General features: G+C 68.5%; 103 protein-coding genes, 1 tRNA gene and 1 other RNA gene (2 of these 105 cut by a window edge). 36 read left to right on the top strand and 69 right to left on the bottom strand.

The genetic code is table 11. From position 1 onward, the window contains the following. Positions 1–553: the start of an efflux RND transporter periplasmic adaptor subunit gene (locus NC595_RS19805; protein WP_253569099.1), read on the bottom strand. 683 nt of this gene lie to the left of the window's left edge; the window shows 553 of its 1,236 coding nt (coding positions 1–553); its start codon is at positions 551–553; its stop codon lies off the left edge, out of view. Between the two features lie 141 nt (positions 554–694). Here NC595_RS19805 and NC595_RS19800 point away from each other — a divergent pair, with 141 nt between their 5' ends. The 3 genes from NC595_RS19800 to NC595_RS19790 all read left to right on the top strand — a co-directional run bounded on the left by NC595_RS19800 (position 695) and on the right by NC595_RS19790 (position 3,428). Then, positions 695–1,381 (top strand): fumarylacetoacetate hydrolase family protein, encoded by a 687-nt coding sequence (locus NC595_RS19800; RefSeq protein WP_253569098.1) that lies wholly within the window; start codon positions 695–697, stop codon positions 1,379–1,381. 79 nt (positions 1,382–1,460) lie between these two features. After that, positions 1,461–1,883: a large-conductance mechanosensitive channel protein MscL gene (mscL, locus tag NC595_RS19795; protein ID WP_253569097.1), complete on the top strand. Its 423-nt coding sequence runs from the start codon at positions 1,461–1,463 to the stop codon at positions 1,881–1,883. Between the two features lie 102 nt (positions 1,884–1,985). Next, the gene (locus tag NC595_RS19790) at positions 1,986–3,428 is read left to right on the top strand and encodes a M20/M25/M40 family metallo-hydrolase (RefSeq protein ID WP_253569096.1); all 1,443 of its coding nucleotides are present in this window, start codon (positions 1,986–1,988) and stop codon (positions 3,426–3,428) included. 24 nt (positions 3,429–3,452) lie between these two features. Here NC595_RS19790 and NC595_RS19785 read toward each other — a convergent pair whose 3' ends face one another. Both NC595_RS19785 and NC595_RS19780 read right to left on the bottom strand, forming a co-directional pair. After that, complete coding sequence (locus NC595_RS19785) at positions 3,453–3,848, bottom strand: hypothetical protein (RefSeq protein WP_253569095.1); 396 nt, start codon at positions 3,846–3,848, stop codon at positions 3,453–3,455. A 99-nt stretch (positions 3,849–3,947) separates the two neighbouring features. Beyond that, complete coding sequence (locus tag NC595_RS19780; RefSeq protein WP_253569094.1) at positions 3,948–4,433, bottom strand: MarR family winged helix-turn-helix transcriptional regulator; 486 nt, start codon at positions 4,431–4,433, stop codon at positions 3,948–3,950. A gap of 63 nt (positions 4,434–4,496) precedes the next feature. On the opposite strand from NC595_RS19780, the gene NC595_RS19775 reads away from it, so the two are divergent. Beyond that, positions 4,497–5,018, top strand: coding sequence for an O-acetyl-ADP-ribose deacetylase (locus NC595_RS19775; protein WP_253569125.1), 522 nt, complete (start codon positions 4,497–4,499; stop codon positions 5,016–5,018). On the opposite strand, the gene NC595_RS19770 is transcribed toward NC595_RS19775, so the two are convergent. The 11 genes from NC595_RS19770 to NC595_RS19720 form a co-directional block, all read right to left on the bottom strand. Continuing rightward, entirely contained in the window at positions 5,005–6,726 is a 1,722-nt protein-coding gene (locus tag NC595_RS19770) for a BatD family protein (RefSeq protein ID WP_343214925.1), read from the bottom strand. The two genes, NC595_RS19775 and NC595_RS19770, sit on opposite strands and share 14 nt — an antisense overlap. Continuing rightward, on the bottom strand, positions 6,723–8,588 hold the full coding sequence (locus tag NC595_RS19765) for a VWA domain-containing protein (RefSeq protein ID WP_253569093.1): 1,866 nt from the start codon (positions 8,586–8,588) through the stop codon (positions 6,723–6,725). Before NC595_RS19765 ends, NC595_RS19770 begins: the two co-directional genes overlap by 4 nt. Then, complete coding sequence (locus NC595_RS19760) at positions 8,585–9,577, bottom strand: VWA domain-containing protein (protein WP_253569092.1); 993 nt, start codon at positions 9,575–9,577, stop codon at positions 8,585–8,587. Before NC595_RS19760 ends, NC595_RS19765 begins: the two co-directional genes overlap by 4 nt. Continuing rightward, the gene (locus NC595_RS19755) at positions 9,574–10,098 is read right to left on the bottom strand and encodes a DUF4381 family protein (RefSeq protein ID WP_253569091.1); all 525 of its coding nucleotides are present in this window, start codon (positions 10,096–10,098) and stop codon (positions 9,574–9,576) included. Before NC595_RS19755 ends, NC595_RS19760 begins: the two co-directional genes overlap by 4 nt. Continuing rightward, positions 10,095–11,024 (bottom strand): DUF58 domain-containing protein, encoded by a 930-nt coding sequence (locus NC595_RS19750; RefSeq protein ID WP_253569090.1) that lies wholly within the window; start codon positions 11,022–11,024, stop codon positions 10,095–10,097. The genes NC595_RS19755 and NC595_RS19750 overlap by 4 nt, the downstream gene beginning before the upstream one ends. Continuing rightward, the gene (locus NC595_RS19745) at positions 11,021–12,022 is read right to left on the bottom strand and encodes an AAA family ATPase (protein ID WP_253569089.1); all 1,002 of its coding nucleotides are present in this window, start codon (positions 12,020–12,022) and stop codon (positions 11,021–11,023) included. Before NC595_RS19745 ends, NC595_RS19750 begins: the two co-directional genes overlap by 4 nt. A gap of 153 nt (positions 12,023–12,175) precedes the next feature. Then, the gene (locus tag NC595_RS19740) at positions 12,176–14,335 is read right to left on the bottom strand and encodes a type IV pilus secretin PilQ (protein ID WP_253569088.1); all 2,160 of its coding nucleotides are present in this window, start codon (positions 14,333–14,335) and stop codon (positions 12,176–12,178) included. 56 nt (positions 14,336–14,391) lie between these two features. Further along, positions 14,392–14,940 (bottom strand): pilus assembly protein PilP, encoded by a 549-nt coding sequence (locus tag NC595_RS19735; RefSeq protein WP_253569087.1) that lies wholly within the window; start codon positions 14,938–14,940, stop codon positions 14,392–14,394. Further along, positions 14,937–15,590, bottom strand: coding sequence for a type IV pilus inner membrane component PilO (locus NC595_RS19730; protein ID WP_253569086.1), 654 nt, complete (start codon positions 15,588–15,590; stop codon positions 14,937–14,939). The genes NC595_RS19735 and NC595_RS19730 overlap by 4 nt, the downstream gene beginning before the upstream one ends. Next, positions 15,587–16,237, bottom strand: coding sequence for a PilN domain-containing protein (locus tag NC595_RS19725; protein WP_253569085.1), 651 nt, complete (start codon positions 16,235–16,237; stop codon positions 15,587–15,589). The genes NC595_RS19730 and NC595_RS19725 overlap by 4 nt, the downstream gene beginning before the upstream one ends. Further along, the gene (locus NC595_RS19720) at positions 16,237–17,295 is read right to left on the bottom strand and encodes a type IV pilus assembly protein PilM (protein ID WP_253569084.1); all 1,059 of its coding nucleotides are present in this window, start codon (positions 17,293–17,295) and stop codon (positions 16,237–16,239) included. Before NC595_RS19720 ends, NC595_RS19725 begins: the two co-directional genes overlap by 1 nt. A gap of 251 nt (positions 17,296–17,546) precedes the next feature. Here NC595_RS19720 and NC595_RS19715 point away from each other — a divergent pair, with 251 nt between their 5' ends. Next, positions 17,547–20,084: a penicillin-binding protein 1A gene (locus NC595_RS19715; RefSeq protein ID WP_253569083.1), complete on the top strand. Its 2,538-nt coding sequence runs from the start codon at positions 17,547–17,549 to the stop codon at positions 20,082–20,084. A 71-nt stretch (positions 20,085–20,155) separates the two neighbouring features. Next, a complete protein-coding gene (locus NC595_RS19710) occupies positions 20,156–20,827 on the top strand; it encodes a hypothetical protein (protein WP_253569082.1) in 672 nt (223 codons plus the stop codon). Between the two features lie 78 nt (positions 20,828–20,905). On the opposite strand, the gene NC595_RS19705 is transcribed toward NC595_RS19710, so the two are convergent. The 7 genes from NC595_RS19705 to rpoZ form a co-directional block, all read right to left on the bottom strand. Continuing rightward, on the bottom strand, positions 20,906–22,201 hold the full coding sequence (locus NC595_RS19705; protein WP_253569081.1) for a citrate synthase: 1,296 nt from the start codon (positions 22,199–22,201) through the stop codon (positions 20,906–20,908). Between the two features lie 268 nt (positions 22,202–22,469). Beyond that, positions 22,470–22,715, bottom strand: coding sequence for a type B 50S ribosomal protein L31 (locus NC595_RS19700; protein WP_063672985.1), 246 nt, complete (start codon positions 22,713–22,715; stop codon positions 22,470–22,472). 59 nt (positions 22,716–22,774) lie between these two features. Further along, positions 22,775–23,710, bottom strand: a complete 936-nt coding sequence (locus NC595_RS19695) for a nucleoside hydrolase (protein WP_253569080.1) — start codon at positions 23,708–23,710, stop codon at positions 22,775–22,777. Between the two features lie 72 nt (positions 23,711–23,782). Beyond that, on the bottom strand, positions 23,783–25,897 hold the full coding sequence (gene recG, locus NC595_RS19690; RefSeq protein WP_253569079.1) for an ATP-dependent DNA helicase RecG: 2,115 nt from the start codon (positions 25,895–25,897) through the stop codon (positions 23,783–23,785). An 81-nt stretch (positions 25,898–25,978) separates the two neighbouring features. Continuing rightward, positions 25,979–26,362 carry a RidA family protein gene (locus tag NC595_RS19685; protein ID WP_253569078.1) on the bottom strand — a complete coding sequence of 128 codons (384 nt, stop codon included), beginning with the start codon at positions 26,360–26,362 and terminating at the stop codon, positions 25,979–25,981. A gap of 77 nt (positions 26,363–26,439) precedes the next feature. Next, positions 26,440–28,611 carry a RelA/SpoT family protein gene (locus tag NC595_RS19680; protein WP_425493176.1) on the bottom strand — a complete coding sequence of 724 codons (2,172 nt, stop codon included), beginning with the start codon at positions 28,609–28,611 and terminating at the stop codon, positions 26,440–26,442. Positions 28,612–28,732: 121 nt separating this feature from the next. After that, on the bottom strand, positions 28,733–29,023 hold the full coding sequence (gene rpoZ, locus NC595_RS19675; protein WP_017463453.1) for a DNA-directed RNA polymerase subunit omega: 291 nt from the start codon (positions 29,021–29,023) through the stop codon (positions 28,733–28,735). A gap of 199 nt (positions 29,024–29,222) precedes the next feature. Here rpoZ and NC595_RS19670 point away from each other — a divergent pair, with 199 nt between their 5' ends. Then, positions 29,223–30,071 (top strand): MlaA family lipoprotein, encoded by an 849-nt coding sequence (locus NC595_RS19670; protein WP_253569077.1) that lies wholly within the window; start codon positions 29,223–29,225, stop codon positions 30,069–30,071. A gap of 69 nt (positions 30,072–30,140) precedes the next feature. Here NC595_RS19670 and NC595_RS19665 read toward each other — a convergent pair whose 3' ends face one another. From NC595_RS19665 to NC595_RS19635, 7 genes are all read right to left on the bottom strand, one after another. Further along, positions 30,141–30,446, bottom strand: coding sequence for an STAS domain-containing protein (locus NC595_RS19665; RefSeq protein ID WP_253569076.1), 306 nt, complete (start codon positions 30,444–30,446; stop codon positions 30,141–30,143). Next, positions 30,443–31,117, bottom strand: a complete 675-nt coding sequence (locus tag NC595_RS19660) for an MlaC/ttg2D family ABC transporter substrate-binding protein (protein WP_017463456.1) — start codon at positions 31,115–31,117, stop codon at positions 30,443–30,445. The genes NC595_RS19665 and NC595_RS19660 overlap by 4 nt, the downstream gene beginning before the upstream one ends. 35 nt (positions 31,118–31,152) lie before the next feature. Beyond that, positions 31,153–32,004, bottom strand: coding sequence for an outer membrane lipid asymmetry maintenance protein MlaD (gene mlaD / locus NC595_RS19655; RefSeq protein ID WP_253569075.1), 852 nt, complete (start codon positions 32,002–32,004; stop codon positions 31,153–31,155). A 43-nt stretch (positions 32,005–32,047) separates the two neighbouring features. After that, positions 32,048–32,818, bottom strand: a complete 771-nt coding sequence (gene mlaE, locus NC595_RS19650) for a lipid asymmetry maintenance ABC transporter permease subunit MlaE (protein ID WP_063672993.1) — start codon at positions 32,816–32,818, stop codon at positions 32,048–32,050. Beyond that, positions 32,815–33,651: an ABC transporter ATP-binding protein gene (locus tag NC595_RS19645; protein WP_253569074.1), complete on the bottom strand. Its 837-nt coding sequence runs from the start codon at positions 33,649–33,651 to the stop codon at positions 32,815–32,817. Before NC595_RS19645 ends, mlaE begins: the two co-directional genes overlap by 4 nt. Before the next feature lie 141 nt (positions 33,652–33,792). Then, positions 33,793–34,419, bottom strand: a complete 627-nt coding sequence (gene gmk, locus NC595_RS19640; RefSeq protein WP_253569073.1) for a guanylate kinase — start codon at positions 34,417–34,419, stop codon at positions 33,793–33,795. Further along, positions 34,416–35,276 (bottom strand): YicC/YloC family endoribonuclease, encoded by an 861-nt coding sequence (locus NC595_RS19635; protein ID WP_253569072.1) that lies wholly within the window; start codon positions 35,274–35,276, stop codon positions 34,416–34,418. The genes gmk and NC595_RS19635 overlap by 4 nt, the downstream gene beginning before the upstream one ends. 81 nt (positions 35,277–35,357) lie before the next feature. Here NC595_RS19635 and rph point away from each other — a divergent pair, with 81 nt between their 5' ends. The 5 genes from rph to NC595_RS19610 all read left to right on the top strand — a co-directional run bounded on the left by rph (position 35,358) and on the right by NC595_RS19610 (position 40,227). After that, positions 35,358–36,089 carry a ribonuclease PH gene (gene rph, locus NC595_RS19630; protein ID WP_253569071.1) on the top strand — a complete coding sequence of 244 codons (732 nt, stop codon included), beginning with the start codon at positions 35,358–35,360 and terminating at the stop codon, positions 36,087–36,089. Between the two features lie 3 nt (positions 36,090–36,092). Further along, positions 36,093–36,692 carry an RdgB/HAM1 family non-canonical purine NTP pyrophosphatase gene (gene rdgB, locus NC595_RS19625; protein WP_253569070.1) on the top strand — a complete coding sequence of 200 codons (600 nt, stop codon included), beginning with the start codon at positions 36,093–36,095 and terminating at the stop codon, positions 36,690–36,692. Position 36,693: 1 nt separating this feature from the next. Then, the gene (hemW, locus tag NC595_RS19620) at positions 36,694–37,860 is read left to right on the top strand and encodes a radical SAM family heme chaperone HemW (protein WP_253569069.1); all 1,167 of its coding nucleotides are present in this window, start codon (positions 36,694–36,696) and stop codon (positions 37,858–37,860) included. A gap of 145 nt (positions 37,861–38,005) precedes the next feature. Beyond that, entirely contained in the window at positions 38,006–38,515 is a 510-nt protein-coding gene (locus NC595_RS19615) for an FHA domain-containing protein (RefSeq protein ID WP_253569068.1), read from the top strand. Next, complete coding sequence (locus NC595_RS19610; RefSeq protein ID WP_253569067.1) at positions 38,515–40,227, top strand: protein kinase domain-containing protein; 1,713 nt, start codon at positions 38,515–38,517, stop codon at positions 40,225–40,227. Before NC595_RS19615 ends, NC595_RS19610 begins: the two co-directional genes overlap by 1 nt. A gap of 6 nt (positions 40,228–40,233) precedes the next feature. Here the strand turns inward: NC595_RS19610 and NC595_RS19605 are convergent, their stop codons facing one another. Together NC595_RS19605 and NC595_RS19600 are read right to left on the bottom strand one after the other, a co-directional pair. Next, positions 40,234–41,130, bottom strand: a complete 897-nt coding sequence (locus NC595_RS19605) for a LysM peptidoglycan-binding domain-containing protein (RefSeq protein ID WP_253569066.1) — start codon at positions 41,128–41,130, stop codon at positions 40,234–40,236. After that, positions 41,111–42,013: a PP2C family protein-serine/threonine phosphatase gene (locus tag NC595_RS19600; protein ID WP_253569065.1), complete on the bottom strand. Its 903-nt coding sequence runs from the start codon at positions 42,011–42,013 to the stop codon at positions 41,111–41,113. The genes NC595_RS19605 and NC595_RS19600 overlap by 20 nt, the downstream gene beginning before the upstream one ends. A gap of 151 nt (positions 42,014–42,164) precedes the next feature. On the opposite strand from NC595_RS19600, the gene NC595_RS19595 reads away from it, so the two are divergent. From NC595_RS19595 to pepQ, 3 genes are all read left to right on the top strand, one after another. After that, a complete protein-coding gene (locus tag NC595_RS19595) occupies positions 42,165–44,555 on the top strand; it encodes a DUF1631 family protein (RefSeq protein WP_256489716.1) in 2,391 nt (796 codons plus the stop codon). A 7-nt stretch (positions 44,556–44,562) separates the two neighbouring features. After that, positions 44,563–44,916 carry a PilZ domain-containing protein gene (locus NC595_RS19590; protein ID WP_253569063.1) on the top strand — a complete coding sequence of 118 codons (354 nt, stop codon included), beginning with the start codon at positions 44,563–44,565 and terminating at the stop codon, positions 44,914–44,916. 121 nt (positions 44,917–45,037) lie between these two features. Beyond that, the gene (gene pepQ / locus NC595_RS19585) at positions 45,038–46,354 is read left to right on the top strand and encodes a Xaa-Pro dipeptidase (protein ID WP_253569062.1); all 1,317 of its coding nucleotides are present in this window, start codon (positions 45,038–45,040) and stop codon (positions 46,352–46,354) included. 19 nt (positions 46,355–46,373) lie between these two features. On the opposite strand, the gene cydB is transcribed toward pepQ, so the two are convergent. Together cydB and NC595_RS19575 are read right to left on the bottom strand one after the other, a co-directional pair. Further along, positions 46,374–47,384 carry a cytochrome d ubiquinol oxidase subunit II gene (cydB, locus tag NC595_RS19580; protein ID WP_253569061.1) on the bottom strand — a complete coding sequence of 337 codons (1,011 nt, stop codon included), beginning with the start codon at positions 47,382–47,384 and terminating at the stop codon, positions 46,374–46,376. A gap of 4 nt (positions 47,385–47,388) precedes the next feature. Continuing rightward, complete coding sequence (locus tag NC595_RS19575) at positions 47,389–48,765, bottom strand: cytochrome ubiquinol oxidase subunit I (protein WP_253569122.1); 1,377 nt, start codon at positions 48,763–48,765, stop codon at positions 47,389–47,391. A gap of 166 nt (positions 48,766–48,931) precedes the next feature. Between NC595_RS19575 and NC595_RS19570 the strand changes: the two genes are divergently transcribed. Further along, complete coding sequence (locus tag NC595_RS19570) at positions 48,932–49,075, top strand: hypothetical protein (protein ID WP_253569060.1); 144 nt, start codon at positions 48,932–48,934, stop codon at positions 49,073–49,075. A 9-nt stretch (positions 49,076–49,084) separates the two neighbouring features. Here the strand turns inward: NC595_RS19570 and NC595_RS19565 are convergent, their stop codons facing one another. Together NC595_RS19565 and NC595_RS19560 are read right to left on the bottom strand one after the other, a co-directional pair. Next, entirely contained in the window at positions 49,085–50,446 is a 1,362-nt protein-coding gene (locus NC595_RS19565; protein WP_425493175.1) for an aminopeptidase P N-terminal domain-containing protein, read from the bottom strand. After that, positions 50,404–50,967: a UPF0149 family protein gene (locus NC595_RS19560; RefSeq protein ID WP_253569059.1), complete on the bottom strand. Its 564-nt coding sequence runs from the start codon at positions 50,965–50,967 to the stop codon at positions 50,404–50,406. Before NC595_RS19560 ends, NC595_RS19565 begins: the two co-directional genes overlap by 43 nt. A gap of 100 nt (positions 50,968–51,067) precedes the next feature. Here NC595_RS19560 and NC595_RS19555 point away from each other — a divergent pair, with 100 nt between their 5' ends. The 6 genes from NC595_RS19555 to rpiA all read left to right on the top strand — a co-directional run bounded on the left by NC595_RS19555 (position 51,068) and on the right by rpiA (position 53,702). Further along, entirely contained in the window at positions 51,068–51,292 is a 225-nt protein-coding gene (locus NC595_RS19555; protein ID WP_063673007.1) for a TIGR02449 family protein, read from the top strand. A 1-nt stretch (position 51,293) separates the two neighbouring features. Further along, positions 51,294–51,608 carry a cell division protein ZapA gene (locus NC595_RS19550; RefSeq protein WP_063673008.1) on the top strand — a complete coding sequence of 105 codons (315 nt, stop codon included), beginning with the start codon at positions 51,294–51,296 and terminating at the stop codon, positions 51,606–51,608. A gap of 57 nt (positions 51,609–51,665) precedes the next feature. After that, positions 51,666–51,853: non-coding RNA, 6S RNA (gene ssrS, locus NC595_RS19545), on the top strand. Positions 51,854–51,944: 91 nt separating this feature from the next. Further along, on the top strand, positions 51,945–52,562 hold the full coding sequence (locus NC595_RS19540) for a 5-formyltetrahydrofolate cyclo-ligase (protein ID WP_253569058.1): 618 nt from the start codon (positions 51,945–51,947) through the stop codon (positions 52,560–52,562). After that, complete coding sequence (locus NC595_RS19535) at positions 52,559–53,026, top strand: EVE domain-containing protein (RefSeq protein ID WP_253569057.1); 468 nt, start codon at positions 52,559–52,561, stop codon at positions 53,024–53,026. The genes NC595_RS19540 and NC595_RS19535 overlap by 4 nt, the downstream gene beginning before the upstream one ends. Before the next feature lie 40 nt (positions 53,027–53,066). Beyond that, the gene (rpiA, locus tag NC595_RS19530) at positions 53,067–53,702 is read left to right on the top strand and encodes a ribose-5-phosphate isomerase RpiA (protein ID WP_253569056.1); all 636 of its coding nucleotides are present in this window, start codon (positions 53,067–53,069) and stop codon (positions 53,700–53,702) included. A gap of 133 nt (positions 53,703–53,835) precedes the next feature. Here rpiA and NC595_RS19525 read toward each other — a convergent pair. The 3 genes from NC595_RS19525 to rplM form a co-directional block, all read right to left on the bottom strand. Then, a tRNA-Gln gene (locus tag NC595_RS19525) sits at positions 53,836–53,910 on the bottom strand. 12 nt (positions 53,911–53,922) lie between these two features. Beyond that, positions 53,923–54,315: a 30S ribosomal protein S9 gene (gene rpsI, locus NC595_RS19520; RefSeq protein WP_253569055.1), complete on the bottom strand. Its 393-nt coding sequence runs from the start codon at positions 54,313–54,315 to the stop codon at positions 53,923–53,925. Positions 54,316–54,324: 9 nt separating this feature from the next. After that, positions 54,325–54,753, bottom strand: coding sequence for a 50S ribosomal protein L13 (rplM, locus tag NC595_RS19515; RefSeq protein WP_017463027.1), 429 nt, complete (start codon positions 54,751–54,753; stop codon positions 54,325–54,327). A gap of 258 nt (positions 54,754–55,011) precedes the next feature. Here rplM and coq7 point away from each other — a divergent pair, with 258 nt between their 5' ends. After that, positions 55,012–55,653, top strand: coding sequence for a 2-polyprenyl-3-methyl-6-methoxy-1,4-benzoquinone monooxygenase (coq7, locus tag NC595_RS19510; protein ID WP_253569054.1), 642 nt, complete (start codon positions 55,012–55,014; stop codon positions 55,651–55,653). A gap of 66 nt (positions 55,654–55,719) precedes the next feature. Here coq7 and speD read toward each other — a convergent pair whose 3' ends face one another. Continuing rightward, positions 55,720–56,505, bottom strand: coding sequence for an adenosylmethionine decarboxylase (speD, locus tag NC595_RS19505; protein WP_049622792.1), 786 nt, complete (start codon positions 56,503–56,505; stop codon positions 55,720–55,722). A 296-nt stretch (positions 56,506–56,801) separates the two neighbouring features. On the opposite strand from speD, the gene crp reads away from it, so the two are divergent. Further along, entirely contained in the window at positions 56,802–57,497 is a 696-nt protein-coding gene (gene crp, locus NC595_RS19500) for a cAMP-activated global transcriptional regulator CRP (RefSeq protein ID WP_026107441.1), read from the top strand. A gap of 59 nt (positions 57,498–57,556) precedes the next feature. Here the strand turns inward: crp and NC595_RS19495 are convergent, their stop codons facing one another. From NC595_RS19495 to NC595_RS19480, 4 genes are all read right to left on the bottom strand, one after another. After that, positions 57,557–58,258, bottom strand: a complete 702-nt coding sequence (locus tag NC595_RS19495; RefSeq protein WP_253569053.1) for a haloacid dehalogenase-like hydrolase — start codon at positions 58,256–58,258, stop codon at positions 57,557–57,559. Between the two features lie 5 nt (positions 58,259–58,263). Then, the gene (gene trpC / locus NC595_RS19490) at positions 58,264–59,058 is read right to left on the bottom strand and encodes an indole-3-glycerol phosphate synthase TrpC (RefSeq protein WP_253569052.1); all 795 of its coding nucleotides are present in this window, start codon (positions 59,056–59,058) and stop codon (positions 58,264–58,266) included. Between the two features lie 66 nt (positions 59,059–59,124). Beyond that, a complete protein-coding gene (trpD, locus tag NC595_RS19485; protein ID WP_253569051.1) occupies positions 59,125–60,174 on the bottom strand; it encodes an anthranilate phosphoribosyltransferase in 1,050 nt (349 codons plus the stop codon). Further along, a complete protein-coding gene (locus NC595_RS19480; RefSeq protein ID WP_253569050.1) occupies positions 60,171–60,770 on the bottom strand; it encodes an anthranilate synthase component II in 600 nt (199 codons plus the stop codon). Before NC595_RS19480 ends, trpD begins: the two co-directional genes overlap by 4 nt. Positions 60,771–60,917: 147 nt before the next feature. Between NC595_RS19480 and NC595_RS19475 the strand changes: the two genes are divergently transcribed. Beyond that, complete coding sequence (locus NC595_RS19475) at positions 60,918–61,118, top strand: hypothetical protein (RefSeq protein ID WP_253569049.1); 201 nt, start codon at positions 60,918–60,920, stop codon at positions 61,116–61,118. A gap of 716 nt (positions 61,119–61,834) precedes the next feature. Here NC595_RS19475 and NC595_RS19470 read toward each other — a convergent pair. The 13 genes from NC595_RS19470 to NC595_RS19410 all read right to left on the bottom strand — a co-directional run bounded on the left by NC595_RS19470 (position 61,835) and on the right by NC595_RS19410 (position 81,259). Continuing rightward, on the bottom strand, positions 61,835–62,680 hold the full coding sequence (locus tag NC595_RS19470) for a sulfotransferase family protein (RefSeq protein WP_253569048.1): 846 nt from the start codon (positions 62,678–62,680) through the stop codon (positions 61,835–61,837). Between the two features lie 56 nt (positions 62,681–62,736). Further along, positions 62,737–63,744: a LacI family DNA-binding transcriptional regulator gene (locus tag NC595_RS19465; RefSeq protein WP_253569047.1), complete on the bottom strand. Its 1,008-nt coding sequence runs from the start codon at positions 63,742–63,744 to the stop codon at positions 62,737–62,739. Between the two features lie 16 nt (positions 63,745–63,760). Further along, positions 63,761–66,493 carry a glycoside hydrolase family 2 protein gene (locus tag NC595_RS19460; protein ID WP_253569046.1) on the bottom strand — a complete coding sequence of 911 codons (2,733 nt, stop codon included), beginning with the start codon at positions 66,491–66,493 and terminating at the stop codon, positions 63,761–63,763. Positions 66,494–66,497: 4 nt separating this feature from the next. Further along, positions 66,498–67,886: an APC family permease gene (locus NC595_RS19455; RefSeq protein ID WP_253569045.1), complete on the bottom strand. Its 1,389-nt coding sequence runs from the start codon at positions 67,884–67,886 to the stop codon at positions 66,498–66,500. A gap of 369 nt (positions 67,887–68,255) precedes the next feature. After that, positions 68,256–71,465: a TonB-dependent receptor gene (locus NC595_RS19450; protein WP_253569044.1), complete on the bottom strand. Its 3,210-nt coding sequence runs from the start codon at positions 71,463–71,465 to the stop codon at positions 68,256–68,258. 317 nt (positions 71,466–71,782) lie between these two features. Beyond that, positions 71,783–72,841, bottom strand: a complete 1,059-nt coding sequence (locus tag NC595_RS19445) for a glucokinase (RefSeq protein WP_253569043.1) — start codon at positions 72,839–72,841, stop codon at positions 71,783–71,785. 412 nt (positions 72,842–73,253) lie between these two features. After that, positions 73,254–74,393: an NAD(P)/FAD-dependent oxidoreductase gene (locus tag NC595_RS19440; protein ID WP_253569042.1), complete on the bottom strand. Its 1,140-nt coding sequence runs from the start codon at positions 74,391–74,393 to the stop codon at positions 73,254–73,256. Continuing rightward, complete coding sequence (locus NC595_RS19435; protein ID WP_253569041.1) at positions 74,390–75,628, bottom strand: dicarboxylate/amino acid:cation symporter; 1,239 nt, start codon at positions 75,626–75,628, stop codon at positions 74,390–74,392. Before NC595_RS19435 ends, NC595_RS19440 begins: the two co-directional genes overlap by 4 nt. Continuing rightward, a complete protein-coding gene (locus tag NC595_RS19430; protein ID WP_253569040.1) occupies positions 75,625–76,401 on the bottom strand; it encodes a L,D-transpeptidase family protein in 777 nt (258 codons plus the stop codon). Before NC595_RS19430 ends, NC595_RS19435 begins: the two co-directional genes overlap by 4 nt. A 27-nt stretch (positions 76,402–76,428) precedes the next feature. Continuing rightward, a complete protein-coding gene (locus tag NC595_RS19425; protein ID WP_253569120.1) occupies positions 76,429–77,283 on the bottom strand; it encodes a MurR/RpiR family transcriptional regulator in 855 nt (284 codons plus the stop codon). 16 nt (positions 77,284–77,299) lie between these two features. Further along, complete coding sequence (locus tag NC595_RS19420; protein ID WP_253569039.1) at positions 77,300–78,397, bottom strand: dipeptide epimerase; 1,098 nt, start codon at positions 78,395–78,397, stop codon at positions 77,300–77,302. A gap of 272 nt (positions 78,398–78,669) precedes the next feature. Next, the gene (locus NC595_RS19415) at positions 78,670–80,079 is read right to left on the bottom strand and encodes a C40 family peptidase (RefSeq protein WP_253569038.1); all 1,410 of its coding nucleotides are present in this window, start codon (positions 80,077–80,079) and stop codon (positions 78,670–78,672) included. Between the two features lie 28 nt (positions 80,080–80,107). Beyond that, positions 80,108–81,259, bottom strand: a complete 1,152-nt coding sequence (locus NC595_RS19410) for a DUF819 family protein (protein ID WP_253569037.1) — start codon at positions 81,257–81,259, stop codon at positions 80,108–80,110. Between the two features lie 203 nt (positions 81,260–81,462). On the opposite strand from NC595_RS19410, the gene NC595_RS19405 reads away from it, so the two are divergent. From NC595_RS19405 to NC595_RS19370, 8 genes are all read left to right on the top strand, one after another. Next, positions 81,463–82,944, top strand: coding sequence for a transglutaminase-like domain-containing protein (locus tag NC595_RS19405; RefSeq protein ID WP_253569036.1), 1,482 nt, complete (start codon positions 81,463–81,465; stop codon positions 82,942–82,944). Positions 82,945–82,993: 49 nt separating this feature from the next. After that, positions 82,994–85,987: a TonB-dependent receptor gene (locus NC595_RS19400; protein WP_253569035.1), complete on the top strand. Its 2,994-nt coding sequence runs from the start codon at positions 82,994–82,996 to the stop codon at positions 85,985–85,987. 120 nt (positions 85,988–86,107) lie between these two features. Next, a complete protein-coding gene (gene lysA, locus NC595_RS19395; protein ID WP_253569119.1) occupies positions 86,108–87,367 on the top strand; it encodes a diaminopimelate decarboxylase in 1,260 nt (419 codons plus the stop codon). A gap of 19 nt (positions 87,368–87,386) precedes the next feature. Beyond that, positions 87,387–88,601, top strand: a complete 1,215-nt coding sequence (locus NC595_RS19390) for a dipeptidase (protein ID WP_256489715.1) — start codon at positions 87,387–87,389, stop codon at positions 88,599–88,601. A gap of 157 nt (positions 88,602–88,758) precedes the next feature. Continuing rightward, the gene (locus tag NC595_RS19385) at positions 88,759–90,291 is read left to right on the top strand and encodes a serine hydrolase (protein ID WP_253569034.1); all 1,533 of its coding nucleotides are present in this window, start codon (positions 88,759–88,761) and stop codon (positions 90,289–90,291) included. 227 nt (positions 90,292–90,518) lie between these two features. Then, positions 90,519–91,217 (top strand): M15 family metallopeptidase, encoded by a 699-nt coding sequence (locus NC595_RS19380; RefSeq protein ID WP_253569033.1) that lies wholly within the window; start codon positions 90,519–90,521, stop codon positions 91,215–91,217. A gap of 114 nt (positions 91,218–91,331) precedes the next feature. Next, the gene (locus NC595_RS19375; protein ID WP_425493174.1) at positions 91,332–92,387 is read left to right on the top strand and encodes a serine hydrolase domain-containing protein; all 1,056 of its coding nucleotides are present in this window, start codon (positions 91,332–91,334) and stop codon (positions 92,385–92,387) included. Positions 92,388–92,434: 47 nt separating this feature from the next. Then, positions 92,435–93,256, top strand: coding sequence for an N-acetylmuramoyl-L-alanine amidase (locus NC595_RS19370; RefSeq protein WP_253569032.1), 822 nt, complete (start codon positions 92,435–92,437; stop codon positions 93,254–93,256). A gap of 7 nt (positions 93,257–93,263) precedes the next feature. On the opposite strand, the gene recD is transcribed toward NC595_RS19370, so the two are convergent. From recD to trpE, 7 genes are all read right to left on the bottom strand, one after another. Further along, entirely contained in the window at positions 93,264–95,081 is a 1,818-nt protein-coding gene (recD, locus tag NC595_RS19365) for an exodeoxyribonuclease V subunit alpha (RefSeq protein ID WP_253569031.1), read from the bottom strand. Then, positions 95,054–96,220 carry an ATP-binding protein gene (locus tag NC595_RS19360; protein ID WP_253569030.1) on the bottom strand — a complete coding sequence of 389 codons (1,167 nt, stop codon included), beginning with the start codon at positions 96,218–96,220 and terminating at the stop codon, positions 95,054–95,056. Before NC595_RS19360 ends, recD begins: the two co-directional genes overlap by 28 nt. Positions 96,221–96,275: 55 nt before the next feature. Continuing rightward, positions 96,276–99,824, bottom strand: a complete 3,549-nt coding sequence (locus NC595_RS19355; RefSeq protein ID WP_253569029.1) for a UvrD-helicase domain-containing protein — start codon at positions 99,822–99,824, stop codon at positions 96,276–96,278. Then, positions 99,821–103,294, bottom strand: coding sequence for an exodeoxyribonuclease V subunit gamma (recC, locus tag NC595_RS19350; RefSeq protein ID WP_253569028.1), 3,474 nt, complete (start codon positions 103,292–103,294; stop codon positions 99,821–99,823). The genes NC595_RS19355 and recC overlap by 4 nt, the downstream gene beginning before the upstream one ends. Positions 103,295–103,371: 77 nt before the next feature. Then, positions 103,372–103,743, bottom strand: coding sequence for a hypothetical protein (locus NC595_RS19345; RefSeq protein WP_253569027.1), 372 nt, complete (start codon positions 103,741–103,743; stop codon positions 103,372–103,374). A 65-nt stretch (positions 103,744–103,808) separates the two neighbouring features. Continuing rightward, a complete protein-coding gene (locus tag NC595_RS19340; RefSeq protein WP_253569026.1) occupies positions 103,809–104,495 on the bottom strand; it encodes a hypothetical protein in 687 nt (228 codons plus the stop codon). Positions 104,496–104,500: 5 nt separating this feature from the next. Next, positions 104,501–105,976, bottom strand: coding sequence for an anthranilate synthase component I (trpE, locus tag NC595_RS19335; RefSeq protein ID WP_253569025.1), 1,476 nt, complete (start codon positions 105,974–105,976; stop codon positions 104,501–104,503). A gap of 283 nt (positions 105,977–106,259) precedes the next feature. Between trpE and NC595_RS19330 the strand changes: the two genes are divergently transcribed. Together NC595_RS19330 and NC595_RS19325 are read left to right on the top strand one after the other, a co-directional pair. Continuing rightward, on the top strand, positions 106,260–107,399 hold the full coding sequence (locus NC595_RS19330; RefSeq protein WP_253569024.1) for a pilin: 1,140 nt from the start codon (positions 106,260–106,262) through the stop codon (positions 107,397–107,399). A 97-nt stretch (positions 107,400–107,496) separates the two neighbouring features. Continuing rightward, a complete protein-coding gene (locus NC595_RS19325) occupies positions 107,497–108,762 on the top strand; it encodes an energy transducer TonB (RefSeq protein ID WP_253569023.1) in 1,266 nt (421 codons plus the stop codon). Here the strand turns inward: NC595_RS19325 and NC595_RS19320 are convergent. The 5 genes from NC595_RS19320 to NC595_RS19300 all read right to left on the bottom strand — a co-directional run bounded on the left by NC595_RS19320 (position 108,757) and on the right by NC595_RS19300 (position 112,919). Beyond that, positions 108,757–110,778 carry an ATP-binding protein gene (locus tag NC595_RS19320; protein ID WP_253569022.1) on the bottom strand — a complete coding sequence of 674 codons (2,022 nt, stop codon included), beginning with the start codon at positions 110,776–110,778 and terminating at the stop codon, positions 108,757–108,759. The genes NC595_RS19325 and NC595_RS19320 overlap by 6 nt on opposite strands. Positions 110,779–110,785: 7 nt before the next feature. Continuing rightward, positions 110,786–111,364, bottom strand: coding sequence for a hypothetical protein (locus NC595_RS19315; RefSeq protein ID WP_253569021.1), 579 nt, complete (start codon positions 111,362–111,364; stop codon positions 110,786–110,788). Next, positions 111,361–112,050 (bottom strand): proteobacterial dedicated sortase system response regulator, encoded by a 690-nt coding sequence (gene pdsR, locus NC595_RS19310; RefSeq protein WP_253569020.1) that lies wholly within the window; start codon positions 112,048–112,050, stop codon positions 111,361–111,363. Before pdsR ends, NC595_RS19315 begins: the two co-directional genes overlap by 4 nt. Before the next feature lie 129 nt (positions 112,051–112,179). Further along, positions 112,180–112,485, bottom strand: coding sequence for a hypothetical protein (locus NC595_RS19305; protein WP_253569019.1), 306 nt, complete (start codon positions 112,483–112,485; stop codon positions 112,180–112,182). Then, complete coding sequence (locus tag NC595_RS19300) at positions 112,482–112,919, bottom strand: hypothetical protein (protein ID WP_253569018.1); 438 nt, start codon at positions 112,917–112,919, stop codon at positions 112,482–112,484. The genes NC595_RS19305 and NC595_RS19300 overlap by 4 nt, the downstream gene beginning before the upstream one ends. Positions 112,920–113,240: 321 nt before the next feature. Here NC595_RS19300 and NC595_RS20420 point away from each other — a divergent pair, with 321 nt between their 5' ends. Beyond that, positions 113,241–113,363, top strand: a complete 123-nt coding sequence (locus NC595_RS20420) for a hypothetical protein (protein WP_256489708.1) — start codon at positions 113,241–113,243, stop codon at positions 113,361–113,363. A gap of 249 nt (positions 113,364–113,612) precedes the next feature. Here the strand turns inward: NC595_RS20420 and rpe are convergent, their stop codons facing one another. Both rpe and djlA read right to left on the bottom strand, forming a co-directional pair. Then, a complete protein-coding gene (rpe, locus tag NC595_RS19295) occupies positions 113,613–114,281 on the bottom strand; it encodes a ribulose-phosphate 3-epimerase (RefSeq protein WP_253569017.1) in 669 nt (222 codons plus the stop codon). 100 nt (positions 114,282–114,381) lie between these two features. Beyond that, positions 114,382–115,048, bottom strand: the 3' portion of a protein-coding gene (djlA, locus tag NC595_RS19290; RefSeq protein ID WP_253569016.1) for a co-chaperone DjlA. 137 nt of this gene lie beyond the right edge of the window; the window shows 667 of its 804 coding nt (coding positions 138–804); the start codon falls outside the window, past its right edge; it ends in the stop codon at positions 114,382–114,384.

The raw sequence follows: 115,048 nt of genomic DNA, 5'->3' as shown, positions 1-115,048 counted from the left end.
CCGCGAGCTGCGCGCGGTCGCTGGCGACCGCGGTACGTGCCTGTTCGGCGGACTGCCTGGATACCAGCCCTCGGGCGACCAGTGCATCCAGGCGCTCCGCGTCGGCCTGCGCCTGCCGCAACTGGGCCTCGATCTGGCCGGCCTGGGCATGCGCGGCCCGGGCATTGGCGCGGGCGGCATCGAGGCTGGCGCGGTAGGCGCTGTCTTCCAGCCGCGCCAGCACCTGGCCCCTGTGGACGTGGTCGCCCTCTTCGATCAGCACCTCGGTCAGCGTGCCGGTGATCTGTGCCGATACCGTGGCCTGGCGGCGCGCGGTGACATAGCCGGTCGCCTGCAGCACGGCGTCGGACGCCTCCGTGGCCGAGGGCGCGACAGCGGTGGCCAGCTTCACCTGCAATGGCCGCTGGTGCCACCAGAACAAGCCGCCGGCCACGGCCAGCAGGAGCAGCACGGCAAGCGCAATCCAGACCCTCCGACCACCTGCGCCGGAGGGCTCCAGGTCCTTTGCCGCGCGGTCGATCTTCAGCTGGTTGAGCAGTTCGGTGTGATCCACGAGTGTCCCCTGCCCGGCGGTCGCCGGTGCCTTGCGTTGAGCAGTGTGCTCGGGGCCGACGGCGCCCGGCAGCGGCCGGCATCAGGCATCGGGCGTGACAGCTGTCACTGCCCCGCGCCGCGCCTGCTAACCTTCCACGCCATGGACTACGTCATCCCGCCCTCCCCGGTTTCCAGCCTCCCCGTCGCCGGCAGCAACGCGCGCTTCCCGGTGCGACGCATCTTCTGCATCGGACGCAATTACGCCGAGCACGCGCGTGAAATGGGCGCGACGGTGGACAAGGGTACGCCGCTGTTTTTCTGCAAGCCGGCCGACGCGCTGGTAACCGATGGCGCCGACATACCCTACCCGCAGGCGACGTCCGACCTGCACCACGAGGTGGAGATGGTGGTGGCGCTGGGCGATGGCGGCCGCGACCTGTCGCCGGACCAGGCCGCCGCGCGGATCTGGGGTTACGGCGTCGGGCTGGACCTGACCCGCCGCGACCTGCAGGCGGTCGCCAAGGCGAAGAGCCATCCGTGGGACGTCGCCAAGGCCTTCGACCATTCCGCACCGATGTCCGCGCTGATGCCGGCCGACGTCGCGACCCTCGCGCCGGGCACCGTACTCCGGCTCGATGTGAACGGCACGCTGCGCCAGCACGCCACGCTGGGCGAGATGGTGCACAGCGTGCCGGAGATCCTGTCGACACTCTCGAAGCTGTTCGAGCTGAAGGCCGGCGACCTGGTGTTCACCGGCACCCCGGCCGGCGTCGCGGCGCTGCAGCGTGGCGACCGCTTCCGCGCCGAACTGACCGGCGTGGCGGTGCTCGAGGGCCGGGTCGCCTGACGATGCGGTTGCTGTCCCCGGCCGCACCGCTGGGCTAGAGTCGCACGGTCATTCCACACACCCTCGGGAGGGGACACCAATGGGCATGCTGAAGGAGTTCAAGGAATTCGCCATGCGCGGCAACGTGATCGACCTCGCCGTGGGCGTGGTGATCGGCGGCGCGTTCGGCAAGATCGTGACCTCGCTGGTGAACGACGTGATCATGCCGCCGATCGGCCTGCTCACCGGCGGCGTGGACTTCTCCGACATGAAAGTCGTGCTCAAGGCGGCCGACAACTCCGACCCCGCACACAAGGTCGCCGAGGTGGCCATCAACTACGGCACCTTCGTCAATACTCTGATCCAGTTCCTGATCGTCGCCTTCGCGATCTTCATCGTGGTCAAGGCGATCAACCGCCTCAGCCGCAAGCAGGAAGAGGCCGCGCCGCCTGCCGCCCCGCCGGAGGACGTGGTGCTGCTGACCGAGATCCGCGACCTGCTGAAGAACCGCCCGCAGGGCTGATCGATCCAGGCGGCCGGCGCTGGCCGGCCGCCCATGACTTCCGGCCTAAGCCGCGCTGCGCGTTGTCGGGATAATCGGGGTTTGCCTCCGGAGATCGCCCCGATGCGCCGCACCCTGCTCACCCCGCTCGCCGCCGGCCTCGTGCTGGCCTGCGCCACCGCCAGTGCCGCCGACGCTCCCACGGTGATTCCCGCGCAGGCCGTGAAGACGGCCGAGCAACTGCGCGACCGGGCGATGCACGACGACACCGCCTACCGCATCGTCGAGGGCCTCACCACTGAGATCGGCCCGCGCCTGGCCGGCGGCCCGAACGACCAGCGGGCGCGCGACTGGGTGGTGGCGAAGATGAAGGCGCTGGGCTTCGACAAGGTCTACACCGAGCCGGTCAGCTTCCCGTTGTGGGAGCGTCGCAGCGAGAGCGGCGCCATCGTCGCGCCGTTCCCGCAGAAGCTGGTGCTCACCGCGCTGGGCTACTCCCCGGCGACGCCGAAGGGCGGGCTCACCGCGCAGGTGGTTGCCTTCCCCAACCTCGATGCGCTGAAAGCCGCCGCCCCCGCCACCATCAAGGGGCGCATCGTCTACGTCGGTGCGCGCATGACCCGGCAGAAGGACGGTCACGACTACGCCATCGGCTCGGCCGTGCGCATGGGTGGCCCGGTGATCGCCCAAGCCAAGGGCGCCGCCGGCTTCCTGCTGCGCTCGGCCGGCACCGATCCGCACAGCCGCGCACCGCATACCGGGGTCACCGGCTTCACCGATCCGGCCAAGGCGATCCCCGCCGCGGCGCTGGCCGAGCCCGACGCCGACCAGCTCGAGCGCGTGCTGGCCTATGGCAAGCCGGTGACGGTGACGATGGACCTGGACTGCGGCCTGGCGGGCACCTACACCGGCGCCAACGTGATCGGCGAGATCACCGGACGCAAACACCCCGAACAGATCGTCGACATCGGCGGCCACCTGGATTCCTGGGATCCGGGCACCGGCGCGATCGATGATGGTGCCGGCGTGGCGATCGCGATGGGTGCGGCCAAGCTGATCCACGACCTGCCGCAGCGGCCCGACCGCACCATCCGGGTGATCGCCTTCGCCAACGAGGAAATGGGCCTGTACGGCGGTCGCGCCTACGCCGAAAAGCACGCCGCCGAGGTCGCCAGGCACGTGCTCGGCACCGAGTCGGACTTCGGTGCCGGCCGCATCTGGCGCATGAGCGCCAGCGTCAAGCCGCAAGCGCGCGATGCCGTCGCGCAGATCGCCAAGGTGCTGGTGCCGATCGGCGTGGCCTACGACCCGGACAAGCCCGGCGGTGGCGGCTCGGACCTCTCGCAGATGCACGGCAAGGGCATGGCCGCGCTGTCGCTGACCCAGGACGGTACCTACTACTTCGACTGGCACCACACGTCGGAAGACACGCTGGACAAGATCGACCCGCAGGACCTGGCGCAGAACGTGGCGGTCTACGCGGCCTACGCGTACATGGCGGCGCAGGCCAGGGGCGATTTCGGCTCGGCGCCGGGCGCCTTCGCCCACGACGGCGCGGGCGAATAGGCCCGCGCCGAGGCGATGCCGGGCTCAGCGCACCGCGTGCAACCCGGCGTCGACCAGCACCTTGGGGAAACAGAACCGCTTCGTGCGCATGGTGATCGCCATCGGCACCAGCACCTCCCGCTCCACCCCGCCCGCGGCGGCGCAGTCCGCGCCCTCGGGCAGATCGAAGTGGATGATGCGCTGGGTGTATTGCGGGCAAACGTCACCGCAGGGGAACTCGGCCACTACCGGGACGCCGTGGTAGCGACCCAGCGGTACCGTGGTGTGCATCAGGGTGGCCTTGTCCCAAGGCTGTTTCGCATAGGCCAGCAGCGCCGCATCGTCGAGCGTGCCGGGCGTCGCTGCCCGGGTGGTGCCGGCACCGGCGACCAGGGTCAGCAGCACGACCGCCATGAGCTGTTTCGCGTGATGGTTCCGCATCACCACCTCCCGTTTCAGCAAAGCAGAAGCTTAAGCCGCCGGCATGTGAAGGCGCCGCGGCGGTACCGGCCCGGCGGGCACGGTTCGGCCGATGGCCCGCTACTCCTCCCCGTCGCCGATCGGCGCCGGGTCGTCTCCCTCGCCTGCCGCCTGGTCCAGCGCCTGCAGGTTGTCCTTGATGCGGGTGATCACGCCCAGCGCCTGGGCCAGTTCCTCGTGACTGATGCCCACGGTGGCATCCCGCCGCAGACCGCGGCCGATCTGCTCCATGTCGCCGATCACGCTCTTCGCCTGCTCGGTGGGATACAGCCGCCACGCGCGGCGATCGCGCGGATCCGGGCGGCGCTCGACGAAGCCGGCCGCCTGCAGGCGATCGATCACGCGACCGACGGCGATCGGTTCCATTTCCAGGTATTCGGCCAGTTCGGTCTGGCGCAGCCCCTCGCGGTAATGGAGCATCTTGGTGGCGCGCCACTGCGCGCGGGTCAGGCCAAACCGCACGGCACGACGGTCGAAGTGCTTGCGGAACAGCAGGGTGACGTCGTTGAGCAGGTAGCCGAACGGTATGTCTTCGGTTTTCGTCATGTTTGCCGTGCACTCCGGATCAACCATCATGGGGAAGCATACGTGCGCCATGTTGGACAGACCATGACCCTGCGCAAGATCGTCGCGGATATCACCACCCTGGCCGTGGACGCCATCGTCAACGCGGCCAACCCTGGCCTGCTCGGCGGTGGCGGGGTCGACGGGGCGATCCACCGCGCGGCGGGACCGGCACTGCTCGCCGCCTGCCGGGCGCTGCCCGAGGTGCTGCCGGGCGTCCGCTGTCCGACCGGCGAGGCGGTGATCACTCCGGGCTTCGCCCTGCCTGCCCGCCACGTGATCCACACCGTCGGCCCGGTCTGGCGCGGCGGCCACGACGGCGAGCCGGCGCTGCTGGAACAGTGCTACCGGCGCTCGCTGCAGCTGGCCCATACCCATGGCCTGGACACCGTGGCGTTCCCGGCGATCAGCTGCGGGGTGTATGGCTATCCGGCCGAGGCCGCAGCAGTGGTGGCCGTACGCAGCGTGCGTTCCGTGCTGGCCCGGCACCCGCACCTGGAGATCATGCTGTGCGCGCGCGACGCGGCGATGGGCGAGGTGCTTGCCCGTGCGCTCAGCGGAGCTTGAACGGATACAACGGCGGCAGCGGTTCGTCGGCAGGTCCACTGTTACCCGCCTCACGCCAGGCGAAGCCGTGGACGAAAGCCGCCTCCAGTGCCGCGGTGGACGGACTGTCCGCCGCGCCGGCGTAGCGGGCGCGCTCGAGCGCCGCGATCATCGCGCGCTGCTCCTGCGAGTCCAGCGCAGCCGCCACGGCTTCCAGATGCCGCAGGCCCGGGCGCTCGCCCTGGGCCCAGACCAGCAACGCATGCGCCTGGATGCCGGTATCGCCGCTCCGCGCGGCGCGCAGGAAGGCTTCGCGGTGGCCCTTCGGGGGCACCGGCGCATCCGGCCCGGTACGCACCGACTTCACCGGGCGCGGGGAGCGCCCCCGGCGCAGCAGCAGCGCGATGAGGGTGAGCAACCACAGCACCCCAAGCGCAAGAGCCATCCACATCCACGGCGAACGGGCGGGCCGCCGCGTTCCGGAGTCCGTCGCATGCGGCGCCGGTGGTGTCCCGGTGCCGACTGTCGCCGCGGGCACCGACGCTGCGGACGCGGGAGCGCCCGCCGACGCCGTCGTCCCGGTCGCCGGCAACACCTGGATGCTGTGGGCGGGAATGGTGGCCGTTTCCGGCTGGCCGGTGACCACGTTCCACCACTTCACAGTGATCGCCGGGAGGGTCAGCGTGCCCGCACGACCGGGCACGATCGCGAAACGGTGCTCGCGATGCCCGATGATCCAGCCGCCGTCCACCCGATTGCCGGTCACCGGCTTGTCCGGATAGGCCGTGGCGCCGTCCAGCGTGGGCAGGGTCAGGGCCGGCAGCGCCTCGAACGACAGCCCGGTGGCGTCGATGTGCAGGGTGAGATTGAACGGCTGGCCCACGCGCACCGGCGTGCCGGGATCGGGCAGGCCGTCCAGGCCGAGGGTGAGCTGGCGCGCCGGCAGCCACGCCGACGGCCCCCAGCTGGCCGGTGCCGCCTGCACCTGCAGCGTGAGCGCATTGCTTTGTGCCTGCACCGGCGAACCCATGCCGAGGAAGCTGTTCGGATCGTTCGGATCGAGCAGATCGCCCTGGAACACGATCGGCGCCATGGTCAGGGCGCCGGCCTTCTGCGGCACCACCGCGTAGCGTCGCTCGATCACGTTGTAGGTGCGACCGTTGCGCTGCGCCTGGTAGTCGGTGTCGTTGCCCAGCCGGTTGACGTCGGCGCCGTCGATGGCCGGGTCGGACAGCGACGCATTGGCCAGGTTGGTGGTGTAGTAGAGCTTCACGCTCAACGCCACCTGCTGGCCCACGTACGGGTGCTGCGGATCGAAGCGCGCCTCGACGAACACCGGGCCGTGTACGTCGGCATCGGCCGTGCTGGGCGCGGTGACTTCGAGGGTCAGCGGCTGGGTCTGTTCGTTGCCGATCGTCAGCGCCGGAATCTGCAGTGTGCCCACGTGCAGGGGACGCAATGCGACGCCGTAGGAGTAGTCGACGGTGCTCTTGCCATTGACGAAGCTGCGGGTGGTCCCGCTGGACTGGCCAAGTACCTGGAAGTCCTGGTTGAGCGCAGACAGGTCGGGAGCGCTGATCGGCGCGGTATCCGAATGCAGGTTGAGCGTGACCGTCTCGCCGAGATGCGCGGCGCTGCGGTCCAGCGTGGCCCGCACTGCGGCCTGCGCCAGCATCGGCATCAGCGAGAGCAGCAGGACTGCGACAAGGGGGCGCCATGGACGGATCACGGTTGTTCATCCTCCCCGGTGGCGCCGCCGTGGCGCTGCCGGTATTCCAGTTCGAACTTCCGGCGCAGCAGCGCACCGGGGTCATCGGGCACGCGCTGCAGAGCCTGCCGTACGTCGGCAGGCAGGCGCGAGGACGGATCGTCCTGGTCCGGCATGCCGAGCTGGTGAGGCTGGTCTGGCTCGCCCTTGGCCCGCTTGCCTTTCAACGCCTGGTCCATCTGCTTCTGCAAGGCCTTGCGCGCCGCCTCCGCGCGGGCCTGCTCGGCGGCCCGCTGCTCGGGGGTCTGCGGTTTGGCGTGGCCATCGTTCTTGCCTTGTCCCGACGACTGCTCCTGCTGGCCCTGCTGAGGCTTCGAGGCGTCACCCGGCTTGCCTTGCTGCTGACCCTTCTGGCCCTGCTGTGACTGGCCCTTCGACTGACCCTGCTGATCCTGCGGCTGGCCGTCCTTGCCCTGGTGATCCTTGTCGTCCTGCGCTCCATTGTCGCCCTTCGGCGGCGGCTGGCGCTTCAGCCAGTCCTGCACGGCCTGGCGATTGGCACTCGCATCGGCATTGTGCGGGTTGGCCGCCAGCGCGCGATCGTAGGCAGCGATGGCCTCCTTGTACTTTCCCTGCTTGGCCAGCGCATTTCCGAGGTTGTACTGCGCGTCGCTGCCGGACAGCCCATCGAAGCTGCGGGCCGCCGCCGCGTAGTCGCCACTGCGGTAATCCGCCGCCGCGCGCAGCGCCGGGTCCTGTGCCAGCCGTTTCGCCGCCAGCGCATCGCCTTGCTTGAGCGCACGCGCCGCCTGCTGGTCGGGACGCTGCCACAGGTCGCGCCAGCCGTCGGCGTGCGCCGGCGCCGGCACAGCGAAGAGGCAGGCCAACGGCAGCATCAGCAGCCAGCCGCGCCGAAAGCCCAGGGCGACGATCACCAGCAAGGGCAGCAACAGCCAGGGTCCGCGGTCGAGCCACTGCTCGCTGCGCGCGTCGCCTGCGGCGAGTTGTGCGCTCTGCGGCAGTTCGGCATGCAACGCCTGGACATCGCGCTGGTCGTCGGTGGCCGGCTGATACACGCCGCCGCCTGCACGCGCCACTGCGGCGAGCGCGGCATCGTCGCGCCGCGCCATCTCCAGGTTGCCCTGTGCATCGCGCAGGAAACCGCCGCCGTCGAGCGGCACCGGCCCACCGGTGGACGTGCCGATGCCCAGTACCGACACACGCACACCCTGCGCGAGCGCCTGGCGCGCCGCGCCGGCCGCACCGGCATCGACGCGGTCGGTGACCAACACCACCGACCCGCCCCCGGCCTTGGCCTGCTGGATCAGCTTGACGCCCTGCTCGATCGCCTGGGTCGCGTTGTCGCCTTCGGTCGGCATGGTGTCCGGCGCGAGCGCATCGAGCAGCTCGTCGAGGCTGGACGCATCGGAAGTGAGCGGCGCCACTACGAACGCCTCGCCCGACCAGGCGACCAGCGCATTCTGTCCATCGCGGTTGCTGCGCAGCAGGTCGCGCACCTTGAACTTGGCGCGGTCCAGCCGACTGGGAGCGATATCGCGTGCGAGCATGCGCGGCGACAGGTTCAGTGCGATCACCTGGGCTGCCCGATCGGCATAAAGGGTCTGCGGCCGACGGCTCCAGGTCGGGCCGGCGAAGGCGAGCGTCGCCAGCAACCATCCCGCGGCAAGCAGGCCGGTGGCGGCGCGGCGCCCCACCGGATGACCAGCGAGCAGATGCGGCAGCAACACCGGATCGACCAGCCGCGACAGTGCCCGCTCGCCGGCATCGGCACGCACCAGCCACCAGGCTGCCAGTGGCAATCCGAGCAACGCAAGCAGCCACAGCGGACGCAGGAAATGGAATGCGTGCACGGCCTCGATCATGCCGGCGTCTCCCCGACGGAGATGCGCCAGCGCGGCCAGGCCGCCAGACCCAGCAGCAGTAGCGCCAGGCCGAGCGGCCAGCGGAAAAGCTCGTGCCGCGGCCGCAGGGTGGGCGCACGCTGCGGCATCGGCTCCAGCGCATCGATGGTGCGATACGCATCGGCCAGCTGGCGGCTGTCGGTGGCGCGGAAGAAGCGGCCACCGGTCTGTTCCGCGATCGAGGTGAGCATGCCGACGTCGAGGTCGGCCGACGGATTGATCACGCGGCTGCCGAAGAAGTCGGGCACGGTCATGCGGTCGGCGCCGATACCGATGGTGTAGACGCGCACGCCCGCGGCCTTCGCTGCCTTCGCTGCCTCGAGCGGCGTGATGCTACCGGCGTTGTTCACGCCGTCGGTCAGCAGCACCAGTACCCGCGCCTGTTCCGGCAAGGCCGCCAGACGCTTCACTGCCACGGCGATCGCATCGCCGATCGCCGTCTCGGTGCCGGCCAGGCCCACGGCCGCCCCCTGCAGCTGGGCGCGCACGGCGGACAGATCGTAGGTCAGGGGCGTGACCAGAAAGGCACGACTGCCGAACAGCACCAATCCCATCTCGTCGCCGCTGCGGCGGGCAATGAAGTCGCTGGCGATCGCCTCCACCGCGCCGAAGCGACTCACCGGGCGACCGGCGAGCTGCATATCGTCGGTGCGCATGCTGCCGGACAGGTCCACCGCAAGCATCATCGCCCGGCCGCTGCGCTGCTGCGCCTGCGGCGGTCCGACCCACTGCGGGCGCATCGCGGCGCCGACCAGGCACAGCCACGCCAGCGCGAGCACCCAGGACCGTGGACCGCCCGCCTTCACCGGCACCGCGACGGCGAGCGCGATGCCCTGGTGCGGCAGGTGCAGGGCCCGCCCCGGTGCCGCGGGTCGCAACCACCGGCGCACGAGCCACGGCAGCGGCAGGGCGATGGCCAGCCAGGGCCAGGCGAACTCAGGCCACATCATCGACCAGCCCTCCGGTTCGCACCGCTGCGTCGCGTCTGATCGGCAAAGGCACCGAGCCAGGCTCGAACGGCGTCGGCCAGGGCGTCGCGTTCGATGGCCTGGGCGGGTCGGTAGATCAAGGTATCCAGCTGGGTGAGGCGGTCGATTACGGCTGCATCGACCGGCATCCGCTCGAGCATTTCCCGCCAGGCCTCGCCGCGAAGCGTGCCGCCGCCTCCATCCAGTCTCCGCACCGCGCGGCGCAGCAGCGCATGCAGCGCCGCCGCGGCCTCCTGCGGACGACCTTCGGTCCCAGACAGGGCATCGTCCACCAGTGCGACCAGCGCCGCACGCGCGCGCAGATGCCGCTGACGCGAAATCCAACGCCAGACGCCCCAGGCGAGCAGCGCCGACGCCAACGCCGCCAGCACCCACCAGCCCGGCGCTGGCGGCCACCAGGACGGCGGCGGCGGCAGATGGATGTCGCGAAGCGCCGGACCCGACGGCGCAGACGCGGCAGGCGCGGGCAACGGCAGGCTCATCGGCTGCTCCGTGCGCCCAGCAGCGCAGCGACGGCATCGAAGGGATCGGCCGTCGTGTCCACGGTGCGGCAAGCCACGCCCGTGGCGCGACACAGCGCGGCCAGCCTTGCCTGCCCGGCTCCGAGCAGGCCCGGCAGCCAATGGCGTTGCCGCTCGCCATGAATATGCAGTTGGGCGCGCACGCCCCCGTGCTCAACCGGATAGTCGCCTTCCGGCGTGGGCGCCACCTCGAGCGGATCGACCACTGCGAGCACGCCCAGGCGGGCGCGCCGGGACAACTCCACCAAGGGGCGCCGCGCGGTCGGGTCGCAACAGGCGCCATCGGTGATCAACAGGACACGACTGGCCCCATGGACCGTCCGCATGGCCCGCTGCAGCGCGGCGGACAGCGGTTCCTCGTCGGCATCGGCCCACCGGCTGCCCCAGGCGGCGAGCGCACCGCAGACCGCGAGCGCGCCGTGTGCGCCAGCGCGCGGCGCCAGCAGTTCATCGCGCGTGCCGAACCCCATCAGCCCGACACGCTCGGCCCCCTTCACGGCGGCCCATGCAGCCCATGCCGCCGCACGCGCCGCCTGGACCGACTTGAACCTCGTCCGCGTGCCGAATTGCATGGATGCGTGAGTGTCGAGCAGGATCAGGAGTCGACCCTCGCGCTCTTCCTGGAACAGTTTGGTATGGAGCTTGCCGCTGCGCGCGGTGAGCCGCCAGTCGAGTCGCCGCACATCGTCCCCACGCTGGTAGACGCGTGACTCGGCATAATCCATCCCGCGGCCATACAGACGGCTCGACTGCTGCCCCGCGCGTGAGGCACGGCTGACCTGGGCCGGCAGGGTCATCCTGCCCACGCGTGCGCGCAATGCCAACAGCTCCGACAACGCCACCTGGGTGACGCCATCGGCCTCGTGTGACGGCAGCACGGCGCTCACGGCAATGGCACGAGATCCAGCAGGCGGTCGATCACCTGATCCGGCCGCACGCCCTCGGCTTCGGCTTCGTAACTCAACAGCACGCGATGGCGCAGCACTTCATGCGCCACGGCATGGACATCCTCCGGCAGCACGTAATCGCGGCCGTTCAGCCACGCATGCGCGCGGGCGCAACGATCGAGCGCAATGGTCGCGCGAGGGCTACCGCCCCAGGCGATCCAGCGATCGAGTTCCGCCCCGTAGCGTCCGGCATCGCGCGTGGCGAGCACGAGTTGCGTGATGTATTCCTCCAGCGCGGGCGCCATGTGCACCTCCAGCACCTCTTCACGCGCGGCCATCACGTCGGCGGGAGCCAGTCGCGCGGCGGGGGCCGTCTGCAGGCCGTGCACCGCGCGACTCGCCTGCCCGCGCGCCAGGCGCAGGATCGCCAACTCGGCGGCGGCATCCGGGTAACCGATGGTGACGTGCATGACGAAGCGGTCGAGCTGGGCCTCCGGCAAGGCAAAGGTACCTTCCTGTTCGATCGGGTTCTGCGTCGCCATCACCAGGAACAGCTCGGGCAAGCGCCAGGTACTGCGACCGACCGTGATCTGCCGCTCCGCCATCGCCTCGAGCAACGCCGACTGCACCTTGGCCGGCGCGCGGTTGATCTCGTCGGCCAGCACGATGTTGTGGAACAGCGGACCACGCTCGAATTCGAAGTTTCCGGACTGAGGCCGGAACACGTCGGTGCCGGTCAGGTCGGCGGGCAACAGATCGGGCGTGAACTGCACGCGATGGAAATCGGCATCGATACACGAAGCCAGCGCCTTCACTGCCGTGGTCTTGGCCAGGCCGGGCGCCCCTTCCACCAGCAGATGGCCGTCGGCCAGCAGGGCGATCAGCAGGCAATCGATCAGTCGTGGCTGCCCGATGATGGAACGCTGCAATCCCTCCCTCAGGAGGGCAAAGGACTGTTGCAGGGCGGTGGCTGGCTGGGCTGGCGCGAGATCGGTCATCCGGAAGGCTTCCATGGGAGACGCGGCGTAGGACAGCGTTCGATCATGGAAGTTTAGCCAGCGCGGCGATATAGCCCGGTGGTCATGCGAAGCGACCCCATGAAAAAGGGCGACCTCTCGGCCGCCCTTTCACTGTTTCTCTTCCGATCCGGCCTACTGCAGCTTGTCGCTGAGGATGCGCGGGGTCACGAAGATCAGCAGCTCCGCCTTGTCGTTCTGCCGCGAAGTCTTGCGGAACAGCATGCCGATGCCGGGGATGTCGCCGAGGCCGGGCACCTTGGTCACGGTGTTCTGCTTGGTGATCTCGTAGATGCCACCCAGCACCACCGTCTGTCCGTTGTCGACCAGCACCGAGGTGTTGAGCTCGCGGGTGTCGATCTGCGGCACCTGGCCACTGCCCGGGGCATCGATGAACTTCGCCAGCGCGTCCTTCTTGACGTTGATCTTCAGGTACACGCGATTGTCGGCGGTGATCGTCGGGGTGACCTTCAGCTCCAGCACGGCGTCCTTGAACTGCACGGTGGCGGTGCCGCTGCCGGCCGCACCGGTGGCGCTGTTCTGGTAGGTCACGTAGCCGATCTGCTGGCCTTGGCGGATGACCGCCTCCTGCTGGTTGGCGGTGATCACGCGCGGGCTGGAGATCACCTCACCACGCCCCTCGGTCTGGGCGGCGGACAGTTCCAGATCCAACGCATAGTTGGCGCCGAGGATCGCCAGGCCGAGGCTGCCGCCAGGCGTGGTGGTCGGCAGGTTCACGTTGAGCCCGCCGGACCCCAGCGAGGCCGCCGCTCCGTTGTTGCCGATGTTGGTTCCCAGTGCACCACCCAGTTGCAGCACCTGACCGCTCGGATTGGTCTGGGCGCCGTTGATGCCAAACTTGGCGCCCAGCTCCCGGGTGAACTGGTCGGTCGCCACCACGATGCGCGACTCGATCAGCACCTGCTGGACCGGGCGATCGAGCACGGCGACGAGCGCGCGGATCTCCTTGATCTTCTCCGGCGTGTCACTGATCAGCAGGGTGTTGGTGCGGTTGTCGTAGGAAACGCTGCCGCGCGGCGAGAGGAAGCCACGGCTGGCATTGGCAGACGCACCGCCGCCACCGCCCGAACCCGTACCCTGCTTGGCCTCGGTCGTGAGCAGCTTGGCGATATCTGCCGCCTTGCCATAGCTGATCGGGACGTAATCGGTCACCAGCTCGGCGTTGTCCTCGGCCTTCATCCGGGCGTCGGCCAGATCCTGTTCGTACTTGGCCAGCTCCTGCTGCGGGGCGATCCAGATCACGTTGCCGTTGCGGCGCTTGTCCAGACCCTTGGCGCGCAGCACCACGTCCAGCGCCTGGTCCCATGGCACGTTCACCAGGCGCAGGGTCACGCTACCGCCCACCGAGTCCGATGCCACCAGGTTGAGGCCGGAGATATCGGCAAGGAGCTGCAATGCCGAGCGCACCGGAATGTCCTGGAAATTGAAGGTCACGCGGCTGCCGGTGTAGACCGGTTCCTGGCCCTTGGCCAGCTTGCCCGTGGCCGCTTCCTTCTTCTTCGGTGCGATTTCGACCACATACTGGTCGCCCGACTGGTAGGCGGACGTCTCGATGTTGCCCGACGTGCTGATCTCCATCTGCGCGCCATTGCCGGCCGCGCGAGTCACGATGGCCTGCACGGGGGTCGCGAAATCCATCACGTCCAGACGCTGCGCCTGGCTGGGCGGCAAGTTCACGTGGTCAAGATCCACGATGACCTTGTCTCCTTCGCGGCGCATGTTGGGACTGGCGCCGGCGCCGCTGAAGTTCACCAGCACGCGCCCTTCGCCATTGGGGCCGCGGCGGAAATCGATGTTGGATACGGCCGGACCGCTGCTCGCCGAGGGCAGGCGCTTGGAAGGATCGATGTTCGCCGCGGTGGTGGTGGTCTGGGCGTCGGTGCCGTTGTTGACCGTCAGAACCAGGCTGTTGCCGTCCACCCGGGTGGTGTAGCTGGAAGGACGGATCAGGTCGACCACCACGCGCGTGCGATCACCTGCCGACACCGCGGAGATGCCCGACAGGGAGCCCTTGCCGACATCCATGTGCCGCGCTGCAGCGTTGGCCGTGTCGGCGAAGTCGACGGCAATGCGCGGCGGCGTGTCGGTGGTGAAGATCTTCGGCTCGGGCACCTGGCCCTGCTCGAAGTTGATGTGCAGCTCGATGCGACCACCAGGCAGCACGTCGTAGCTGATGTCTTTCAGCGTGGAGGTGGTGGCTGCCAGGGTCGCCTGCGACCACAGGGATCCCGCGGCGAACAGGAGAATCACCAGGTAGCGGCTCGCGTGGCGCATGATTCGGCCCTGAACAGGTGTGTTTTGGTTGCTCATTGCATCAGCCCCTGTGTTTCCTATTTCTCGCCGAGCGCGATGCTGGCCGGACGCTCCATCCAGCCACCATTACCGTTGGAGATCAGTTCGATCAGATCGACATGGTCGTCGCTGATCGCCGTGATTCGGCCGTAGTTCTGGCCCATGTATTCGTTCTTGTGCACGCGGTGAATGACGCCACCCGGGTCCTTGATGAGGACCTCCATGCCAGCCCCCTTGCCGATCGTGCCCACCATCTTCAGGCTGTCGAGCGCAAACATCTCCAGCGGCTCCTTCGGGCGGTTCTCGTCCGGGCGCGGGCCGGTGGACGCCGTGCTGGTGGACGGCTGGGTTTCGGCAGAGCTGGGACTGAAGGGATCACGATCCCCCTGGTCCTTGTACTCGAACGTCTCGAAGGTGCGGATCACCGGCAGCGGCTCGATCGGGGCCCCCTTCTTCTGCTTTTCCTTGGCGACCCAGGTCCGCAGATCGGACATGCCGCGCGTGCACCCAGCCAGAGCGATGAGCGCGCCGCAAAGCGCGGCGATGCGAAGCCCGCGACCAGGGTTCGTGGCGAAAGACCGGCTCATTTCCGCCCCCTCTTGTTGCCCGCTGCATGCTTCTTCGCGTCGCCGGTCTCGTCGTCATCGAGGTAGCGATAGGTTTTCACCGTGCCCTGCAGCACGAGCTTGCCGCCGCCATCGGCCGAGGGATTGGCCGGCGTCAGCGAAACATCGTGCAGGGTCAGGATCACCACGCGCGGCAGCGAAGCGACGCCGCTGATGAAGGTACCGAACTGATGATAGGTACCGCTCATCTTCAGCGCGATCGGCTTTTCGGCGTAGAAGTCCTTCGGCGTCTCGGCCCCCGGGACAAAGGAGTCGACCTCCAGACCTGCAGACAGCGCGGTCTGGGAGATGTCCACCAGCAGCTCCGGCATCTCGGTCTTGCTGGGCAGCTGGCGAAGCAGCTGCCGCAGCATGTCCTGCATCTCGTCGAGCTGCTGCTGCAGCGCTTCGAGATTCACGGCCTTGGCCTGCTTGGTCACGAACTCCTGCTTGAGGGATTCTTCCTTGTTCGCCAGCGACTGCAACTGATCCTGCTGGTCGCTGATGTACAGGTACCAGCCGAAGAACCCGATCAGGGCGAACAGCGCGACGGTGAAGAAAATCTTTACCGACTGGGGCCAGCCACCGATGTTGTTCTTGTCGAGGCTGCGCAGATCATCGAAGAACTTCACGGCTTGGCCCCCCCCGTCGTCGGCTTGGCACCTGTGGCAGGCGCGGCCCCCGAATGGCCGGCTGGCGTCTTGTCATCCGGTACAGGCACGGGCTGACCGTCGTCCTTCGGTCGGCTCAATGTTACGTTCAAGCCGAACACATAGGGCATCCGGACGTCCTTGTGTACGTTCTCGGTCTTGCGCAGGTCGGCGTGCCCCATCCAGGGCGACGCCTCGATGTTGCGCATGTACTCCGCCACGCTGGCATTGGACTGGGCGACGCCGTCGAGCGACATCGAATCGCCGGTCTGCTTCAGGCCGGTGAGACGAGCGCTGGCCGGGATGGTCTTAACCAGCTCGTCGAACAAGTGGACCATCTGCGAGCGATTCGCCTGGAGCTGCTCGATGATCTGCTTGCGCGCCAGCAGGCGATCGCGAACCTTCTCCAGGTCCTTGATCTTGGCGATCTTCTCGTCAAGCTGGTGGATTTCGGTCTGCAGGTAGGCGTTGCGCTCGTTCTGGTTGTCGATCCGCAGGTCCATCCACCAGCCCCACAGGATCAGGCACAGCAGCGCGGCCACGAAGGCCGCACCCAGCTGCATGAAGAACTCGCGCTCGCGCTGCTTGCGGCGTTCGGCGCGCCACGGAAGGAGGTTGATATGTGCCATCAGTCGAAGCTCCTCAGCGCCAGGCCGACCGCAATCATCAGCGCCGGGGCATCCTGGGCCAGAGCCTGGGCCTGCACGCGCGAGGACAGCGACATGCGTGCGAGCGGATTGGCCACCACACAGGAGATGCCCAGCTGCTCCTCCAGCATCGGGCCAAGCCCCTCGATGGAGGCACAACCGCCTGCGAGAACCACCTGGTCCACCTTGCTGTACTCGCTGCCGGCGAAGAAGAACTGGAGCAGGCGGCTGATCTGCTGGATTAGCGACTCCTTGAACGGCTCCAGTGCTTCGGTCTCGTACGATTCCGGCAAACCACCCTTGCGCTTGGCCCGTCCGGCTTCCTCGTAGGAGAGTCCGTAACGGCGCATGATCTCGTCGGTGAGCTGCTTGCCGCCGAACACCTGCTCGCGGGAATAGATGGTGCGCTGGTTGCGCAGCACGGAGAGCGTGGTCATGGTGGCGCCGATGTCGACTACGGCAACCAGGGCGTCGCGTCCCACGTTCAACTGGTCGGCCAGCATCGCGAAGGCGTTTTCCAGTGCGAAGGCCTCGACGTCGATCACCTTGGCGCTCAGGCCGCCGAGATCGAGCGCCGCCACGCGCATGTCGACGTTCTCGGTCCGCGACGCGGCGAGCAGGATGTTGTTCATGTCCGGGTTGTCGCGAACCGGCCCCAGCACCTCGAAGTCGAGACTCACTTCCTCGATCGGGTAAGGGATGTACTGGTTCGCCTCCACCTGGATCTGGCCTTCCAGATCGTCCTCGGAAAGCTCCGCGGACATCGGGATGACCCGGGTGATCACGGCCGAGCCGGCCACGGCGGCACAGGCGTGCTTGAGCTTGGAGCCCGAGCGGGCCAGGGCGCGCCGGATCGCCTCGCCGACCGCCTCGACCTCGACGATGTTCTTCTCGACGACGGCATTCGGGGGCAACGGCTCCACCGCGTAGTGCTCCACGCGGTAACGCCCTCCGGCCTGGCTCAGCTGCAGCAGCTTGACGGCAGTCGAACTGATGTCGACGCCGATCAGCGGCGGCTTCTTGGGTGTGAAAAGACCCACGGTTTGTCCCCCTTACCCCTAGCGCTCCGAGCCGGAATCCGGCGGCTGCGCGCTGGCATTAAATCCAAAAATTAACGCAATAGCAACGGTATACGGCCACTTTCTCGACTCAGTGGCGTGATGGGACACACATTTGAGTCACTGGAGTTCGACTGGTGCAGCTTCCTGCGAAAGACCGCCGGCCGCGTGATGGATACTGCTACATCTATACTCTGGCACGTTTTGACTCAGGTCTCGCTACCTCAATACTCATGCGAATTTTCAAGCGTTTGCTCCGCTGGGCACTGATCCTGGCCTTCTCGGGACTGCTGCTCGGCGTAGCCGCACTCGGCGTCGCCTATTGGCTCATCGCCCCCCGCCTGCCCAACGTCGACCAGCTCAAGGACTACCGCATGCAGGTCCCGCTCCGTGTGGAGAGCGCGGACGGGAAGCTGATCGCGACCTTCGGCGAGACCCGTCGCATCCCGGTGGACATCGCCCACGTGCCGGACCGCCTGAAGCATGCCGTGCTGTCGGCCGAGGACGCCGATTTCTACAGCCACCCGGGCTTCGACTGGCACGGCATCGCGCGCGCCGCCTGGCACGTGATCATCTCGGGTGGCGAGAAGGGCTCCGGTGGCTCGACCATCACCCAACAGGTGGCACGCAACTTCTTCCTCAGCCCCGAGAAGCTCTACTCGCGCAAGCTGATCGAGATCTTCATCGCGGTGCGGATGGAGAACGAGCTGACCAAGGACCAGATCCTCGAGCTCTACCTCAACAAGATGTTCCTCGGCCATCGAGCCTACGGCGTGGCAGCGGCCGCGGAGTACTACTACGGCAAGACGCTCGACCAGCTCACCATCGCCGAGTGCGCCACCATCGCCTCGACCTTCCAGCTGCCGTCGGCGGTGAACCCGATCAACAGTCCGGCCCGCATGCTGGCCCGCCGCAACTGGGTGCTGGGGCAGATGCTCGAGCACCGCTACATCAGCAAGCAGGAATACGAGCAGGCGATCAGGGAACCGAACAACGCCTACCCGCACGAGCAGCCGATCGAGGTCGAGGCACCGTACCTGGCCGAGATGGTGCGCCGGCAGGTGCTCGACCGGCTCGGCAACGATGCCTTGACCGACGGCTACGTGGTCAAGACCACCCTCGACAGCCAACGCCAGACCGATGCCGTGCAGGCGCTGCGCGACGGCCTGGTGGCTTACGACCGCCGCCACGGCTGGCGCGGCCCCGAAGCCCACACCGACCTGCCGGCGGACGCCGGCACCAAGGCGTTCGACGACGCGCTCGCCAGCTACTCGAGCGTGTCCGGCATGTTGCCAGGCGTGGTCACCGCGGTGACGCCGCAACAGGCAACGGTCTATCTCTCCTCTCGCGAGAGCGCCACGCTGGACCTGGCCGCCGTGTCGTGGGCCCGCCCCTATGTCAGCGACACCCGCACGGGGGCCAGCCCTAAGACGGTGGACACCGTGCTCAAGCGCGGCGACATCATCCGGCTCGCCCGCAACGACAAGGGGGAATGGGAGCTGGCGCAGATCCCGAAGGTGCAGGGCGCATTGGCGTCAGTGAACCCGGAGGATGGCGCGATCGAGGCACTGGTCGGCGGCTTCAACTTCGCCCGCAGCAAGTTCAACCGCGCGGTGATGGCCGCCCGCCAGCCCGGCTCCAGCTTCAAGCCCTACATTTATTCGGCCGCCTTCGAGCGAGGCTTCACCCCTGCCTCCATCCTCAACGACGCGCCGCTGGCCCTGCCCGACCCGTCCAAACCGGGTGGGCTGTGGACCCCTGCCAACGACGACAACAAGTTCGACGGCCCGATCCGCCTGCGCCAGGCGCTGGTGGAGTCCAAGAACCTGGTCTCGGTGCGCCTGCTCGACGCCATCGGCGTGAGCTTCGCCCGCGAGTACGCCACGCGCTTCGGCTTCTCGCTGGACGCCCTGCCCGCCAACCTGTCCATGGCGCTGGGCACCGCATCGGTCTCGCCGATGGACATGGCGCGTGGCTATTCGGTGTTCGCCAACGGTGGCTATCTGGTGAAGCCCTACTTCATCAAGGAGATCGACGACCGCGACGGCAAGCCGGTGTATTTGGCCAATCCCGCCCGCGCCTGCCGCTCGTGCCAGGAACGGCTGCTCAATCCGCAACCACCAGGTCCGCCGCCGGCGGAGAAGAGCGCCGCCCCGGCAACTTCGCCCGCCACTTCGGCCTCGGCGCCGGCGGGCGCTGCCAGCCTCGCCGACGTCGGCGACGCGGTGCTGCCGGAGGACGCCCACGGCGAGGCCAAGGCTCCCCCGGTGCTGGCACCGCACGTGATCGACATCCGCAACGATTACCTGATCACCTCGCTGATGAAGGACGTGATCCTGCATGGCACCGGCGCGGCGGCCCGGGCACTCAATCGTCCCGACCTGGCCGGCAAGACCGGTACTACCAACGATCATCGCGACGCATGGTTCGTCGGCTTCAACGGCGACCTGTCGACGGCGGTGTGGGTGGGCTTCGACGACTTCACCTCGCTGGGGCGCGCCAATGGCGTGGCCGAGTTCGGTGCGCAGGCCGCCCTGCCGATCTGGATGCAGTACATGGGCGCGGCACTGAAGGGGCTGCCCGAGAACTCGCTGCCCATGCCCCCCGGCATCAGCACGATCACCATCGATCGCACGACCGGCCTGCCGGCACCGCCGGGCGACACCGACACCATGCCCGAGGTCTTCAAGGTCGAGGACCTGGACAAGCTGCGCAGCCAGGCGGCGCAGCAACAGGACAAGGACAAGAAGCACGCCTACGACATTTTCTGATTCAGCAGGTAGGATCGATCCCGCGACTGCCGCCCGGCCCCGGGCGGCGGCCACCGAGGAAGGAGCGAGACATGGCCCGAGGCGAGCACCACCGCATCCACGCCCATGACCGCCTGCAGCGCAACCGGCTGCGCGTCGCCCAGGAGGCGGCCCGGCTGATGAGCGAGCACGGCATCCGCGATTTCCATCATGCCAAGCTGAAGGCCTCCGAGCGGCTCGGCATCCTGGATGCGCAAAGCCTGCCCCGCAACGACGAGATCGAGCGCGCACTGCGCGAGCACCAGCGGATCTTCCAGGCCGACAGCCAACCGCAGCATCTGCGACGCTGTCGCGAGGCCGCGGTGGAAGCCATGCGTTTCCTCGATGACTTCCAGCCACGCCTGGTGGGCGCTGTGCTGGAGGGGACTGCGGACGCACACTCGGCGATCTGCCTGCATCTTTTCAGCGATGACCCCGAGGCAGTGCTGCGCTTCCTGCATGGACGCGGCGTGCCGTACGAAACCCAGACCCGGCGACTGCGCACCAGCCGCGACGACACGGCCGAGTTCCCGGTGGTGCTGTTTTCCGCCGATGGCCTGTCCTTCGACCTCACGGTGCTCCCGGTCGATGCGCTGCGCCAGGCGCCCGTCGATCGTGTCGACGAGCGGCCGATGCGGCGCGCAGGGTTGGCTGCGGTGGAGCAACTGCTGCACGAGCAGGACGAGGAAGACGCACTGGAGCGCAAGCTCGCCGCGCTGCGCTGAAAAGCAAAACGCCCCGGTCACCCCGGGGCGTTTTTCCTGAGACGGTCCATCCGGCTTGATGCCGGACGGAAGCCCGGGTCAGCGCTTGTCGGCAGGCACGAAGTCACGCGGCGCCGAACCGGTGTAGACCTGGCGCGGACGGCCGATGCGCGCCCCCGGGGTCTCGTGCTGCTCGATCCAGTGCGCGATCCAGCCGGCGGTGCGGGCGATGGCGAACATCACGGTGAACATCTCGGTCGGGATGCCCAGCGCCTTGTAGATGATGCCCGAGTAGAAGTCGACGTTCGGGTACAGCTTGCGCTCGACGAAGTACTCGTCCTTCAGCGCCGCTTCTTCCAGCTTCATCGCCACGTCAAGCAGCGGGTCGTTGACACCCAGTTCGCCCAGCACCTTGTGGCACATCTCGCGGATGATCTTGGCGCGCGGATCGAAGTTCTTGTAGACGCGATGGCCGAAGCCCATCAGGCGGAAGTTGTCGTTTTTGTCCTTGGCGCGCTTGACCGCGGTCTCGACCTTGTCCGGCGTGCCGATCTCCTCGAGCATCTTCAGCACCGCCTCGTTGGCGCCGCCGTGCGCCGGACCCCACAGCGCGGTGATGCCGGCGGCGATCGAGGCGTACGGATTGGCGCCGGTCGAACCAACCAGCCGGACGGTCGAAGTGGAGGCGTTCTGCTCGTGGTCGGCGTGCAGGATGAACAGCAGATCCAGCGCCTTGGCGGCCACCGGATTGAGTTGCAGCGGCTCGCTCGGCACCTCGAACATCATGTGCAGGAAGCGCGTGACGTACTCGAGGTTGTTGCGCGGATAGCGCATCGGCCAGCCGATCGAATAGCGGTACGCAGCCGCGGCGATGGTCGGCATCTTGGCGATCAGGCGGATCGCGGCGAGCTTGCGGTCTTCCGGGTTATCGACATCGAGGTCGTCGTGGTAGAACGCCGACAGCGAGGCCACCGAAGCGGCCAGCATCGCCATCGGGTGGGCGTTGTGGTGGAAGCCCTGGAAGAAGTTCTTCAGCGACTCGTGCATCATCGTGTGATGCGTGATCTGGTGCTCGAAGCTGGCGAACTCGGCCTGCTTGGGCAGCTCGCCGTTGAGCAGCAGGTAGGCCACCTCGAGGAAGCTGGATTTCTCGGCCAGCTGCTCGATCGGGTAACCGCGATACAGCAGCACGCCCTGGTCGCCGTCGATGTAGGTGATGGCGCTCTTGGTGGCGGCGGTGCTGCCGAAACCCGGGTCGTACGTGAAATGGCCGGTATCCTTGTACAGCGTGCCGAGGTCGATGCACGACGGCCCCAGCGTGCCGCTCACCAGGGGCAGCTCGCTGCTGCGGTTGTTCGACTCGTCGGTCAACTTGACGATCTTGGACTCGGACACGGAAACCTCCTTCACGTATGTCACCGCCGCAGGCGGCCACGGTCGCGGCACCGGCTGGCGAGGGAATCGGGACAGCGCCGGCTGGGGAAGACCGCCGCTGCGACGGGCTTCGATGCGCCCGGGCCCGCCATTATCGCACAACCTCCCTGCGGACATGCGTCGGCGGATGGTCGAATGGCCGCCACGAAAAAACACAGGGCAGGCTCGAGGCCTGCCCTGTGTTCGGTTACGTACATCGGCGGGCCATGGATCGGCCCGCGCAGGCGCCTTACTTCTGCGCGTAACGACGACGGAAGCGGTCGACGCGACCACCCTGGTCGATGGTCTTCTGCTTGCCGGTGTAGAACGGGTGCGAATGGCTGGAGATATCCACCTTGATCAGCGGGTACTCGTTGCCGTCTTCCCACTTGACGGTTTCCTTCGCGGCGATCGTCGAGCGCGTCAGGAACGCGAAATCGGACGAAAGGTCCTGGAACACCACGGGGCGGTAGTTCGGATGGATATCGGGCTTCATGACAGGCTCAAAGCTGCGGGTGAAAAGAGCGGTATTGTACTCAGCAGGCACGCGCGGGGTCAACCTTGGATGCCGAGCGCCCGCCGCACCATGGCGGCAAAGCGCCCGGCATCGATCTCCAGCGCGATGTTCGCATTGGCCGGGCGCTTGAGCCGGCCGGCCCAGTCGACCACGGTGGCGCCACGGGTCAGGCGGCCATCGAGCTCCACCGCGACGTGACGCCGCTCGCTGCGGACGACGATGGACGGATCGATCGCCACCGCCATGGCCAGCGCGTCCGCGGCGATCACCCCACTGCGGTCGTTCTGGCGGTTGTATGCCCGCGCCGTGCCGAACACCTGCGCGAAGAACCGGGCCCGCTCGTCGCCCGCGGCCAGCCAGCGATCGAACTCGGCATCGTCGAAGGCGTAACGGAGCGTCGCCTCCCAGTCGACCAGGTCGAACTCCGGGAAGGCCTCGAACACCACGTGGGCGGCTTCGGGATCGAAACCGACGTTGAACTCGGCCGGCACCTTGCCGGTATTGCCGTGACCGGTGACCGCGCCACCCATCACCACCAGCCGCTTCACGCGATCGGGAAGCGTCGGATCCAGCCTGAGAGCCAGCGCCACGTTGGTCAGCGGCGCCAGCGCCACCAGGGTGAGCTCGCCAGGCCGCTCGCGGGTCATGCGCAGGAGCGCCAGGGCCGCGGACTCGCCCTCCACCGCCGCCTGCGGCTCCGGGAACCCGACGTCGCCGAACCCGTCGCTGCCATGGACGAAGGCGGCATCCTCTTCCGGCCGGCGCACCAGCGGACTGGAGCAACCGGCGAACACGGGAGTGCGGGCACCGACCAGATCGACCAGGGTTCGCGCGTTGCGCACGGTGTGGCCCAGCCCGACGTTGCCTGCAGCGACGCTCAACCCGGCTACATCGGCATGGGCATGCGCCATCAGGATCGCCAGTGCGTCGTCGACGCCCGGATCGGTATCAATCAGCAGGTGCGGTCTACTCATCAGCCATCACGTCGATCGGTTCAAGCGGCCTAGCTTACGCGGGTCGCGGGAGACCGGACAACGCGAGCCGGGTCAGGCATGGGCGTAGCGCGCGGCGCCGCCCACCCAGCGCTCGATCAGCCGCTCGGCAGACTGCGGATGCTCGCGCAGCATCACCTCCCCGACCGACTGGACCGCAGTGAGCAGATGCGCGTCGCGCGTGAGGTCGGCGATGCGGAAGGCGAGCTGACCCGTCTGGCGCGTACCGAGCACCTCGCCGGGGCCTCGCAGCTCCAGGTCCTTCTCGGCGATGCGGAAGCCGTCGTTGGTGTCGCGCATCACCTGCAGGCGCTCCTGCGCCAACGCACCGATCGGCGGCTGGTACAGCAGCACGCAGTTGGAGGCCACCGCGCCACGGCCGACCCGGCCGCGCAACTGGTGCAACTGGGCCAGGCCCAGCCGCTCGCTGTTCTCGATCACCATCAGGCTGGCATTGGGCACGTCCACGCCGACCTCGATCACCGTTGTGGCCACCAGCACGGCCAGGTCGCCAGCCTTGAAGGCGTCCATCACCGCCTGCTTGTCCTTCGGCTTCATCCGGCCGTGGATCAGGCCGACCTGCCGGTCCAGCAACGCCGCCACCAGTTCGGCGTGCGCCACCTCGGCGGCCTGTGCCCGCAGCTGCTCGGACTCCTCGATCAGCGTGCAGACCCAGTACACCTGCCGCCCCTCGCGGCAGGCATGGGCGATGCGCTCGATCACCTCGCCGCGACGCGCATTGGAGATCGCCACCGTCTGCACCGGCGTGCGCCCCGGCGGCAGCTCGTCGATCGAGGAAACGTCGAGGTCGGCGTAGGCGCTCATCGCCAGCGTGCGCGGGATCGGCGTGGCCGTCAGCACGAGCTGGTGCGGCACCTGCTCGCCCTCCAGCCCTTTGTCGCGCAGCGCCAGTCGCTGGTGCACGCCGAAGCGGTGCTGCTCATCAACGATCACCAGGCCCAGCCGACCGAACAGCACACCCTCCTGCATCAGCGCATGGGTGCCGATCACCACCGGCGCGCCTTCGGCGACGCGGGCGAGCGTCTTCTGCCGGGCCTTGCCCTGCACCTTGCCGGCCAACCACTCCACCGCGACACCGAGCGGCTCCAGCCAATGCCGGAAATTGCGCAGGTGCTGCTCGGCGAGCAGCTCGGTGGGTGCCATCAGGGCTACCTGGTAACCCGATTCCACCGCCGCCAGCGCCGCCAGCGCCGCCACCACGGTCTTGCCGGAGCCGACGTCCCCCTGCACCAGCCGCAGCATCGGCCTAGCCCGGGCGAGGTCCGCCGCAACCTCGCGCGCCACCCGCTGCTGCGCGCCGGTCGGACGGAACGGCAGCGCGGCGAGGAAGCGTGCGACCAGCACCCCGTCGCCGACCAGCGCCGGCGCGCGCCGCCTGCGCACGGCCGCGCGCAGGCGCTTGAGGCTCAGATGCTGGGTCAGCAGCTCCTCGAAGGCCAGCCGTTGCTGCGAGGGATGATGACCGAGGGTGAGCTGGCCGAGGTGGGCGTCGGCCGGCGGCCGATGCACGTACAGCAGCGCCTCGCGCAGCGAGGTCAGTCCATGTTCGGCGCACAGCGCCGGCGGGATCAGTTCCAGCGCCTCGTCGCCGGGCAGCAGCGCCAGCGCCTTGCCGATCACCCCGGCCAGTCGTCGCGTACCCAGGCCCTCGGTGGTGGGGTAGATCGGATCGAGCAGCTCGTCGAGCACCAGCGGGGCATTGCCGGCCAGCCGCTCGTACTGCGGATGCACCATCTCCAGCCCCTGCGGTCCGAGGCGCACCTCGCCGTAGCAGAGCAGGCGCGTGCCCGGCTTGAGCAGGTCGGCCTGCGCGCGATGGAAATGGAAGAAGCGCAGCAGCAGGTTCTGCCGCGAGTCGTCGCTCACCGCGACCTTCAGCTGGGGCCGGTAGCGGAAGCCGCGCTCCACCGCCTCCACCACCGCATCGACCTGCACGCGGTCTCCCGGGCGCAGGTCGGCGATGGGCGTCACCCGGGTGCGGTCCTCGTAGCGCAGCGGCAGGTGGAACCAGAGATCCTGCACCCGCTCCAGGCCCAGCCGCGCCAGCGATTCGGCCAGCGCCGGACCGACGCCGGGCAGGGTCGTGAGCGGACGGAGCCCCGCGGGCTCGGCGGCGGGAGCGGGAGTCGTTCGGGAACGGGCAGCCATCCCGCCAAGCCTAGCCGAGGCGGCGGCCCCGCCGCACCGGCGCGGGAGCGCACCGGCGTGGGCGGTGGCCGCGGCGACGGATCAGTCGAGCACCATTACCGCGTCGACTTCGACTTGGGCCTCCTTCGGCAGCGCCGAGACCTCGATCGTCGAACGCGCGGGATACGGCGCCTCGAAATACTCGGCCATCACCGCATTGACCTCGGCGAAATGCGCCAGATCGGTGACATAGATGCCCACGCGCACGATCTGCGCCAGCGAGCCACCGGCCGCGGCCGCCACGGCGGTGAGGTTGTCGAACACGCGACGGGTCTGCGTGCGGATGTCGCCGTGCACCAGCGCGCCGGTCGCCGGGTCCAGCGGGATCTGCCCGGAAAAATACACGGTGTTCCCGGCGCGCACGGCCTGCGAGTAGGGGCCGATGGCGGCGGGCGCCTGGTCGGTGGCGATGATGCTGCGGGGCATGGGACACCTCGGTTTCGGGGGAAGGATCGCGGAGCGCCGCATCGTGCGACGTCCGCCCCTTCCGGGGCAAGCGCCGGTCAGAGCGGGTAGCGATGCGCCGCGCTGACCACGCCGGTGCGCCGCACGCGGCGGATCACCTCGGCGAGGTGACGGCGGCTCTTCACTTCCATGGTGAACAGCAGCGTGGCGGCCGCCGCGTCGCGCTCGACGTATTCCACGTTCTCGATGTTGGAGTCGGCGTCGGCGATCGCCGAGGCCACCGTGGCCAGCACGCCAGGACGGTTGATGACCTCGATGCGCAGCTCGGCGCGGTAGTCGCCCTGCACGTCGCGGTCCCATTCGATCGATACGCGGCGCTCCGGCTGCTTGCGCAGCTCGGCCACGTTGGGGCATTCCTCGCGATGCACCACGATGCCCTTGCCGGCGGACAGGTAACCGACGATCTCGTCGCCGGGCAGCGGATGGCAGCAGTTGGCGAAGCTCAGTACGCCGCGCTCGGCGCCGGTGATGCGGATCTTCTCGCTGCTCGGCGCCGTCGTCGCCACGGTGCGGGCCGCCTTCTTGCCCCGCGCCGCCACCAGCTGGGCAGCCACCACGTCAGGCATGCGGTTGCCCAGCGCGATGTCGGCCAGCAGCTCCTCCAGCCGATGCAGCTTGGCCTCGGCGAGGAAGCGGTCGAGCACGGCGGGCGCGATGCCATCGAGACTGGAACCGAGCGCGTCGAGCGCGCGATCCAGCATGCGGTGGCCGAAATCGACCGCGTCCTCGTGCTGCAGGTGCTTGAGGAACTGACGGATCGCCGTGCGCGCCTTGCCCGTCACCACCGACTCCAGCCAGGCCGGATTGGGCACGGCCGACGGCGCAGTGATGATCTCCACCAGCTGTCCGGACTCCAGCCGCGTACGCAGCGGCACCAGCTTCTTGTCCACGCGCGCGGCCACGGCGTGATGGCCGACATCGGTATGCACCGCGTAGGCGAAATCCAGCGCGGTGGCATTGCGCGGCAGCGACAGGATGTCGCCGCGCGGCGTGAACAGGTAGACCTCGTCCGGGAACAGGTCGATCTTGACGTTCTCGATGAACTCGCTCGACGACGCCGTGTTGGCCTGGCTGTCGGCCAGCGCGGAAAGCCACTCGCGGGCGCGCGCCTGGGCACTGTTGGCCGGACCGGAGTCGGTCTTGTAGGCCCAGTGGGCGGCGACACCTCGCTCGGCCACCGAATCCATCTCGGCTGTGCGGATCTGCACCTCGATCGGTGCACCGAACGGCCCCAGCAGCACGGTATGCAGCGACTGGTAGCCGTTGGCCTTGGGGATCGCGATGAAATCCTTGAAGCGCCGATCCACCGGCTTGTACAGCGTGTGCACCGCGCCCAGCGCCATGTAGCAGCGCATGGCGGTATCGACCACCACGCGGAAACCGTACACGTCCATCAGCTGGGCGAACGTCTTGTGCTCGCTGCGCATCTTCGAATAGATGCTCCACGGCGACTTGATGCGGCCGACCACGCGGGCCTCGATGTGCTCGGAGGCGAGGCGCTGGGTGAGCGCCGCCTCGATCTTGCCCATCGCCTCGCGCCGGTTTCCAAGTGCCGCCCGGATGCGCTCGCTGATCACCCGGTAACGATCCGGATGCAGGCCGCGGAAACCCAGGTCCTGCAGCTCGGCCTTGAACTTGTTCATGCCCAGCCGCTGGGCGATCGGCGCGTAGATCTCCAGCGTCTCGCGCGAGATCCGCCGACGCGAGGAGGTGTCCTTCGCCCCCAGCGTGCGCATGTTGTGCAGACGGTCGGCCAGCTTGATCAGGATTACCCGGATGTCGCGGGCCATCGCCAGCAGCATCTTGCGGAAACTCTCCGCGTCGGCCTCCTGGCGGCTGCCGAATTTCATCTTGTCCAGCTTGGTGACGCCGTCGACCAGTTCGGCGACGGTCTCGCCGAACTCGGCCGCCAGTTCGATGCGGCTGAGCTGGGTGTCTTCCAGCGTGTCGTGCAGGATCGCGGCGATGATGGTTTCGGCATCCAGCCCCAACTCGGCCAGGATGCCGGCCACGGCGACCGGATGAGTGATATAGGGCTCGCCACTCTTGCGCGCCTGCCCGGCATGCGCATGCGCACCTACCCGGAAGGCGCGAACCACGCGCTCGGTCTGGTCTTCAGGGAGGTAGGCGAGGCGGTCTTTGAGTGCCAGGACATAGTCCGGCAGCGCCGCGTCCTGCGAAGGATCCGTCGCGGCGACGGGTGCGGGAATGCGCTGCCCGCTCAGACAGTCACCCCGCGCGGGGCAACCGGACGGCAGCAGGCACTGCCACGAGGATCGGTGACTTCCGCCACCGATCCCATGCAGCGCATGGCGCCGTCGGAGCTCATGCTCAGTCGTCCCCGCCCTTGGAGAGATCGTCGTCCACTTCGGCGGCGGCCCACTCCAGCGCCTCGCGCTCGGCGCGCTCGCGCTCGGCACGGTCGATCTCGTCGATGGTGGCCTGGTCGATGCGGCGATCGGCGATCTCGCGCAGCGCCAGCACGGTGGGCTTGTCATGATCCGGATTGACGGCCGGCTCGGCGCCCTTGGACAGCTGGCGGGCGCGCTTGGTCGCCATCAGCACCAGCTCGAAACGGTTGTCGACCACCTCAAGGCAGTCTTCCACGGTAATGCGTGCCATGCGAAATCCTCAGGCGGTAAAGCAACTTGGAAGGTCGTTCAGTGTATCCAGCGTAGGCTTTGCTGGCAATGCGCCAACCCGTATCATGCCCGGTTGGTCTGCCGCCGATTCAGGACGAAAGCGCGGCGAAACGCGTGCATATTATAAAACCGAGAAGTACACTTAATTTTCCCACGGCACCGCAACGGATTACTCACCGATGCCTTTCCCCCACGTTCCATCCTGGCTGCGCCGGGTCGCTGCGCTCGGCCTGGTTTCCTTGCTCGCCGGGTGCGCCATCGCCAAGCCGCGTACCGACGACCCGCTCGAGAAGGTCAACCGCAAGGTCTATGCGTTCAACGATGCCGTGGACCAGGCGGTGATCCGCCCGGTCGCGGTGGGCTACCGCAAGATCACCAATCCGCCGGTGCGTCGCTCGGTCAGCGATTTCTTCACCAACCTGCGCCAGCCGGTCACCGTGGCCAATGACCTGCTGCAGGCCCGCCCCAAGCAGGCGCTGCAGAGCACCGGGCGATTTCTGGTCAACCTCACCCTGGGCATCGGCGGCCTGTTCGATCCGGCCAGCTCGCTTGGCCTGCCGCTTCAGGAAACCGATTTCGGCGTGACCCTGGCCCGCTGGGGGGTGCCTGAGGGCGACTACATCGTGCTGCCGTTCCTCGGCCCCTCCACGGTGCGCGACGTCTGGCAGGTGCCGGTGGATGGCTACTTCTTCGACCCGCTGACGATCTACGCGCGCAACCACAGCTATCACTACGGCCAGCAGTACATCCCGCAGCTGGTCTACCTGGTGAACCTGCGCTCGCGCGCCTTCGACGCGGAAAGCTTCCTCAAGTCCGCCTACGACCCCTATGTATTTGTGCGTGACGCCTATCGTCAGCGCCGGCTGTACAAGATCTACGACGGCAATCCGCCGGCCAGCGTGATCGATCAGATGCAGGGGCTCGACCAGCAGGGCTTCGATCCCGACGAGCTGCTGCAGGAACAGCATCACTGGGAGAACAAGCACCCGAAGCAGGCCGACCAGGGCGACCCGCCCGGCAGCCACTGACCCCCTCCCTGCCCCGGAGATGAAAAAGGCCCCTTTACGGGGCCTTTTTCGCAGGTCGCCTCCGGCGACTCAGCCCGCCGCCAGCAGCGACTCCACCTCGCACGCCTGGGCCAGCCGCCGCATGCCGGCCGGCAGTCCCCTTACCCGCAACGACTGCCCGTGCTTCCCCGCCTCGGACAGCACCGCCAGCACGCAGGCCAGGCCGGCGCTGTCGCTGCGTTCCACCGCGGAAAGATCGAGCACCTGCGCGGGAGCCCTGGCCAACCGCTCGCGCAGGGAACGCCAGGCGGCATTGGCCGTATCGAAGGTCAGCACGCCGCGGACGGCGAGCGTGCCGTCTGCGAGGTCCTCGAGCTGGCAGCCGACCGTCGTCACGGGGCCTTTGCCTTGCTGTCCTGCTCCATCGACTTGAGGGCGTCTTCGCCGCGCGTCTCCAGGTTGGTGATCAGCTTGTCGATGCCGACCTTGCGGATCTCCGCATCCACCTGGTTGCGGTAGTTGGTGATGTAGGAGATGCCCTCGATGATTACGTCGTAGGCCTTCCACTCACCGCTGCGGGTTTTGCGGAACGCGTAGTCGACGGCGACCTTCTTGCCGTCCTCCAGCACCACCTGGGTACGCACCACGGTGCGCTTGTTGTTGAGGTCGCCGTTGAACGGCAGCACCACCACCGCACCCTTGGTGTAGTTCAGCAGCCCCTCCGCGTAGCGGTTGGTGATCGAGTTGTAGAACGCCTTGGCGAAGCGCTCGCGCTGCTCCGGCGTGGCCTCGCGCGCATGCTGACCGAGCACCAGGATCGAGGCGTAGTCGATGTCGAAGTGCGGCAGGAAAATATCATCGATCACGCCGATGAGCTTTTCCTTGTTGTTCTTCAGCTCGTCGCGGTGGCCGGCGATGGTGGTGTCCAGATCGTGCGCGATGGTCTGCACGACCTGCTCCGGGGTCTGCTGCGCGGATGCCGCCGGGGCGGGATCCTGCGCCAGCGCCGGAGTGGCGAGCGCGGCACCGAAGGTCAGTGCCAGGGCTAGGGCGATGGGACGCAACATGGGGAAACTCCAGGGGGAGGAAATTCGGGAAACCATCACTTGGCGTCGGACGACTTGCCGCCGCTCTTGTCGCCCGGCGAGCCGTTGACGAGGAACTTGCCGATCAGGTCCTCCAGCTGCATGGCGGACTGGGTGAGGATCATCTCGTCACCGTCCTTGAGCATGTCGGGCGAGCCGCCGGGCTGGATCGCAACGTACTGGCTGCCGATCAAACCGCTGGTGAACACCGCCGCCGAGGAATCGTCGGGGATCTGGTCGTACTTCTTGTCGATGGACAGGGTCACCAGCGCGTCGAGCTTGACCGGGTCGGCCTGTACCGACTTGACGCTGCCGATCGCCACGCCGGCCATCTTCACCGGGGCGCCGGGCGACAACGCGCCGACGTTGGTGAATCGGGCTTTCACCGCGTAGGTGCCGCCCAGGTCGTCGGCCGCCGCACCGGCACCGAAGAACTTGCTCAGCATCGCCTCCAGCGGCTCGGTGGATTTGCTCAGGGCGAGCCGGCTGCCGTCCTTCACGTAGTGCTTGGCGCTGCCGTACTGCAACCCCACGTACTGGTCACCCAGCAGTCCGCTGGTATAGATGGTGGCGACCGAGTCGACCGGGATCTGGCCGTACTTCCTGTCGATCGACAGCGTGACATCCGCCACCTCCTTGCCGGGCTCCAGCGCGATCGACTGGACCTGACCGACCCGCACGCCCGCCACCTTCACCGGCGCGCGCTCCTTGAGCTGGCCGATGTTGGCGAACTGGGTGGTGACGTCATAGCTGGGGCCCTGGCTGACGTTGGCCACCGAGGTGGTCTGCGTGGCGAGGTAGGCCAGTGCGGCAAAGCCGAGCACGATGAACAGGCCGGTGCCGACGGCATAGGATTTTCGCTGGGTCACGGCACGATCCTCAGAGCGGAAGAGACGGAAGAAATCAAGGAAATCACATCAGGAAAGCGGTGAGCACGAAGTCCAGCGCCAGGATGGCGATGGACGAGGCGACCACGGTACGGGTGGTGGCGTAGGCCACGCCCTCGCTGGTCGGCGGCGTGGTGTAACCCTGAAATACGGCGATCAGCGAGACCACGGCGCCGAACGCCACGCTCTTGTAGACGATGCCGTTGACCACGTCCTTCCAGACGTCGACGTTGGCGGTCATGTTCGACCAGAAGGTGCCGTTATCGATGCCCAGCCAGGTCACTCCGACCAGATGACCACCGAAGATGCCCAGCGCGCAGAACACGCTGCACAGCAGCGGCATGGCGATCAGTCCGGCGAGGAACCGCGGCGCGACGACGTAGGCGATCGGGTCGACCGCCATCATCTCCATCGCGGCGATCTGGTCGGTGGCGCGCATCAGGCCGATCTCGGCGGTGATCGAGGTGCCGGCGCGCCCGGCGAACAGCAGCGCGGTCACCACCGGTCCCAGCTCGCGGTAGATCGCGATCGCCACCACCGTGCCGCTGGCGGCGGTACCGCCGAAAATCGATAGCACGTAGTACAGCTGCAGGCCCAGCACCATGCCGACGAACAGGCCGCAGGTCATGATGATGGTCAGGCTCATCGCGCCGACGAACCACAGCTGGCGCACCGTCTCGCGGCCGTAGCGGAAGCTGCGCGGCACCGACTTGAGGATGGTCAGCAGGAACAGGCCGCAGTTGCCGATCTGCGCCAGGGCCTCGGCCACCATGTTGCGTTGGGTCTGCGCGCTCATGCCTGGCTCCGCGGAAAGCCCAGCGACTGGGCGTAGTCGCCGGCCGGGTACTGGAACGGCACCGGGCCGTCGGCCTCGCCGCCGAAGAACTGCCGCGTCCACGGCGAGCCGTCGTCGGCGATCGTCTTCGGATCGCCCTGCGCCACCACCTTGCCGTTGGCGATCAGGTAGATGTGGTCGGCGACCTGCTTGATCGCGTCCAGCTCGTGCGCCACCAGCACGCTGGTGATGCCGAGCGTGTCGTTGAGCGTGCGGATCAGCTTCAGCACCTGGTTCAGCGCGATCGGATCCAGGCCGACGAACGGTTCGTCATAAAGGATCAGCATCGGGTCGAACACGATCGCCCGCGCAAGCGCCACGCGCCGCGCCATGCCACCGGAGAGCTCGCTGGGCATCAGCGCCGCGGCGCCACGCAAACCCACCGCCTGCAGCTTCAGCAGCACCACGTTGCGGATCAGCTCTTCCGACAGATCGGTGTGCTGGCGCAGCGGGAAGGCGACGTTCTCGAACACATCGAAGTCGGTCAACAGCGCCGAGTTCTGGAACAGGTAGCCGATCTGTTCGCGCAGCTTGAACAGCTGGCCGCGCGACAGCTCGCCGACATCCTGCCCATTGACCAGCACCTGCCCGGCATCGCCGGCCATCTGGCCAGTGATGTGCTTGAGCAGGGTGGTCTTGCCGGTACCGCTGGGCCCCATGATGGCAGTGATGCGGCCACGCGGGATGTCCATGTCCAGCGCGTCGAAAATGGTCTTGCCGCTGAGCACCGTGGTCAGGCCGCGGACGCTTACCAGCGGCTCGGCATCGGTGATCGGGCGTACGGGATCGGTCATCGGGAAGGGGTGCGACGAAAGAAGGACAAGGTAGCCGAAGCGGGGCTCCCGCGCCATTGCACGGGAGCCTGCGAGAGACCGCCGGATGCAACGCAAGTTTCTGCTGCCACGGGAAAATCCCGCCGGGCCGGGAATCCGGGCTCAAGGCGCCAGCAAGGCGTCGATCAGGGCCGGGTGCCGCGCCCACTGCAGCGGGCTACGCAGGCGTACCGCGTGCACGATCGCCTGCAGATCGTCCAGCGCATCCTCGAAGCGGTCGTTGACCACGATGTAGTCGAATTCGTGCGCGTGGGCGATCTCCTCGCGCGAGTTGTGCAGGCGGCGCTCGATCACTTCCGGCGCATCCGACCCGCGCCCGCGCAACCGTCGCTCAAGTTCGGGCCGCGACGGCGGCAGGATGAAGACGCTGACACAATCGGGCTTGGCCGCGCGGATCTGCCGCGCGCCCTGCCAGTCGATCTCCAGCAGCACGTCGCGCGACTGCGCCAGCAGGCCATCGACGGTGGTGCGCGAGGTGCCGTAGAGATTGCCGTGCACCTCGGCATGCTCGAGGAAGATGCCCTCGGCCACCTCGCGCTCGAACTCGGCGCGCTCGACGAAGTAGTAGTGCCTGCCGTATTCCTCACCAGGCCTCGGCGGGCGCGTGGTGTGCGAGATCGACAACGAGATCGCCGGCTCGCGTTCGAGCAACGCGTTGACCAGGGTCGACTTGCCCGCGCCCGAGGGCGCGGCCACCACGAAGAGGGTTCCTGCCGCCGGCGTGCTCATTCGATGTTCTGCACCTGTTCGCGCATCTGTTCGATCAGCACCTTCAGCTCGACCGCGGCGTTGGTGCTGCGGGAGTCCACCGACTTGGAGCCCAGCGTATTGGCCTCCCGATTGAACTCCTGCATCAGGAAGTCCAGCCGGCGCCCCACCGGTTCGGCCAGGCCCAGCACGCGGCGGGCCTCGGCGATGTGGGTAGTGAGCCGGTCCAGCTCCTCGTCGACGTCGGCACGGGTGATCTGCAGCACCAGCTCCTGCTCCAGCCGGCCCGGGTCGGCCGGCTGCTTGAGCTCGGCCAGCCGCGACTCCAGCCGCGCGCGCAGCGCGGCGCGGATCTCCGGCATCCAGCCGCGCACGTCGGCCACCACCCGTTCGATCGCGTCCAGCCGCTCGCGCAGCATGTCGGCGGTCTTGGCGCCTTCGCGCTCGCGGGTCGCCGCCAGGGCGTCCAGCGCGCGGTCGAGCACGGCGAACAGCGCCTCCTGCAACGCATCGTTGTCCACATCGGCGCGGTCGAGCAGCCCCGGGAAACGCAGCAGCTCGGTGAACTCCACCTGCATCGTCGGGAACCGCGGCTGCAGCTCGCGTGCCAGCTCGGTCAGGCGGGCCAGCATGCCTTCGTTGAGCTGCAGCGCATCGTTGCGGCCCTCGCCGCGCAGGCGCACGGTGAGATCGAGCTTGCCGCGCGACAGCCGGGCCGCGACCCGCTCGCGCAGCAGCGGCTCGAAACCCCGCAGCTCTTCCGGCAAACGAGGGCTGATCTCCAGGTAGCGATGGTTGACCGTGCGCAGCTCGCAGCTGAGCGGGCCGGTGGGGCCCGCCAGTTCGGCCGAGGCGTAGGCAGTCATGCTGCGGATCATGGAAACCCTTGCGGCGGTGCCGATAAAGAGCGCAATGGTAAACTTTCCCGTCCTGCCCTGCCCAACCAGGCTCCCCGACCCATGCAAACCGTCAGCCGCCCCAGCGGACGCGCCAGCGACCAGCTGCGCCCGATCACCATCGAACGCCGTTTCACCCGCCACGCCGAAGGTTCGGTACTGGTGAGCTTCGGCGACACCCGCGTGCTGTGCACCGCCAGTATCGAGGACCGCGTGCCGCCGTGGCTGCGCGGCAAGGGCGAAGGCTGGATCACCGCCGAGTACGGCATGCTGCCGCGCGCCACCCATACCCGCATGCAGCGCGAGGCGGCCAAGGGCGGCCAGGGCGGCCGCACCATGGAGATCCAGCGACTGATCGGCCGCAGCCTGCGCGCCTGCGTCAACCGCCAGGCGCTCGGCGAACGCGTCATCACGCTGGACTGCGACGTGATCCAGGCCGACGGCGGTACCCGCACCGCGGCGATCACCGGCGGTTACGTGGCCCTGGTCGATGCGGTAAACCATCTGATGAAGCGCGAGAACCTCAAGCGCAATCCGGTCATCGGCGCGATCGCGGCGGTCTCGGTGGGCATCTACAAGGGCCAGCCGGTGCTCGACCTCGACTACGCCGAGGATTCGGACTGCGACACCGACATGAACGTGGTGATGAACGACGGCGGCGGCTTCATCGAGGTGCAGGGCACGGCCGAAGGACACGCGTTCCGCCGCGACGAGATGGACGCCCTGCTGGCGCTGGCCGAGAAGGGCGTGGCCGAACTGGTCGCCGCCCAGCGCGCCGCGCTGGCCGAGGGCTGAGCGATGGGCCGCATCGTCCTGGCCAGCGGCAATCGCGGCAAGCTGGCCGAGTTCGGCCACCTGCTGGCCGACGCCGACTTCGAGGTCGTCGCACAGGGCGAGCTGGGCGTGGAGGACGTCGAGGAGACCGGCCTCACCTTCGTCGAGAACGCCCTGCTCAAGGCGCGCCATGCCGCCCGCGTCACCGGCCTGCCCGCGCTGGCCGACGACTCCGGCCTGTGCGTGGACGCCCTCGGCGGCGCGCCCGGCCTTTACTCGGCGCGCTATGCCGGCGGCCACGGCGACAGCGCCGCAAACAATGCCAAGCTGCTGCGCGCACTGGACGGCCGCCCCGATGCCGATCGCCGCGCCTTCTTCATCTGCGTGCTGGTGCTGCTGCGCCACGCCGACGATCCGGCCCCGCTGGTCGCCGAGGGCCGCTGGCACGGCCGCGTGCTGCATGCGCCGCGCGGCGAGGGCGGGTTCGGCTACGACCCGCTGTTCCTGCCCGACGGTCACACGCTCGGCGCGGCCGAGCTGGACAAGGCGCTGAAGAACCGGATCAGCCACCGCGGCCAGGCACTGGACCAGCTGCGCGCACGGCTGGGCGACCTCGCCGCCTGACATGGCCCTGATCGCGCCGCCGCTGTCGCTGTACGTGCACATGCCGTGGTGCGTGAAGAAGTGCCCGTACTGCGATTTCAACTCGCACGGCCTGCGCGACGCGCCGCCGCCCTACGCCGACTACATCGACGTGCTGCTGGCCGACCTCGACGCCGACCTGGCCGACTTCGGCGCCGCGCTGCACGGGCGCCCGATCGTCAGCGTGTTCTTCGGCGGCGGCACGCCCAGCCTGTTCGCGCCTAAGCTCATTGCCCGCTTCCTCGATGGCGCCCGCGTGCGACTGCCGTTCGTCGACGAGGCCGAGATCACGCTGGAGACCAACCCCGGCACCGTCGAGCACGGCCGCTTCGACGGCTACCTCGCCGCCGGGGTCAACCGGCTGTCCTTCGGCATCCAGAGCTTCGACGACGACAAGCTCAAGCGGCTCGGCCGCATCCATTCGGCCGCCGAGGCCGAGGCCGCGGTGAAGTCCGCGCAGGATGCCGGCTACGCCAACATCAACCTCGACCTGATGTACGCGTTGCCCGAGCAGACGCTGGACGACGCCCTGGCCGACGTGGCGCGCGCCGTGGCGCTCGCGCCCACGCACCTCTCGCATTACCAGCTCACGCTGGAGCCGAACACCGCGTTCGCCGCCAACCCGCCGCCACTGCCGGACGACGATCACGCATGGGCGATGCAGGAAGCCTGCGAGGCCGCACTCGCCGACGCCGGCTACCGCCAGTACGAGATCTCCGCCTATGCGCGGCCCGACCGGCGCTGCACGCACAACCTCAACTACTGGCGCTTCGGCGACTACCTGGGCATCGGTGCCGGCGCGCACGGCAAGCTCACCGATGCAGCCGCCGGACAGGTCCACCGACGCTGGAAGCAGCGGCTGCCCCGCACCTATCTGGAAGCGGCCGGGGGCCCGGCCCGCATTGGCGGCGACCAGGCCGTCGACGCCGACGAACTGCCGTTCGAATACATGCTCAACGCGCTGCGCCTGATCGATGGCGTACCGATGGACGAATTCACCGCCTTCACCGGCCTGCAGCCCGAGCGCATTGCCGTCCCCCTCGCAGACGCCCGCAGGCGCGGCTGGCTGATCGACGATCCGGCCCGGCTCGCCACCACGCCGCTGGGCCAGCGCTTCCTCAACGATGCCATCGGCGCCTTCCTATCCTGACCGACTGTCAGGACTGTGCCGCCCGTCACGCCGGCACTTCGCGCAACTTGCTCAAGTTCCACTTCAAGGATCCGTCACAGGACGGCACCGACGACGCACACCGGCAGGAAGCCTCCTTTCACCCACGCAAGGCGCTCTTCCACGCATGAACGGACCCGCTCCCACCCATGGCCGTCTCTCCGGCACGCAAGGCACCCGCCTGTTCACCGCCGAGGAACTGCGCGAGTACGCGGTCGCCTTCTCGCCACCGGTGGAGGAGCGCGCCAGCGTGGCCCAGCCGGTGCTGGCCGGACGCGGGCCGGGCTTCGACAAGCTGCGCTTCCCGCTGCGCACCGGCAAGCAGACCATCGGTCGACGCAGCGACAACGACATCGTGCTGGACGACCCCAGCGTCTCGGCCTCGCACGCCTGGCTGATCAACCAGCAAGGCCACTACGTGATCATGAATACGCTGTCGACCAACGGCGTGTTCGTCAACGGCCGCCGCGTGCACGAGGCGATCCTGCGCCATGGCGACCGCATCCGCCTCGGCCAGGCGGAATTCGTATTCCTGACCCGCGAGCGCGGGGTCGGCCGGTTCGGCCGCACGGCCTGGATCGCCGGCGTGGCTCTGCTTCTTGCCGGCATCGGCGCTCTGGCCTGGTGGCTGCACTGATGCTCTCGGCCGTCCGCGATCCGCAGCGGCCGAAGATGCTGGGCCGCTACCGCATCGAGGGCGTGCTCGGCACGGGCGCGATGGCGGTGGTCTATGCCGGCTACGATCCGCAGATCGAACGCGAAGTGGCGATCAAGTGCCTGCATGCGGGCGTGGCGGCGGACGAGGGCTACCGGCGCCGCTTCCTGGTCGAGGCACGTGCGGCCGGCCACCTGAGCCATCCGCACATCGTCACCCTGTTCGATGCCGGCCAGACCGACGACGGCCGCCCCTACATCGCGATGGAGCGGCTGTCCGGCGACACCCTGGCCAGCCGGGCTGCGAAGGACGGCCTGCCACCGTTGCCGACCGTGATCGAACTGGCAATCCAGATGGCCTCGGCGCTGGACTACGCCCACGCCCACGGCGTGGTGCACCACGACATCAAGCCGGAAAACATCATGCTGGCCGACGGCTGGCGCCACGCCAAGATCGCCGACTTCGGCATCGCCGAGCGGCGCGGCGCGCAGCGCAACAGCGGCGGCCCGCGCACCGAGGTCGGCGGCACCCCGGCCTACATGGCGCCGGAGCACCTGCGCGGCGAGCCGACCGACGCCCGCAGCGACCTGTACTCGCTCGGCGTGGTGCTTTACTGGCTGCTGGCCGGGCGCCTGCCCTGGAGCGAAACCGAGGACGTGCTGCGCCTGATCGAGGAACGCCAGCAGTCGCCACTGCCGCCGCTGGAGCCGATGGACGTGGCGGCGCCGTCGATCCTGATCGACATCGTGCACACCCTGCTGGCGCCGGACGCGGCCACCCGCTATCAGCGCGGCAGCGAGGTGGTGGCGGACCTGCAACTGGCCAAGCGCGAGTACGAGCGTCTGCACGAGCAGCCACTGGTGGGGCGCATCGTGTCGCTGCGGCTGCGCTGGTCTGCCCTGCTCGGTGTCACGCTCAGCCTGGTGCTGCTGGTCGGCATGATCGCGATCTACGCCATGCAGGGCCGCGCGGTGAGCGGGCTGGCGCTGGATTTCGGCAGCTCGCTCGGTCGCATGGTCGCCAGCGAGTCTGCCGAAGACCTGCTGCTGGGTGACCATGCCGCCACCCGGGCGCTGGTCGAGGACATGGCCCGCAACCACCAGATCCGCTACCTGGCGATCGCCGACCGCGACGGCCAGGTGGTGGCCAGCACACAGCCGCAGGAGGTGGGGCAAGGCCTGCCGGCGCTTCCCGCGACGCCGCTGGCACGCCGCGGCGACATCGACAGCTACCGCGAAGACCGAGGGGGCGGCGACGGCCTGCTGCTGTTCAACGCACCGATCCAGTACCAGGCGGCCAACGTCGGCACCCTGCGGCTGGGGATCAGCCGCACGCCGCTGCGTGCCGCGCAGAGGACCACCCTCGGGGTGATCGCGACCGTACTGGGTGTCACCCTGGTCGCGGTGCTGTTCGCCGCCTATGTCCTGTTCCGTCGCCTGCTCGGTCCGCTCGCCCTGATCGGCGACGCCATGCTGCGGGTGGCGCGTGGCGATCTGCGTTATCGCATCCGGCTGGTGCGACAGGACGAGCTGGGACGCCTGTTCGCCGCCTTCAACCTGATGGCCGGTGCGCTGCAGTCCCGCCAGCGACGGCCCCTGGCCACGCGCACGCAGCGATTGCCTGGAGCGGTGGCCTCGCTGGAAGGCGGTCATCGGCCACCAACCACCCGCACCCGCCCGTCCCTGGGCGAGTAATCCCGTTCAGAGCTGCTTGAGGCGGCGCTGCAGCTCCAGCGCCCGCGCACGGTAGGCGATCGCCGGCTCGTAGCCCGGCTCGATCGCCAGCACGCGGTCCCACAGGGCGATCGCCGGCGTCAGCTTCTGGTCGCGATACAGCACGATGGCCCGTTCGTGGCAGGTGGACACCAACTGCTGGCGCAGCGCGTCGGCAGCCCCCCGATCCGAAGCCAGGCCCGGGTCTTCCTTCAGCGCATCGTCCAGTTTCGCCAGCGCCTGGGTCTCCCGACCGGCACGCAGCAACGACAGGCTCTCGCGCTGCAACGCCTGTGACCGGGCGGCAGCCGAACCGGACGACGCTTCAGCCACGGCCGGAGCGGGCGATCGCGCCGCGACCCGTCGGCTCTTCGGCAACTTCACCTTCTGCCCCACCCACAGGCGGGACGGGTCGTCCGATCCGTTGTAGCGGGCCAGGATCAGGAACTGGCGGCCGTCGCCGAGATAGCGCCTGGCCAGGGTGCTGAACGACTCTCCCGCCTGCACCTCGTGGACCTGCGCCGGTGGACCGAGCCGTTCGCGCGGATCGTCGGTGAGCTGGTGCAGCAGATCCTCGGCGGCGCGGTCATCGGGATGAGCCTCGAGGTAGCGGCGGAGGTAGCGCTCGCCCTCCTCGTAGTGACCACGCTGCAGCTGCCGGTTGACGATCCAGGCCAACGGATGCAGCTCGACCGGCGGGGGAGCCGGGGCCGCCACGGGTGCCGGAGGCGGTGCAGCCGGGGCCGGCGCGACCTTCGGCGGCGGATGCAACAGGCCCTGCAGCTGGGCACAGCCGCCGAGGGCCAGCAGCATGGGCAGCCAGACCAGGCGCCGGGCCGAACCAGGCACATGACGGGTGGAAGAATCAACGTGGCTCAGAGTCATGCAACGAAACCTGTCGACCGGAAGATGGGGCACGGGTATGCCCGGGGACGGCGAACCTGCCAAGGACCCTGGACCATGCGCGCCGCATCGACGCGAGCAGGTGAAAAGGGGCCGGCTCCGCACGGACCAGGATGAGGGCGGCATTGTCGCCTTCTCCCCCTCCCCGGCGCAGCACCAGCGAGAGCGCCTCGCGCACGGCGAGCGATGGGTCGGCATAGTCGGTGAACGCGGCCAGCTCCGGTCCGGACAGATGCGCCCACACGCCATCGCTGCACAGGGCGAAGCGCTGGTCACGCCGCCGCGGCGCGTAGCCGTGCTCGACCTCCGGCCGACGCGCTCCGCCCAGCCCCCGCAGCAACTGATGCTGGTCCGGCGCGCTGCCCGCCTGGTCGGCGGCCAGTTCGCCGCGCCGGACGCGCTCCTGCACCAGACTGTGGTCCTCCGTGCAGCCCACGACGCGGTGGTGCTCGATACGGTAGAGGCGACTGTCGCCGACATGGGCCCAGAAGGCGTGTCGGCCCTTCAGAAGCAGCGCCACGACGGTCGCGCGGGGCGAGGCATTGGCCAGCGACGCCCCACGTCGCAGCAATTCGAGATGCGCGTCCTGGCAGAACTGCTCGAGGAACACGGCGCCGGGCAGGTTGCGCCAGTCACTCCGCGTCCAGAGCGACTTCGCGGCGGCGATCACCCCCGCCGAAGCCAGCTCGCCGGCACCCTCCCCGCCCATGCCGTCGGCCAATACCAGCAGCCAGGTGGAGGAGAGCGGATCGTGCAGGCACACCAGGTCGTCCTGCTGGCTGGGTCGCCCACCCCGGCAGCGCCCGGCGCCGACCGTGCCCCAGCACGGTGCGTCGATCGTCGCGATGTCGATCTGCTGCTCCACCGGTTGCTACCGCCCCTCCGTCCACGCCGTTGTCGTGGGCCTACGATAAGGGGGTTGCGACACGCTGCCTTCCGCCGACCTCCAGGATCGTGACGTAACCGACGTATCCGGCATAGACTCGTCGCCCCGGGGGGAGTTCTCAAGGTCAGCCATGGATGTAGAACCGCATGAGCCAGGCCAGCCGTCGCCGCAAGGCGGCGGTCACGGGCGACCGAGCGACCAGTGGTCGGGGCGCGCGCGTCGCCTGATCGAACGCTGCCAGACGATGAGCACCGACTGGCTCAAGCAGCCGGTGCGGGCCTGCCTCGACGAACTCGAGCGCCAGCTGTTCGCCCTGTCCGAAAGTGCCCGCGATCCGTTCGACCAGCAGCGCCATTTCAACGTGCGCCAGCGCGTCATGGCCGAACGCGGTGCGCTCGAGGCCCGCTTCCTCGCACGCATTGGCGAAGCCTTCCAGAAGCTCGGCCCCGTTACCGGGCCCAGCGCCACGGACGAACCCAGGCTGCTGCAGCTGAGCCTGGTGGACACCACCGAGCACGAGATGACGGTCGCGCTCGACAAGCTGGCCTCCCGCGGTGAAGCCCGGGGCGGCGGTGCCCTGTACGAACTGGGCTACCGGCTTGCCGTGCTGGTCGCTGCGCCGCCGCTGGAGGGCGGCGCCATCCCCGTGGGACCGCTGACCCTGGCGCGCGCGCTGCGCAGCGCCACCGCGGCCATCGAGCTGCCGGTCGAACACGACCTGTTGCTGTTGCGCTGCCTGGAGACGGCGCTGCTGCCGGAATTGTCCGGGTTCTACGGTGCGCTCAACGCCATGCTGGAAAAGGAGGGCATCCTGCCGCTCCTGCGTCCCTACCCGTTGGTGCGTCCCGCCGCCGCCCCGGCCCGCAGCGTCGGAGCAGCCGGAATCGCCGGCACGCCGTCGGCCGCCGCGCCGGCAGCAACAGCCCCCGGGTCGAACATCGTCGCAGGCGCATCGTCCGATCACGCCCATGCGGACGAGCCGATCGCGGTGCTCGATAGCCTGCGCGAACTCCTCGCGCGACGTCGGCGCAGCCCGGCCGCCTATGGCGGCGAGCCGGTCGAAGCGGCCACGCCGGAGGAGCTGCAGACCGCCCTGTCCGCGCTGCAGAAGCATCTCTCCCTGGTCGCCGACAAGGCCACCCGCGAACTGCGCAGCGCGCAGCTGCTGCGCGAGGAGCTGCTGACTCAGCTCAACGCGGACAAACCCGTGGACGCGCCCCGCACGGGCCTGAGTGCCGAGCAAGGGGACACGGTCGAGCTGGTCTCGATGCTGTTCGAGCAACTGTCGCAGCAGACCCAGCACAGCGAAGGCACGCACGCGCTGCTCGGCGGCCTGCAGTTGCCGGTGCTGCGCATGGCGGTCAGCGACCGCAACTTCTTCGACCAGAAGGAGCACCCCGCCCGCCAGTTGCTGGGCACCGTCACCGAAGTGGCCAACGACTGGCTGGACGATTCCGGCAGCGATGCCGACCGACATCTGCGTGCCAAGCTCGAACAGCTGGTGGAACGCGCCAATCGCGAGCCGCCCAGCGCGGGGCTGTACACGGCACTGCTGGCCGACATCCAGCAGCACCTCACACTGCTCACGCGCAAGGCGCAGGCGACCGAACGACGCCACATCGAGGCGATGCAGGGACGCGAGCGGCTCGACCAGGCGCGCCAGCGGGCAGCGAAGCTGATCGGCGAACGCTTCGCCCACGACCCGCCGCGCGGCCTGCTGCGAGCCCTGCTCGATCGCGCCTGGTCCGACGTACTGGCGCTGACCATCCTGCGCCACGGCGAGGACAGCGACGCGGTAGCCGCGCAGTTGCTCATCACCGACCAGTTGCTCGGGCGCAAGCCGGTCGTCGACCGGGCGCAACTGCAGGCGGACGTCGAGGCCGGCCTGCAGCAGATCGGCATGCACCACGAGGAAGCGATCCAGGTGGCCCAGCGCCTGGTGAACCCGGGCGACGCACCGGCCCCGATGGCCGGAGGCGAGACGCTGAGCACCACCGATCTGGCGCTGCGCCTGAAGCAGCACCAGCGGCTCGGTGAGCACCAGCAGCCGGCGGCGCCCGTGGCGGCCCCCACCGCGCCGCCAGCGGCGGCGGCAACGGCGGGGACGACGCCGGCGGCAGCGGAGTCGCCGGCGAAGACGGGGCGCGAGCGCAGGGAGCCGACGACACGACCACCGGCGCGGCGCGAGCCTGTGGTGGATCCGCGCGAGATCGAGACACAGGAGCGGCTGCGCCTGCTCCCGTTCGGCCGCTGGTTCGAGTTCACCGACCGCAAGACCGGCAAGACCAGCCAGCGCAAGCTGGCCTGGTTCTCACCGGTGTCCGGACAGACCCTGTTCGTGAATCGTCGCGGCATCCGCACCGACGACATCAGCCTGCCGCAGCTGGCGCACGAGATCGTCAAGGGCCGCGTACGCGAGCTGGGCGAGATGAAGGAATCGCTCCTGGACCGCGCCTGGCACTCGCTCACCGGCAACCTGCTGCGCACACCGAACGGCCGCCCCGGCCGGACGGCATATTGAGGCCGCCATGAACCCTCCGTTCCCGTCCAGCGAGCAGCGCCGCGCCGAACGCAAGCGCGTCAATTTCACCGCCGTGGTCACCGATGTGATCGCCGGCAAGCCGATGGGCTTTCTCGGCAACCTCTCGGCCGGCGGCATGCTGCTGATCTGCCAGCAGGCACCGCGCGACGAGGCGATCTACCAGGTGCAACTGCCGCTGCACGGACTCGGCCCGCAGCCGCAGCACATCGAGGTCGGGGTGCAGGCCCAGTGGCAGGAACGCCCTGCCGCCTCCGGCCAGGTCTGGGCCGGCTTCCGCATCATCGCCATCGGCAAGGAGGACACGGCCGCGCTCGAACGCTGGCTGGCCCTGCCCCACTGAACCGGCTCCCGGGTGGCATGACCCGGCAGCGCTTTGCGATCATGGAAGGCCCACGCGTACCCTGCGCGTCCCCACGGCACCGCGCGACGTCCGCGGCGCCCCGTCGAAAGGACCCCGCCCCATGACCGATCTCGCTCCCCTGTACGCCCGTCATCTGGCCACGCTGCGCGAGCGCGCCGACCAGGCGCTCGCGCGCGGCGGCTTCGATCACCTGCTGGTGGCCGCCGGACAGCCGCGCACAAAGTTCCTCGACGACAACCACTATCCGTACGCGGTGAATCCGCCGTTCAAGCACTGGGTGCCGCTGACCGACGCGCCGGGCAGCTGGATCGCCTACACGCCGGGCACGAAGCCGAAGCTGGTGTTCCTGCAGCCGCGCGACTACTGGCACGTGGTGCCCGAGGCACCGGCCGGCTACTGGGTGGAGCACTTCGACATCGTCACCGTGCGGACCGCCGAAGAGGCGATCGCGCAGTTGCCGAAGCAAAACGCCGCGGTGATCGCCGAAGCATGCCCGCCGATCGAAGGCGTGAAGGCGAACAACCCGAAGGCGGTGCTGGATTACCTGCACTACTACCGCGCCTACAAGTCGCCGTACGAGCTTGCGCTGATGCGCGAGGCCAGCCGCATCGGCGCGCGCGCCCACCGCGCCGCCGAACGGGCGTTCCGCGCCGGCGAGAGCGAGCTGGGCATTCATCAGGCTTATCTCGCCGCCGCCGGGCAGACCGACGCCGAGCTGCCCTACTCCAGCATCGTCGGCCTCAACGAGCACGGCGCCGTGCTGCACTACATGGCGCTGGGGCGCACGCGCCCGGCCGAGTCACGCTCGCTGCTGATCGATGCCGGTGCCAGCGCCTGCGGCTACGCCAGCGACATCACCCGCACCCATGCCGCCGCCGGCCATGAGGATTTCCAGGCGTTGATCGACGCGATGGATGCCGTGCAGCAGGCCCAGGTGGCCAGCGTGAGGGCAGGGGTGGACTACGCGCAGCTGCATGTGCGCGCCCACCACCAGCTCGCCGGCGTACTGAAGGAGCACGGCCTCGTGCACATGAGCACCGAGGCCGCAGTGGAAAGCGGAGTGACCCGCGCGTTCTTCCCGCACGGGCTGGGCCATTCGATCGGCCTGCAGGTACACGACGTGGCCGGCTTCGCCAGGAACGACCGCGGCGACACCATCCCCCGCCCGGACGGTCACCCGTTCCTGCGCATGACCCGCCCGCTCGAGCCGGGCATGGTGGTCACCATCGAGCCGGGGCTGTACTTCATCGACATGCTGCTGGAGGAAGTGCGCCAGGGCCCGGCGGGCAAGGACATCGACTGGGCGAAGGTCGAGGCGCTCAAGCCCTATGGCGGCATCCGCATCGAGGACGATGTGGTGTGCACCGACGGCGCCCCGGAGAACCTCACCCGCGACGCCTTCGCCGCGCTCGGCTGACCGGCCGGGCGGCGCGGCCTCAGTGGTAGCCCGCGTCGCCCGCCAGCTTGCCGCGGAACACGCGGTACGAGTACACGGTATACGCGAGCACCGCGGGGATCAGGAACGCCGCGCCGACCAGCACGAAGCCCTGCGAGGACGGGGGCGAGGCGGCCGCCCAGATGCTCAGCGCCGGCGGCACGATGTTCGGCCAGATGCCCACCACCAGACCGATGAAGCCGAGCAGGAACAAGCCGAGGGCGTAGACGAACGGCTGCGCCTCGCGCCGGTGGATCACCGAGCGCCACAGCATCACCGCGCACACCGCGGTGAGCAGCGGCACCGGCGACAGGTAGAGGAAGTTGCCGCCGGTGAACCAGCGATGCATCAGCGCTGAATGCAGCGTCGGCAGCGATGCGCTGACGATCAGCATGAACACGATCACCGCGACCATCAGCGGGCGGGTGAGGTCGAAGGCGATCTGCTGCACGCGGCCCTCGGTCTTGAGGATCAGCCAGGTCGCGCCCAGCAGCGCGTAGCCGCACACCACCGCGACCCCGGTCATCACCGCGAACGGGCTGAACCAGTCGAATGCGCCGTGCACCTGTCCCGGCGGCAGCGGCGCGATGCCGTCCACCAGCGCGCCGAGGATCACGCCCTGGGCGAAGGCCGCCAGCACCGAGCCGACGTGGAAGGCCAGCCCCCATAGCCAGCGCGAGGTGTGCGCCTTGAAGCGGAACTCGAAGGCGACCCCGCGGAAGATCAGCGCGATCAGCATGAGCAGGATCGGCAGGTACAGGCTGGACAGGACCAGCGCATAGGCCCTGGGAAAGGCCGCCAGCAGGCCCGCGCCGCCGAGCACCAGCCAGGTCTCGTTGCCGTCCCAGATCGGCGCGGCGGTGTTCATCATATGGTCGCGCTGGTGTTCGTCGTCGGCGAACGGGCTGAGGATGCCCAGCCCCAGCACGAAGCCGTCCAGCAGCACGTACATCATCACGCCGAAGCCGATGATGAAGTACCACACCACGGGAAGCACGGTCGCCAGTTCCATCGCCCTACTCCTCGATCGCGTCCTGCGGCACCGAGAGCGGACGGGCCGGCGTCTGGTGCGGCGCCGCCTCGCGCACCGGTGCCGGCACCGGTCCGGTACGGAACAGCTTCACCAGGTAGTACAGCCCGGCGCCGAAGATGCCCAGGTACACCACCACGAAGGTCGCCAGCGAGGCCATCACGCTGCCCACCGGCAGGGGGCTGGACGCCTCGGAGGTGCGCATCACGCCGTACACCACCCACGGCTGGCGACCGACCTCGGCCACCCACCAGCCGGTCAGCACGGCGACGAAGCCGGACGGGATCATCACCACCCACGCCCGCAGGTACCAGGGCTTTTCCAGCGTGCCGCGGCGCCAGCGCCACAGGCCGATCAGCGCCAGGCCCAGCATCGCGAAACCCAGGCCGACCATGATTCGGAAGGAGAAGAACGGGATCGCCACCGGCGGCCGCTGGTCGGCGGGGAAATCCTGCAGGCCCTTCACCTCGCCATGCAGGCTGTGGGTGAGGATGATGCTGCCAAGCCGCGGCACGTCGATCGCATAGCGGTTGGCCTGCGCCTGCTCGTCCGGCCAGGCGAACAGCGTCAGCGGCACGTCGCGGCGGGTTTCCCAGCGCGCCTCGATCGCCGCCAGCTTGGCCGGCTGGTTCCGGTGCACCTCCAGCCCGCTCATGTCGCCGACCACGATCTGCACCGGGATCACGATGGCGAGGAAGGCCAGCGCCAGTTTCAGGGTCGCGCGCGACTTGTCCGCGAAGCGACCCTTCAGCAGGTACCACGCAGAGACGCCGCCGATCACCATCGCGGTGGAGATGAACGCGCCCAGCACCATGTGCGGCAGGCGCACCGGGAAGGACGGGTTGAAGATCACCTTCATCCAGTCGTCCGGGTAGAACACGCCGTCGCGCAACGCGTAGCCGGCCGGGGTCTGCATCCAGCTGTTCGCCGCCATGATCCAGAAGGTCGATATCAGCGTTCCCAGCGCCACCATGCAGGTAGCGAAGAAGTGCGTGCGGTCGCTGACCTTGCGCCAGCCGAACAGCATCACGCCGAGGAACGTCGCCTCGAGGAAGAACGCAGTCAGCACCTCGTAGTTGAGCAACGGGCCGATCACGTTGCCCGCGGCCTCGGAGAAGCCCGCCCAGTTGGTACCGAACTGGAAGCTCATCACGATGCCCGACACCACGCCCATGCCGAAGGCCACGGCGAAGATCTTCAGCCAGAAGAAGTACAGGTCGCGCCACGGATCGGTGCGCCTGACCAGCCACACCGCCTCCAGGAAGGCCAGCCACGAGGCCAGCCCGATCGAGAACGCCGGGAACAGGATGTGGAAGGACACGACGAAGGCAAACTGCAGTCGTGACAGGAACTCGGCCGTCAACATGATCGACTCCTCGCGCTTGCGGTCCGATGGCCTGTACGTCGGCGTGCGGCGAACGGGTCCACCGCGCGACGAAACGCCTCGCGGCCATCGACCGCGCCGGCGCGCGGAGGCGCCACGGCAGGACATCGACGCGGTAGTCTGACGAGCCCCGCGTGGAGATCCGATGAGCATGGCCGGCCCGCGTCCCGACCCGCACCGTCGGCGCCGGCCGGCCGCGTCGCCGTGGCGCGAAGTGCTGCCAGTGTTGCTGGCCAAGCTGGTCGCCGCGGCGGCGCTGGGCTGGATGCTGTTCAGCGCGTCCCGCTGAGGGGGCCGGTCAGCGCGCGGCGAGCAACGCCTCGAGCGCTTCCGGCTCCTTCGGCACGGCGGCGGTAAGCACCTCGTGGCCGCGGCGGGTGACCGCCACGTCGTCCTCGATGCGGATGCCGATCCCGCGCCAGCGTTCGGGAACGTCACGGTCGCCCGGCGGCACGTAGATACCCGGCTCCACCGTCACCACCATGCCCGGCTCCAGCACGCGCGGCTCGCCGTCGATGCGGTAGTCGCCCACGTCGTGCACGTCCATGCCAAGCCAGTGGCCGGTCTTGGCCGGGAAAAAGTGGCGATAGCTGCCGGTGGCGATCGCCGTCTCCGGATCCTCGCGCAGCAGACCCAGCGCGCACAGGCCTTCGGTGATCACCTGCACCGCGGCCAGGTGCGCCGCGTTGAACGGCCGCCCTGGCTTCACCTCGTCGATCGCTGCCAGCTGGGCCGTGAGCACGATGTCGTACAGCGCGCGCTGCTCGCGCGTCCAGCGGCCGCCGACCGGATAGGTGCGGCTGATGTCCGAGGCGTAGCAATCGACCTCGGCGCCGGCATCCACCAGCAGCAGGTCGCCGTCGCGCAGCGGGGCGCGGTTGGCGGTGTAGTGCATGGTGCAGGCGTTGACGCCAGCAGCGACGATCGGCGGGAACGAGGCGACCGCGCCGCGCAGGCGCATCGCGCGCTGCAGTTCGGCCTCCACTTCGAATTCGTGCCGCCCCGGCAGGGCGACCCGCATCGCGGCCAGATGCGCGTCGGCGGCGACATCGGCCGCCGCGCGCATCAGCTTCAGCTCGGCCGGCGACTTGAACAGCCGCAGGTCGTGCAGCAGATGGCCCAGTGCGACGAACTCCTTCGGCACCACGCCGCCACCGCGCAGCTGGCGCAGGCGGCGCATCCAGGCAAGCAGTTGCGCGTCGAACTGCGGCTCGCTGCCGAAATGGCAGTAGACCCGGGCGCGGCCCTCGATCATGCCCGGCAGGATGTCGTCGATGTCGTCGATCGGGAAGGCGTCGTCCATCCCGTACTCGCCGACCGCGCGCTCGGTGCCGATCGACTCGCCGTGCCAGCGCTCGTGCTCCGCATCCCGCTCGCGGCAGAACAGCACCGCCTCGCCGTGCTTGCGCCCGGGCAACAGGGCGAGCACCGCGTCGGGCTCGGGAAAGCCGGCGAGGTACTGGAAATCCGAATCCTGCCGGTACGGCCAGGCCGCGTCGGCATTGCGCAGGCGCTCGGGCGCCGCGGCGACCAGCACCACGGCGTCCTCGCCGGCCATGTGCATCAGCTGGCGGCGGCGGCGGGCGAATTCGGCCGGCGTGATCACCGCACTGGGAATCAGTGGATCGTGCCGTTGCCGGCCGCCGGATCGCGGGCGCACTCGGCGTGCAGCAGCATCGCACTCATGCGCACGAACTCGTGCACCTCGATCAGCGCATCCTCGTCCTCGGACTCGTCACCGAAATCGAGCTGGGACGAGGCGATGGTGGCCAGGTCGCGCAGCACCTCCTGCGCCTCCTCGGACAGCTTGCCGTGGGCGTCCGCCCCGGCCAGACCGAAGCCACCGAGAAAGCCGCGGCACCAGGCGACCGTCGCTTCCGCGCGCTCGGCGAGGGGACGGTCGTCCTCCGGCAGCAGCGGCTCGAACCCCAGCTCGGGATCCGCCAGCTGGGTGGCCGCCTGCCGAGCCAGACGATCGAGCAGAGTCGCGTCGGCGCCCGCCGGCGCGGTGCCATCGCCATCCAGCTGAAGAACGGCCAGCACCGGCTGGCGGCCGAAGCGGCCGCCAGCCGCCAGGAATCCGCAGACCGAGCCGTCCAGCTCGCTGGGTTCGGTCGCCAGCTTCAGGCGATGGGTCAGGTCGTCCAGGTCGTCGAATTCGACGCGGGCGGGGGCCGTCATGGCGGGCTCCTTGGGGATCGGAGCGGCAGTCTAACGCCTCGCCGACGGAGCGTGCCGCAGCCGGCTGTTTTGGGCGAACGCACTGGTATAGTCTGCCGGCATGAGCACGCCCCCCGACCTCCAGCAGGAACTCGATGCGCTGAACCGCCAGGTCGATCAGCTGGTCGACACCGTGCGGCGGCTGACCGAAGAAAACCGCAGCCTGCGCCACAGCCAGGAGCAGCTCGCTACCGAGCGTGCCGGCCTGATGGCCCGCAACGAGCAGGCGCGCGGCCGGGTGGAAGCGATGATCCAGCGCCTGAAAGCCCTCGAGAACAACAGCTGACATGAATGCTCCAGCCAGCGAACCTGTCGCGCTGCGACTGATCGATCGCGAATTCCTGATTGCCTGTGCCCCGGAAGAGCGCGAGGGGCTGCTGGAGGCGGCCAGCTATCTCGACCGCAAGATGCGGGAGCTGCGCGCCAACGCCAAGACGCCGGGCTTCGACCGTCTCGCCGTGCTGGCGGCGATCAGCGTGACGCACGAGTTTCTCGCGTTGCGCAAGCAGCACTCCGGCGCGGACCAGAGCGTGACCGACCGCATCGCCGCGCTGCGCCGCAAGCTCGAGGCGGCGCTCGAACCTGCCCCGCCGCGCGGCTGAATCCCGCGCACCGGCATGCACACAGCGATGACCGGTTGCTGGTAAAATCGATCCCGGCGTTTTCTGCGGTGTGCGCCAGCACACTCTTACATTTGCCTTGTTCCTAAATACGGCCCCGGGTCGGTTTCTTTCTGGCTGTTGTGCATGTCCGCCGCGTGCGGAAAGCCTCGAGGCCCGATAAGCCCTCCCACCTGATCCATCGTGGATCAAGGTCGTTTGGTGGGCAGCGGCATCGCGGTTGACGCCACCTTTTCCTGCACCGGCCGACGTTCTGCGTCGGCCGGCATGCTATCGGCGCCGCCGCAACTGGCGCGGCCTATCGGGAGACGCGCGACCGTGGATGCCACCGCCCAGCGACGCGAGCTTCGCCATCGCCTGACCGAGCAGCGCAAGGCACTCACCCCACAACAGCGGATCGCCGCAGCCCAGGGGCTGCGACGCAGCCTGGAACAGCTGCCCGAGTACCACACCGACGCGCGCGTGGCCGGCTATTGGGCCGTCAACGGCGAGCTGGCGTTGAACCTGGTGATCCCACCGCTGCTGGCACGCGGCCAGCAGTTCCTGCTGCCCCTGCTCGAGAGCGGACGCCAGTTGCGGTTTGCGCCGTGGCAGGCCGGCGACGCGGTGGAGCCGAACCGCCACGGCATTCCCCAGCCGGTCCGGGTCGAGCGTCCGCTGGCCCCGTTCCAGCTCGACCTGGTGCTAGTGCCGCTGGTGGCGTTCGACCGGCGTGGCCAGCGCCTTGGCTATGGCGGCGGCTATTACGACCGCAGCTTCGCCTTCCTCAACGAACAGGCTCGCCCGACCGAGCCGCTGCTGGTCGGTATCGCCTATGACTTCCAGGAGGTGCAGGCGATCGAACCCGCGCGCTGGGACGTGCCACTGGACTTCGTCGCCACCGACCGCGAACTGATCGACTGCCACGCCGAACGCGCAAACGAGAGCCACGCATGAGCCCTGCCCGCATCGCCCACTGGCTGATGAAATCCGAGCCGGACACCTTCTCCATCGACGACTTGGCCAGGCGCGGCCGCGAACCCTGGGATGGCGTACGCAACTATCAGGCGCGGAACTTCATGCGTGACGGCATGCGGGTGGGCGATGGCGTGTTCTTCTACCACTCCAACTGCGCCGAACCCGGCATCGTCGGACTGGCCGAAGTAGTTTCCGACGCCTATCCGGACCCCAGCCAGTTCGATCCGAAGAGCGATTATTTCGACCCGGGCGCCAGCCGCGACAACCCGCGCTGGATGCTGGTCGACGTGGGCTTCGTACGCAAACTCAAGCGCACGATCACGCTCAGGGAGCTGCAGGCCCTGCCCGCCCTCGCCGACATGCCGCTGGTACGCAAGGGCAACCGCCTGTCGGTGATGCCGGTGAAGGTCAGCGAATGGAAGACCATCCTCGGCCTCGAATGAGGCGTTCACGCCCCTCCTTACCGTTCCGGAACCTCCGACCATGAGCAACGAAAAGAAACTTGCCGGCGAAGCCGCCATCCGCTTCGTAGAGGACGGCGCCATCGTCGGCGTCGGCACCGGCTCGACGGTGGCCTATTTCATCGAGGCACTGGGCGCGGTCAGTGATCGCATCAAGGGCGCGGTCTCGAGCTCCGAACAGTCCACTGCCCTGCTGAAAAAGCATGGCATCGAGGTGCTCGACCTGAACACCACCGGCGAACTCACCCTGTACGTGGACGGCGCCGACGAATGCGACCCGCACAAACGGCTGATCAAGGGCGGTGGCGCCGCACTGACCCGCGAGAAGATCATTGCCGAAGCCAGTGGCAAGTTCGTCTGCATCATCGATTCGAGCAAGCAGGTGGACGTGCTGGGCAAGTTCCCGCTGCCGATCGAGGTGATTCCGATGGCGCGCAGCCTGGTCGGTCGCGAGATCGTCCGCCGCGGCGGTCATCCGGTGTGGCGGGACGGTGTGGTCACCGACAACGGCAACTGGGTGATCGATGTGCACGGCTGGCAGATCACCGACCCGGTGGCGCTGGAGGCCGACCTGAACCAGATTCCCGGCATCGTTACAGTGGGGCTGTTTGCCCGCCGCGGCGCGGATGTGGTGCTGGTCGGCGATCGCGAGATCTGATCGGAGACGCGCCGGATCCCGGTCCGGCGCGTCTCCTCGGCACCGCTGCAGGTCACGGTGACCGTGACCAACAAAAAACCCGCCGAATGGCGGGTTTTTTGTGCCGATCAATACAGCTGATTGGCGTCTTGTTTGGCAGCCCCGGATGGATTCGAACCACCGAATGCCTGAGTCAGAGTCAGGTGCCTTACCGCTTGGCGACGGGGCTATGAAACGTAGTTTAGCGCTTGGAGAACTGCGTGGCACGACGTGCCTTGTGCAGACCGATCTTCTTGCGCTCGACCTCGCGGGCGTCGCGGGTCACGAAACCGGCCTTGCGCAGCGACTGCTTGAGAGTCTCATCGTATTCCACCAGCGCGCGGGCGATGCCGAGGCGGATCGCACCGGCCTGACCGGTGATGCCACCGCCAGCGACGGTGACGGTGATGTCGAACTTCTCGGTGTTCTGGGTCAGTTCGAGCGGCTGGCGCACGATCATGCGCGAGGTCTCGCGACCGAAGAACTGGTCGAGGGTCTTGCCGTTCACCGTGATCGCGCCAGTGCCCTTGCGCAGGAACACGCGGGCGGCGGAGGTCTTGCGGCGGCCGGTGCCGTAATTCTGCTGAATCGCCATGAGGGTTCCTTAGATTTCCAGCGCCTGCGGCTGCTGTGCGGTGTGCGGGTGCTCGGCGCCGCCGTATACCTTAAGCTTGCGGTACATCGCGCGGCCCAGCGGGTTCTTCGGCAGCATGCCCTTGACCGCGATCTCGATCACGCGCTCCGGGTGGGTGGCCAGAAGATCACGCAGGTTGGTGGTCTTCAGGTTGCCGACATAGCCGGTGAAGCGGTGGTACATCTTGTCGTCCAGCTTCGCACCGGTGACCGCCACCTTCTGCGCGTTGACGACGACGATGTAGTCGCCGGTATCGACGTGCGGGGTGAATTCCGGCTTGTGCTTGCCGCGCAGGCGGCGCGCAATCTCGGTGGACAGACGACCGAGCGTCTTGTCCGTGGCGTCGATCACGAACCAGTCGCGCTTGACGCTTTCCGGCTTGGCGCTGAACGTTTTCATTTCGGGATACCTGTAGGCCGCCATGGAGGCGGTGAGGGAATCGGGTCAAACAAAGGTGCGGGATGATAGCCGAGCTTCCATCCTCTGCACAAGCCCACCAGTGGTGAGCTGCGAGCCGGCAAGGATAGCACGACATCCCCTCGCATTGAAAAGCCCCCGGAACCGGCAAAAACGCGACCGGACGACCATGTGCCGCTTGGCCGCACCGGCAGCATGTCGTCCAATAGCCGGGACCGCCGCACTTTCCGAGGATTGCCCATGACGGTACGCCAACTAACGCCCCTGGACCGCCTGATCGCGGGCTTCGAACGAGCGCTGGACACGGTGGCCGGCGCGCCCGAGGCAAGGCGCCCCACGCCTGCCCACGGCATTGCCGAGGCCGAGCTGGACCGGGCCGAACGGCGTCATGCCGCCGGGCTGATGCGCATCAACCACGCGGGCGAGGTCTGCGCCCAGGCGCTGTACGACGGCCAGGCCGCCCTGGCCCGCTCCGAGGAAATCCGCCGACACCTCGTGCACGCCGCTGCCGAGGAAACCGACCATCTGGCCTGGTGCGCCGGGCGCCTGCGTGAACTGGACAGTCGCCCCAGCCTGTTCAACCCGCTTTGGTACGCCGGCAGCTACGCGATCGGCGCGGCGGCGGCCCTGGCCGGGGATCCGGTCAGCCTGGGCTTCGTGGTGGAAACCGAGCGCCAGGTCGAAGCGCACCTGGCCGAGCACCTGGAGACGCTGCCGGAGCAGGACCAGCGCTCGCGCGCGGTGCTGCGCCAGATGCAGGCCGACGAGGTTCGTCATGCCGACGAGGCCGAAGCATGCGGCGGCGTGGAGTTGCCGTTCCCGATCCCACCACTGATGCAGCTGACCTCACTGCTGATGAAGAAGGTCGCTTACCGCATCTAGTGACCCGGCCCACGGAGATGCCCCTGGAGCGCCCCGTGAAAAACCCGCCTTCCGGCGGGTTTTTCGTCACATCAGGTTGCGGCCGTGGAAGAGCTCCTCGATCTCCCGCCGCAGCAGCGACTCGATGCGCTGGCGCTCCTTGAACGAGAGGTCGTCGGCATGCGCCTCGAACAGGTAGGTGTCCAGGTCGAAGTCCTTGATGTGCATCTTCGTGTGGAACATGTTTTCCTGGTACACGTTGACGTCGAACATCTCGTACTTCTGCCGGATGTGGCGCGCCAGGTAGTCCTGCACCGAGTTGATCTTGTGGTCGATGAAGTGCTTCTTGCCCTTCACGTCGCGGGTGAAGCCGCGCACGCGGTAGTCGGCGATCACGATGTCCGACTCGAAGCTGTCGATCAGGTAGTTCAGCGCCTTCAGCGGCGAGATCACGCCGCAGGTGGCCACGTCGATGTCCGCGCGGAACGTCGCGATGCCGTTGTGCGGATGCGTTTCCGGATAGGTGTGGACGGTGATGTGGCTCTTGTCCATGTGCGCCACCACGGCACCGGAAATGGTGTCGCGGCCGAGCTTCTCCACCACCGGCTCCTCGGAGATGAGGATCGTGACCGAGGCACCCTGCGGGTCGTAGTCCTGGCGCGCGATGTTGAGGATATTCGCGCCGATGATCTCCGCCACGTCGGTGAGGATCTGGGTCAGACGGTCGGCGTCGTACTGCTCGTCGATGTATTCGATGTAGCGCTGGCGCTGCTCTTCGGACACCGCGTAGCAGATGTCGTAGATGTTGAAGCTCAGGGCCTTGGTCAGGTTGTTGAAACCCTGCAGGCGCAGACGGGGAAGTGGTTTCACCACGGCAACTCTCCATGGCCGCACGGCGGCCAGCAGCAGAGGCGGGTTAGCGACAAGGGTCCCCGCTGGATGGTACGGCACGAAAACAACTAGCTTCCGCGACCCTTGTGACCGACGCGCGACACGTCATCGGTGCTGGAAGACCGCCGAGTATGGGGTAAAACGGCGCAAAACTGAAAGTGGCGTTCCCGCCACGGTTTGCCATAATGCGACGTCACAGGGGATAAACGCGTACGCTCACGTCGGGCCGGCCCGCTCATCGGGGGCAGCCCTAGGCATTTCAGACAGCGGGAAACACCGTGGCGCAACTCAAATATCAACTGCAGCAAGCTTTCGAGCGGTCCCAGGCCCCCCTGGGCTTCGCCCCGGACCCGGCCTCCATGGAGCGCTTCCTCGCGCTCTGCCATCGCCGCCGATACCCGGGCAAGACCGCGATCATCCGCCCCGGCGACCCGGCCAACACGCTCTATTACGTGATCGAAGGGTCGCTGGCCGTCTGCACCGAGGACGAACAGGGCCGCGAGCTGATCCTGGCCTACATCAGCCGTGGCCAGTTCATCGGCGAGATGGGGCTGTTCGTGGAGCAAGCCCAGCGCGAGTCGATGGTGCGTACCCGCACCCCGTGCGAGATGGCCGAAATCAGCTACGAGCGCCTGTTCCAGCTGATGGAAGGCCAGCTGCGCGAGGAGTGCCCGAAGATCCTCTTCGCCATCGGCGCCCAGCTCACCAACCGGCTGCTGCGCACGTCGCGCCAGGTCAGCCGCATGGCGTTCATGGACGTCACCAACCGGATCTCGCGCACCCTGCTCGACCTGTGCCAGGAGCCGGACGCGATGACCCATCCGGACGGTACCCAGATCCGCATCTCCCGCCAGGAGGTCAGCCGCATTGTCGGTTGTTCGCGCGAGATGGTCGGCCGCGTGCTCAAGCAGCTCGAGGAGCAGGGCATGATCACCGTGTCGGGCAAGACCATCGTGGTGCTCGGCACCCGCTGAGCCGGTCCCGCGATCGCACCAGGAGAAAGCGGCGCCCGGCGCCGCTTTTTTTCTTTGCCTCAGTACCAGGCCACCCGCTCGACGCTGCGTCCGAGCGCCCGCTCCACCTGCTTGCACAGCTTGGGCGAGCCGTTCACCAGCACTGGCTCGGCCGCCTCCTTGAGCATCGGGATATCCAGCGCCGAGTCGCCGTAGGCCCGATCCCAGCGGGCCACGCCGGCCTCGGCCAGCGACTGCAGCTTGCGCTGCCCGATGTTGTGCCGCCTGACGCGCATGCCCAGCCTGCCCGGCGCCAGCTCCGAGGCCACCAGCTCCACCTCGGGCAGCCCCAGCTCGTCGAGCAGCCCGCGCGCGAGGATCCGCTCGCACCCCGTGACGACGATGACCCGGGCGCCCTCGGCCTGGTGGCAGCGCAGGGCCTGCAGCGCATCGCGCTGGAACTGTTTCGGGCGCCGCACCAGCCGACCGGCAAAGTCCTGGGCCCGTGCACGGTAGCCGTGCTCGTCCAACCCCAGCAGGCCGACGTGGACCACCGTGCGCACCGCCGCCCGCCAGGAAAACGGTCGCACCAGCAGCAGCCACGGCAGGGCCGGCAGCAACAGTAGCTTGCGCCCGACGCCGGCATAGCGCTCGCGCATGAACAGCCCGAACGAGTCGGCCACGGTGATCACGCCGTCGAAATCGAACAACACGACACGCGGCCCGCCGGCCGTCGCCGTCGACACAACGTCGTCCGGCAACGCCACCCCTGGGTCTTCCATCACGTTCAGTCCGCTTCGAACAGACGCTTGAGCTCGGTGCCCGGATCGACCGCGCGCATGAAGGCCTCGCCGACCAGGAAGGCATGCACGCCGGCCTCGCGCAGCTGGCGCACGTGCTCGGGCGTGTGGATGCCGGATTCGGCCACCAGGATGCGGTCGTACTCGACCAGCGGCTGCAGCTCCAGCGTGGTCTCCAGCGTGGTCTCGAAGGTGCGCAGGTTGCGGTTGTTCACGCCGATCATCGGCACCGGCAACGCCTGGGCGCGTTCCAGCTCCTCGGCGTCGTGCACCTCGCACAGCACGTCCAGATCCAGCTCGGCGGCCAGCAGCGAGAGGTTCATCAGCTCGGCATCGCCCAGCGCGGCCACGATCAGCAGGATGCAGTCGGCGCCAATCGCCCGCGCCTCGTACACCTGGTACGGGTCGATGACGAAATCCTTGCGCAGGATCGGCAGCGAGCACGCCTCGCGCGCCTGGCGCAGGAACTCCTCGCTACCCTGGAAGAAATCCTTGTCGGTCAGCACCGACAGGCAGGCCGCGCCGGCCGCCTCGTAGCTGCGCGCGATCGCACCGGGGTCGAAATCGGCGCGGATCACGCCCTTGCTCGGGCTGGCCTTCTTCACCTCGGCGATCACCGCCGGCAAGCCGACATCGATCTTCGCCTCCAGCGCGGCGGCGAAACCACGGGTGTCCGGCATGTCGGCCACGCGCGCAGCCAGCTCGTCCAGGGACAGCATGGCGCTGCGCTCGGCGATTTCTTCCGTCTTGCGGGCGAGGATGCGTTGCAGGATGTCGGCCATGGTCGTGGTGTCGTTGGGCGCCGCCGCAGCGGCTGTCAAACAGGGCACCGCGCCCGGGTCGGGGCGTCAGGTACCGGCGAGGCGTCGGGTGGTGGCGACGAACTGCTGTAGTTTCGCACGGGCGGCGCCGCTGGCGATGGTCCGGCGCGCCAGGGCGATACCATCGTCGATACTGTCCACCACATCAGCGGTGTAGAGCGCCGCCCCGGCATTCAGGCAGACGATGTCGTGCGCCACCCCATGCGCCCCCTTCAGGGCATCCTCGAGCATGGCGCGCGACTCGGCCACGCTCTCCACCCGCAGGTTCCGGCTGGAGGCCATGGCCAGGCCAAAATCCTCCGGCTCGATCTCGTATTCGCGCACCTGGCCATGGCGCAGTTCGCCGACCAGGGTGGCCGCGCCCAGCGAGATCTCGTCCATGCCGTCGCGGCCCCACACCACCATCGCATGCTGCGCGCCGAGCTGCTGCAGCACGCGCACCTGGATGCCGACCAGGTCGGGGTGGAACACACCCATCAGGATGTTCGGCGCACCGGCCGGGTTGGTCAGTGGCCCCAGGATATTGAACAGCGTGCGCACACCCATTTCCTTGCGCACCGGCGCCACCACCTTCATCGCCGGATGATGGTTGGGCGCGAACATGAAGCCGATCTCGGTTTCGGCCATGCAGGCGGCGACCTGCTCGGGCTTGAGGTCGATCGAGGCGCCCAGCGCCTCCAGCACGTCCGCGCTGCCGGACTTGGACGACACGCTGCGCCCGCCGTGCTTGGCCACCCGCGCACCGGCCGCCGCGGCGACGAACATCGAGGCGGTGGAAATGTTGAAGCTGGATGCGCCATCGCCACCGGTGCCGACGATGTCGACGAAGTGCGCGTGCGGCGGCGCCTCGACCCGGGCCGACAGCTCGCGCATCACGCGCGCCGCACCGGTGATCTCGCCGATGGTTTCCTTCTTCACGCGCAGGCCGGTGATGATCGCCGCGGTCATCAACGGACTCACTTCGCCGCGCATGATCTGGCGCATCAGCGCGATCATCTCGTCGTGGAAGATCTCGCGGTGCTCGATCGTGCGCTGCAGGGCTTCCTGCGGCGTGATGTGGATCTCGCGCGACATCATGCCGCCAGCTTCCGCGCCGGCAGGCCGAGGAAGTTCGCCAGCATCGCGTGGCCGTGCTGGGTGAGGATCGATTCGGGATGGAACTGCACGCCCTCGACCGGCAGCGTCTTGTGGCGCAGGCCCATGATCTCGTCGATCGAGCCGTCGGGGTTTTCCGTCCAGGCGGTCACTTCCAGACACTCCGGTAGCGACGCCTGCTCGACCACCAGCGAGTGGTAGCGCGTGGCTTCGAACGGATCGGGCAGCCCGGCGAATACGCCCTGCCCGCGGTGGCGTACCGGCGAGGTCTTGCCGTGCATGATCTGCTTGGCGCGGATCACCTTGCCACCGAACGCCTGGCCGATCGCCTGGTGGCCCAGGCAGACGCCGAAGACCGGCAGCTCGCCGGCCATCTCGCGCAGGATCGCCAGCGACACGCCGGCATCGTCGGGCGTGCCCGGCCCCGGCGAGATCATGATGTGCGAGGGCTTGAGCGCGCGCACGCCGGCCACGTCCAGCGCGTCGTTGCGCACCACCTTCACCTCCTGACCCAGCTCGCCCAGGTACTGCACGAGGTTGAAGGTGAAGCTGTCGTAGTTGTCGATCATCAGGAGCATGGGGAGCGCCGAGTGGCCGGGAACGTGGAGCGGCCATGATAGCCAGCCGACGCCGGCTCGTGCAGGCGTGAGCCAGGATCGTGCCGTTTGCGCCGGGGCGCCTGTCGCCGCATGCTTCGGCGGAGTTACCGCACAAGGACCCGTGAGATGGACTACGTGGAAATAGCCCTGCTGCTCGCCGGCTTCGTGCTGCTCGTGCTTGGCTACCGGCGCAACCGCCGCGGCTGGCTGGTCGCCGCGGCGCTGCTGCTGTTCCTGTCAGGAAACCTCGAGCCGATGGTCAGCGGATTCGCGGAGGGCTGGGCTTCTGCCGGCCAATCTGCTTCCATCGCCGCCGGCCACCACTGATCGCCGCGCCTAGCGGAACAGTCCGACCCGGTCGGGCGCCAGCATCGCCGCCATGAGCCCGGCATCCTGCAGATGTGCGGGCGGCGGGCGACCCGGCGCCAGGTTCGCGCAGGGCCTCGCCCATCGCCACCGAGGTCCGGATGCCGTAGCCGCCCTGCGCAGTGACCCAGAAGAAGCCCGGCGCATAGGACGCGAAGCCGCCGACCAGGTCCGCGTCGGGCGGCGGATCGTCATCGTGGTCGCCTGCTCGATGTGGTGGATGCCCAGCGCGATATCGCGCTCCTCGGGCTGCCCGTTGTGTGGATGGGTCGGATCGGCGGCTCGAACAGGTGCGTCGAACCGCGCTTCGGCACCGGGCTCAGCGGCGCCACGCCGGCCAGCGTGGCGACCTGGGCGGCCCAGGCGCCTGCGGTGCCAAGCAGAAGTGGTACACGTAAGCGCCGTTCGCCGGCGATCACCGTCCAGCCCAGACCTCGCGCGCGATCGCGGTGATGGCCCGCTCCAGGTGCAAGGCGCCGTCGCCCCCCCCCCAGACTCACCGCTCCCTCGTGGCGCGGCCCAGCGAACAGCGCCTCGGCTCCAGCGCGCAGCTCCCTATGGCTCAGGTCGACTGGACCTGTCATGCCCGATCCCGATCCGGGCGGCTCCGAAGCTGGGGCCAGCAGGCCGATACACTGACGAAAGAGCATCCGCCGGCGAGAGACGTGCTACACCACTCATATGATGGGGACCTGGCTGGCATTGTTCTTTGGATCCATCCAGAACGATTCATTCATGAAGCGGCCAAAGATATCGCGCGGCAAGATGGAAGTACGCTCCATCGGCTCGACCTTGGGCCGCACGGTGTGCAGGCCCGGCATACCGACGCGGGCATCGAATTCGTCTGCGGCATAGGCGATGTGGTCGAAGTCGTGTTCGAACCAGGGTTCGCCGATGAACTGGTAGACCGCGCGCATGGCCGCCGCGGGATTGCGCACCAGGCTTTCGTAGGTCAACAGCAGCAGATGACCCGGAGCATATTGGCTGTAGAACGCGTCCTTGGTCGCCTGGAAGGCGAACCCGACCATGCCACGCGGATCGGTCAACGCCTCGACACGCGAGTAGACCGTGGTGTTGGTGTCGAAGCGGAACACCTTGCTGACGCTCACCGGTTGCTTGCGCACCAGGCGCTCCATGCTGTCCAGCACCCAGGACAGCTGGCGCACACAGGCGATGACCTTCGCCTCCGGAAACAGCGTTTCGAGCAACTGCATGCGGCTGCACCACAACCGGCTGGTGTCGAACACCACGCCGACATCCGCCTGCCCTGCGTAGAAGTTCTCGACCAGGCCACGCAGCATCGCCACGCGCTGCTCGTCGGAGACGTCGAAGGAAAAATCGTTCTTGCTGCTCGCCTCCGCGATCACCGCCCCCATGATGTCGGCGAGCGGGCTGGTCATGCCGGCACGGAATCGCGGATTCTGGTTGAGGATAGCGGCCAGCAGCGTGCTGCCCGAGCGCGGCAGTCCCGAAATGAAGTGGAACTTCCGGGCAGGTTTCGCGACATCGGTGGCGACAGGCATGCGGGCGCTCTCCTCTGGATGCGGGGTGGGTATCGACCGGATGGTACGCGGTCCGGCTAGCGTGGCGGCGCGGTCGAGGCGCGGATGCGCATTTCGTAGTCGAACTCGACCATCCGCGGCTCGCCCTTGTTGAGCACGCGCAGCATCAGTTCCTGGGTGGCGCGCCGACCCATTTCCCGCACCGGCTGGTGGATGGTGGTGAGCGGCGGCCACACCTGGGTCGCGATGGTGGTGTCGTCGAAGCCGCAGACGGAGATATCGCGCGGAATCGATACCCCAGCTTCCGCGGCGGCCCAGATCGCACCGACGGCCATGTCATCGTCACCCGCGAACACGGCCGTCGGTCGATCCGTCAAGGCCAGCAACTGGCGCATCGCCACCACGCCCGACTCGAACGAGAACCGGCCCTGCACCATGTACGCCGGGTCTTCCTTCAGCCCGGCGCGCTCGAGGCCGTCGCGGTAGCCGGCCAGGCGCCAGATGCCGGCACCGTGCTCGGGATCGCCGAGGATATGCGCGATGCGGCGATGGCCCAGCGACACCAGGTGATCCACCATCGCCGCCGCGGCTTCGCGCTCGCGCAGCATCGCGCCGATGTTTTCCTCCGGATGGCGCGGTGCGATCGACGCGAACGGCACGCCAGTCTCGCGCAGGCAGGCCAGCAATTGCGGATGATCGGTGATCGGCGGCGTGAGGATCAGCCCGTCGGGCTGCTGCCGCATCAGGATGTCCTCGACCCGCTCGACGAAGTCCGGTGCGGTGGAGACCAGCGGCTGCACCATCATGCTGTAGTGCTGTGCCGCACACGCTTCCAGCACGCCGGCCTGCACTTCCATGATGTAGCTGGGCGAACGGTTGTCGTACAGCAGGCCGATCATGAAGGAGCGATTGGTCGCAAGGCTGCGCGCCGAGGTAAGCGGCCGGTAGTTGAGTGAGGCGACGGCGGCCAGCACGCGCTGGCGCATCGAATCGCTCACGTTCGGATCGTTGTTGAGCACCCGAGAAATGGTCTTCTTCGATGTCCCGACGGTGCGGGCGACATCGTTGATGGTCACGCGCGTCATGAAAGTCCGGTCTGGTTCAATGCGTCTTTCCCTGCGGAGCCTCCGCACGGCTCCCGGCGACCACCGGGAAACTCCGCGACGGAGCGTTCCAGCCCTCCAACTCGACCACCGGCGCCGCGGGCCCCTGCCCGTCGTAACGCGCGGTCAGGGTGATCGATTCGCCGGGCCATAGCGTGACGTCATTGTCGCTCCACAGGACGGGCAGCACGAGGTCGCCGCCCGCGGATCGCCTGATCGACACGTGCTGGAACAGTGCCACGGTTTTGGACGATGCGGGAACCGTCAGGGTGACTGTGACCACGTCATCGGCACCCTCATGCCGCATCGTCGCACTGACTTCGCTGGTGGCGGTCGGCAGGGACTGTAGCGCGGTGAGGTCCGCGTACTGCGTCAGCGGCGTGAGATACCAGTTGGAATGCGCCCAGTCGAGCCGGTCTTCCTCGGTGGACAGCCAGTAAACGTTGCGGCTGACCGGCGTTCCGTCGGCGGAGGCGAGTTCCAGCTCGACGAAGTAGGTGCGAGACAATCCGCTTACCTGTGGCAGCGTGATCAGCTGCCGCGTGCGGTTGCCGGTGAGGTCGATGTCCGACACCCCCTTGGTGTAACGCACGCTGCCGTCCAGGTTGCGCACCCACACGACCGCCTGCAGCCCGTGCTCGTCGGTCAGTGTGTGGTTGACCAGCACGACCGCGCGCGTGTCGTATGCGTACTGGATATGCACCGGCTCGTTCGCCTTCTTGGCGCCGAAGTAGGCGCCGGCCGGATTCATGAAGTAGTCGTACAGGTGCCAGTGCAGCGAAGGCCAGGCGTTGTTGAGCATCCAGTAGATGACGCCGGTCGACGGATTGACCGCGTCCATGTGCGCGTTGAACGCCTCGAACTGCGCGCGGGTGTTGTCGTAGTTGTCGAGCTGCGCCTTGGCGACGTAGTCGGCGAGGCTCTTCGGCGCGCCATAGCGCTTGGCCAGCGCGATGTCGAACGGCGTGATGCGTGCGAACGTCGACCAGTCCGCGGACGCGTGGTACTGCCGCAGCTGCGGGTACTTCCACAAGGCTTCCTGCTCCTGCGGCGAGAGCATGCGGGTCACGTCTTCCAGCCGCGGGATGTCCGCACCGGCGCTGACTTCGGAGTCGAACCCGAATGCACCGCCGAGCTTGTCGGCATACCAGTACGACGGCGGGATCCAGGCGTAAGGCCCGGCCATCTTCATGCCGGACGGCCCGGTCTCGGCCGTGCCCTGCTCCGCGGCCGCCGCGACGATCGGCGTCGACCAGTCTTCGGCATGCAAGGTGTCGACGTACATCTTGGCGATCGCCGGCGGCGGCACGTTGTCGCTGCCGATCAGGAAACCGATCACCGAGGGATGGTTGCGCAGCAGGCGGGCTTCGCTGGCCATGGAGGCCTCGGCCGTCTTCATGTCCGCGGCGTCCCACGGCGCGCCGCCGGTCTTGGCGGCGGACTCCCATTTGTCGCAGCACTCCCAGCCGGCCAGGACCATGATGCCGTCGCGGTCGGCGAGTTCGTAGAAGCGCTGGCTTTCAAGCTTGCCTTCGCTGCGGATGGTATTGAGACCGAGATTGCGGACGTAGCTGAACTCGGCCTCCATGCGGGCGGGATCGTCGCGCAGGAACATATCTGGCGCCCAGCCGCCGCCGCGGATCAGCACCGGTTTGCCGTTGACCAGGAACTGGCGATAGCCCTGCTTGGTCAGCCGCGAGCTGACGCTGCGGACGCCGAACGTCGTGTCGACCCGATCGGATTCCTTGCCGTCGACGGCCGCGGTCATCTGCAACGAGTACAGCGGATGCTCGCCCATGCCGAGCGGCCACCAGATCTTCGGATGGCTCAGGTCGAGACCCGGATCGGTTTTCGGCGTGAACGCCACGGTCTGCGCCTGGCCGGGAGCGAGGTGGATGGTCCGGCGCAGCGAGACGCCGGCTACGGTGCCGGCGATCGTCGCGTCGCGTGCGACCGTATCGAGATTGCGCGCCTGCACCTTCACGGTCAGCGCAGCATGCGCGAGGTCGGGCAGCGACAGCGCCGGCGTCACCTCCGGAAAGCGCAACTGGACCGGCCCGGTGCGCGCGATGTCCACGCCGCGCCACGGCCCCATGTTGTTGTCCGGCGGCGTCGGGTTCCAGTCAACCCAGCCGATCGACAGGCTGCGCCGCGGGTCGCCCGGATGCACGCGCAGCGCGAGCACGTTGCTGCCCGCGTGCACCCAGCGCGTCACGTCGAACTCGTGCACCGGATAGGCGCCGGCGACGTCGACGTGATCGGCGACCTGGTGCCCGTTCACCCACACGTCGGCGCTCGCGATCAGACCGTTGGTGCGTAGCAGCGTGTGCCCTTCCCCGGCTCCGTCGGCGAGCGTGAATTCGGTGCGGTACCACCAGGGATTCACGAACAGGCTGCCGCTGGCGTCGGGTACCTGCACCGCGCGCAGGTTGTCGCTGTAGAACACGTCGTCCTTGTATACGCCGTTCTCCAGCAGGCCGGCCATCACCGTGGCGCGGCCGCTGACCGGGTACCAATCCTTGGTGGCGAAGCCGGCGGTGGAGATCGTGGCGCCATCTTGCTGCGCCTTGTCGCTGGACTGGATCTGCCAATGCGTCACGGCCGTCGTGGTGCCGGCATGGTCGTCCACGTGCGTGGCTGCATAAGTCGTTCCGGCATCGACGCACGGCACGCTTGCCAAAGCCGCCAGCGCCATCATCGTCAGCAACAGGGTTCTGGTCGGAGTGCGCATGGCATCAATCATTCCCAAGATAGGCTTCGCGGATTTCGACGGGGGCGAACGGCCAGGACTTGTTGACCCGGGCCCAGATCGCAAACACCACCAGGCCGGCGACGATCCACGCGCCTGACAGGATCAGCGACGACACCGACGCCGACACGTAGACGTAGATCCAGCCGACCAGCGCGATCACGCACGGGATCGGGTACAGCCATTGCCGGTACGGCCGGTGCAACATCGGCTGGCGTTTGCGCAGCACCACCAGCGCGGCGATCTGCGCGATGAACTGCACGATGATGGTCGCGGCCAGCAGCATGTTGATGACCTCGGTGAGGTCGAAGAACGTGCCGACCGCGGTCACCACGCCCATGGTGAGCAAGGCCACGTGCGGAAAGCCGTGCTTCGCATGCAGCTTGCCGAACACCGACAGGAACACCTTCTCGTGCGCCGCCTGGAACGGTACGCGGGAGCCGCCCAGCAGCCCGGCGAACACCGAGGCGAACGCGGTCACGATGATCAGGATAGTCATCACCGAGGCGGCCGCGTGTCCCCAGCTGTGCTCCACCACCAGCGATGCCACCGACTTGGACTGGGCGATCTCCTGCCACGGCGCCACGCCGAGCACGCTGATGTTGAGGATCAGGTAGACGAACATCATCGCGATCACCGAGATGATGATGGAACCCGGCATGGTCCGACCCGGGTCGCGCAGCTCGTCGCCCATATAGGCGGTGGTGAAATAGCCCAGGTAGTCGTAGATGCCGATGATCAGCCCGCCGCCCAGGCCCACGAAGAAGTGTCCGCCGAACACGTTGGGTGGATAGGAGAAGGCGAACTCCGGATGGAAATCCGAGAAGCCCGCCGCCGACACGCCGACCACGGACAGCAGCATGATCACCCACAGCGCGATGGTGATCATGCGGATGGATTCGATCCGTCGGTACAGCAGCAAGGTGACCAGGCCAGTCGCCGCCAGGCTGATCAGGTGCACCGCCCACCAGCCCAGGTGCGGGAAGAAGAACTGCAGGTACTCGACCATGCCGATGATGCCGGTGGACATCAGCAAGGGAATCGTCAGCAGCACCGTCCAGATGAACAGGAACGGCATCAGCTTGCCGGTGCGGTACTGGAACGCTTCGCGCAGGTAGACGTAGGTGCCACCGGAACCGGGCATCGCCGCGCCCAGCTCTGCCCACACCATGCCGTCTGCCACCGCGAGCAGCGCGCCGGCGATCCAGCCGATCACCGCCTGGGGGCCACCCATGGTGGCGACCATGATCGGGATGGTGATGAACGGCCCGATGCCGCACATCTGGGTCATGTTGATCGCGGTGCCGGAGAACAGGCCGATGGAGCGATGAAAGTGGCCGTCGCGGGCAGGTCGGGTGGTGTGGGAATGTTGCATGTCGGCCTTTTGGGTGTCGGGGCGGTCAGTAGGCGTGGTGGCGTTGCCGCTTCTGTTCGCTGGAGCATCGCGGGATGCAATCCGCGCTAGGGAGCTTCATCAAGGCCCATCATTTCTTCCACTGGCGTCATTCCTCCCATTGACGTAGTTCCTCCTACGGGCGTCATTCCCGCGAAAGCGGGAATCCATTGTCAACGGATGCATCAGAGCAAGATGGATTCCCGCTTTCGCGGGAATGACGGCGCGGGAGGGGGCGGTCGATGCGGCAATGATGTCCACCAGTGAAGCAACCATCACGACAGAAATCCCTTCGTCGAGCCTGGCGCGCGCACCGCACGCACCAGGCTCCCGACAGTCCCCCTCCCCCACTCACCACTGGCCCCGGATACCCACCATGAACATCCGCTCGGAGAAGTTGGAGTGCGCCGGCTGGTCCGGCCACACCAGGTAATACCGCTGGTACTCGTTGGTGAGGTTGGTGCCGTCCACGAACAGCTCGGCGCGCTTGTCGATCTTGTAGGAGATCGACGCGTCGAGATACTTCTGCGGCGCCTCGTACATCTCCAGGCCGGTGATGCCGCCCACGTCCTCCGACACCGCACGCCGCGACCGGTAGTTGTAGGCGACACGTGCCTGGAAGCGGTCGTCCTGATACCACAGGATGAGATTGCCGGACTTGGTCGAGTTGTCCTGGAACGGGATCTTGTGCCCCGCCAGGTCCTTTTCCCCGGTGTCGCTAGGCGCATACGTCGCGTTGAGCTCGATGCCGGTCTTGGACAGGATGCCCGGCAGGAAGGTGAAGCCCTGGCGATAGTCGAACTCGGCGCCGTGGATGCTGTTTCCGGTGCCCTGCACCGGTTCGGTGATCGTGACGCAGTGATTGCGCACGACACCGTCCTCGTCCGGCAGGGTGCAATCGATCACGCTGCCGCTCTTGATGAAGCTCTGCACGTTGATGCGGAACAGCGCGAGGCTGATCATGCTGGTGGGGTTGAGGTAGTACTCCAGCGAAGCACCGTAGTTCTTCGAACGCCACGGGTCGAGATGCGGATTGCCGGTCGAGTTGCCGGCCGCGACGCGATACAGCGGGCCCTGCGGGGTTTCCACCAGCGAGTAGTTGAGCTGCAGACCGCCGCCCCAGGTGCTGAGATCGAGCGGCATCATGTTCTTCGAATAGGCCAGGCGCAGCTTCAGGTCTTCGGTCAGGTCCAGCGCGAAGTTCGCGGACGGCAGATAGTCCGTGTAGCGTCGACGCGTGGCATCGACGCCAGCATCCGCAGGCTCGGTACCGTAGGCGCCCGGATCGCCGGACAGGTGCTGGGTGACATTGAGATTGGTGCGGATCACCCGCACACCGACGTTGGCGCTATAGGGCATGTTGCCGAGGTTGCCGTCAAAGTTGCCCTGCACGTAGGCCGACGACTCCTTCATCCACACCGCCCAGGTGCGTCCCGGCGTGCCTTGCCGGATGGTGTCGGGATAGAGCGACTTCCAGTAGGCCTCGGGGTTGTCCATCGCGTGCGGATCGATCGCCCAGAAGGTGATCCCCGAACCGAGCAGGTTGGAATACTGCTTCCAGTTGTCGGCCAGCGGCCCCGGCGTGTTCGGTATCTGCAATGCCGAAATGGGTCCGCCGCGGAAGTAGCCCTGCGCGTTGCCGGCGGTGCACGAGCCACTGTTCAGCACCACGTCGGCGCCGACGTAGCGCACCAGGCATCCATTCGGATCGCTGGCGCCCATGCCGGCGTACACCGGCGTGACCAGGGTGTAGCCGATGTTGTCGGCACTGCGGATGCTGTTGCGCGCACCGAAGTCGAGGCGGATGCCGTCGTCGAAGTCGTAGTGCCCGTCGAAGCGCAGCGCGCTGAGACCGACCGAGCGGTCGTAGTCGCCGGAAGACTCCAGCGTCTTCATGGTCCAGCCGTTCGGATCGGCCAATTGGCTGGAGAGCGACGACGGCATGCTGATCGTGAGGTAGCGGCCGCCCAGGTTGGCGACGATCGGCACCGTGTTCTGTGGCATGCCGTTGGCGTTGAAGACCCGGTTGCCGCCCAGCTGGTCGGGAAAGATGAAGGTACCCGGCGGCACGGCGCCGTCCGGTACGCCGGGCATCAGCACGTTGGGCCACAGGCCGCCGTCGGAATTGGAGATGTTGATGTCGGTCTCGATGTTCGACTGGCTCGCCGTATCGCGGATGCCGCGGACGCTACCCGTGAAGGGACCGCCGTTGTCGAAATCGACCTGGAGATTGAAGTTCTTCGCGGTGGAGACCTTGCGTGTGATCTGCGAGAACGACTCCACGTCACCCGGCCACTTCTCGTAGACCTGGGTGGTGTACAGCTGCATGCCATCCCAGCCCGGCTCGGGCGTGCCGTACGAGCCGGCGACGGGCGCGCCGGTGTTGCGTGACTTCAGCGGCACGTAGGTCGCGCCCTGCCAGTTGGTCGAGTTGAACTGGATGCCGACGTTGCGATCGAACTGGCTCTGGTGGGCGTAGAAGAAGTCACTGGTCATGGTGAAACCGCTGCCCAGATCCATCTGGAACGAGGCGTTGCCGGACTTGCGCTTGCGCTGGGTGGTAATGTCGTAGAGGGCGATGTTCTGACTACCCATGAACACGCCGTTGGACTTGCCATCGCCGTTCACGTCGACGCTGCCGTCGGGGTTCTGCACGATCTGCGAAGGAATCGGTGCATCGTTCCACGGCGTCAGGAACCCGTTGTAGCCGCCGGCGCTGGCCGCGTTCTCGCCATTGAAAACCACCCCGTACTGGTCCAGGCCCTCGTTCGAGTTCGAACGCGTGGTGTCGGAGTAATCGGCGGAAACCAGCAGGCCCCAGCGGCCTTCGTCATTGTATGAGAACAGTCCGCTCGCCTCCGGCCCCCATTTGCTGGAAGTACGGCCTCGTTCGCCGTCGGCGGAGTAGCTGTAGGTGAATCCGCTCGGCAAGTCCCAGGGGCGATAGGTATGCAGGTCGAGCGAGCCGCTGATGCCGCCGTCGGTGAGGCTGGCGGTGGGCGACTTGATGACGTCCACGCCGTGGAACAGCGTGGAAGGCAGCATGGTGAAGTCGGGCTGTTGCGAATCGATCTGGTCGGCAGTGATGAAGGCCTCGCCGTTGAGCATGGTGCCGACCTCGGGCAGGCCACGCACGTCCACCGTGGTGCCCACGCCGGCATCGCGGTTGATCTGCACGCCGGTGACGCGCTGCAAGGCGTCGGTGATGGTCACGTCGGGCAGCTGGCCGATGCTCTCGGCCGTGATGCTGTCCTGGATGTTCGGTGCAACCCGCTTCAACTCGATCGCGCGCATCTGCGATGCGCGCACGCCAACGACGTTGATGGTGGACAGCGTGACTGCGCCCTTGCCCTTCTTGGCCGCGCTCTGCTTCGCCTTCTTCGCGTCCTGGGTGTCGGACGACGACATGTTCGACACGTCCTGCGGCGGGGTAGCCTGGGTTCCCTGCGTATCCACCGGGGTACCCGCGCGCGGCGACGCCATGGCCGACGTCGCCACGGCGGCGAACAACGACATCGAGATGGCCAATGACAAGGGGTGCTTGCGCTGTTTGGTGGACATGAGCTCTACCTCTTGGTTGATGTCTGTCGGGCCGCTGGGGCTCCACGATGCCGCGACACGTTCCCCGGGAAGGCGCCTGCTGCATGGCGTGCCACGGCGATGACGGTCTCGATGCATCCGGCCACGGCACTGCCTGCCACGACCGCTCCCACTCGATGTTCCCCAGCGGATTGCGTATTCCGCGTCCTGCTACCTGCCGCGCGCACGAACCACGCCGGCGATCCGTCCCTGCGCACTTTTCGCGTACACACACGGTGGCCGATGCCGCCCTCCCCAGGACGGTCGACGGACTTCCGGTGCCGAGCTCGCGGTGCGGTTCATGGCGAACCGGCCACGACCTCCTGGCGCGGCTTCACGTCCGACATGCCGCGCTTGAGGTACCACTTGGCGGCGCCCAGCACGCCATTGCGGCCGTGTTCCGAGACCCGCACCGGAACACGCTGGAGAAACGCACGCACGCTGCGACCGTGCAGGAACCGCTCTTCGAAGGCGCTGCGCCGGAGCAAGGCGAAGATGGAATTCAGGAAGCCGCCAGCGAGATAGACACCGCCCGCGCTCATGAAGGTCATGGCGAGGCTGCCAGCGAAGCTCCCCAGCGCCGCGCAGAAGATCTCCACGGCCTCCATCGCAAGCGCGTCGCTGCCCGCGGCAGCCGCTTCGGTGACGCCCTCTGGGGTCGTCAACCACGGCACCTTTCCGCGCAACGTGCATAACGTTGCATACAGGGTCAGCAGGCCAGGACCGGACACAATGCGCTCGTACGCCAGGTAACCACCACCGGGCGCAAGTTGGGCGAGCACGTCGCGTTCGCGCAGCGAGTTCGGTGCGAAATCCATCTGGCCCGCTTCGGTGGTGAGTACATGACCGCCAGCGGAATCGGGCAATCGCGCAGCGGCACCGAGCCCAGTACCCGGCCCGATCACCAGGACCGGCCCCTCGGGGTGGGCATCCGGTCCGCACAGGAGACGGCCGCCGCAATCGGTGCGATTGTCGAAGGCGTACCCCAGCGCTTCAAAGTCGTTGAGGACCGCGATCTCATCAAGCACCATCGCTTCGCTCAACTGCCGCAGGTCGATCGGCCAGGCCGAGTTGTCATTCAGCACTTCGTCATCCATCACCTGGCCAGCGCAGGCGAGTACGCAGTGCCGCACCGGGGTGTGCACCTCATCAGCGACAAAGGTTTTCAGCATTTCCGTCAACCCGGAAAAGTCAGCGCAAGCAAACCGCCGGTACGCGAGTACATCGATATCGCGGCCCCCGGCCGGCGAGGCGCGCATCAACGCGATACGGGCATAAGTTCCGCCGACATCCGCCGCCAGAAACGGCATCACCGGAACCCCCTCCGGTCGATCCAGGTGGTCGATCGCTACGTTCACCCGTGCCTCCCCGCACTGGAACGGCGATCAGCTTGAAATTCATTGTCACCGGTGTCAACTTGCAATGCACAAGCAAAGATCGATGAGTATGTTTTATTAAATCATTGTTTTATAAGATTTTTGTAAAAATGATCGACAAATTTTTGCCTAATGCGCTGCTTTGCAGCAATTGAGGGATTGATCCAAACCGCCTATCCCGCGGCTGTACCTACCGGCAACCGTCGTGCAACCAGCCGGGTGGCACGGACTGCGCACGCAGCTGCCGCCGGATGGATGCGCCGCGTACAAGCAGGCCCGCGCACCGTTTCCCGTGGCGATGCCGTTGAGCCCCCCCCCATACGCACCGCACCGTCAGAGATTGCGTCGGGTGCGATCACGCCCCCGGTGATGACCAGACCGAGGGCTTGTCGTGTCAGCCTGCAACACCGTAGCGGGCCGGGGCCAGCATCGCTGCAGTGAGCCCGGCGTCCTGCAGGTGCGTCGGCAGCGGGCGGCCCAGTGCCAGGTTCGCGCAGGCCTCGCCCATCGCCGCCGAGGTCTGGATGCCGTAGCCGCCCTGCGCGGCGACCCAGAAGAAACCCGGCGCATCGCTCGCGAAGCCGCCGACCAGGTCGCCGTCGGCGACGAACGAACGCAGCCCGGCCCAGGTTCGGGTAGGGCGGCGGATTTCCAGCGTGGTCGCCTGCTCGATGTGATGGATCCCTAGCGCGATGTCGAACTCTTCCGGCTGCACGTCGTGCGGATGGGTGGGATCGGCATTCGCCGCCGAGCCGAGCAGTTGGCCCGCGTCCGGCTTGAAGTAGAAGGTCTCATCGAGGTCGCAGACGAACGGCCAGTCGGCGGTGGCGAGCCCGGCCGGCGGCTCGAACACGAACGCCGATCGCCGCTTGGGCACCAGCCCCAGCGGCGCCACGCCGGCCATCGCGGCCACCTGATCGGCCCAGGCGCCGGCGGCATCCAGCAGCAGCGGCGCATGGAAGCGTCGATCGCCGACGCGCGCCATCCAGCCGCCGCCGTCGCGCTCGATCGCCGTGATCGCCTGGTCCACGTGCAGCGCGCCGCCGCGCGCTTTCAGGCCACGCAGGAAACCCTGGTGCAGTTCGTTGACGTCGATGTCGGCGGCGCCCGGTTCGTGCAGGCCGATCGCCGCCACTTCCGGGCGCAGCACCGGCACGTGGTCGCGAACGCGCGAACCGTCGTGCAGCTCCAGCTCGGGCGTGTCGCGGCGCATGGCCTCGAACATCGCGCGCACCTGCTCCGCCTGCTCGGCGCGGCCGATCACCGTGGCGCCGCGCAGGGTGAGGATCGGATGCGCGGCGAAGCCCTCCGGCGGCGCGGCCAGGAATGGACGCGTGGCGCGGGTCAGCGCGCGCACCTGCGGCGTGCCGTAGGTCTCGCTGAACAGTGCGGCCGAGCGGCCGGTGGAATGCATGCCGGCGTAAGGCTCGCGCTCGAGCACGATCACCCGCGCGTGCAGGGCGAGAAAATACGCCACCGAGGCGCCGGCCATGCCGGCACCGATCACGATGGCATCGGCGTGTTCTGTGCTCATGCGCCCTCCTTCGCCGACTGCCGCGCCACCACGCTGGTCGCGGTGAGATCACAGGTGACGTTGCCCAACGTGGCCAGCGTGTCCGGCAAGGTGTCCACCGCCAGCATCAGGCCGAGCGGCCCCACCGGCACGCCCATCGCCTGCGCCACCGGCAGGTTGGTGGCGATGAAGGTGACCTGCCCTGGCAGGCCCACCGAACCCAGGCTGATCACCACCGCCAGCGCCGCGCCCGCGGCGAGCGCGGCGGGCGACAGGTCGATGCCGTAGGCCCAGGCGATGAACGAGGCCGACACCACGTACTGCACCGGGCTGGTCAGCCGGCACAGCGACACCGCCATCGGCAGCACCAGCGCGGTGACGCGTTCGGGATAACCCAGCTTGGTGTTCGCGCTTTCCAGCATCGCCGGCAGCGAGGCCAGCGAGGATTGCGTGCTCAGCGCCACCGCCTGCGCGGGCACCAGCGCGGGGACGAAACGCCGCCACGTCTCGCCGCCCCAGGTCACCGCCACCACCAGCATCGCCAGGGTCACCGTGACGTAAAGCAGGCACTCAACCAGCACGTAGATACCCAGCGCGCCGAGCATGCTCAGCCCCGCGCGGGCGCACACCGCCAGGATCAGCGCGAACACGCCCACCGGCGCCACCCACAGCACCCAGCGCACGATCACGATCATCGCGTCGGCGATCGACTGGAAGAACTCCACCAGCATCGCGCGCCGCTCCGGCTTGATCTGGGTGAGCGCAAAGCCGAGGAACAGCGCGAACACCACCAGCGGCAGCATCGCGCTCTGCGCGGCGGCGGCAATCGCATTGGTCGGCACGATCGAGGTCACCGCCTCCACCCAGCCGGTCGGTGCGGTGCGCGCGGACAGCGGCACGGTGGCGTGGCTCAGCGCCTCGCTCAGCGCCGGGTTGTGCGGGAACAGGCGGAACAGCCACGGCGCCAGCAACGCGGCGAGGAAGGCGCCACCGGTGAGCAGCACCAGGAACACCACGATCGCCCGCCGCGCCACGCGGCCGGACGCCGCCGCATCGCTGGCGGTGTTCACGCCTACCACCACCAGCGACAGCACCAGCGGCACCACGGTCATCTGCAACGCCGCCAGCCACAGCTTGCCGGCGGGCTGCACCACGGCGGCCACCTGGGTCGCCAGCGCCGGATCGAACGCCGCCAGCCCCAGCCCGACCACGGCGCCGAGCGCCAGGCCCAGCAGCACGCGCACCGTCGGGCTCATCGGCTGGCCTCCAGCGACGGCAGTTGCCAGTCGTCGCGGACGGCGGCGTAGGCTTGTTTCGGCAGCAACACGAACACGGGATGATCTTCGGGCTTCAGCCAGCCGAGCAGGCTGCGCATCGATTCGGGCGTCATCGCCGTGCAGCCGGCGGTGCCGGTGGTGGGCGAGGCCCACAGGTGGCCGAAGATGCAGCTGCCGGCGCCGGGCTTCGCGTCCGGATTGCTGTCGATCACGAAGCCCATGCGGTAGCGCTGATCGCCGTGCACGTGGATGTCGCGGCGCATCGGCTCGGACGAGCCCTTCACCGCTTCCGCACCGACCACCTTCGCGTCGACGATTTGGTTGTAGTAACGCGCGCCGCTGACGTCCATGCACCAGTCGGTGGCGCTGAGCGCGCGGTACGGCATCGCCGTGGCCAGCGTCTTCGCATAACCGAAGGCGGTGCCGATGCGGAACACGCCCGCCGGGCTGCGGTTGTCGCCCTCGCGCTTGACCGGACCATCGTCGCGCGACGGCTGCAGGCCGAGTCCCCAGGCCGCGCCGGCCTTGCCGATCACCACCGGCCACGACGCGCCGACGGCGAGCCAGTGGCCGTCCTGGCGTACGAAACGGCGCAGCGTGCCCTGGTCGGTATTCCAGTCGTCGATGGTCACCAGCACCAGTTGCCGCGCGCTGTGCCACGGCGGCGTGGCCGGTGCGGCGAAAGCCCGGGTGGAGAGCGTGAGCGCGGCGAGCACGGCGGCTCGCCGCAGGAAAGTGAGCGTGGAGGTCATCGGGAGCCTTGCTGCCTGCCGAAGCGGTTACGGTTCGAGGATGTGCTGGATGCGTTCCAGGTTGCCCAGCAACTGCCTGCGGCGGTCGTCGTGGCCCTCGCACAGGCGCACGAACAGGCCGTCGAGCAGGTGCTGCATCGCCGATTGGTAGAGCAGCGGCTGGATGTACGGCTGCTCGTCATGCGCGGATACCACCAGCGACAGGTCGGCCAGCGTGCGCAGCGGATTGGCGGTGTGCCGGGTCAGCGTGACCAGCTGGCCGCGGCGCTCGCGGAACTGCCGCGCGATCTTGCCCAGCGCGGCGTGCTGGCCGAATTCGGAGATCACCACCAGCACGTCGCCAGCCTGCGCCGCCGCCACGTTGGAGGTCATCCGCACCATGTCGAAGCTGTGCACGGCGAGGATGCCCAGCGTGGCCAGGCGTAGCGCGAAGGTGCGCACCAGCACGTCGTCGTCGCCCATGCCGAGCAGGAACACCCGGCCACTGCGGCCGGCGCGGTCGATCGCCTCGGCCACTGCCTGGATCGCCTCCGGCGCGTTGATGACGCGGGTTTCCTCCTCGGCCGCGCACTTGCGCCGCCACAGCCGGTCGGCCAGCCCCGAGCTGGCTGTTTCCTGGGTTGGCGACACCGTCGCGGTCTCGCCCGGTGCGGCGCGGGCGATCGCCTCGCCGATCGAGTACTTGAGGTCCGGGTAGCCCTTGAAGCCCAGCTTCTGGGTGAACTTCACCACGCTGGACTGGCTGATGCCCAACGCATTGGCCAGTTGCTGCGAGGAGTAGTCGCGCAGCAGCTGCGCGTTCTCCACTATGAAGTCGGCAATGCGCCGCTCCACCGCCGACATCTGGTCGCGCTCCGAACGGATCTTCACCAGCGGTGACATGTTCGCGCTCACGATCTCACTCCGACACCGGCTCCAGGCCACGGATCTCGCGGATGCCCAGCCCCGGGGCGTCGGTCACGGAGATCTCCGATTCGTTGAAGAGTACCCCGCCGTCGACCGGATTGAACTGGCTCAGCGAGGGGCCGTCGAGATCGACCTTGGTGATCACGTCGGCCTTGGCCACCGCCACGTGCACGGCCGCCGCCACGCTGATCGAGGTTTCCAGCATGCAGCCGATCATGCATTCCACGCCGTGCATCGCGGCGATGTCGGCAATCTTCACCGCGTTGGAGATGCCGCCGGTCTTCATCAGCTTGATGTTGATGATGTCGGCCGCACGCAGGCGGATCAGTTCGATCACTTCCATCGGGCCGAACACGCTCTCGTCGGCCATCACCGGCGTATGCACCCGCTCGGTGACATAGCGCATGCCGGCCAGGTCGCGCGCCTTCACCGGCTGCTCGACCAGCTCCAGCTTGATGCCGGCGTCTTCCAGCGTCTGCAGCGCGTAGACCGCCTGCTTGGCGGTCCAGCCCTGGTTGGCGTCCAGCCGCAGCAGGGCGCGGCCCTCGACGGCCGCGTAGATCGCCTTGACCCGCTCGATGTCGACGCCGATGTCCTTGCCCACCTTGATCTTCAGCGACTCGAAGCCGCGCTCCACCGCGTTGATCGAGTCGGCCACCATCTTGTCGATGTAGTCCACGCTGATGGTGATGTCGGTGGTGATCACCGGATCGCCGCCGCCCAGCAACTGGTACAGCGGCGCGTTGTAGAGCTGGCCCCACAGGTCGTACAGGGCGATCTCCACCGCGGCCTTGGCCGAGGAGTTCTTTTCCATCGAACCCTGGATCAGCCCGGTCAGCCGGTTGAGGTCGGCGACCTCCTGGCCGATCAGCCGCGGCGAGATGTAGTGGCGGATCGCGTCGACGATCGAGCCGTGGGTGTCGCCGGTGATCACCGCGGTGGCCGGTGCCTCGCCGTAGCCGACGTGGCCGGTGTCGGTGTGCATCATCACCACGATGTCCTCGACCTGGCTCACCGTGCGCAGCGCGGTCTTGAACGGCGTCTTCAGCGGCACCCGCAGCATGCCGAACTGGATGTCTGTGATCTTCATGGGTTCGCTGTCACTTGTCCTGGGTGCTTATGGAGCCCGCGTGGGCGCGTGTGTCCTGGTGGATGGAGAGCAAGATCAAAATGGATTCCCGCTTGCGCGGGAATGACGCCCGCCTGGGGAGGCCTTATCGGGCCGCCCTTGCAGCTTTCCGGAAAAGCCGTAAGCGATGAGAACCCTAACCCCGCATGCCTCCGCGCCGTCATTCCCGCGCAAGCGGGAACCCATTTGCTCTTTGTCCCCCAACTCGCCCCGCACCGCCACGTTCAAGCCCCTCAATGCCGGATGTGCACGATGCTGGTCATGTGGTCGATGAAGGTTGAGCCGTCCTTGCCGTAGAGCATCGGCAGCAGGGGCGTCACCGACACCGCGTTGAGCTTGACGTGGCGGATGCTGCCGTCGCCCTTGCGGTAGCTCATGCCCAGCACGTCGTGGATCACCCACGGCTGCCCCTGCCACTGGCCGATCACCATCATCACGTGTCCGGGGATGTAGACCAGGTCGCCCACCTTCAGCGCCATGGCGGCCTTGAGCCGTTCGGCGTGATCGTCCCGCGCCGTGAAAGCGCGATGATCCAGCGCCGGGCTGATCGCCTGCCGGCTGGTGTTGCGCGGCATTTCCACGCCCATCGAGCGATACACGTCCGAGACGAAGCCGGAGCAGTCGCGTCCGTCGTAGGCATGACCCCAGCCGTAGCGCTCGCCGAGGAACTTGAACGCCTGCCGGATGATGTTCGCCTCGGTCAGCGGCAGATAGTCGGGCGAGGTGTCCTTGTTGATCTGCACCAGCGCGGGGGCGAAGGCCAGCGTGCCGTCGTCGTTGCGGATCGGCAGCTCGAGCACGTGCGCGGCGTACGGCGTCTGCCCGTTCACCGGCTGGTCCGGCGAAAGATCGGTGGCCAGCGGTACGCGCTCACCCATGTCCAGTTGCAGCTGCGATACCGCCGGCTGCTCGCGCGTGTAGACCGTGTGCACCGTGCCGCCGGTGACCACCCGCGCCGCTGTCCGTCCGGCGTAGTCGAAGACCTGCTTCGCGCTGCCGATCGCCACGTTCTCGCGATGCGTCCAGGCGGCATAGCGTGGGCTCACCACGAACAGCCAACGGCCGTCGGCGCTGGTATGCGCCACCACCACCGGCGTGCCGGGGAACTCGGCGGTTTCCTGGAAACGGTCGATGTCGGTGTCGCCGGGATGGCTGAACACGCGCAGGTCGGTGGGCAGGCTGCGCAGCGCGGCGCGCTTCACCACCAGGCCGTAGCGGGTGGGCTCACTGGCCGGCACCGCGTCGCCGTGGGCGTTGTCGACGATCGCCTTGATCGTCGCCTCCGGCACCGGCTGGCCGTGGACGTCGTACAGCGGCCGGGTCGGCGGCGTCGACACCGTGTACAGCCAGGCATCCACCTGCGCGCGATCCAGCGTGGCCGGCAGCTTGCGCAGATCGTGCATCGAGGGGTCATCGGCCAGCAGCTTGGCGTTCTGCGCGGCGATCTGCGCCGGCGTCAGCAGCACCGTGTCGGACTGCGGGCGCAGGTTGATCCAGAACTCCGGCGTGAGCTGCGCCGGGCCCACGCCCAGCACGCCCGAGGGCGGCACGGGCAGGTTTTGCTCCGCATGCAGGCCGGGCGACGCGGCCGCGCCAGCCAGCAGCAGGCCCAGGCACAGCGCACGGATCAATGAAATGGTCATGGTCGGATTCCCGTCATGGAGGACCGGCTCAGGGCACGGCCAGCGTCGACATCACCGACGCCACCAGCAGCCCGAAGGCAGTCCCGAGGATGTAGCCCAGCAGGGCGAGCAGGATGCCCACCGGCACCAGCGCGCGCGAATACGCCGCCGCCAGCACCGGGGCCGCCGCCACACCGCCGATGTGCGCCAGCGAGGAGATGCCGCACAGGTACAGGTCGAAGTGGAAAATCCGCGCAAACCCCACCAGCAGCACCGCATGCAGCGCGATCACGGTGACGCCGCACAGGATGTACAGCGGCGCCTCGCCCAGGCCGTGGAAGTTGCTCTGCGAGGCCAGCATCGCCACCACGAAGATCAGCATCGCGCCGGAGATGCTGCCGGCCCCGGGAAAGCGCGCCACCGGCGTGTGCGCCACCGCCAGGCCGGCCAGCGTCGACAGCAGGATCGTCCAGGTGCCGGCGCTGACCATCTCGGAAGTGGGCAACCAGCCGGCAACCACCCGCGCCAGCGTCGTCGCCAGCAGCGCCGCGCCCAGCCAAAGCAGTACGTTCTCCGGCACGGTGGGGCCGCTCGGCGCCACTTCCGCCACCTCCAGCTCGCCACTGGAGCGCGCGCGGGTCCAGCGGTTGAACGCCGGCGCCAGCCGCGCCACCGAGAACAGCACCACCACCCACATCGAATAGCAGACCGCATCGGTGAGCAGCGACATCGCCAGGTGCGGGTCGGACATGCCGATCCCCTGCTTCACGCCGATCATGTTGGCGGTGCCGCCGACCCAGCTGCCGGACAGCGCGGCCAGCGGATGCCAGTCGTCGCCGCGCAGCCAGTGGCGGTAGATCAGGAAGGTCGCGATGAAGGCGATGAACAGGCTGACCGTGGTGCAGGCAAACACCGCCAGCACGCGCGGCCCGAGCCGGAAGATCGCGCGCAGGTCGCAGTTGATCATCAGCAGGAACAACAGCGCCGGCACCAGGTTGCCAATCAGCAGCGACTGCGCCGCCTTGATCGGCGCATTCACCTGCCACACCCCGGCGATCGCCAGCGTGGTGACCAGCAGATAGACCATCACGATCGGCGGCAGCACCTGCAAGATGCGCCAGCCGAAGCGGCGCTCCAGCGCCGGAAACACTCCCGCCACCACCAGCATCAGGCCGACAAACGGCCACACCGTCTGGATCACTCGCGCCCCCGTCGGGCACCTGGGTCCCGTGCCGTCATGGAATATGTCATTCCTACAAAATTCAAAAGCAGCATAAATTATTGACGCTGTTTTGCAAGCGTGCTACACAACGGTTTCGCAAGTTCATGTCGGGGGAAGCACGCATGACGGGGAGCAGATTGCCGCATCACCGGTCGACCGGCACGGGAAACCGCCGCGCGGCCATGGCCGGCTGGACCGGTCGCACCCGTCCGCTGCTGCTCGCCACGCTGCTTGCGCTGCCCGCCGCCGTGCCGGCCGCCACCCCCGATCATCACTCCCTGCCTGCCATCATCGCCCAGATCGACGCCGGACATTTCCATGACGCGGATGCGGCGATCACCGCGGCACTGAAGCAACCGGGCCTGTCCGCCGCACAGCGCGAGGCGCTGGCCTTCCAGCGCGAGCGCATGCGGCGCATCCGGCTCGATTTCCGTCTCGATGCCGACCAGGTCGAGGCGCGCGTGCGCAAGGAGATCCCCGACCTGACCCAGGCCGAGTTCGACCGCTGGAACCACGCCGGCCTGTTCGAGCACCTGGTCATCGACGGGCACACCTTCTACTTCAACCGCTCGCCGGGCAACCTGTTCCGGCTGAGCGCCGAGGCCCGCGCGCGCCGCGCCGATCCCAAGCCGTTCGACGACACGCCCAACGGCGTGCTCAACGACCATCACCGCAGCGTGGTGCGCGACGCGCTGGCCACCGGCCGCAGCGGGGTGGATCCGCTGCGCGTGGAGGTGACCCAGACGCTGACCGTCGATGCCGATGCGGTGCCCGCCGGCCAGACCCTGCGCGCCTGGATTCCCTACCCGCAGGCGATCCCGGGCCAGCAGGAGGCGATCCGGCTGGTCGGCAGCGTGCCGACCGGCGCGCGCGTCGCGCCGCCGTCGACGGCGCAACGCACCGCCTATCTCCAGAAGCAGGCCGTAGCGGGCCAGCCGACCGTATTCTCGATCACCTACGCCGTGACCGTACTGGCGCAGTACCACCGCATCGACGCGGACAAGGTAAGCGCCGAGACCATCACCCCCGCGCTGGCGCCCTACGTAGCCGAGCGCCCGCCGCACATCGTGTTCACCGACGACCTGCGCGCGTTCTCGCGCAAGGTGGTGGGCGACGAGAAGAACCCCTACCGCATCGCGCAGAAGCTGTTCGCCGCGGTCGATCGGATTCCCTGGGCCGGCGCGCGCGAGTACTCCACCATCAGCAACATCAGCGACTACACCCTGCACGCCGGCCACGGCGACTGCGGCGAGCAGACCATGCTGCTGATGACCCTGCTGCGGCTCAACGGCATCCCGAGCCGCTGGCAGTCCGGCTGGATGTTCTCCGACGGCCGCTACGACGACATCCACGACTGGGGCCAGCTCTACCTGCCGCCCTACGGCTGGGTGCCGGTGGACGTGACCTTCGGCCAGCTCGCGCCCGGGCCCGGCGACGACCCGGCGCTGCGCTGGTTCTACCTCGGCGGACTCGACGCCTACCGCATCGCCTTCAACAGCGACTTCAGCCGGCCGTTCGTGCCGGCCAAGACTTTCCCGCGCTCGGAGACGGTCGACTCGCAACGCGGCGAGGTCGAGTGGAGGGGCGGGAATCTGTACTTCAACCAGTGGCATTACCACTTCGCCTGGAAGCGACTGCCACTGCACGGACGCTCCGACAACTGACCGGCCGCGACCACACGCGGCCCGACAAAGCGAGAGGGGAGATGGGGCAATGAGCAGCAGTCGGCATGTGCGCAAGACCGCATTGAGCATCGCGCTGGGCCTGGGCCTGGCGGTGGCCTTCCCGGCCGCCTATGCGGCCAACAACGACGGCTCGGTGTCCGGCCATACCAAGGCCGGCGCGATGGTCACCGTCACCAATCCGGAGACCGGCCTCACCCGCAAGGTGACCGCCGACGCCAACGGCAACTACCGCTTCCCGTTCCTGCCGGTGGGCCAGTACACCCTCTCCGCCACGGTGGACGGCCAGCCGGTGGCACCGAGCCGCAACGTCACCGTCGCGCTGGGCACCACCACCGCGGTGGACATCGGTGCGGTCCGTGCGACCAACCTCTCGGCGATCAGCGTCACCAGCTCGGTGCTGCCGGTGATCGACGTCAGCTCCACCGAGTCGGCCACCATCGTCTCCCGCGCCGAACTGAGCCGCCTGCCGGTGGACCAGAACGTCACCTCGGTGGCACTGCTGGCGCCGGGCGTGGTGAAGGGCAACTCGAACTTCGGCGGTATCTCCTTCGGCGGCTCCTCGGTGGCCGAGAACGCGTTCTACGTGAACGGCCTCAACGTCACCGACTTCTACAACCGCAACGGCTTCTCCGAGGCGCCCTTCGCCTTCTACGACCAGTTCCAGGTCAAGACCGGTGGCTACTCGGTCGAATTCGGCCGCACCACCGGCGGCGTGGTCAACGCGGTGGCGCGCTCGGGCACCAACGAGTTCCATGCCGGCACCGAGATCACCATGGAGCCGTCGAGCTGGCATTCCTCCGCCGACGACCACTACACCCCCGACGGCCGCCGCTACATCACCGCCAGCCGCGACACCGAGTCGCTGATCAAGACCAACGTCTGGGCCTCCGGCCCGATCGTGAAGGACAAGCTGTTCTTCTTCGCCATGTACGAGGCGCGCGGCAACAGCCCCAGTAACACCAACAACGCCGGCACGGTGATGACCGACAACCAGGCCGACACCGGTTTCTGGGGCACCACCATCGACTGGAACGTCACCGACAACAATACCCTGTCGCTGATGGCCTTCTCGGACAAGAACCACAACGTCGGCGACGTTTACGCCTACGATTTCGATACCGACACCCGCGGCAAGCGCACCAACCAGGTGTTCACCGACACCGGCGGCCGCAACTGGGCGCTGACCTGGACCAGCTACCTCACCAACGACCTGTCGATGAAGCTGATGGTCGGCCGCAACGAACGCGAATCGTTCACGCGCTCGCAGCTCGATCTGGCATGCAACGTGGTGGCGGCCAGCAGCGCGCTGCTGGACATCAACGACCCGGGCGTGCCGCTGGGCTGCACCACCAGCTCCACCGTCTACAAGCGCAACGACGTGCGCAAGCAGGGCCGTGCCGACTTCGAGTGGACGCTGGGCGACCACCTGCTGCGCTTCGGCTACGACCACGAGAACAACACGTCCGACTACGCCCGCCACTATGCCGGCCCGGGCGCTTACTACTACAACGTCTACGCCGCCAGCACCGGCGCCACCATCCCCAACGGAGCCACTCTGCCAGCCGGCTACATCGGCTACGTGCGCGCGCGCCGCTACGAGATCGCCGGCACCTTCACCACGGTGGATTCGGCCTACTACCTCGAGGACAACTGGCAGGTCACCCCGAACCTGGTGCTCAACGCCGGCCTGCGCAACGACAGCTTCGACAACCAGGACGCCGCGGGCCACAGCTACATCAAGATGGACAAGCAGATCGCCCCGCGCCTGGGCTTTTCCTGGGACATGAAAGGCGACGGCAGCACCAAGCTGTTCGGCAACCTCGGCCGCTACTACCTGCCGGTGGCCAACGTGATCAACATCAAGCAGGCCGGTGGCCTGCTCGACGAGCGCACCTACTACGCGTTCGACGGCTGGGAGATCAAGACCATCGACGGCACCCAGTACGCGGTGCCCAAGCTCGGCCCGCAGCTGGGCAACGTGGACACCTCACAGGGCGACGGCACCGTCGGCGACCTGCGCTCGGAGGTCGACCGCAACATGGACCCGGTCTACCAGGACGAGGCGATTCTCGGCTTCCAGCAGATGCTGGACGCCAGCTGGTCGTGGGGCGTCAGCGGCACCTACCGCCGTCTGCACAACGCCATCGACGACATGGAGATCAGCGCCACCCCGCAGTGCGGCGGCGACGGCTACGTCGGCTGGGTGATGGCCAACCCGGGCAAGAAGGTCACCGTCTGGGGCGACACCAACTGCGACGGCAACGCCGACGGCTACATCACCATCGACACCTCCAAGCAGGGCTGGGCGATGTACGACGCTGACGGCAACTATCTCGGCCAGCGCGGCTGGGTGAAGCCCAAGCGCACCTACGCGGCGCTGGAGTTGCAGCTCAACCGCGCCTGGGACGAGAAGTGGGCGTTCAATGCCTCCTACGTGATGTCGTGGAACCGCGGCAATGCCGAAGGTCCGGTGAACTCGGACACCAACTTCGACGACACCGGTCGCACCGAGAACTTCGACGATCCCTGGGTGAACCTGGGCGGCGACGGCTACCTGCCCAACGATCGCCGGCACCAGTTGAAGGTTCGCGGCACCTATGCGCTGACCCCGCACTGGCAGCTCGGTGGCGATCTGGACGTCCATTCCGGCGGCCCGATCACCGGCTTCGGTGTAGGCAACCCGTACGACGCCACCAACTACCACAGCTACTTCATCTGCGTGCAGAACTGCGAGTCGCCGGTGTCCGAGGACCGCGTCTACGAGCGCTCGCCGCGCGGCAAGTACGGCCGCCTGCCGTGGACCTACACCCTGGGCGCCAGCCTCAGTTACCTGCGGCCGTTCGAAGGCGGCAACCTGCGGGTGAAGCTGGCCGTCTACAACCTGCTCAACCAGCAGCGCACGGTGCAGGTGGACCAGGACCTGCAGACCGACATCTCCAGCTCCACCAACCCCACCTTCCTGCGACCGCTGGGCTTCCAGAGCCCGCGCTTCACCCAGCTCACCGTCGCGGTGGACTTCTAAGGCACGCCCTCCCCGTCCGGCCCGCACCGCGTGTGCGGGCCGCTTTTTTTCAAACCCTGCTCGCCGACGACGGACGCCTGCTTGCTGACACACGATGCGCACCGTTCCTCCACTCCCGGCATGACCTCCCGGGCCGGATCCGTTCCCCTGTTCGACGGTGTCGACATCGCCGCCCTGGCCTCCCGCGTCGGCACACCGACGTACGCGTATTCGGCCAGCACGATCCGTGCGCGGATCGACGAGCTGCTGTCCGCGCTCACCGGCCTGAATGCGCTGGTCTGCTACGCCGCGAAAGCCAACAGCAACGTGGCGGTCCTGCAGCTGATGGCCGAACACGAACTGGGCGCAGATATCGTCTCCGCTGGGGAACTGTGGCGCTGCCTGCAGGCCGGCATCCGGCCCGGGCGCATCGTGTTCTCAGGCGTCGGCAAGACCGCAGAGGAGATGCGGGAGGCACTCGCCGCCGGCATCGGCCGCTTCAACCTGGAGTCGCGCGACGAGCTGGAGACGCTGCAGGCGGTCGCCGCATCGATGAACACCGTCGCCCGCGCCGCGGTACGCATCAACCCCGACGTGGACGCCCGCACCCACGCGAAGATTTCCACCGGACGCGCCGAAAACAAGTTCGGTGTGGGCCTGGACGAGGCGCGCGACTGGTTCGACCACGCCGCGGGCTTCCCGAACGTGCGGCTGGACGGCCTGCACGCCCACATCGGTTCGCAGCTGCTGGAACTGGCCCCGATCCGCCAGGCGCTGCAGCGGGTCGCCGCCTTCTGGCACGAGCTGCGCGACGCCGGCCATGCGATCGCCAGCATCGACGTCGGCGGCGGGCTCGGCGTGCGCTACCGCGAAGGGGAACGACCGATCGCCGCAGTCGGCTACGTGGCGGCGATCCGCGAGGCGCTGGCCGGTTTCGACGGGCGGCTGGTGCTGGAGCCGGGGCGCTGGCTGGTGGCCGAGGCCGGCGTGCTGCTGACCCGCGTGATCCGCATCAAGCCGGGCGCGAATCATCCATTCCTGGTGCTGGATGCGGCGATGAACGACCTGCTGCGCCCCAGCCTGTACGAGGCCTGGCACGACATCGAGCCGGTCGACGCGCAACCGCGCCCGCTGGAGACCTATGACGTGGTCGGTCCGGTCTGCGAGACCGGCGACACCTTCGCCCGCGCCCGCACGCTGCCGCGCTGCAACGCCGGCGACCTGCTGATGATCCACACCACCGGCGCCTACGGCGCATCCATGGCCTCCACCTACAACTCGCGGCCGCTGGCTGCCGAGGTACTGCTGGACTCCGGTCGCTACGCCGAGGTGCGACGCCGCCAGACCTGGCAGGAGATGATCGCTGGCGAGCAAGCTGCGCGACACTGGCACACCACCTGACTCCAAGGGGATCCGAACCATGCTGCGACGTCTGGCCTGCCTGACCGCCCTCGCCCTTTCCGGCCATGTGCTGGCCGGCACCGCGCTGGCTCAGGTCGATCCGCCGATCACCCTGGACACCCACGTCGATATCCCCTTCACCTACATGCACGAGTCGCGCTTCGACGTCGGCAAGGCCACGCCGCTGCTGGTCGACCTGGGCAAGATGGAGCGCGGCGGCCTCAACGCCGCGTTCTTCGTGATCTGGGTGCCGCAACACAAGCTGGACGCCGCCGGCTACGCGAAAGCCGTGCAGCAGGCCGAGGAGAAATACGACGCCATCGACGACATGCTGATGACCTACCCCAACCGCATCCGGCTGGCCACCACGCCCGCGCAGGCGCTGGCCAACCGCAAGGCCGGCCTGCTCTCGGCGATGATCGGCGTCGAGAACGCCTACTCGCTCGGCCACGACCTGCACCGGCTCGACGCCGCCTACGACCGCGGCGCGCGCTACGTCGGGCTGGTCCACGTGGGCAACAACGACCTGTGCACCAGCTCGCTGCCTGACACTGAACACGGCGAGCGCGCGATGAACAGCCCGGGTGACCACGGCATGAGCGACTTCGGTCGCGCGGTGGTCAAACGCGCCAACGCGCTCGGCATCATGGTCGACATCTCGCACGCGTCGGACCGCTGCGTGCGCGACGCGCTCGCGGTATCCACTGCGCCGATCATCGCCTCGCACTCCGGCGCGCGCGCCGTGCTCGACCACCCGCGCAACCTCCCCGACGACCTGCTGCGCGCCATCGCTGCCAAGGGCGGCGTGATCCAGGCGGTGGCCTACAAGGAGTTCCTGAAGAAGGACTCCGGTCGCGAGGCGTCGGAAAAGAAGCTGCAGGCGCAGGTCGCCCGCGCGGCTGGCGATGCGAAGTACGACTCCGACAAGCACGACTACCTGCCGGCGATGGCCAGGGGCATGGCCGAGATCGAGAAGACATTTCCGCTGCCCACGGTGGACGACTACGTGAAGCAGATCCGCCACATGGTGGACGTCGCCGGCATCGACCACGTCGGCATCGCCTCGGACTTCGACGGCGGCGGCGGCATCACCGGCTGGACCGATGCCAGCCAGACCCGTAACGTCACCGCCGCGCTGCGGCGCGCCGGCTTCAGCGATGGGGACATCGCGAAGATCTGGGGCGGCAATCTGCTGCGGGTGTGGGGCGAGGTGGAACGTGATGCGGGGCGTTGAGGTGTTGATCAATCAAGAGCCCCCCCTCACCCCAACCCTCTCCCCCGACGGCTTCGCCGCCAGGGGAGAGGGAGCAAGAGCGGGGCGCGCTCCGACTCCCTCTCCCCCTGCATTGCAGGGGGAGAGGGCTGGGGTGAGGGGGCGCCTTGGCTTCGCTATGGCTCTCACCCTGGCCACATTTGCCGCCACAGCCACACCCCACCAACAGCCAAACCCAACCTACGACCACATCCTCGATACCGTCGTCGCCCGCTACCACCTCCCCGGCATAGCCCTCGGCGTCATCGAACACGGCAAGATCGTCTACACCGCCACCCGCGGCGAAACGGTCGCCGGATCCGGCCAGAAGATCGACGCGCGCACGCTGTTCAAGATCGCCTCCAACAGCAAGGCGATGACCACCGCCCTGCTCGGCCGCCTAGTCGACCAGGGCAAGCTGCACTGGGACGACCCGGTGACGAAGTACCTGCCCGACTTCGCCATGCACGACCCGTGGGTGACCAAGAACATGCGCGTGGCCGACCTGCTCACCCACTCCAGCGGCCTGCCCGAGGGTGGCGGCGACCTGATGCTGTGGCCCGAGCCGAACGCGTACACGCGGCAGGACATCATCCACGGCCTGCGCTACATCGCGCCCGGCTACAGCTTTCGCTCGAAGTACCAGTACGACAACCTGCTCTACGTGGTGGCCGGCGAAGTCGCCGCGGCCGCGGGCGGTGCGCCGTACGAAACGCTGATGCATCGCGAGGTGTTCCAGCCGCTCGGCCTCAGCCGCTGCCAGGTGGGTGAGTGGAACCGCGATGCGGTGGGCGACGTGGCGCAGCCGCATAGCCAGGTCGACGGCCGCAACGAGCCGATCCGCGAGGACGGCGCGACGATTCCGGCGATCACCTCGGCGCCGGCCGGCGGCATCCGCTGCGACCTCACCGACATGCTCACCTGGGCGAAGAACTGGCTGGCGCCGACACCAGCGCAGCTCACCTGGCTGTCCGAAGAGCAACGCCGCGTGCTGCAGTCGCCGCACATGCTGATCCCCGTATCGAAGCAGCGTCGGGAGTGGGATCACAGCCACGTGATGGCCTACGGCTACGGCTGGCGCATGGCCGATGTCGACGGCCACTGGACCGTGTGGCACACCGGCACGCTGTCGGGCATGTACTCGGAGCTGATGTTGCTGCCGGACCAGCGCAGTGGCTTCGTGTTCCTGATCAACGGCGAAGCCGACGACGCGCGCACCGTGCTGGGCGAACTGCTGCTCAAGCACTTCACCGCACCGCACGACACGCGCGATGCAGCCTGGTACGCCGACGCGCTGGACCGCGCCGCCCAGGCCGACAGCCGCCGCACCCCGGCACCGGATACATCGCATGCCGTGCCCGTACCGCCCAAGGAAGCAGTCGCTTGGACCGGTCGCTTCCGCGATCCCTGGCTGGGTGAGATGACGCTGTGCACCGCCGGCAACCGCGTGCGCTTCGCGGTGGCGAAATCGCCCAAGCTCGCCGGCGAGGTGCGTCGCCTGGACGGCCGCCTGCTGGTGCACTGGGACGACGCCACGGTGTATCCCGACGCGTGGCTCGACGTGCACCCCGGCCGGCCGGTGACGTTGACGATGGCCAAGGCCGACGCCCTGGCCGACTTCAGCTCCGACTACGAGGACCTGCATTTCACGCGCACCGGAGACTGCCCGTGATTCCTGCGCGCAGCCCGTGCCTGCCGGTGCGCTCCTACACCCGCGCATCGACCTCGCCGGCAATCGCTGACCGGCCGGTTGCGCCGGCGGCATCGATCCCAGCCCACGTCGGCTCCGACGACGGGAATCTGCATGTCACACCCAGCGGACACGCCGCTGTAGGAGCGCACCCTGTGCGCGACCCACGCTTGCCGCTACGCCCGGTCGCGCACAGGGTGCGCTCCTACATGATCACGCTGGTTCTCATGGTGATCGCCATGCCGGCTTTCGCGGATGAGCCCGTCACGCTTTCCTCCGCGAGCACGGCCGCGGAAGCGAACTTGGTGGATATCCGCGCGCTGGTGCCGGACATCCACGAGGACATCAAGTACGCCGGGCACGACAACTTCGTCGGGCGCCCGGTGGACGGCTACGCCGCGCCGAAGTGCCTGCTGCTGAAACCCGTCGCCGAGGCGCTGGCGCGCGTCGAGCACGACCTGCGCCGCGAGCATGCGCGTTTGCGGATCTGGGACTGCTATCGCCCGGCGCGCGCGGTGGCCGACTTCGTGCGCTGGGCGCACGACCTGTCCGACCAAACGACCAAGGCCGCGCACTATCCCAACCTGGACAAGTCGAAACTGCTCGGCGACTACATCGCCCCGGTTTCCGGCCACAGCCGCGGCGCCACCGCCGACCTGACCATGGAGCAGTGTGACGCGCACGACCGGCACTGCAAGCCGCTGGACATGGGCACGCCGTTCGACTGGTTCGGCCTGCGCGCCAACACCGACAACCCCGGTGTCACTGCCGAGCAACGAGCGAACCGCCAGCGCCTGCTGCGCGCCATGGCGCGCGAAGGCTTCAAGAACTATCCGATGGAGTGGTGGCATTACACCCTCCAGCCCGAGCCCACGCCACGCACGATGTACGACGTGCCGATCCGCTAGGGATCACCCGTAGGAGCGCACCCTGTGCGCGACCGCTCTTTGCCGCCGGTCGCGCACAGGGTGCGCTCCTACAAGGAATCCCGCATTGATGCGTACGAACAGGAAGCGCCAGTCATGTACCGATGGTTTGCCAGCCTTGCGTTGATCGCCCTCGTTTCCGGCCCTGCCATGGCCGGCACCGCCACGAGCACGGCGGACGCGCTGATGCGGCCCTACACCGGCGACGTCCCCGGTGCCTCGCTGCTGATCCTCAAGGACGGCAAGCCTGTGGTGCGCCGCGGCTTCGGCTACGCCAATCTCGAACATCACGTGCCAGCCACGCCCGCCACCGACTACCGGCTCGCCTCGGTGAGCAAGCAGTTCACCGCCGCGGCGATCCTGCTGCTGGCCGAGGACCACAAGCTGTCGCTGGACGACTCGATCCGCCACTGGCTGCCCACGCTGCCGGCCTTCACCGACCGCATCCAGCTGCGCCAGTTACTCGACCACACCGGCGGCCTGCTTGACTACGAAGACCTGATCCCGCCCGCGCAGACCGAACAGGTCAGCGACGCCGACGTGCTGCGGCTGATCGCACGCACCGACCACGGCTACTTCCCGCCCGGCTCGGCCTACCGCTACAGCAACACCGGCTACGTGCTGCTCGGCCTGGTGATCGAGAAGGCGTCGGGCATGACCCTGCCGGCGTTCCTGAAGGCGCGCATCTTCGCGCCGCTGCACATGGACCGCACCCTGCTCTACGAATACCACCGCGGCCCGGCCGTGCCGAACCGCGCCTACGGCTACAGCCTGGTCGACGGCCACTGGCAGCGCACCGACCAGAGCGTGACCTCCGCCACGCGCGGCGACGGTGGGATCTACTCGTCCATCGACGACCTCGCCAGATGGGACGCTGCGCTGTATGACGACCGCCTGCTCAGCGCCGCCTCGCGCCACCTCGCCTTCAGCCCGCACGTGAGGGTCACCGGCGAGCCGTACGAAGCGCAGTACGGTTTCGGCTGGCGCATCACCGGCGACACGCTGTGGCACTCCGGCGAGAGCATGGGCTTTCGCAACGTGATCGTGCGCTGGCCAAAGCGCCACCTCACCGTGATCCTGCTCAGCAACCGCAACGATCCCGAACCGTACCAGACCGTGCTGAAGATCGCGCAGCCCTGGCTCGCGGATTGACCTTGCGCTTCACGCACTTCATGCACGCCCGAAGGAAAGCTGCTCCGATGTCCCGTTCGCTCCTGCCCCGCACGATCCGCCAGCTCGGCCTGCTCGCCGGCATCGCCCTGCTCGCCGCCTGCGCCCACGCGCCGCCGCGCAATCCGCTGGCGACCTGGGTGCCCTCGCCCAACCACGACATCCGCCGGCCGGTGCTGATCGTGGTGCACTTCACCAACGAGGACTCGGCGCAGCAGGCGCTGGACACCCTGCGCACGCGCAACAGCGGCGGGCCGGTCAGTGCGCACTACCTGATCGGCAGGGACGGCCATATCTACCAGTTGGTCAGTGACCAACTGCGCGCCTGGCATGCCGGCGGCGGTCGCTGGGGCACCATCACCGACCTCAACTCCGCCTCGATCGGCATCGAGCTGGACAACAACGGCCACGAGCCCTTCAGCCAGCCGCTGATCGACAGCCTGCTGCGCCTGCTCGGCGACCTCACCACGCGGCTGCAGATCCCGCCCACGCAGATCATCGGCCACGAAGACCTGGCGCCCACGCGCAAGGACGACCCCGGCCCGTACTTCCCCTGGAGCACGCTGGCCCGGGCCGGCTTCGGCCTGTGGCCGCAGGGACCGCTGTGCGATCCACCCGCCGGCTTCGATCCGTGGATGGCGCTGGCCGTGGTCGGTTATCCGCTGGACGATCGCCCGGGCGCGGTGCGCTCGTTCCACCACCACTTCCGCGCGATGCAGGGCGAGACGCTGGATGCCGAGGATGCGCGGATCCTCTACAACCTCGCGCAGCAGATCGACGGCGGCGGCAATGCCTGTGCCGCACCGGCGCTGCCGATCAGCACCGACGCCGCGACCGGACCCGCGCGCTGAGCACGACTCAGCGGCCGGCCAGCAGCCGCGCAGCCAGCCCACCGGCGCGCTGCACCGGCCGATCCAGCGCGGCCGCGATGGCCTCCGCCGTACCCCACAGCTCGACCTGCCGCTTGGCGCGCGACAGGCCGGTGTAGAGCAGCTGCCGTGACAGCAGGCGGTGTTCGGGATCGGGCGGCAGCAGCACGGCGGCCAGGTCGTACTCCGAGCCCTGGCTCTTGTGCACGGTGATGGCGAAGCCGCCCTCGTGCGGCGGCAGCGTGCCGGGGGCGAAGCTGCGCGCGCTGGCGCGGCCATGCTCGTCCACCGTCTCGAACCACACCCGCAGCGAACCGTCCGGCTCGGCCAGGCACAGGCCGACGTCGCCGTTGTACAGGCGCGCGGCATAGTCGTTGCGGGTCACCAGCACGGCACGGCCGGCGTACCAGTGACGGTCCGGCGGCACGCCCCAGAGCTGCTTCAGGCGCTGCTCGATCCAGCCGTTGAGGGCGAGCGCGCCGAAGGCGTCCTCGCGCAGCGCCGACAGCAACTGCCGTTGCGCCAGCGCGCGCAGCGCCTGCACGGCCACCGCGGCCCGTGCCTCGGTGTGGTCCTCCTCGCGCGGCGCCAGCGCGGGACGGATCGGCAGGGCCGCCAGCGCGTCGCACCAACCGGCCAGCGCCCGGCGCAGCGCCGCGGCATCGGCCACCTCGCGCCAGCGCGCGTCGTCGCCGGCGGCCTCCATCGCCGCGTGCAGGGCGCGCCCGTCGCCGGCCCGCACCGCCCGGTTGATCGGCACCAGCTGACGCTCGGCGCGGAAGCTGTGCTCCAGCCGCACCAGGTCGCCGCGCGGATCGGCCTCGAACGCGGTCACCAGATCCATCAGCACCGAGCCGGCGGCGACCGAGGTGAGCTGGTCGGCATCGCCCACCAGCACCAGGGTGGCCTGCGGCCGCACCGCGTCGAGCAGGGCGCGGAGCATCGCCAGGTCGACCATCGACGCCTCGTCCACCACCACCACGTCGGCGGCCAGCGGATGCGCCGCGTCGCGGGTGAAGCGGTTCCGGCGCGGGTCGTAGCCGAGCAGGCGATGCAGGGTCCGCGCCTCGGCATCGGGAATCGCCGCCAGCGCGGTGCTCCAGTCTTCGTCGAGCTGGGCCGCCAGCGCCTGCTTGCCCTGCCGCAGCGACTGCACCAGCCGCTGTGCGGCCTTGCCGGTGGGCGCGGCCACCTGGATCGCCAGCGTCGCGCCCGCCACCTGTCGCTGCAGGGCGAGCAGCATGCGCAGCACGGTGGTGGTCTTGCCGGTGCCGGGGCCGCCGGTGAGCACGAACAAACGGCGGCCGGCGACCGCGGCCACCGCCTCGCGCTGGCGCTGCACGGCGTCCGAGCGGTCGCCGTGGAACAGGGTGTCGAGCAGCGCTTCGTCGATCGTCGCGGGCTCGGCCGCCGCGCGACGCGCGCGCACCGCGTTCGCCACCGCCACCTCGTGCGCATGGTTGCGCCACAGGTAGAAGCGGTCTTCCGCATCGATCACGTACGGCGTTGGCACGCGACCGTCGCCGACCAGCGGCTCGGCGCGCAGCGCGACCAGCGCCTCGGCATCCGGCCGCGGCATGCCGTGGCGACCCGGGCCATCGCCGGACAACGGCAGCGCGGTATCGCCCTCGCCGTCGGCATAGCTGGCCCAGGCGGCCATCTTCGCCAGCAGCGGCGAGCCGCCGTGGCCGAGCGTCCAGCGCAACACGGCGCGGTCGAGCGGGCGCCACGGCGCGTCGGCCGTCAGCTCCAGCGGCGAAGGCACGAAGCGGTAGGCGCTCATGCGGGCGTATCGACCGGTGGCCATGTGCCCGCATCGCTGCGCTCCCGATACCAGCGATGCATGGCGGCGTCATCCACGGCGTATTCGCTGCGCGCGGACTTCCAGACCGACGGCGGCTGATGCTGCCTGAGGCTCTCCAGTGCCGTCTGCGCCCTCTGGGCCGTTACTCGCTGACCGATCTTCTCCTGATAGAAACGCAAGGCGTCCGCGTCATACGGACGGAAGCGATGCTCTTGCTCAAGGAGCCGCCACAGAACCGCTCGCTCCAGTGGTTTCAGGCCCAGATACTCGGACTCCATCTGGGCTTCGTCGTCGTGCTGACGACGCTCTGCAGCCTCGGCTACAGCCGCTTCGAAACGCCCTTCATAACCAGAGAAGGGACTCAACGCGTCCCCGAGCGCCGCCAAGAAAAACTGTGGCCGGTGACCAAATCGCTCGAAAGCCCTTGCAAGCACAACATCATCCACCGGCCGCAACTCAGGGCGCTGCTCCTCGATCAGCTTCACGACATGCTCGATGAAGTCATCGCCCAGCAACGGCATCCTTTGAATCTGCGAGCCGTAGAACGGCGCACTGTTGCTGTTCACCAGCCTCAGCAATTTGTCCCTATCTGAGCCAGACATCACCAGCATCAGCTCGACCTTGCCCGGCGCGTTGAGCTGATCACGTGCAGATTTCAGCGCAGCCATCACTGCTTCACCAGCTTCACTGGTCAACGCATGCTGGGCTTCATCGATTACAAGGGCTACGGGTCTTTTCGCAGCTTCACATAGCGCTCGGAGTGCGTCGGCAAGCGTCATTCCGTCAATGCGACCAATCTTGCTCGTATCGATCTTCAGGGTGCCGGCGACGTTGACGCTATCCAGACCAGCCGCTTTGGCCGCCCTCGCGACCAGGCCGAGATATGTCCCAAGCGTTTGCCCAACAGCATCGGAAATCAAATTTCCGGGATCCCGCCGCTGGTCAGACCACAGGTCGACATAGACCACTACGAGTCCCTGGCGCTCTAGCTCCGGCTTCAAATCCTCTTTGAGGAACGTTGACTTACCAGTGCGCCTCGGCGCCGCAAGGAACAGCCCGTTGTGAGCATCACCGAACAGGTTCTTGCCCTGAATCGCGCTCGCCAGCTCCTTGGCCAGTGCGGCTCGCGGAAAGTGGAGCATGCCTTTATCCCCGCCTCATGGTGAATTCATATTTTATGAATTTCATCATAATACGTCATAATCCGGCCAGCGCCGCGTCGGCGGCCTCGACCAGCGCATCGTCGAAGCGGTGGCGCCAGATGCCGGAGCGCGGCGCCAGCCCCACCGCACGCACGAACAGGTAGATCGCCTCGCCCAGGTGCCGGTCGCGGCGGTAGCCGGGCAGGCGCTGGCGCAGCATGCGGTCCACCGCCACGGTGTAGAGCAGCGCCTGGAAGCGGTACTGGTGGTCGTCCATCGCCACGCGCAGCGCGTCGGGCGTATAGCCGTCCAGATGGTCGCCGAGGTAGTTGCTCTTGTAGTCGAGCACGTGGAAGCGTCCGTCGTGTTCGAGGATCAGGTCGATCTTGCCGGTCATCCGGCCGCGCAGCTGGTTGACCGCGGTGAACGGCACCAGCGTCGGATCGCCGTGGCGCGCGCAGGCCTCGCGCAGCGCGGCAATCGTGGCGCCGTCGAGCAGGTAGTGGAACTCCATCTCGGCCAGCTGGCGCTGCGGCGGCACGTCGCCGAGCCGCAGGCCGGGAAGCAGCTCGGCCTCGAGGTTCGCCTGCAGCCGCCGCGCGATCCGCTCGATCAGCGCCGGGCGCTCGCGCTCGTCCAGCGGCACGCCGGCGTCGCCGAGCTCGCGGTCGATCAGGCCAAGCTGGCGGGTCATCGGCTCGCCGATGGTGCGGTGCTCGAACATCGCGTGCAGCGCGTTGCCGATGTCGGCGCCGCGGATTGCCGCCAGCGCCTGCAGCTCCGGATGCGGCGGCGCCGGTTCGGCCGCGGGCAGTGCCGCGTCGAGCGCCTCGGCGGCCGCATCGGTGGCCGGCGCCTCGTCGCTGGCGGCCGCGTCTTCCAGCGTGCCCTCGTGGGCGCCGCGGACCAGGTTGGAGAAGCTGTAGACGCGCGCATCCGGATGCGGCGGCGGTTCCTTGCGCGGCACGCGTTCGCTCTCTTCCACCGCGTCCAGCGCGAGGCGTTCGCCGCGCCACGGCCAGCCGTCGTCGGACCAGCCGAGCTGTGGCGCCGCCGTCGCCAGGTCGAGGCCGGCGGCCTGCGCGGCGAGCAGGCGCTCGATCGACACGTCCAGCGGTGCGCGCTCTGGATCGCTGGCCGGCTTGTCGCTATTGGCCTTGGCCGGACGATCCGGCGGCAGCACGTAGACGTGGCAGGCGTACACGGCGCGGGTCAGCGCCACGTACAGCACGCGGAAGCGCTCGTCCTGACCTTCGCGGTCGTACTGCGCCTTGGCCGCCTTGCCGAAGCCGATCACGCGCCGGCCGCACAGCGGTTCGTCGATCACCGGCAGCGTGTCGTTGGCGTTGCGCGTGTGGTCCCACATCAGCGGCAGGAACACCAGGTTGAACTCCAGGCCCTTGCTGGCGTGCAGGGTCATCAGACGCACGCGCTGCGCGTCGGACTCGATTCGCAGCTGCTGCTCGTCCGCGGCGTCGCCACCGGCGGCCTCGCCCTCGCGCTGACGGGCGAACCAGGCCAGCAGCTGCTCGCTGCCGTGCAGCTGATCGGCCTGCGCCTGCAGCAGCTCGCCGAGGTGGCGCAGGTCGGTGAGCATGCGTTCGCCGTCGTCGCCGGCCAGCAACGCGGGCGCCGCATGCTCGATCAGCTCGCGCACCACCGCCAGCACGCCCTCGCGCTGCCAGCGCAGCCGCCACTGCTGGAACTGCTGCTCGTAGTCGAGCCAGGCTTCCGGCTGCTCGCGCAGCGCCCTCAGCGCGTGGAAGCCGAGCCCGTACAGCCGCGTCGCCAGCGCCGCGCGCACCGCGCCCTCGTCGCTGGCATGGTCGATGCCGTAGAGCAGGATCTGCAGCTCGCGCGCCACGTCCAGCGCGAACACGCTGGAGCGGCCCGCGCCCACGCAGGGCACGCCCAGGCGCTGCAGCCGCGCGCGCAGCTCGGTGATGTCCTGGTTTCCGGGCAGCAGCACGGCGATGTCGCCCGGCTGCACGGCGCGGTCGCCGATGCGATGGCGGCCGGAGGCCAGCAACTCGGCGATCTGCCGCGCGCAGGCGTCCAGCGCCTCGCGCGAGCGCGCGGGCACCGACGCCGGATAGTCCGGCTGCCCGTGGAACCGCAGCGGCTGCGCCACGGGCGCGCCGTCGACGGTGTACGGCGCGCCGTCGCGGCGACCGCTGGCCTTGACCGGCTCGACGCGGATGCGGCCTTCCGGATCCGCGCTCAGCACCTCGCCGGCGGTCTGGTAGAACTGGTTCAGCGCCGCGACCAGCGGGCGCGAGGAGCGGTGGTTGGTGTCCAGCCGCAGCACCTGGTCGGCGCCGTCGGCGGCGCGCAGGTAGGTGTGGATGTCGCCACCGCGGAAGCGGTAGATCGCCTGCTTGGGGTCGCCGATCATCACCAGCCGCCCGCGCGGCACGCCGACGGCGTCGCTGTAGATCGCGCGCAGGATGTCGTACTGCTGGCCGTCGGTGTCCTGGAACTCGTCCACCAGCGCCACCGGCCACGCCGAATGCAGGCGGTCGGCCAGCGCACGGTCATCACGGGCCAGCGCGGCGCCGACGCGGGCGATCAGCTCGTCGAAGCTGAGCTGGCCGCGGGCGGCGAGGCGCTCTTCGCGCCAGGCCTGCACCTGCGCCAGCCAGCCCTGCCAGGCGCACACTTCGTCGGCCCTGGCGGCGTATTCGAACAACCGGCCGGCGCGGGTGGCGAAGGCGAGCAAGGCCTGTGTATCGGATGCAGCCAGCGCCTCGGCGGTGAGCTGCTCGGCGGCATCGCTCTCGGCGGCGAGCAGGTTGGCAATGGCCGAGGCCTTGGGCAGCTCGCCGCGCTCGCGCAGCCACTGCGCCAGTGCCAGCAGCGCGTTCTTCAGCGCGGTCTTGCGCGGCAGGAAGTTCGCCTTGGCGGCAGCGAAGGTCTCCAGCGCGTCGGCCTGCTCTGTCGGTAACTCGGCATCCAGGAAGGCCGCGTCGGGTGCCCACAGCGCGACACCGGGCTGCAGGTAGGCCTTGAGCTGGCGACGCAGTGCGGCCAGCGACGTGGGCGCTTCCGGCACCGCGACCTCGCCCTGCTGCTGCCGTCGCCACAGGTCCGCCGACCACTCGTCCAGCAACGCCTCGGACGACACCATCTCGCCCAGCTGGAAGCCGGCACCGCTCTCGAAGGGAAAGTCGCCGAGGATGCGCCGGCACAGGCTGTGGATGGTGCCCACCGGGGCCAGATCCAGCTCGGCCTGGGCCAGCCGCAGGCGCAGGCGGTCGCGTTCGGCCAGGGCGGGATCATCCTGCCAGCGCGCCTGCAGCCAGGCGAGGTCGGCGCCGACGTTCGCCGCGGCGGTGCCGGCCTGCCAATCCGCCGCGGCCATCTCGCCCCATACCAGCTTGGCGCGCAGGCGCTCGCGCAGTTCCTGCGCCGCCGCGTCGGTGAAGGTGGTGACGACCACGGCGCGCGGGCTCAAACCCTGTTCCAGCAGCAGGCGCAGGTAGAGCACGGCGATGGTCCAGGTCTTGCCCGTGCCGGCGCTGGCCTCGATCAGGGTGCGGCCATCGCCGGCCAGCTGCAGCCGGGTCCAGTCGAGCGCGGCGGCGTGTTCGGCGGTGCCGGTCATGCGTTCACCTCACCCAGCGTGGTCGGATCGATGAGGCGCGCCAGGCGCAGCGCCAGCGCCTGCAATTCCGCGTGCGACGGCTGGCCGTCGGCGAAGCTCGTCTCACCGGCGAGCAGGCGCGCGTAGCCGGGAGCGTAGTCGCGCTCGCCGGTGGCGAAGCCGCCCTCCCAGGCCTGGCGCGCGGCGTCGGCCTTCTCGTCCAGCGCGGCCCAGCTGGTGCGCGGAAAATACGGCAGCGGCTGGCGCTGCGCCTGGCGCCAGATGGTCAGCAACGCAGCGATGCGCGCGGCCAGCGCCTCGCGCATCTCGCGCGCCGTCTCCGGCGCCGCGGCGAGCATCGCCTCGTCCCAGGCATTGAACGGGGCGCCCACATCGGTCTTTTCGTCCGCGGTGAACACCGCCACCCGCACCGGCGTGGCGGTATCGGCGGCGAGGCGCAGCAGCGCCCAGTCGAGGAACAGCGGCACGCGCTGGGCGAACGTCAGCGACTCAGCCTTCTTGCCAGGCCAGGCCTCGAACAGCCATAACGCCCCGTCGGTGTCGAACACGCGCTCCAGCGAACCTTCTACCGTGTGTTCACCTACCGTGAGCGCCAGCGCGCGCGGCTGGCGCTGGGGCAGCGTACCGGCGAACAAGGGATGCGCTTCGGCAACCTTGAGCAGCGCGTTCACCGCGTCGCGCTCGGCCATCCAGGCGGCCAGGCCAAGCCGGCCGCCCGGCAGCAGGCCGCTCAGCCGCAGCCAGGCCGGGGCCTGTTCCGGCAGCGCGAAGCGGCCCTCGCCCAGCGCCTCGAAGAACAGCCGTCGCCCGACCTGGTCCACCGCACTGAAGCCCGGCTGCAGCGGTTCGTCGGCCTGCAGGCGGTCGTCCTCCAGCGCGTCGAGGCGGATATGCAGCCGCTGCGCCAGCAACTGCCGCGCGGGATCGCGGAAATAGGCCTGCACCTCGCGCAGCGCGATCACGCCAGCGTCGTCGTCGGCCGCTGACGGGGCCACTTCGGCCGGCTCGAGGAATGGCCTGACCGGCGCGCCACGCACCATGCCGGCGCTGCCACCGTCGAAGGTGAACAGGCGCGGGTCGCTGCCGTCGAAGTAGCGACGGTCGAACGGCTGCAGCGGGTGCTTGATCCGCCACGGCCGATGGATCGTGCGCGGCCGGCCCGGGGCGGGCGGCCGGTCGTCTTCCTCGGCCGCGACGTCGCGCAGGTTGGCCCGGTCGTCCAGGCACTGCAGCAGCTCGGCCAGCGGCGCGGCCGGGTTGCGCGGCTTGCCGTCGCGCACGCCCTCGCCGAGGTAGGAGAGATGCAGCACCTCGCGCGCGGCCATCACCGTCTCCAGGAACAGGTAGCGGTCGTCGCTGCGCACGTCGCGGTCGCCAAGGCGACGATGGCGCTGCATCAGGTCGAGCCCGGCGTCGCCCAGGCTGCGCGGGAACTCGCCGTCGTTGAGGCCGAGCACGGCGACCACCCGGAACGGGATCGCGCGCTGCGGGACCATGCCGCAGAAGGTGACGCCGCCGAGCAGGAAGCGCTGGCGCTCCGGCGCGGCGGCGAGCCGCTCGCGCAGCACCTCGCGCACCACCGAAAACTCCAGCAGCGGATCGAGCCCGCAGTCGGCGGTCTCCAGGCGGGTCGCCTGCAGGAAGCGGCGCAGCAACGACAGCGCCTCCACCGCCTCGCGGTCGCGCGGATCGATGCGGAACAGCGTGTCGAGCAGGCGCTCCAGCCGCATCGCCCAGGCCGAGGCGGTGCGCGGCTCGGACGCGTCGCGATGCAGTTCGGCCAGCGCCAGCAGGAGGCGGTCCAGCGCGCCGAGGATCGCCGCCTGCGGACCGTGTACGCCTTCGGCCGGCCACAGCTCGCCGTCCGGCAGGCTCCAGCCCGTGTCGCCGGTGTCGGCGTCGCCCAGCACGTAGCCGGCGAGCAGGCGGTCCATGCCCCAGGCGAAGGTGTGCTCGTCGATGCCGGGCACGCCGAAGCCTTCGCGGAATGCGCCGTCCAGCGCCCAGGCCACGCGTCCCTGGCGCAGCCAGCGCGCCAGCGTGTCGATATCGCCCTCATCCAGACCCAGCGCCCGGGCCACCTCCGGCACCTGCATCAGGTCGAGCAGCTCGGGCGCGGTGAGCCGCGATTCGGGTACCGCCAGCAGCCGGCTGAACGCGTCGAGCAGCGGATGCGTGCGCGCCACCGCCACGTCGGCCAGGTGGTACGGCAGCGGCCCATGATGGCGGCCGGCCTCGCCGAACACCGCCGGCAGCAGCGGCACGTAGGCGGCGATGTCCGGCGCCATCACCACGATGTCCGAGGGCTTCAGGTCCGGCCGCGCGGCCAGCTCGGCGAGCAGCGCATCGCGCAGCACTTCGAGTTCGCGCAGCCGGGTGTGGCACAGGTGCACGCGCAGCGAGCGGTCGGCCAGCGCCACGTCGGTGCCGCCCCGCAACGGCGCGATCAACGCGGGATCGAGCGCGCGCAGGCTTTCCTGCAGCCGCTGCAGCAGGCCGTCGCGCTCACCCGGTGACGGCGCCTCGTCCTGCCAGTGGCGCACGTCCATGGCGATGGCGTCGTCGAAGTGCTGCAGGTTGAGCATGAAGTGCTGGCCCATGCGACCCCAGGCGGCGAGCAGCGGATGCCCCATCTGCAGGAAGTGCTGCTCGGAGGCCTCGCCGAAGTCGGTGCGGCGGGCCAGCTCGCGCAGCTGCTCGCGCTCGCCGCGCAGGCCGGCCCAGAACTCGCGGCAGGGATCGGGCACGTACAGCACCACCGGACGCAGCTGGCTCACCGCGCCCAGCAGGGCCAGCTCGGCCGGGGCGAGATGGCTGATGCCGAACAGGTGCAGCGGCTCGTCGCTGGCGTGGCGGGCGGGATCGCGCGCCAGCTCGCGCACCAGCGCCTGCACGCGCTCGCCGCGGTGCGGCAGGCCGATCTCCGCGCGCAGCTGGCGCCACAGCGGCGCCATGAAGGTGGGTTCCGGCACGTCGTCGCGGCCGTGCTCCCAGCCGTCGAGCCAGTCCGGCCGGTACACCAGGTACTGCGTGTACAGCCGCGCCAGCCGGTCGGCCAGCTGGTAGCGGCGACGCGCCGCGTCGCCGCCGGCGAGGTAACCCTGCACGCGGGTGTCGTCGATCGCCGGCAGGTGTTCGTGGATGCGCCAGCGCAGGCGGTCGCGCCGGTACGGCGTGAGCGCCACCGCGCCGCTGCCGAGCACGCTGAGCGCCAGCTCGTCGAGCCAGCTGCTGGGCAGCGAGATGCGCAGGTTGGCGACGATGCCGCCCGGGCCGCGCCGCCGAGCCAGCGCGCCGGCCAGCCAGTGCCGCATGCCCGGGTGCGCGGCGATCACCGTCTGCGGCGCCAGCACGTGGGCCGGCGGCGCGCTGTCGAGCAGCTGCAGCAGCGGGTCGAGCAGGGCCTCGAGCCGGCTGGCCCGGTAGATCACCAGGCCGCGGTGGAATTCGTCCGTGGGGGCAGTACGCATCGTCGGGATGATAGCCGGCGGCAGGAGGCCGCCATCACATCACCGGGGCATCGCAGTGGCTGCGACGGTGGCGGGATTCACCACTCCAGCGGCAGATCCCGGGCGGGCGGGTCGCCGTCAAGGGCGGCCGAGTCGGCCACGGCGCGCTGCAGGCCACGCTCGGTGTGTTCGCGGGCCTGGCGCAGGGCGATCAGCGCACGCATGTTGCGCTCGAGTTCGGCCAGGGTGATCGGAAAGAAGCCCGGGTCCCGATCGCCGACCGTCCAGCTGCGCGCGCGATGCGCATCGACCGGTACCACCGCCGCGTGCAGGGCTTCGACCACTTCGTCCGGCTGCACCTCGCCCAGTTCGCAGATCAGGCGCCACAGCCAGTTCAACCGCTGCGGATCGATCCCGCGGTTCATCGGTGGGCGACGATAGGGCAGACGGGCGAGTTCGTGATCGTACATGGCGGTCTCGGACGGGCCTTGCGGTTCGACGCCTGGGCAGCGCCGATCAGCATGTTAACCCGCTTTCACGGGTGCGCGGAGGGGGGCTCGAACGCCAGCACCTGGTCGGTATAGGTCTCGATCAGCGCGCTGAAGGGATGCCCTTCCCCATCGAACAACAGCGCACGGTGCTGCAGCAGGCGCGGCGGTATCGGCAGCAGGCCGGCATGATCGGCCGGCAGTTCGGCGGCCTGCTCCCAGCCGGATGGCAGCGGCGACCAGAGCAGCTTGGCGGACAACGTGCGGCGGCGGAAATGCAGCGGTCGGACGACCTTGCCGAAGGGCGTGTCGGTGGTTTCCAGGGTGTGGTTCATGGCGGCGGTCAGGCGCGACGGCACGTACCAGTTCTCCGCTTCGGACAATGTGCGCCCGCCGCAGCGCAGCGCGACCCGGCGGTAGGCGACCGGCTCGTCGGCGGCGATGCCGAGCTGCGCGCGCAGATCGTCCGGCAGGGGGCGGGCCGGGCCATGCACGTGCTCGGCAGTGACCTTCGCGGGCGAGGCCATGCCGTGTGCCGCGCACCAGCGCTCCAGCGTCAGCGTGGCACTGTCGTGGCTGAGCAGGTCCGCATTGAGGGTCTGCAGCAGGGCCAGCGCCTCGGTGCGGGCAAGCGCGGTGTCGGGCCAGGCCGGTGCCCGCGGCACCTCGTCGGCGTGCACGCCCGCAGCCAGCACGCCGGCCAGCAGCACGCCGGCGCCTCCGTGACGGACCATGCGACTCACAGTCCTTTCGCCGCCTGGGCCACGGCGCGGAACAGCGCGCGGCCCTTGTTCATCGTCTCCTCCCACTCCGATGCGGGATCGGAGTCGTAGACGATGCCGGCGCCGGCCTGCACGTGCAGGCGGCCGTCCTGGATCACCGCGGTGCGGATCGCAATGGCGGTGTCGGCGTCGCCCCACCAGCCGATCCAGCCGATCGCGCCGGCGTAGATGTTGCGCTTGACCGGCTCCAGCTCCTGGATGATTTCCAGCGCGCGGATCTTCGGCGCACCGCTGACCGTGCCGGCCGGGAAAGTGGCCTTGAGCACGTCCATGTAGGACAGCCCGTCGCGCAACTCGCCCTCGACCTGGCTGACGATGTGCATCACGTGCGAGTAGCGCTCGACCACGAAGGACTCGGTGACCGCCACGCTGCCCGTCTCGGTGATGCGGCCCACATCGTTGCGGCCAAGATCGATCAGCATCACGTGCTCGGCGCGCTCCTTCGGATCGGCCAGCAGCTCGGCCTCGAGCGCGGCATCCTCGGCCTCGTCGGCGCCGCGCTTGCGCGTGCCGGCGATCGGGCGAACGACGACCTTGCCGTCCTTCAGCCGCGCCAGGATCTCCGGCGAGGAGCCGACGATCTGCGTCTTGCCAAGGTCGACGAAGTACATATACGGCGACGGGTTCAACGCGCGCAGCGCGCGGTAGACGTCCACCGGCCGCGCGTTGAAGCCCACGCTGAGGCGCTGCGAGGGCACCACCTGGAAGATGTCGCCGGCGCGGATGTATTCCTTCGCCTTCTCCACCATCGCCTCGAACTCGGCCTTGGTGAACGAGGATTTGAAGTCGCTTTCGTCCAGCGCCACCGACTGCGTGAGCTGCGGATACGAGGCGCCGCCCTGGCGAAGGCGATAGACCAGCGCGTCGAGCCGGCGCTGCGCCTGCGCGTAGGCGTGCGGCTGCGAGGGATCGGCGTGCACGATCAGGTACAGCCGGCCCTTGAGGTTGTCGAACACCGCCACTTCCTCGGCCAGCATCAGCAGCACGTCGGGCGTGCCCAGCTCGTCGGCGCGATCCCACTGCGCCAGTCGCGGCTCGATGTAGCCGATCGTCTCGAAGCCGAAGTAACCGACCAAGCCGCCCGAGAAGGCCGGCAGCTGCGGCAACCGCGGCACGTCGTACTGCTGGCGGAGTTTCTCGATCTCGGCCAGCGGATCGGCCAGCTGGCGACGCTCGGTGACCTCGCCGGCGTCCTCCACCTCCAGCTCGTGCCCCCGCAGGCGGTACACACGGCGTGCCGGCAGGCCGATGATCGAATAGCGTCCCCAGGTCGCCCCGCCCTCGACCGATTCGAACAGGAACGTGTACGGGCCATCGGCCAGCTTCAGGTACACCGACAGTGGCGTGTCGAGGTCGGAGAACACCTCGCGTACCAGGGGGATGCGCGTGTGGCCCTGGGCCACCAGCGCGTCGAATTCGTCGCGGGAAATCACGGGGGAGCGATCCAGGCAGGAAAAACAGCCGCGCCAAGATACCAGCCCGTCGGGCCCGGGGCACGGCGCGCCGGTGTTGCGGCGGCGGGGCGGGGCTCCTAGGCTGCGTGAGGGGGGAGCTCAGGGGGTCACCGATCCATCGCCCTTGGTCCGGGCGGCACTTGTCGGGTGTCGCCGCGGCGGCGCGCATGTGCCCGCAGACGGACATCCCGGAGAACCTCGCATACCCGACCGCCGACCCGGTGGAACGGGCCTGTCGATCACCATGGAAAGGAGTGTTGCAGTGAGTAGCGAGGCCAAATACTGGATCGGCCGGAACGGCCAGAAGTTCGGACCCTACAGCGAGACGAACGTCCGCCAGTGGATCGGCGAGGGCCGCTTCGACCCGGAGACGCTGGCCTGGCGCGACGGCATGGCCACCTGGCTACCGCTGGCGCAGGTGTTCCCCGACCTGACCCCGGCCGCGCCACCACCGTTCAGCGCTCCGGCCGCACCGCCCGCGAACTTCTTCAGCGGCGACCCGTCCGATGCATCCGAGCGGCGACGCGCGGACCTGCCCGCCCCGCCCTCGATGCACTGGGGCGTACTACTGCTGCTGGTGATGGTCACCTTCGGCCTGTTCGGCCTGATCTGGCCGTTCGTCCAGTCCAGCTGGGTGCGCAAGGTCGATCCACGCAGCCGCGCCACGCTGCTGCTCGGGCTGGCCTTCGGAAGTTTCGTTCTCGGCTACGGCTTGGTCATCGCCGGCGCGGCCCCGCGCGGGCAATCGGCAAGCGGCACCGCGATGCTCGGGTCGCTGCTCATGCTGGCGTATTTCGTGCTGTTCATCGCGGCGTACTTCTCGATGGCCGGCTCGCTGGAGCGGAACTTCAGCCGCGGGAACCCCACGGTGAGGATCGGCGGGATCACCCTGTTCTTCTTCAACATGTATTACCTGCAGGGCCAGCTACGCTGGCTGGCCCGCTGGAAGGAGACCGGCCGCAACGCCCCGCCACCGCCGAAAGGCGTATTCTATCTGCTGTGGGCGTTTCCCTTCGGACTGGCCATTCTCGCCGCGATCGCCATTCCGTCTTACCAGGGTTACGTGGTGCGGGCACAGGTATCGGAGGCTTTTTCGGTCGCCCGCGGCGCCCAGACGGCCGTGGCCGAGTACTACGCCCGGCATGGCGACCTGCCGAAGGACAACGCCGACGCGGGAATCGGCGCGGCGGACTCGCTGATGGGCCGCTACGTGTCCGCCGTCGACGTGGACGCGGGCAAGCTGGTGATCCACTTCGACTCGCCGCAGGCGACTGCCACGCTGCGCGACAAGGTCCTGGTGCTGGAACCGCACCGCGATGGCCAAGGACAACTGCAATGGAGCTGCGACAGCCCCGAGACCACGATCCGGCCACAGTACCTGCCGGTCCGCTGTCGCCCCTGAGGCGACAGGCGCGGTGCCGCGTCGGGTCGCAGGCCGGCGCGGTCCACCCGCGGCCTTGGGTAAGCTTGCGGACAAACCTCCGAGGAATGCGTGGCGCATGGACACGTACTGCCTGATCCTCACCGGCGAATTCACCGATCCGGGCCCTACGGCCGCCCGCGCCCGGCTGGCCGCGGCATTCGGCATGACTCCCGAGGCGTTCGAGCAGAAGGTGTGGCAGCGGGCGCCGCTGATCATTCGCCAGGGTCTCGATGTCGATACCGCGACGCGCCAGCGCGGGCAGCTCGGCGAGCTGGGCGCGCAGGCCGAGACCCTACCCGGCGGACAGCCGCTGATCTGGCTGCTGCGTGGCGAGCGCGTGCTGGGGCCGCTGCCCGACAGCGTGCTGGGCCGTTTCGGCAAGCCGGCCGACCGCTGGTGCCATGACGGTGACGACAGCTGGCAGGACCTGCCCTCGTCGATCGCGCCTCCGCCGCTGCCGAGCGCTGGCGAACCACCACCGCTGCCGGCGCAACCGCAACCGCCGAAGGGGTTGCTGCGTCGCCATGGACGCTGGCTGGCGGCTGCGGCGGTCGTGATTGCCCTGGCCGGCATCTGGCTACACCTGCGCACACCTGCCCCGCCCGCCACGCCTCCGGTGCACTACATGCCACGCCCGCTGCAGCCGATGGCGGCCGCTGCACCGACCACGCATTGCCCGGACGCGGCCGGCGCCGCGGCAACTGGCGACGAGGACCGCTTCCTCCTGGCCGGAGGCGAGCGCTCGCTCACCGGTCGCGCCCAGCGCCAGGGAGACAACTATGTGGCCGAGGCGGTGGTCGGACGCGATGATCGCTGCCGCGCGGACGCGGTGCAGCTGTATGTGTTCCACGACGGCGTCTTCGTCGGCACGCCGCTGGACCCGCCGGTCGACCCTCGACATACCCGGCTGGATTTCTCTCTCGATGCGCAGGGTCAGCTCGATTACACGGTGCAGCGCTGCGAGAGCCCCGGCACCTCGTGCAATCCGGCGGAGCACTACCGCGTGCGCCTGCAGCCGGGCGACGGCGGCTGGGCGCTCACCTACGGCGGTGCGCCCGGCGCGGCGAGGGTGGAGATCGTCAGCCGTACCGCGCCGAAATACCCGGCCGAAGCCGTGCGCCAACGCCATGAGGGTACGGTGCTGCTGGCTTTCACGATCGGTTCGGACGGCAGCCCGCTGGACATCCGGGTCGCGCAATCCAGCGGCTTCGCGGAACTGGATGCGGCCGCACTGGATGCGGCCCGGCAGTGGCGCTTTCGCGCACTGGGACCGGACGGCCATGCCACCACGGCGAGCACCCGCGTGCCGGTGCGCTTCCACCTGGACAAGCCCACGCTATAGCCGCGCGCGCGCCATCCCGTGCAGTTGCAGGGTGAAGGCGACGCCCTGCCCGTCGTCGATGTTGCGGGCCAGCGCCTGCCCGCCGTGTCGTTCGGCTACCAGCCGTACCACGTAGAGGCCCAGGCCCAGGTGCGGCGCATCGCCCGGCGTGGCCTTGTCGCGCAGGCTGACCAGCGAATCGAACAGCCGCCCCTGCATGGCCTCCGGTAGCGGCGGCCCCTGGTTGGCAAGGGTGATCTCCGCGCCACGCTCGAGCGGACGCAGCTCCAGCCGCAACCAGCCGTCCGCCGGGGTAAACGACAATGCGTTGTCGAACAGCTTGTCCAGCGCCTGCGCGACCAGTTCGGGCGCGCCGTGGAACGGCAGTGGCGTCGGCGGCAGCACGCATTCGAAGCTGCGCGTGCCGGCGAGTGCCCGGTACGACTCGGCGCAGCCGCGCACCACCTCTCGCAGGTCCACGTCCTCCGGCTCGGCGGCGGCGATCGCGCGCTCCATCCGGCTGGCCTCGCTCATCGCCCGCACCAGCATGCCGAGCCGGGCGGTACCGTCGCGGGCACGCGCCAGGTAGGACGCTGCCTCCGGCGGCACGCCGCCCCCGGCCTCCAACGCGTGCTCGAGGTTGTCCAGAGAGGATTTGACGATCGCGATCGGCGTGTTCAGCTCGTGCGAGAGCTTGGATGCCAGCGTACGCAGATAGTCGGTGTAGCCGCCGACCGCCTCGAACAGCTTTTCGAAGCTGCGTGCGAGGTCGCCGACCTCGTCCGGGGCATCGCTCATCGGAAAGCGGCCGCGCTGGAACAGTCCGTCCAGACGGCCGTCGGCTGCCTGTGCCCGCTCGGCCGCGTCGCGCAACTTGCCCAGCCGCAGGCTGAGCCGGGTGGCGAACGCGAGCAGGATGCCGCCGGCCACCAGCAGCACGGCAAAGCTGGTCAGCAGCAGGCCAAACAATGCCCGGTTCGCCAACAGCGGCACGGCCCGGCTGGTTTGTTCCAGCAACAACACGCCATGCACCTTGCCGCCGCGCTCGATCGGCACGGCCGCGTCGAGCACCACCGAAGCGCGCGTCTCGCCCTCACGCCAGACCGCCGCTGGTTGCCCGTGTTGCGCCTGGACGACCTCGGGAGATTCCAGCCGCGGCGTGTCCTGCATCCATGGCTCGGCTGCCTGTACCCGGTCGGCCAGCAGCGAGCGGTAGATCAGGGCGGCGAACCAACCGGGCTGCCTGCCGCCGCCCTCCGGCCGCAGTCGCCCGCTGCGTGCCATCAACCAGCCCTGAGGCGAGAGCACGCGAGCATAGACATCGTCCGGCGCGAGTCGCGCGAGTTCGGCCGACAGCGCATCGGAATAGGCCAGCAACGGGCGCTGCTCGACCGCCAGCGGATTGCCGCCATCGGCAGGATCGAACACACCCACGCCCACGCCGGTGATACCGGCGCTCCCAGGCAGGCGAAGCTCGATGCGGTAGCCGCTGCCGTCCTCCTGCCACTGCGCGCCGAGCGAATCCGGCAGGCCCGCCACCGGCGGGTCGAGCGCCCTGGCGACCACCGGCCCGGGCCCGGAACTGGCCAACAGGTAGCGCCGCTGCAGATCGCCGCGCGACAGCGCCAGCACCACGTGATCGGCGCGCAGCACCAGCGGGTCATCCACGTCGGCACGGGTGCGCCGGCTGTCGCGCACATCGAGCCACAGATAGAGACCGCTCGCATCCTGCGCCAGCAGAAGCTTGCCGCGCGCCCCCACCGGCTGGCTCCAGGGGGTGAGTGGCGCCCAGTCGTCGCCGTAGCCATCGACGGTAATCGGTGTCTGCACCGGCTGCACGTACCAGGCTTGATCCCCCTCGGGAAGCCCGGCTCCCGCCACCGCAAGGCTACGTGCCACCGCGCGCGCGGACGCGGTGAGCGCCTGCGCCTGGCCATCGCGCAACAGGTTCTCCATCTGCCGCACGTACAGCCAGCCGGCCACCGGCAGCGCCAGGGTGCAGAGGGCAACCAGCAACAGCTTGCGGCGCAGGGTCATGTCTGGGTCAGTGCGGCGCGGCAGGCCCCGGCAGGGGCGTCGCACCGCGCCGATAGCTCGTGCTCCGGACCAGCGCCAGCAGCTCCTCCAGCAGCGCGCGACGCTGGTCGTCGTCGGCAGCCAGGGTCATCGACCAGCTGAGACGGACTCCGGACGCCTTGCCCGGGTCGCAGAACACGACCATGTCGTCCAGCCGGTCGCTGCCCTCGTAGACGTTCGCTGCGCAACGCATCGCCGGGTGCGCGATCGGAAGAGCCAGCACGCGCCCGGCCGGATCGCGGTGCAGATAATGGGTCCGGTCGGCCGTGAGTTCGTCATCCAGCGACGCCAGCCTGGCCGGCCAGACGTTGAGCACCATCACCCGCTGGGGCTCCCCGCTCCACTCACCGCGATACACCACCGCGTCCACGCCGATGGCGCGGGCATAGGTGCAGCAATCGGCCGTCCAGCCATCCGGAGCTCGTGCGCTCACGGTCCAGGCCGGCACATTACCGTCCGCGCGACCGCTGGCGACGACCCGCTCGGCGGCGAGCGCCTGGCTGGCCAGCATCAGTGCGATCACCGGAACCAGCCAGGCATGCCTCACGGTTTCCACCGATAGCCCACGCCGTGCACGGTTTCGATCGCGTCGAAATCCGGCGCCACCGCGACGAATTTCTTGCGGATGCGCTTGATGTGCGAGGTGATGGTTGCGTCGTCGACGACCAGTTCGGCCTCGCGCATGAGCTGGTCGCGGTTCTTCACGTGACCGGGGAAGCGCACCAGCGTGTGCACCATCCAGAACTCGGTGACGGTGAGCGGAATTTCCTCGCCGTTCCAGGTGATGCGCATGCGTTCGGACTCGAGCTTGAGCGGTCCGTGCTCGATCACCGTCTCGCTCGCCGCCGGCGCCTGCAGCGAGGCGATGCGGCGGAACAGCGCGGCGATGCGCGCCGCGAGCTGATGCAGGCTGGTGTCCTTGCTGAGGTAATCGTCAGCCCCAAGCCGCAGGCCGGAGATCACGTCGAAATCCGAATCACGCGCGGTGAGGAAGATGATCGGCAGCGTGTCCGACTTGGCACGCAGCTCGCGGCACAGATCGAAGCCACCTTCGGGCTCATCGCCCAGTCCGATGTCGATGATCACCAGCTCCGGCAGGCGCATCGCGAAGGCGCTCGAGGCCTCCTGCCGCGAGCCGTAGCCGCGGGTGTCGTAGCCGAAGCGGTTTAGCGCCTCGACATAGTTGGCGCGGATGAGCGGTTCGTCCTCGACGATCGCGACGCTGCGTCCCATGGCGGTTTCCCTGTGCAATCCGGTTCGTGGTGGCGCGCAGCGTGCATGGTGGCTTCGCCTTGCGCAAGGCACATACCCGCACCTGCCACGGCTTAGCCACAGAACGGAAATCGTTTCGCCGCTTCCGGCCTACTTGCCAGGTGCAGACATCCGCTGGGCGTCGCCGACCGTAACACGTCCGCCCCACCCTTCGAGCAGGCGATCTGCATAGCGGTCGAGCCGGACGAGCACGTGATCCACCGGTTGCGCCGACGGGCAGAGCACGGTAACCGAGGGGTCCTTTAGTGGATGCAGCGGCGGGACCTTTTCACCGGTGATCCCGTCAATGCATACCTTCTCGTCGAAGCCCGCCTGGCTGGTCAGGTCGGACCGCCCGTGGCGATAGAGCCTTTCGGCTCTCCGCGCCGCCGTGGCATCGCCGTAGACAGGCATCATCGCCTGCAGAAGATGCCGGGCCTGCCCCTGCTCCTGCACCGATGCCTCTTCGCGGCCGAACGGTACACCGCGAGATAGAAAGGCGTATCCCTCTCGCTGGACAGTTGCAGGTAAGCCAGCCCGAGCGGGCGATTGAGCTGGCCGGCATCGCCCTCGAAATAACCCACGCCAAGCAGGAATTGCGCCCGCTTGTTGTCCCACCGGGCGGCCTCATCGAGCATCTCCCCGGCGCGCGCGAATTTCCCCGCGGCCGGATCCCTCACGCCGACGCAGCAGTAGTACTCACCCGGCACATGGCGCTCCAGACCCTGCGGGCAGTTCGCCCTGGCCACATCAGCCAGCGGTATCCGGTTGCCCGCGCCGGCTTGACCGGGCTGAACGGCGGGGCATGACCAAGGCGGACACCGCCAGCACCACGATACGGGCTCGAACATTCATCCAGAACTCCCTTCCCTGGGTTCCGCCCGTTCTCCAGACGCGATGCGCGGCACTGGCTGCCCGGGGCGCTGCTTCCCCCCACCGGGCATGCCGGGCTCCCACCAGCCGATGCCCGCAACTCGCCATGTTTTGAGCACCGCCGCATCAGACCGGCGCGTTGAGATGCACCCAGGCGCCACAGGGATCATCGACATGAAGAAGTTCGACGACGCAGAGGAAAACAACGAGCTGCAGGGCTTCGAGCCGTTGCGCGTGGTTTTGGCCATCGGCGGGCTCGCGCTCGGGCTGTTGATGGCGCTGCACTGAGGAGATCCATCATGTCCCATTTCGACCACTGGCTCGACAGCTTTGCCACGGACGGCTCGCCACTCCCGGCCGCGCAGGGATGCGCGATGGGAGACCAGGGGCAGGAGCCCGATCCGGACTGGCACCCGCTCTGACCCGCCCTTCATGGACGTTCCTCTTGCTCCCCTCGATGAGGGGAGCTTTTTTTGGGGCTGCAGAAAGATGAACGGGCAGGAACAAATGGGCGCCACGCCGATCCAACCCGGTGGATGGCGCGTCGCGCCAAGCCGTGGAACGCTTCCGCCTGGCCAACCGGCGGGCGGTAGCGCGACGCCCATCCAGGTGATCTCCCTGAACGCGTCCTGCGACGCTTTTCCCGGTGCTCCGGCACCGGGATTTCTTTTTCAGCCGATCGCGGCGCGCATCGCAGAGATCGCGGCGGCGTAGTCGGGGGCATTGAAGATCGCCGAGCCGGCGACGAAGGTGTCCGCGCCAGCCGCGGCGATGGCCCCGATATTGTCCGCGCTGACGCCGCCGTCCACCTCCAGCCGGATCGCTCGACCACTGTCGTCGATGCGGCGGCGCACCTCGCGCAGCTTGTCCAGCGCCGAGGGGATGAACTTCTGCCCGCCGAAGCCCGGGTTCACCGACATCAGCAGCACGAAGTCGAGCTTGTCCAATACATGGTCGAGCCAGTTCAGCGGCGTGGCCGGGTTGAACACCAGCCCAGCCTGGCAGCCGGCCTCCCTGATCAGGCCGATGGTGCGGTCGACGTGCTCGCTCGCTTCGGGATGGAAGCTGATCGAATTGGCGCCGGCCCTGGCAAAGTCCGGCACGATGCGGTCGACCGGCTTGACCATCAGGTGCACGTCGATGTGCGCGCTGATGCCGTAGTCGCGCAGCGCCTTGAGCACCATCGGCCCCATCGTCAGGTTGGGTACGTAATGGTTGTCCATCACGTCGAAATGGACCCAGTCGCCGCCGGCGGCGAGCACCCTTGCGGTGTCCTCGCCGAGCCGGGCGAAATCGGCTGAGAGGATGGATGGGGCGATGATCGGGGACTGCTTGCTCATGGCTTGATCTCTGTAGGAGCGCACCGTGTGCGCGACCGGAATGTGCGGCGTTACCTCTTCGTAGGCTATTCGCGCACTTCGGTGCGCTCCTACGCGGGTTTTATTTGAAGCCCTTCTCGGCCTTGACGCGTTCGTAGGCCGCGTTGATCTCGCTGGCCCGCGCTTCGGCCTGCCTGCGCATGTCTTCGGGCAGGTCGCCGAGACGGTCCGGGTGGTGCTCGGAAATCAGCTTGCGGTAGGCGCGCTTGATCGCCCGCTCGTCGGCGTCACGCGAGATGCCGAGCACCGCGTAGGGATCGGGACCGCGACTGCTTCGCTGGGGCGGCACGTAGCCGCCGCCACCGTGGCCACCGCGCGGGCCGCCACCGGTGGCATTCCAGGCGTAACCCTTCATCGCCATCAGCGCCATCAGCTCCATGTCGCTGACCCGCATGGCGAAGGCGAGCTGGCGCAGGATCGCCATCTTCTCCGGCGGCGGATTGCCTTCGGCCAGCACCGTCTCGATCACCACGTCGAGTACCGGGAAGGCGTGATCGCGACGCAGGCCCACCCAGTCTCGCAGCTCGTGGATCGAGCGGGTCACGTCGAATTCCGGCGCCTTGCCACGGTTGAAGCTGGCGATCGCCTCCTGGCGCTGGGCCTGCTCCAGGCCCATGCGGGTCATCAGTCGCTCGGCGATGGCGATCTCCGCCTCCGATACGCGGCCGTCACTCTTGGCCACCGCACCAAGCAGCTCGAACAACGGACGAATGAATCCACCGGCCTCC

Origin of the sequence: Dyella lutea (genome assembly GCF_024158035.1) — a bacterium.
Classification (GTDB): Bacteria; Pseudomonadota; Gammaproteobacteria; order Xanthomonadales; family Rhodanobacteraceae; genus Dyella_A; species Dyella_A lutea.
This window is presented reverse-complemented; position numbering and strand designations above follow the sequence as displayed.

Bases quoted from the DNA above. Each gene is read 5' to 3' on its own strand.
- NC595_RS19725 (WP_253569085.1), bottom strand. From the start codon at position 16,237: ATGGCACATATCAACCTCCTTCCGTGGCGCGCCGAACGCCGCAAGCAG.
- NC595_RS19570 (WP_253569060.1), top strand. From the start codon at position 48,932: ATGAGCATGGCCGGCCCGCGTCCCGACCCGCACCGTCGGCGCCGGCCG.
- NC595_RS19305 (WP_253569019.1), bottom strand. From the start codon at position 112,485: ATGATGCCTGTCTACGGCGATGCCACGGCGGCGCGGAGAGCCGAAAGG.
- NC595_RS19420 (WP_253569039.1), bottom strand. From the start codon at position 78,397: ATGAAGATCACAGACATCCAGTTCGGCATGCTGCGGGTGCCGCTGAAG.
- NC595_RS19595 (WP_256489716.1), top strand. From the start codon at position 42,165: ATGGATGTAGAACCGCATGAGCCAGGCCAGCCGTCGCCGCAAGGCGGC.
- rph (WP_253569071.1), top strand. From the start codon at position 35,358: ATGCAAACCGTCAGCCGCCCCAGCGGACGCGCCAGCGACCAGCTGCGC.
- coq7 (WP_253569054.1), top strand. From the start codon at position 55,012: ATGACGGTACGCCAACTAACGCCCCTGGACCGCCTGATCGCGGGCTTC.
- NC595_RS19385 (WP_253569034.1), top strand. From the start codon at position 88,759: ATGGCTCTCACCCTGGCCACATTTGCCGCCACAGCCACACCCCACCAA.
- NC595_RS19375 (WP_425493174.1), top strand. From the start codon at position 91,332: ATGTACCGATGGTTTGCCAGCCTTGCGTTGATCGCCCTCGTTTCCGGC.
- NC595_RS19700 (WP_063672985.1), bottom strand. From the start codon at position 22,715: ATGAAGCCCGATATCCATCCGAACTACCGCCCCGTGGTGTTCCAGGAC.
- recC (WP_253569028.1), bottom strand. From the start codon at position 103,294: ATGCGTACTGCCCCCACGGACGAATTCCACCGCGGCCTGGTGATCTAC.
- NC595_RS19400 (WP_253569035.1), top strand. From the start codon at position 82,994: ATGAGCAGCAGTCGGCATGTGCGCAAGACCGCATTGAGCATCGCGCTG.
- NC595_RS19760 (WP_253569092.1), bottom strand. From the start codon at position 9,577: ATGATGTGGCCTGAGTTCGCCTGGCCCTGGCTGGCCATCGCCCTGCCG.
- rpsI (WP_253569055.1), bottom strand. From the start codon at position 54,315: ATGGCGATTCAGCAGAATTACGGCACCGGCCGCCGCAAGACCTCCGCC.
- NC595_RS19535 (WP_253569057.1), top strand. From the start codon at position 52,559: ATGAGCCCTGCCCGCATCGCCCACTGGCTGATGAAATCCGAGCCGGAC.
- lysA (WP_253569119.1), top strand. From the start codon at position 86,108: ATGACCTCCCGGGCCGGATCCGTTCCCCTGTTCGACGGTGTCGACATC.
- NC595_RS19370 (WP_253569032.1), top strand. From the start codon at position 92,435: ATGTCCCGTTCGCTCCTGCCCCGCACGATCCGCCAGCTCGGCCTGCTC.
- NC595_RS19695 (WP_253569080.1), bottom strand. From the start codon at position 23,710: ATGAGTAGACCGCACCTGCTGATTGATACCGATCCGGGCGTCGACGAC.
- NC595_RS19560 (WP_253569059.1), bottom strand. From the start codon at position 50,967: ATGACGGCCCCCGCCCGCGTCGAATTCGACGACCTGGACGACCTGACC.
- NC595_RS19435 (WP_253569041.1), bottom strand. From the start codon at position 75,628: ATGAGCCCGACGGTGCGCGTGCTGCTGGGCCTGGCGCTCGGCGCCGTG.
- NC595_RS19685 (WP_253569078.1), bottom strand. From the start codon at position 26,362: ATGCCCCGCAGCATCATCGCCACCGACCAGGCGCCCGCCGCCATCGGC.
- gmk (WP_253569073.1), bottom strand. From the start codon at position 34,419: ATGAGCACGCCGGCGGCAGGAACCCTCTTCGTGGTGGCCGCGCCCTCG.
- NC595_RS19590 (WP_253569063.1), top strand. From the start codon at position 44,563: ATGAACCCTCCGTTCCCGTCCAGCGAGCAGCGCCGCGCCGAACGCAAG.
- trpC (WP_253569052.1), bottom strand. From the start codon at position 59,058: ATGGCCGACATCCTGCAACGCATCCTCGCCCGCAAGACGGAAGAAATC.
- hemW (WP_253569069.1), top strand. From the start codon at position 36,694: ATGGCCCTGATCGCGCCGCCGCTGTCGCTGTACGTGCACATGCCGTGG.
- NC595_RS19790 (WP_253569096.1), top strand. From the start codon at position 1,986: ATGCGCCGCACCCTGCTCACCCCGCTCGCCGCCGGCCTCGTGCTGGCC.
- NC595_RS19405 (WP_253569036.1), top strand. From the start codon at position 81,463: ATGGCCGGCTGGACCGGTCGCACCCGTCCGCTGCTGCTCGCCACGCTG.
- NC595_RS19345 (WP_253569027.1), bottom strand. From the start codon at position 103,743: ATGTACGATCACGAACTCGCCCGTCTGCCCTATCGTCGCCCACCGATG.
- NC595_RS19415 (WP_253569038.1), bottom strand. From the start codon at position 80,079: ATGACCATTTCATTGATCCGTGCGCTGTGCCTGGGCCTGCTGCTGGCT.
- NC595_RS19610 (WP_253569067.1), top strand. From the start codon at position 38,515: ATGCTCTCGGCCGTCCGCGATCCGCAGCGGCCGAAGATGCTGGGCCGC.
- NC595_RS19300 (WP_253569018.1), bottom strand. From the start codon at position 112,919: ATGTTCGAGCCCGTATCGTGGTGCTGGCGGTGTCCGCCTTGGTCATGC.
- NC595_RS19755 (WP_253569091.1), bottom strand. From the start codon at position 10,098: ATGAGCCTGCCGTTGCCCGCGCCTGCCGCGTCTGCGCCGTCGGGTCCG.
- NC595_RS19425 (WP_253569120.1), bottom strand. From the start codon at position 77,283: ATGTCACCGCTGGTGAAGATCCGTTCGGAGCGCGACCAGATGTCGGCG.
- NC595_RS19440 (WP_253569042.1), bottom strand. From the start codon at position 74,393: ATGAGCACAGAACACGCCGATGCCATCGTGATCGGTGCCGGCATGGCC.
- NC595_RS19670 (WP_253569077.1), top strand. From the start codon at position 29,223: ATGCCTTTCCCCCACGTTCCATCCTGGCTGCGCCGGGTCGCTGCGCTC.
- NC595_RS19460 (WP_253569046.1), bottom strand. From the start codon at position 66,493: ATGCGCACTCCGACCAGAACCCTGTTGCTGACGATGATGGCGCTGGCG.
- NC595_RS19390 (WP_256489715.1), top strand. From the start codon at position 87,387: ATGCTGCGACGTCTGGCCTGCCTGACCGCCCTCGCCCTTTCCGGCCAT.
- rpe (WP_253569017.1), bottom strand. From the start codon at position 114,281: ATGAGCAAGCAGTCCCCGATCATCGCCCCATCCATCCTCTCAGCCGAT.
- NC595_RS19715 (WP_253569083.1), top strand. From the start codon at position 17,547: ATGCGAATTTTCAAGCGTTTGCTCCGCTGGGCACTGATCCTGGCCTTC.
- NC595_RS19355 (WP_253569029.1), bottom strand. From the start codon at position 99,824: ATGACCGGCACCGCCGAACACGCCGCCGCGCTCGACTGGACCCGGCTG.
- NC595_RS19775 (WP_253569125.1), top strand. From the start codon at position 4,497: ATGACCCTGCGCAAGATCGTCGCGGATATCACCACCCTGGCCGTGGAC.
- NC595_RS19735 (WP_253569087.1), bottom strand. From the start codon at position 14,940: ATGAGCCGGTCTTTCGCCACGAACCCTGGTCGCGGGCTTCGCATCGCC.
- recG (WP_253569079.1), bottom strand. From the start codon at position 25,897: ATGGCTGCCCGTTCCCGAACGACTCCCGCTCCCGCCGCCGAGCCCGCG.
- NC595_RS19740 (WP_253569088.1), bottom strand. From the start codon at position 14,335: ATGCGCCACGCGAGCCGCTACCTGGTGATTCTCCTGTTCGCCGCGGGA.
- pepQ (WP_253569062.1), top strand. From the start codon at position 45,038: ATGACCGATCTCGCTCCCCTGTACGCCCGTCATCTGGCCACGCTGCGC.
- NC595_RS19555 (WP_063673007.1), top strand. From the start codon at position 51,068: ATGAGCACGCCCCCCGACCTCCAGCAGGAACTCGATGCGCTGAACCGC.
- NC595_RS19495 (WP_253569053.1), bottom strand. From the start codon at position 58,258: ATGGAAGACCCAGGGGTGGCGTTGCCGGACGACGTTGTGTCGACGGCG.
- NC595_RS19380 (WP_253569033.1), top strand. From the start codon at position 90,519: ATGATCACGCTGGTTCTCATGGTGATCGCCATGCCGGCTTTCGCGGAT.
- rplM (WP_017463027.1), bottom strand. From the start codon at position 54,753: ATGAAAACGTTCAGCGCCAAGCCGGAAAGCGTCAAGCGCGACTGGTTC.
- NC595_RS19475 (WP_253569049.1), top strand. From the start codon at position 60,918: ATGGACTACGTGGAAATAGCCCTGCTGCTCGCCGGCTTCGTGCTGCTC.
- NC595_RS19660 (WP_017463456.1), bottom strand. From the start codon at position 31,117: ATGTTGCGTCCCATCGCCCTAGCCCTGGCACTGACCTTCGGTGCCGCG.
- NC595_RS19320 (WP_253569022.1), bottom strand. From the start codon at position 110,778: ATGACCCTGCGCCGCAAGCTGTTGCTGGTTGCCCTCTGCACCCTGGCG.
- rdgB (WP_253569070.1), top strand. From the start codon at position 36,093: ATGGGCCGCATCGTCCTGGCCAGCGGCAATCGCGGCAAGCTGGCCGAG.
- NC595_RS19450 (WP_253569044.1), bottom strand. From the start codon at position 71,465: ATGTCCACCAAACAGCGCAAGCACCCCTTGTCATTGGCCATCTCGATG.
- NC595_RS19710 (WP_253569082.1), top strand. From the start codon at position 20,156: ATGGCCCGAGGCGAGCACCACCGCATCCACGCCCATGACCGCCTGCAG.
- NC595_RS19745 (WP_253569089.1), bottom strand. From the start codon at position 12,022: ATGACCGATCTCGCGCCAGCCCAGCCAGCCACCGCCCTGCAACAGTCC.
- NC595_RS19645 (WP_253569074.1), bottom strand. From the start codon at position 33,651: ATGACCGATCCCGTACGCCCGATCACCGATGCCGAGCCGCTGGTAAGC.
- cydB (WP_253569061.1), bottom strand. From the start codon at position 47,384: ATGGAACTGGCGACCGTGCTTCCCGTGGTGTGGTACTTCATCATCGGC.
- NC595_RS19325 (WP_253569023.1), top strand. From the start codon at position 107,497: ATGGACACGTACTGCCTGATCCTCACCGGCGAATTCACCGATCCGGGC.
- rpiA (WP_253569056.1), top strand. From the start codon at position 53,067: ATGAGCAACGAAAAGAAACTTGCCGGCGAAGCCGCCATCCGCTTCGTA.
- NC595_RS19765 (WP_253569093.1), bottom strand. From the start codon at position 8,588: ATGATCGAGGCCGTGCACGCATTCCATTTCCTGCGTCCGCTGTGGCTG.
- NC595_RS19465 (WP_253569047.1), bottom strand. From the start codon at position 63,744: ATGACGCGCGTGACCATCAACGATGTCGCCCGCACCGTCGGGACATCG.
- NC595_RS19635 (WP_253569072.1), bottom strand. From the start codon at position 35,276: ATGATCCGCAGCATGACTGCCTACGCCTCGGCCGAACTGGCGGGCCCC.
- NC595_RS20420 (WP_256489708.1), top strand. From the start codon at position 113,241: ATGTCCCATTTCGACCACTGGCTCGACAGCTTTGCCACGGACGGCTCG.
- NC595_RS19785 (WP_253569095.1), bottom strand. From the start codon at position 3,848: ATGCGGAACCATCACGCGAAACAGCTCATGGCGGTCGTGCTGCTGACC.
- NC595_RS19605 (WP_253569066.1), bottom strand. From the start codon at position 41,130: ATGACTCTGAGCCACGTTGATTCTTCCACCCGTCATGTGCCTGGTTCG.
- NC595_RS19470 (WP_253569048.1), bottom strand. From the start codon at position 62,680: ATGCCTGTCGCCACCGATGTCGCGAAACCTGCCCGGAAGTTCCACTTC.
- NC595_RS19800 (WP_253569098.1), top strand. From the start codon at position 695: ATGGACTACGTCATCCCGCCCTCCCCGGTTTCCAGCCTCCCCGTCGCC.
- NC595_RS19780 (WP_253569094.1), bottom strand. From the start codon at position 4,433: ATGACGAAAACCGAAGACATACCGTTCGGCTACCTGCTCAACGACGTC.
- mlaE (WP_063672993.1), bottom strand. From the start codon at position 32,818: ATGAGCGCGCAGACCCAACGCAACATGGTGGCCGAGGCCCTGGCGCAG.
- NC595_RS19430 (WP_253569040.1), bottom strand. From the start codon at position 76,401: ATGACCTCCACGCTCACTTTCCTGCGGCGAGCCGCCGTGCTCGCCGCG.
- NC595_RS19615 (WP_253569068.1), top strand. From the start codon at position 38,006: ATGAACGGACCCGCTCCCACCCATGGCCGTCTCTCCGGCACGCAAGGC.
- NC595_RS19340 (WP_253569026.1), bottom strand. From the start codon at position 104,495: ATGGTCCGTCACGGAGGCGCCGGCGTGCTGCTGGCCGGCGTGCTGGCT.
- trpD (WP_253569051.1), bottom strand. From the start codon at position 60,174: ATGATGTCGCGCGAGATCCACATCACGCCGCAGGAAGCCCTGCAGCGC.
- NC595_RS19360 (WP_253569030.1), bottom strand. From the start codon at position 96,220: ATGCTCCACTTTCCGCGAGCCGCACTGGCCAAGGAGCTGGCGAGCGCG.
- recD (WP_253569031.1), bottom strand. From the start codon at position 95,081: ATGGCCACCGGTCGATACGCCCGCATGAGCGCCTACCGCTTCGTGCCT.
- pdsR (WP_253569020.1), bottom strand. From the start codon at position 112,050: ATGGGACGCAGCGTCGCGATCGTCGAGGACGAACCGCTCATCCGCGCC.
- mscL (WP_253569097.1), top strand. From the start codon at position 1,461: ATGGGCATGCTGAAGGAGTTCAAGGAATTCGCCATGCGCGGCAACGTG.
- NC595_RS19480 (WP_253569050.1), bottom strand. From the start codon at position 60,770: ATGCTCCTGATGATCGACAACTACGACAGCTTCACCTTCAACCTCGTG.
- rpoZ (WP_017463453.1), bottom strand. From the start codon at position 29,023: ATGGCACGCATTACCGTGGAAGACTGCCTTGAGGTGGTCGACAACCGT.
- NC595_RS19550 (WP_063673008.1), top strand. From the start codon at position 51,294: ATGAATGCTCCAGCCAGCGAACCTGTCGCGCTGCGACTGATCGATCGC.
- NC595_RS19455 (WP_253569045.1), bottom strand. From the start codon at position 67,886: ATGCAACATTCCCACACCACCCGACCTGCCCGCGACGGCCACTTTCAT.